Below are 115343 nucleotides of genomic sequence, written 5' to 3'. Positions count from 1 at the left end.
TATCGAAGGAAATACCGTCCACCGCCGTCGATGTCTTGCCGCCCTGATGAAAGGCGACCGAGAGATTGCGGACGGAAAGGAGAGTGTCTGTCATCGTCGGGCTCACCGGAAAGTCTTCCTTGGATCGAAGGCGTCGCGCGTCGCCTCGCCGATGAAGATCAGCAGCGACAGCATGACCGACATGACGACGAAGGCGGTCAGCCCGAGCCAGGGGGCTTGCAGGTTGGACTTGCCCTGGCTGATCAGTTCGCCAAGGGAGGGCGAGCCGGGCGGCATGCCGAAGCCAAGGAAATCGAGCGAGGTCAGCGTGGTGATCGAGCCGGAAAGAATGAAGGGCAGGAAGGTCAGCGTCGCCACCATGGCATTCGGAAGCAGATGGCGAAACATGATCGTCCGGTTGTTGACGCCGAGCGCCCGGGCGGCACGGACATACTCGAAATTGCGGGCGCGCAGGAATTCCGCCCGCACGATGCCGACGAAGCCGACCCAGGAAAATAAAAGCATGATGCCGAGCAGCACGAAGAAACCCGGTGGCAGGATCGCCGCGATGATCAGCAGAATATAGAGCACCGGCATCGACGACCAGATTTCGATGAAACGCTGCAACAGCAGATCCGTCCAGCCGCCGAAATAGCCTTGCACAGCGCCGGCGGTGACGCCGACGACGGCAGATGCGATGGTCAGGGCAAGGCCGAAAAGGACGGAGATACGGAAACCGTAGATCATCCTTGCCGTCACGTCGCGCGCCTGATCGTCGGTGCCGAGCCAGTTGAGATTGCCCAGTGTGCAGGCCGGATCATCGGCGCCTTGCGGATAGCCGGAGCAGCGCTCGGCCCTGTCCATCAGCCAGAAGGGCGCCGTTGGCGCAGAGTGGGGAATGTTGGAATTGGCGGTCTGATAGGAATAGCGGATCGGTGGCCAGATCATCCAGCCATTGGCATTGATCTCTTCGCGGATGTAATCGGAGCGGTAGTCCGTCTCGGCGAGAAAGCCGCCGAACTTTTCCTCCGGATAGTCGACCAGCACCGGCACCAGGATCTCGCCCTTGTAGGAGGCAAGCACCGGTTTGTCGTTGGCGATGAACTCGGCGCACAGGCTGAGGCCGAACAGCACCATGAATATCCAGAAAGACCAGTAGCCGCGGCGGTTGGCCCGGAAATTTTCCCAGCGGCGGCGATTGACCGGCGACAGCCGGCCGGGAGCACCGGTGACGGGGGAAGGGCTGGCAGTGATGTCGGCCATCAGACATCCCTCCGGTCGAAATCGATGCGCGGATCGACCCAGGTATAGATCAGGTCCGACAGCAGGCTGACCAGCAGGCCCATCAGCGAGAAGATATAGAGCGTCGCAAAGACGATCGGATAATCGCGCTTGACGACGGAGTCATAACCGAGGCGGCCGAGGCCATCGAGCGAGAAGATGTATTCGGTGAGTAGCGAGCCGGTGAAGAAGGCGGTGATGAAGGCCGCCGGAAAGCCGGCGATGATGATCAGCATGGCGTTGCGGAAGACGTGGCCGTAGAGCACCTGGCGTTCGTTGAGGCCCTTGGCCCGGGCCGTGGTGACAYATTGCTTCTTGATCTCATCGATAAAGGAATTCTTGGTGAGCAGCGTCGTCGTTGCGAAGGCGGACATCAGAAGTGTGATCAGCGGCAGGGTCATGTGCCAGAAGTAATCGAGAATCTTCTGCCACCAGTTCAGCTGGGCGAAATTATCCGAGACAATGCCGCGCAACGGGAACCAGTCGAAGAACGAGCCGCCGGCGAACAGCACGATCAGCAGGATACCGAACAGGAAGCCCGGCACCGCGTAGCCGATGATGATGATGCCGGACGTCCAGACATCAAAGGTCGAACCATCGGAGATGGCCTTCTTGATGCCGAGCGGAATGGAGATCGCGTAGGAGAACAACAGGATCCAAAGCCCGAGCGAAATCGACACCGGCATCTTGTCGAGAATCAGGTCGATCACCGAGGTGTTGCGGAAGAAGCTTTCGCCGAAATCGAAGCGGATATAGTTCCACATCATCTGGCCGAAGCGTTCAAGCGGTGGCTTGTCGAAGCCGAACTGCTTTTCCAGCTTCTTGATGAAATCCGGATCGAGCCCTTGCGCGCCCCGGTATTTTCCGGAGGATTCGTCGCCAAGCGACTGTCCGCCCAGATCGCCGCCGCCGCCGGACAGCCGGTCGCTGCCCTGGCTCTGGCCGGTGAGATCGGCGATGACCTGCTCGACGGGACCGCCAGGAGCGAACTGGATGACGGCAAAGGAGATGGCCATGATACCAACGATCGTCGGGATCATCAGCAGCAGCCGCCGCAGGATATAGCCACCCATCAGCGTTGCCCCCGTCCGCCGCCGTTGCCGGCAACACGATCCGATCCGCAAGCGGCCTGCCACCTGTCTTCAGTCAATCCGTTCGTCTCCTTCAAGCCGTCCCTGCCAAACCGGCCAGAACGCCCAAACTGATTCGCATATGTTCATTTGGAGTACAGGCTGTGCCGTGCGCAAGGCTTTCATTGGGCAGCGGCCGGCTTCGACCACCAGACATCCGGGAAGCCGAGCGAATAGGTGGGCAGTTCGGCCGGGTGATCAAGCACGTTGCGATAGGCGATCCGCGCCGTCTTGCCGTAGTAGAGCGGTATGACATAGTGATGGGCAAGCAAAACCCTGTCCATGGCCTTGATGGCCGCCACCTGCTCCTCGCGGCTCGGTGCAAAAATGACCATTCTGATCAGCTCATCGACTGCAGGATCGGCGATGCCCGCATAATTGCGAGAGCCCTGCTGGTTCGCGGAGCCGGAACCCCAGTAATCGGCTTGCTCATTGCCCGGGTTCATCGTCTCGGCCCAGACGGTCCAGGTCATATCGTAATCGAAAGAGCGCGCGCGGTTCGTATATTGCGCGGCATCGACGGTGCGCACCCGCGCGTCGATGCCGATCTTGCGCAGGTTCTGCGCGTAAGGCAGCGCCCAGCGCTCAAGTGTCGCGCTGCTCAGCAGAATCTCGAAAGAGAACGGCTTGCCGGTCTTGCTGTTGACCATGACGCTATCCCTGATCTCGTAACCGGCCTCCTTCAGGAGACCGATCGCATTGCGCAGGTTTTCGCGGCTTTTCTGGGGATTTCCGCCAATGGGATTGGCATAGGGCTTGGTGAATACGTCCGCCGGCACCTTGTCCCGCATGCTCTCAAGAATTTCCAGTTCACGCCCCTGCGGCAGGTTCGAGGAGGCAAGCTCCGTGTTCCAGAAATAGCTGTCGATGCGCGCGTACGTGTTGAAAGCGACGGTGCGATTCAGTTCCTCGAAATCGAATGCATAGTTCAACGCCTCGCGCACCCTTTGATCCTTGAATATTTCGCGGCGCATATTCGGAACGAGAGCCTGCATTATGCCGGTGGCCCGGAAGGGGTTTTCGAGCTCCTCACGCTTGATGCGGCCGTCATTGACGGCGGGGAAGTTGTACCCTGTCGCCCAGCGGGCGGCGGAATTCTCGGCCCAATAATCCACGGCACCGGCGCGAAACGCCTCGAACTCCACGTCTCGATCACCGAAATAGAGGTATGAAATGGTGCGGAAATTGTTTTGGCCGACGTTCACATTGAGGTCCTTGCCCCAGTAGTCGTCCCTGAGTTCGAAGGTTATATTGCCGCCCGGCGAGAAAGAGGCAATCTTGTATGGGCCGGAACCCATGACCGGTTCCAGTATCGTCTTCGAAATGTCGCGCGGCTTGCCGTCGGGTCCCGTTCCCTCCCACCAGGCCTTCGGAAGGACGGTGAGCTGGCCGATAATATCCGGCAGTTCCTTGTTGCCCGTCTCATCGAAGGTGAAGGTCACGTCCCGATCACCGGTTTTCTCCGCCTTTACCACATGGGCGTAATAGTTGGATTGGAGCGGGTTGAGCTCCTTCGCCTTGTCGAAACTGAACACGACGTCTTCCGGGGTAACCGGCGTACCATCAGCCCATTTGGCCTGTTCGCGCAGCCGGAAGGTGGTCGTGGACAGGTCGCTTGGATAGGTAACGCCCTCCGCCAGAAGCCCGTAGGACGTCAGGAGCTCGTCATCCGCGGGCTTCATCAGCGTGTCGAATACCAGTGAGAGACCGGCGACCGCATCACCCTTGCTGAGGATCGGATTGAAGGTGTCGAACGTGCCAGAGACGGAAAGGTTGAGGTTACCCCCCTTCGGCGCATCCGGATTGACATAGGCGAAGTGAGTAAAGCCCGGCTTGTTTTTCGGCTCGCTGATCGTGGAATTTCCAATACGCCACACAGGCTGGTCCTGCGCCATCAGCATGACCGGAGACAATGACAGGTAGGCAATCGCCGCCAAGGTGAGCGCGCTTGTGAAAATCATGCCGATACGCCGCATCCAGCTTTCCCTTTTTCTCGTGCTTGAATGACAGAATAGGCAAAATCCGGGCAATTGACAGAACCCGCCTCAAATCGGGCATTTTTTTTGGGTCACGGTCGCGTGTCCCGCAAGTCTGACACAAAGACACTGTGTCAGTATCGGCGCGGCAAATCGCAGCTGGGCTTCGCGTGCGCGCGGATCGCCATGCGTTATCGGGAAACGGACGGCACATGACACGGATAAAAGCAGGCTTCCTTCGGCATCTGGGATCAGTCGCACTGGCTGGCCTGATCGGGCTGAGCCTCGCCGCAGGCGGGGCGGCAGCGGCGGACGATACGCCTGCCAAGCAGATTTTCGGCAAGGTCCAGCTGCCGAGCAATTCAGCACCGAGCCCGATCGGTTTTTATGCCAAGGGCTGCATGGCCGGTGCCGTGGCTATTCCGACGGACGGGCCGACATGGCAGGCGATGCGGCTGTCGCGAAATCGTCGCTGGGGCAATCCGGCGATGGTCCAGCTGCTCGAAAAATTCTCGCAGGACGCAGCGCAGCTCGGATGGGGCTCCGGTATCCTGATCGGCGACATTTCCCAGCCGCGGGGTGGCCCGATGCTGACGGGACACGCTTCCCACCAGATTGGTCTCGATGCGGATATCTGGTTCACGCCGAAGCCGGCGCAGCCGCTTTCGGCGGCGGAGCGTGAGGATATGCCGTTCACCTCGATGCTCGACAAGAGCAAATTCCTGACTGTCAACGCCGCACGCTGGACACCGACCCACGCCAAGCTGGTCATGCAGGCGGCGAGCTATCCGCAGGTGGAGCGTGTCTTCGTCAATCCGGCGATCAAGAAGAAGCTCTGCGACACATGGACCGGCGATCGATCGCTGCTTGGCAAGGTGCGCCCGGTCTACGGCCATGATGAGCATTTCCATATCCGTATGCACTGCCCGCCCGGTGCTTCCGGCTGCAAGGCGCAGGCGCCGGTGGCAGGCGGCGACGGTTGCGACAAGTCGCTCGCCTGGTGGTTTACCAAGGAACCCTGGGCCAAGCCGAAACCCGGCGACAAGCCGGTCAAGCCGAGATTTGTCACGCTCGCCGATCTGCCGAAGAGCTGCGCCGCAGTGCTGGCAGCTCCAGCCGCCTCGGAGCAATCGGCGACGTTCGGCACTGCCTATGTGGCGCCGCAGCCGCCATCTGGCGATGCAGCGATCCAACAGGTGATCCATGCGGAAAACAGCGATCTGCCCGAAGCCGTCGTTCCTGTTCCCCTGGCCCGGCCCGCCTTGCAGTAAGCTGAGGCGCCATTGACGCTTTTCAACTGCGGAACTGTGCTGTAGAGAAAATCAAATCGATTTAATTCATTGGTCGGCTGAACGCCGGGAGAGCTGCGATGGCCAGTCAGAAATGCGTGGCGCTCATTGCCCACGACGAAAAGAAGGATGACATGGCCGCATTTGCGCTGGCCCATGAGGCCGTCTTTGCCGACTGGAAGATCGTTGCCACCGGTACCACCGGCGGCCGGGTGCAGCAGGCTTGTCCGAGCCTGAACGTGATCAGGCTGAAGAGCGGGCCGCTCGGCGGCGACCAGCAGATTGGCGCGATGATCGCCACCGGCGACGTGCATATGCTGATCTTCTTCGTCGATCCCCTCACCGCCATGCCGCATGACGTCGATGTCAAGGCACTGATGCGGCTCGCCACCGTCTACGATATTCCGATGGCGCTGAACCGCGCGACGGCAGAACAGTTGATCGACTTCAACCAACCCTGATACAGCTCTTATCGAGCCTCAAGTCCGCACGATCAGAACGGAACCCCACATGTCCACGCTCACAGACACCGAAAGCGGCCTCACCTTTCCGATCCTGATCGGCGATATCGGCGGGACCAATGCCCGGTTCGCGCTGCTGATCGATGCCTTCGCCGAACCGAAGCTCTTTCCGATCATCCCGACGACGAGCTATGCCAGCATCGAGGAAGCACTGCAGACCAGTATCCTCGACAAGACATCGGTCCAGCCGCGCTCGGCGATCATCGCAGTGGCAGGCCCGGTCAAGGGCGACGAAATTCCGCTCACCAATGCCGGCTGGGTGATCAAGCCGAGAGACATGCTAACGGCGCTTTCACTGGAAGACGTCATCATCATCAACGATTTCGAGGCGCAGGCGCTCGCCATCGCCTCGATCGGCGACGAAGGCCGCGAACAGATCGGCCCCGGCTCTATCCTCGAATCCGCCTCATGCGCCGTGCTTGGCCCGGGAACCGGCCTTGGTGTGGCAGGCCTTGTCCATGCCCAGCACACCTGGTTTCCGGTTCCGGGCGAAGGCGGTCACGTCGATGTCGGCCCGCGCACGGAGCGCGACTATCAGATCTGGCCATTCCTCGAGCCGATCGAAGGGCGTATGTCCGCCGAACAGCTGCTGTGCGGCCGTGGCATCATGAACATCTACCGTGCCGTCTGCGAATCAAAGGCCTGGGAGCAGCAACTGGCCGACCCCGCCGCGGTGACAACCAGCGCGCTTGCCGGGAGCGACGAGGCGGCGGTGGAAACCGTCTCCTTGTTTTCCACCTATCTTGGCCGCGTCGCCGGCGACATGGCGATGATCTTCATGGCGCGCGGCGGCGTGTTCCTCGCCGGCGGCATTTCGCAAAAGATCCTGCCGGCGCTGAAAAAGCCGGAGTTCCGCCAGGCCTTCGAAGACAAGGCGCCCCATTCGGCGCTGCTCAAGACCATACCGACTTTCGTGGTCACCCACCCGACCGCCGCACTTTCCGGCCTTGCTGCCTATTCGCGCACGCCATCGCGCTTCGGTGTGGCAACCGAGGGACGGCGTTGGAGAACGTGAGGCTCCCGCAGCGGCGCATTTAACCCGGAAGGGCCCTGGACTCGCCAAACGGGGATCAAGGGACTATAGAGCCCGGTGAAATAAGGCGCCTTGAAGCGTGCGCCGGGTTTAAGGAAAGCAGCTTGAAGCAAGCCAAGACAAAGCTCCCCGCCATCGATCGCGAGACAATTACCAGTGTCCTCAAGCGCGTCATCGCTGAAAACGGGCGCGCTCACCTGCGCGGCTATATTTTCGCCATCGTGTGCCTGGCCATCGTCGCCGGCACGACCGCATTTACCGCCTGGATCATGGAATCGGTCGTCAACGAGGCCTTCGCCAACAAGCGCGCGGACATCGTCCTTTATATCTGCGGTGCCATCTTTCTCGCCTTCGTGCTGCGCGGCTTTGCCACCTATGGCCAGGCCGTTGCGTTATCGAAGATCGGCAACAATATCGTCGCCAGCTACCAGCGCCGGCTCTATTCGCACCTGATGGCGCTGAGCGTCGGCTACTTCAGCGATACCCGCTCGGCCCGCATCTCCGCCCAGATCAGCCAGAACGTTTCCGGCATCCGCGATGTGCTCAACATGACGGTGACGTCGCTCGCCCGCGACTTTCTGACATTGGTGGCGTTGATCGGTGTGATGATCAGCAAGGACTGGCTGCTGACACTGCTCGTTTTCATCGTAGCGCCGCCTTTGCTGATCGGCCTTCGCTACATCTCGCGCCGGCTGCGGCAGGCGACGCGCGAATCGGTAGAGATCAACAGCCACGTGCTCGGCGCCATGCAGGAAACCATTCAGGGCATCACCATCGTCAAGGCATTTACGATGGAAGAGCAGCTGAGGACCAAGGTCGAGGCGATCATCGACCGGGCCGAAAACCGCGCCAACCGCATTGCGCGCCTCAGTGAACGCACAGCGCCGATGACCGAAACCTTCGCCGGTTTCGCGATTGCCAGCGTGCTGGCCTACGCCGCCTTCCGGTCGATCTACAACGGCGTCCAGCCCGGTGCCTTCTTCTCCTTCGTGACGGCGCTGCTGATGGCCTATGACCCGGCCCGGCGCCTGGCACGGCTGCAGGTTTCGCTGGAGCGCGCCGTCGTCAATGCTCGGATGATCTACGAAATCCTCGATATGGTCCCGCATCAGCGAGATCTGCCGGACGCTCGCGATCTGCGGGTCGGCGCAGCCGCGATCGAGTTCAGGAACGTCCGTTTTTCCTACAGCAACGGCGACGAAATCCTCAAGAGCGTCTCCTTCATTGCCGAAGGCGGTAAGACGACGGCGCTCGTCGGGCCATCCGGCGCCGGCAAATCGACCGTCATCAGCCTCATTCCACGGTTCTATGACCCTTCCGGCGGCGAGATCCTGATCGACGGGCAAGACATCGCCCATGTCACCAAGCAGTCGCTGCGCAACGGGCTCGCCTATGTTTCGCAGCAGCCTTATCTGTTTGAAGGCTCGATTCGTGACAATATCCGCTATGGCCGCCCCAAAGCCACGGATGCAGAGGTCGAGGAAGCCGCGAAACTGGCCTATGCCCATGATTTCATCCGCATGCAGCCGCAGGGATACGACACCGCGGTCGGTGAAAACGGGGTGACCCTTTCAGGTGGTCAGCGCCAGCGGCTTTCGATCGCCCGGGCGCTGGTGCGCAACGCTCCCATCCTGCTTCTCGACGAGGCGACATCGGCACTCGATACCGAATCCGAAGCAGCCGTGCAGAAGGCGCTCGATCACGCCATGAGCGGCCGCACCGTGGTCGTCATCGCCCACCGTCTGTCGACCGTCGTCAATGCCGACAAGATCGTCGTCATGAAGGACGGGATGGTGGCCGAGGAAGGCACACATGAGGCGCTTGCGCAGCGCAGTGACGGCCTCTACGCTCGCCTCCATAACCTACAGGGCACGACGCCGGCACAGCCGGCGGATGCCGAAACGCTGATTTGACGGGAATTGGGACGGGCATGAGCGGGACAGACATGAAACTCGTGGTGGTCGGTGCCGCAGGCCGGATGGGCCAGACGCTGATCCGCACCATCCATGCTATGCCGGGCGCCACCGTGTTCGCCGCTGTCGCACGGCCGGGCTCCGCATTCATCGGCCGTGACGCCGGCGAGATTGCCGGCCTTGGACCGATCGGCGTTGTTATCACCGACAAGCCGCTCGAAGCCTTTGTCGAGGCCGAAGGCGTTCTCGACTTCACCTCGCCTGCCACCTCCGTAGAGTTTTCCGGTCTCGCTGCGCAGGCACGTATCGTTCATGTCATTGGCACCACCGGCTGCTCGGTGGACGATGAAGCGAAGTTCAAGGCGGCCGGCCGGCATGCCCGTATTGTCAAATCCGGCAATATGAGCCTAGGCGTCAACCTTCTTGGCGTGTTGACCCAACAGGCGGCACGCGCGCTCGGCCCGGAGAACTGGGATATCGAAATCCTCGAAATGCACCACAAGCACAAGGTGGACGCACCTTCGGGCACAGCGCTGCTGCTCGGCGAAGCTGCCGCCAGGGGCCGGGATGTCGGCCTTGCCGAACATTCCGTGCGGGTGCGCGATGGCCATACCGGCGCGCGCGTTGCCGGAACCATCGGTTTTGCCACGCTGCGCGGCGGTTCGGTGATCGGCGAGCACTCCGTCATCCTTGCCGGCGAAGGCGAGCAGGTGACGCTGTCCCATTCCGCGACCGACCGGGCGATCTTTGCCCGCGGCGCCGTTACCGCGGCGCTCTGGGCACGCGCCCAGAAACCCGGCTTCTACTCCATGCTCGACGTGCTCGGGCTGTCCTAACCTTTAAAACTCCCGGAGAAATTCCTATGAGCGGCACCCTCGTCCTTGTGCGTCACGGCCAGAGCGACTGGAACCTGAAGAACCTGTTTACCGGCTGGAAGGACCCTGACCTGACAGCGCTCGGCATCGAGGAAGCCAATGCCGGCGGCAAGGCGCTCGCCGATTACGGCATCAAGTTCGACGTCGCCTTCACATCGGCGCTGATACGAGCCCAGCACACATTGACGCTCATCCTCGACAATCTCGGCCAGCCCGACCTGGAGACCATCAAGGACCAGGCGCTGAACGAGCGCGACTACGGCGATCTCTCCGGCCTCAACAAGGACGATGCCCGCGCCAGGTGGGGCGAGGAACAGGTGCATATCTGGCGCCGCTCCTACGACGTACCGCCGCCGGGCGGCGAAAGCCTGAAGGACACCGGCGCCCGCGTCTGGCCCTACTACATGACCGATATCCTGCCGCGCGTGCTGGCCGGCCAGAAGGTCCTGGTTGCCGCCCACGGCAATTCGCTGCGCTCGCTGCTAATGGTGCTCGACCGCCTCGACCGCGAGCAGATCCTCTCGGTCAATCTCGCCACCGGCGTGCCGATGGTCTACAAGCTGAAAGCCGATTCCACCGTCGCTTCCAAGGAAGTTCTGGGCGACATGTCCGGCGCGCACTGAGCGGATTTCATTTTATGAAAAATGATTTGGGCCGCTTATGCGGCCCTTTTCATGTCAGACCTTGCCCGCTTCCCAGCCCAGCATCGCCCGCTTGCGGGTGAGACCCCAATGGTAGCCGGTGAGCGCGCCGCTCTTGCCGAGCGCCCGATGACAGGGAACGACGAACGATATCGGGTTGCGGCCGACGGCGGCGCCGACGGCGCGCGAAGCGGTGGGCTGACCGATATCGCAGGCGATGTCCGAATAGGTTACGGCCTTGCCCATGGGGATCTTCAACAGCGATTCCCAGACGCGGATCTGGAAATCGGAGCCGATCAGCACGACGCGCAATGGTTCTTCCGCATTCCATTCCCGAGCATCGAAAATGCGGGCCGCATATCCGGCGGTTGCTGCGCTGTCCTCGACAAACCGGGCGTTCGGCCAGCGGCCCGCCATATCCTCGAAGCTGGCCTTTTCATCGCCAGCGTCATTGAAGGCGAGACCGGCAAGGCCGCGATCGGTGATCATCACCAGCGCCACGCCGAACGGGCACGGATGGAATCCGTAACGAATGGTCAGCCCGCCGCCGCGCAGCTTCCATTCGCCCGGCGACATCGCCTCGTGGGTGACGAACAGGTCGTGCAGCCGTGATGGACCTGAGAGACCGAGTTCAAAACTGGTCTCCAGAAGCGGCAGCTCTTCCTGGCGCAGCAGCCGCTTGGCGTGATCGAGCGTCACGGCCTGAAGAAACGCCTTCGGCGACAGGCCCGCCCAGCGGGTAAAGGTCTTCTGCAGCTGTGTCGGCGACTGGCCGAGATCGCTGGCAATGGCGTCAAGAGACGGCTGATCGCGATAGTTCTCGGTCAGCAATTCGACCACCCGGCTGACGATCTCGTAATCGCTGCCGTGCGGCGTGATATCGGCGGGAATCGATGTCTTGATATCCATGTTCGTATCTCCTTGAGAAAAGAGATAATCACTCCGGCAGGGGTATCGCCACCCGATTCTTGACCAAAATGGATACTCTAGCGGCGTTTCACGGTTGCCAGCGCGCCGGAAAAGGCGGTGGCGAAGGTTTCCCGGTCGTCGCGGTTGAGGAAGGAGCCGATATCGGTCGCACGCCGCCGGTCGCTGATCTCCATCGAGACGATGCCGATTTCCTGGTGACGGGAAATATTGAACCGCGCCCAAAATAGGTTGAACCGGTGTTCGGTCATCCGGCCGGCCGGCGTGAACTTGCGCACGGAGACGTCGGTACGCGAAACGCTGATTTCCTCGCGGGCGCGGGCGGAGCGATAGTTCAGCCAGAACGCGCCGAACAGCAGCAGGAAATCCAGCCCGAAGAAAAAGACGATCGGCCAGGCACCGATGACGACGAAGACGAAGATATGGACGAGGCTCATCAGGGCGGCGATGAGCAGGAAAACCTTGAAGCCCTTGATCCCGAGCGAACGGTAGGGTGTCAGCTCGGCGGCGAAAACCGGCTGCTCCTCACTCGATATCTCGGCGTTGCCATCGTTCATGACGAATGACTATAGATGCATCATGAAAAACGTGAAGCCAAAATCAGCAGTCAAGCCGGTGAAAGCAAAATCCGCGACAACCGGCCGCGCCAGGACAAAGCCGAAAACCATCTACAGCAAGGCGGAAATCGAGGAGATTTTCCGCCGTTTCTCGATCCAGCGGCCCGAGCCGAAGGGCGAACTGGAACACGTCAATCCGTTCACGCTGGTGGTCGCGGTGGCGCTGTCGGCACAGGCGACGGATGCGGGCGTCAACAAGGCGACCCGGGCGCTCTTCGCCATCGCCGACACGCCGGAAAAGATGGTCGAGCTCGGCGAGGAGCGGGTTCGCGACTACATCAAGACCATCGGGCTCTACCGCAACAAGGCGAAGAACGTCATCGCGCTCAGCGAAAAGCTGATCGCCGAGTTCGGCGGCGAGGTGCCCCGCACCCGCGAGGAACTGATCACCCTGCCCGGTGTCGGCCGCAAGACCGCCAATGTGGTGCTCTCGATGGCCTTCGGGCATGCGACCATGGCGGTCGATACGCATATCTTCCGCATCGCCAACCGGCTCTGTCTGGCACCGGGAAAAACCCCGGACGAGGTGGAAGATCAGCTGATGCGGATCGTCCCCGATCGCTATCTCTACCATGCGCATCACTGGCTGATCCTGCATGGGCGCTATTGCTGCAAGGCGCGCAAGCCGGAATGTACCGCTTGCGTGATTGCCGACATCTGCAAGGCGGCGGAAAAGACCAGCGAGATGCCGGCACCGCTGGTCGAGCTGCCGGCGCAGATTATCTGACGGAAATACCGTCGATCAGGGCGGTGATTGCCTGCTCGTATTCCTTGCGGCTGGCACCGGCGGCAATTGCAAGGGCTGCCCGATCAAATGCCGCGCCGAGAAGGCCGGCAAAAGCATCCAGCAGGTCCGGAGCCTTGCCGCTGGCGGCGAAAAGCTCCCTGAGTCCCTCCTTGAGGCTGGCTTCCGAATGTTCCTCGTTCAGCCACTGCATCGTATCCGCCCCAAGGACGGAAGGGCCGTCCAGCAGCAAAAGCCTGATACGTCCAGGCACAGTCAGGGCATCGAAATAGGCCCGCGTCCCGTCGAGAATGCCGTCGCGGGCTGTCGCTGAGCCTGCCGAGGCGCTTTCGATTTCCTCGCTTACCTTCCGGGCCTCTTCGGCGACAACGGCGGCGAAGAGGGCTTTCTTATTCTCGAAGTGATGATAGAGGGCGCCGCGCGTCACGCCCGCCGCCGCGACAATGTCGGGTGTCGATGTGTCCGCATACCCTTTTTCCACAAAAAGTCCCCGGGCCGCCGCGATCAATGCCGCCCGCATGGTTTCGGTCCGCTCGCTGTTGCTGCGTCGCATTTTCCACCTTTACATACAGTCTGTATGTATATTATTTAAAGATACAAACAGATTGTATGTTAATTTCGAAGGAGAAGAAAGCCATGAAAATCACCAGCTACTATCCCGTCATCATGACCGGCGATGTCAAAGGGACCGCTGAATTCTACATGCGGCATCTTCGTTTCGAGGCGCTGTTCAGCAGCGACTGGTACGTGCATCTGCAATCGAAGCTGGATGAACGTGTCACGCTGGCTGTCCTGGACGGCACTCACCATACCATTCCGGAAAGCGGGCGCGGAACCGTTGCCGGGCTGCTTCTGAATGTCGAAGTCGAGGATCCGGATGCCCTGTATGCGGAGTTCCAGGCAGCCGGCCTGCCGATCCTCAAGGCGATCTGCGACGAGGATTTCGGCCAGCGCCATTTCATCATCGCAGACCCGAACGGTGTGCTGATCGACGTGATCAAGCCGATCCCGCCGACAGCTGAGTTCGCGGCACAGTACAATGCGTCCGCACTGCCCGCCTGATCGCGCTCAGGCAGCAACCGGCCTGCGCTCTGTCAGCGAATGGACAAGTGCCAAGACCGGCAGCGCCAGGCCCAGCATTGAAGCGGCCCACCAGCCGCCTTGGGCATAAAGCCAGCCGCCGAGCGCCGAACCGATGGCGCCGCCGGCAAAGAAGGTCGCCATATAAAGCCCGTTCAGACGGCTGCGGTATTCGGCACCGAGCACGAAGATGGCACGCTGGCCGAGCACCAGATTGGTCGTGACACCGAAATCCAGCAGGATCGCGGCAAATGTCAGCAAGCCGAGCGCTAGCATCGATCCGGCCGGCGCGAGGTGGGTGATGAGAAAGGCGGCCGCGACCGAAAGCATTGCCAAGCGGGTCGCGATGTAGCTCCAGCCCTTATCGGCAAGCCGCCCGCCGATCGGGGCTGCGATGGCGCCGGCGGCGCCGGCCAGTGCAAACAGCGCGATCTGTCCCTGCGACAGGCCGAATTCCGGCCCGGAAAGCAGAAGCGGCGTCGTTGTCCAGAACAGGCTGAAGGCGGCAAACATGCAGGCCTGGTACAACGAGCGGCGGCGCAGGATCGGCGTGGTGACAACCAGACGAGCCATCGATGCGAGCAGGGCGCGATAGCTCAAGCCCGTCTGCGGAATGCGTGGTGGCAGCGCGCGGGCGAGAACCACGGCAAGCATGACCAGCACCGCCGCCGAGAGGAAGAAGACCATATGCCAGGGCAGGAACTCGGCGATGAAGCTTGAGGTGGGGCGCGCCAGCATGATGCCGACCATCAGGCCGCTCATGACATTGCCAACAGCCTGGCCGCGATGCGCCTCCGGTGCCATATGCGCCGCATAGGGCACGATGATCTGTATGGCAACGGAGCCAAGACCGATGAAGAACGCCGAGGCCAGAAACGGTAGCGGCGTCGAGGCGAGCCCGGCACCAACCACAGCTATCGTTCCGAGCGCCATGACCGAAAGGATCAGTTTGCGATTTTCAAAGAGATCGCCGAGCGGCACGATGAAGAGCAGGCCGAGGCCGTAGCCGATCTGCGTCAGCGTCACGATCAGCCCCGCTGCTCCCGGGGAGAGGCCCAGCGACGCGCTGATCGGGCCGATCAGCGGCTGGGCGTAATAGAGATTGGCGGCGATCAGGCCGCAGGCGGCGGCCAGAAGGAACGTCATCGCCGATGACATCGCTTTGGGTTCGGTAGGCTTGGGTTCTAAAGCAATTTCACCCGGGCTCGCGATACTGGTCACGGTCGTCTCCACTTTCAAAAATCAGTGATTCTTCAATCGAGAAGCTTCATCGCCACATCGGCGACAGCCATCATTTCAGCGCGGCTGCGGCCGGTCTTCCCGACGATGCGCATGCCCTGCAGCAGGCACAGCAGCGCACGGGCCGTCTCGGCTGCATCGATATTGGCGGATATCGATCCGTCCGACTGGCCAAGCACAACACAGTCTTTCATCACCGCTTCGTTGGTGGCGTGCGCGACCTCGACCCGCTCTGCGGCAACGGGATCGGTTACCGCCAGTTCCGCCGCGGTCGCAATGACGAGACAGCCGCGTTGACCGAGTTCGCCATGGGCGGCCTCGGCATAAAACTGCAGCGCGGCCCGGATCTTGTCCCGCCCGGCCGGAAAGGGCGCGATCGCCGCCCTGAGCTTCGTACTGCGAACAACGCGGTAGCGGTCGAAGGCGGCGAGCAGGATGCCGCGCTTGTCCTTGAACGCCTTGTAGAGGCTGCCGGGCGTCAATTGCATTGCATCCGCAAGATCGCTGATCGCCGTGCCGTGATAGCCGCGCACCGAGAAAACGGCGATGGCACGATCGAGCGCAGCATCGGCGTCAAACTCACGAGGGCGGCCGCGCGGCCGATGTTGCTGTGGGGCTTCGGTTGTGATTTCCATGAACGCTATATAGGAAACGATCGTTTCCTATATCAAGTAAAATCTGCGTGTCACCGTTCTTTTTCGCTTTCCACTTCCAAAGTCGCGGAAATCCGCTATTACCGGTCACCGACTGACACAAACATTCCAGGCGGTTCCGGATGACAAAATTCGACGTGCTCACGATCGGCAATGCGATTGTGGATATCATTGCGCGCTGTGACGATGCATTCCTTGTCCACAACGGCATCATCAAGAGCGCGATGAACCTGATCGATGCGGATAGGGCCGAGCTGCTTTATTCGCGCATGGGACCGGCACTTGAAGCCTCCGGCGGCAGCGCCGGCAATACGGCGGCGGGCGTCGCCAACCTTGGCGGCCGGGCTGCCTATTTCGGCAAGGTCGCCAACGATCAGCTCGGCGAGATCTTCACCCATGACATTCGCGCCCAGGGCGTGCATTTCGAGACCAGGCCGCTCGATGAGCTTCCGCCGACAGCCCGCTCGATGATCTTCGTCACCGAAGACGGCGAGCGCTCGATGAACACCTATCTGGGCGCCTGCGTCGAGCTTGGACCCGACGATGTCGAGCCGTCCGTGGTCGCGGATGCGGCCGTCACCTATTTCGAAGGGTACCTGTGGGACCCGCCGCTGGCCAAGGACGCGATCCGCGAATGCGCCCGCATCGCCCATGAGAATGGCCGTGAAGTGGCGATGACGCTGTCCGACAGTTTCTGCGTCCACCGCTACAGGGCCGAGTTCCTCGACCTGATGCGCTCCGGCACCGTCGATATCGTCTTTGCCAACCGGGCAGAGGCCCTGGCACTGTATGAAACGGACGATTTCGAGCAGGCGCTGGCGATGATCTCCAAGGATTGCAAGCTTGCCGCGGTGACACTGAGCGAAGAAGGCTCGATCATCCTCAAGGGCGACGAGCGGGTCAAGGTCGAGGCTACGACGGTCAGCCGTGTTGTCGATACGACAGGAGCGGGCGATCTCTATGCTGCCGGCTTCCTGCATGGCTATACGACGGGACGGACATTGGCAGACTGCGGCAGGCTTGGCAGCCTCGCGGCCGGCATCGTCATCGAGCAGGTCGGCCCACGCCCGATGATCTCGCTGTCTGCGGCAGCAAAGGAAGCCGGTCTGCTCTGACCGGGCCTCGTCATCAATACTCTATCGACAGGGCCGCGCGTCATTCATGACGCGCGGCCCTGTCGCACTTTAAATTTGCTGCATCATTTTTCCTTAAATCGATTCCGATTTATGGAATTATGCAGTAGGCGAAAATCCTACTTGAAGGCTTCGCCCGGATAGGCGCCCCAGATTTCACCCTGGGAAATCCAGCCTTCCGCGCCTTGCGCCTCGGCGCGGCACCATTCGCCGTTGCACTCGCCGACATGGACGACGACGCCCGGCTCAATCCGCGCGACGATGGCACCGCCGGCCTGTGGATCGTGCCGCATGTTGACGAAAACGCCCTCGCCCTTGCCGCGCATCCAGGGGGCAGCGACGGCTGTACGGTCGCCCGACAGCAGCGCCTGGTTGACCCAGCCTTCGGTGCCGTCGGCATCGCGGATCTTGCGCCAGTTGTCATATTCCTGGGTCACTTCAACCGGCACGCCCGCCTTGAGGTAACGCCAGGCGACCGCATAATCGACACTCGGACCGACGCGCAGATTGACGCTCTTGGATTTCAGGCTGACGAAGCGTGGCAACGGCAAGCCGCTGGCGCCCTTGGCCGCCTGGGCAAAGGCTGGCGCCGCCTCGGTCCCAACGAGGGACAGGGTGACTGCAGCGGCGAAAGCGAGCCTGGAAAGGAACTGACGCATGACGAAATCCATTTTCCAAAAAATTCAGATGCTTGCAGTTAAATCCCTGACCGGTCCCGTCGAAGACAAGCAAATCGTCTGGGAACATCTAGAGTTTTGTTTGTCTTCCCCACCGGGTCTGGTAGTAAATGGAACTGCAGGGAGAACGATCACTCATCTTGGTTAAAAACCCGTCAACAAGGCGAAGCAGGCAGCAATGACCGCGAAGAAAAAACCCAAGGTCTACATCACCCGCAAACTGCCAGATGTCGTCGAGACGCGCATGCGCGAGCTGTTCGACGCAGAGCTCAACATCGACGACACGCCGCGAACACAACCCGAGCTCGTGGCGGCGGTGAAGCGGGCGGACGTTCTCGTCCCAACCCTCACCGACCGGATCGACGCGGCGCTGATCGAACAGGCCGGACCCCAGCTGAAGCTGATTTCAAGCTTTTCAAACGGTGTCGACCATATCGATATCGATGCCGCCGCACGCCATGGCATCACCGTCACCAACACGCCAAACGTGTTGACGGAAGACACGGCCGACATGACGCTGGCGTTGATTCTTGCCGTGCCCCGCCGTCTGACCGAGGGTTCGCGGATCCTCACCGACAGGAAAGAGGAATGGGCCGGATGGTCGCCGACCTGGATGCTCGGACGCCGCATTTCCGGCAAGCGTATCGGCATTGTCGGCATGGGCCGGATTGGTACCGCCGTTGCCCGCCGCGCCAAGGCCTTCGGCCTTTCGATCCACTATCACAACCGCCATCGCGTCAGCGCCGAGACCGAGGAAAAGCTGGAGGCGACCTATTGGGACAGCCTCGACCAGATGCTTGCCCGCGTCGATATCGTCTCCGTCAATTGTCCGTCCACACCCGCAACATATCACCTGCTCTCGGCCCGGCGGATAGCCCTGATGCAGCCGACCAGCTACATCGTCAACACGGCCCGCGGCGGCATTGTCGATGAGGTCGCGTTGATCAAATCCTTGCGCGAAGGCAAGATCGCCGGGGCGGGACTTGACGTGTTCGAGAACGAGCCGGCCGTCAATCCGAAGCTCGTCAAGCTTGCGAGCGAAGGCAAGGTCGTGCTGTTGCCGCATATGAGCTCGGCGACGCTTGAGGGCCGTATCGACATGGGCGACAAGGTGGTGATCAACATCCGCACCTTTTTCGACGGACACCGTCCGCCGGACCGCGTCCTGCCCGGCCGCGACTGATCGCTACTGCATAATTCCTGAAATCGGGATCGATTTAAGGAATCATGCAGCAGATTTAAAAGTGCTCCGGCGACCTTTGCCCGTCACGAATGACGCACGGCACTGTAGAGAGGTTTGCGCATCTCGACGAAGGTCGGTCGGGCAAAGCCGGGATGGCAGCCTTCCGCAGTCCGCACAAAGCCCCATTTGACGAAAACGCGGTGGTTTTCCGCAAGCTCGATCCGTGTTTCGAGGCGCAGCCTGGAAAGTCCGCATTCGGCGGCACAGGCCTCGGCCGCCTCTAGCAACAGGCGCCCGACACCCTTGCCTTGTGCGTCCGGAGCAACCGCAAGCTTGCCGATATAGAGACAATCCGGCGGCTCTGGCTTGCAGAAGACGCAGCCCAGCAGGCGGCCCTTGTCGAGGGCTGCATAGGCCCTCTCCACCCGTGCCTTTTCCGCCAGCGACTGACGCGTCAAATGCAAAGCGGAGGATGGCGGATCAATGCGCGGCTGCATATAGGCGAAGGAGGAAAGGATGAGCGCCAGAAGCGCATCCCAATCGCCGAACGAACCATCGACCGGCACAAGGTTCATCGCGTTTTCCGGCTATACTTGATGGTTTCAAACCGAGCCGCCAGCCCGTCATACATCAACAGACGGCCGATCAGCGGTTCGCCGGCGCCTGTAATGACCTTGATGACTTCCATAGCCTGCAATGTACCGAGAACGCCGGTGAGCGCGCCGACGATACCGGCCTCCGCGCAGGAGGGAACGACACCCGGCGGCGGCGGTTCCGGAAAGAGATCGCGATAGCCGGGGTTCAGGCGGCCGCCGGCCGACGTTCTCCATGGCTGAAGAACCGTGAGCGATCCGTCGAAGCGGCCGACGGCAGCCGTTACCAGGGTGATTTCAAGGCGCTCCGCTGTATCGGCTGCGAGATAGCGGGTGGCGAAATTGTCGGATCCATCGACGACGATGTCATAACCGGAAAACAGCGCATCGGCATTGGCCGCCTCCAGCCGCTCCACATGCCGGATCACAGCCACATGCGGGTTGATCCGCTGCAGGGCATCCGTGGCGCTGTCAGCTTTGATACGGCCGATATCCGGCGTGCCGTGGACAACCTGGCGCTGCAGGTTCGACATTGAAACCGTGTCGTCATCGACGATGCCAAGCGTGCCGACTCCGGCGGCGGCGAGGTATTGCAGCACCGGGGCACCCAGACCGCCGGCGCCGATGACCAGAACGCGCGCTGCCTTCAGCGCCTGCTGCCCGGCCCCGCCGATCTCCGGCAGGATGATGTGGCGGGCATAGCGCTGGATTTCTTCGGAATTAAGAGGTTGTTTGCTCATGATGTCGAACATCTCACCCGGAAACGGTGCCGTTGGCAACGGTGAGATAACGCGCGCGATCGCCAAGAGCCGAAAACATCGACTGGTCCGTGCCGGTCATGAAAGCCTGGCCGCCGAGATCGTCGACCAGATCGAACAGCGCCGCCCGCCTGCCCACGTCGAGATGGGCGGCGATCTCGTCGAGCAGCAGGACCGGCGCATGGCCGGTCATATTGCCGACCAGGCGGGCATGGGCGAGGATCAGGCCCACAAGAAGCGCCTTCTGTTCACCGGTCGAGCAGCGTGCGGCCTCCATGTTCTTGGCGCGGTGGCGGATCAAGAGATCGCTGCGGTGCGGGCCATCCAGCGTGCGGCCGGCCGCCGCATCGCGGTAGCGGCCATTTTTCATCATTTCCAGATACTGCTCTTCCAGATCGAAGGCCGGGCGATGCCACTCTCCGTCGAGAAAGCCCGACAGTGCCAGATCGGCGGCGGGAAAGACGCCGCCTTCATGATTTCGATCCACCAGACCGGACAAAAGACCGAGCATTTCCTGCCGGGCCAGGGCCATCGAGATTCCAAGCTCCGCCATCTGCCGCTCAAGACCCGTCAGCCAGACCGGGTCGGGGCGGCCTTCGGTCAGGAGCTTGTTGCGGCTGCGCATGGCGCGCTCGTAATCGGCGGCACGGCGGCCGTGTTCGGGATCAAGCGAGAGCACCAGCCGGTCGAGAAACCGGCGGCGGTCGCCCGAGCCGCCGGTGAACAAACCATCCATGGCCGGCGTCAGCCAGAGCACCCGCAGGTGATCGAGCAGTTCATCGACCGTCTTTGCCGTCGTGCCATTCAACCGCAGGCGGCGCGTCTGGCCTTCCTCAGCGCCCGCCGTGCCCGTGCCGATCTCGACCGGACCATCCATGCCATCGAGTTCCGCAAACACCGAGAAGCCGGTCTCGGCCCCCACCCGCGCCACATCGGCATAGGCGGCACGGCGCAGCCCGCGACCCGGCGACAGGAAGGAAACCGCCTCCATCAGATTGGTCTTGCCCGCGCCGTTCTCGCCGGTCAGCACCACATGGCGCGCATCGAGATCGAGCGCCAGTCCCGCATAGTTGCGGAAATCACTGAGCTTCAGACGGGTAAGAGAAACCTTGTGCGGCATGAGAAATCCGGTTGCGTGTCCGGATGAGAGCTAAGCCCGGAGCACGGCAATGGCAAGACGGAACATGGACGTATGTTGCAAGCGCCGCTTAATGGACTAGACGGGGCTTATGACCGGTCAAGCTCCGGATAGTAGCGGAAAATACCCTGTTCGTTAAAGGCAAGGCGGCGCACCGAAGCCAGATACGCCTTGATCCGCGGCAGGTCGCGGATCTGGGCGTTGAGCGCAACGAGAAGCGGATAATCCGGTTCTGCCGCGGTCATTGCGCTTGGAAAAGCGTAACACAGGCCCTCGACGAGGTGAAACAGCGACAGGTCGACATAGGTGAGCGTGCCGCCCAGGGCATGAACCTGGCCTTGCCTGTTTTTCGTCAACTGCCGTTCGAAATAGCCAAGGAATTTCGGCAGCCGTTCTTCAAGGAAGTTTCCGGCGCGCCGCAGCGCTTCGTCCTTCTGGTCTTCATAGTAGAGCGACACGCCGATCGGATGATGGGTGTCGTGAACTTCAGCGACGAAGTCGGTGATCGTCAGCTGCAGGCCGTGCGCGGTGATGCGCCCGGCTTCATCGTCAGGTGCAAGACCAAGCCTGTTACCCAGGTAAAGCAGGATATTGGCGGCGTGGGAAACCAGAAACTCGCCGTCCTTCAGGAATGGCGGTGCCAGCGGCGCGACACCTGCCGTCTTGGTCTTCATCATCGCCATCATCCGCGCCATGCCACCATCGGTGCGGGCGACGTCGACATAGTCCGCGCCAGCCTGCTCCAGCGCGAGACGGACAAATTCGCCCCGGCCGGGGATGCCATCCCAGTAATAAAGCTCGTAGGTCATGACGCCGCGCTCCTCCCKAAAACGAAAAAGGCCGAAGGCATCGCTGCCTCCGGCCAATATATATTCCCGAACGTCCGTTCGGCCAGTCGCTGATTGCGACGATCACTCGATGTCGAAGAAATCCTTCATGCGGGMAAAGAAGCCCGCCGATTCTGGATTGTTGTCCTTCGAGGAGAGCTCCTCGAATTCGCGCAGCAGCTCGCGCTGGCGCTTGGTGAGCTTCTGCGGCGTTTCGATCTGGATCTGGATGTAGAGATCGCCGACCTGGCTGGAGCGCAGCACCGGCATGCCCTTGCCCTTCAGGCGGAACTGCTTGCCGGCCTGCGTGCCCTCCGGCACCGAGACGCGCGACTTGGTGCCGTCGAGCGTTGCCACGTCGAACTTGCCACCGAGTGCTGCGGTCGTCATCGAGATCGGCACGCTGCAGTAGAGATCGGCGCCGTCGCGCTGATAGAACTCATGCGGCTTGACCGACAGGAAGATATAGAGATCGCCGGAAGGCCCGCCGCGAAGTCCGGCCTCGCCCTCGCCGGACAGGCGGATACGCGTGCCGTCCTCGATGCCTGCCGGGATATTGACCGAGAGCGAGCGCTCTTCGGTGACGCGGCCATGGCCGTGGCACTTGACGCACGGATCGGCAATCGTCTGGCCGCGGCCCTGACAGGTCGGGCAGGTGCGCTCGATCGAGAAGAAGCCTTGGGCCGCGCGTACACGGCCGGAACCCTGACAGGTGGCGCAGGTGGTCGGCTTGGTGCCGGGCTTGGCGCCCGAACCGGTGCAGACGTCGCAGGTGATCGACGTCGGGACCCGGATCTGCGCCGTCTTGCCGGCATAGGCCTCTTCCAGCGAGATTTCCATGTTGTAGCGAAGATCGGCGCCGCGCTCGCGGCCGCCCGACGACCGCTGCCGCCGGCCACCGCCCATCATCTCGCCGAAGATGTCCTCGAAGATATCGGAGAAGCCGCCAGCGCCGCCGCCCATACCGGCTCCGCCTCCCATGCCGCCCTGCTCGAACGCTGCGTGGCCGTAGCGGTCATAGGCAGCCCGCTTCTGTGGATCCTTGAGCATCTCGTAGGCTAGGCTGATCTCCTTGAACGTCTTTTCAGCTTCCGCATCGCCAGGGTTCTTGTCCGGATGATACTTCATTGCGAGTTTGCGGAAAGCGCTCTTGAGCTCCTTCTCGTCAGCTGTTTTCGCAACGCCGAGCGTTTCGTAAAGATCACGTTTCATACTTGCAGATTGTCCTGTTGAATAGGCGCGTCAAAACCGGCTGCCCGGCGGTCGCCAAATTTCCTTGCGACAGGATTTAGTAAACCTTCAAGCGCGATACCATAGGCAATACACTATCCCGGTCGTTTTTTGTCGGAAAAGCACGGATTCGCGCTGTTTTACTGTCGGTGTGTGCTCTGTCAGCAAGCCCGTTGCAACCGGAAATCGATTGTCCAGTCACCCAACCGCCTTTCGGCCCGCTCTGGCGGGCCAATCATCAGCAGGCTGAAAACAAAAACCCGGAGCTTGAGGCTCCGGGTCTCTGTTGGTGTGTCTCGAAGAAGGCTTATGCGGACTTCTTGCGGTCGTCCTCGTCTTTGACTTCTTCATAGTCGGCATCGACGATGTCGCCGTCGCGGGCAGCATCGGCCTGCGCGTCGGCATTGGCAGCTTCGGTCTGCTGCGATTCATACATCGCCTGACCAAGCTTCATCGAGGCTTCAAGAAGCGTCTGGGTCTTGGTCTTGATGTCTTCAGCATCCGGCTCGGAGGCTTCGACGGCAGTCTTCAGCGAAGCGATCGCATCGGAGATCGCGGTGCGCTCGGCTTCCGTGACCTTGTCGCCGAATTCCTTCAGCGACTTTTCCGACGAATGAATCAGGCTTTCGGCCTGGTTCTTGGCTTCAACACCTTCACGGCGCTTCTTGTCGCTCTCGGCATTGGCCTCGGCGTCCTTGACCATCTTCTCGATATCCGCGTCGGACAGACCGCCCGATGCCTGGATCCGGATCTGATGTTCCTTGCCGGTGCCCTTGTCCTTGGCCGAAACCTGGACGATGCCGTTGGCGTCGATATCGAAGGTGACTTCGATCTGCGGAACGCCACGCGGTGCCGGCGGAATGCCGACCAGATCGAACTGGCCAAGCAGTTTGTTGTCGGCGGCCATTTCGCGCTCGCCCTGGCTGACGCGGATGGTCACGGCGTTCTGGCTGTCTTCGGCCGTCGAGAAGGTCTGCGACTTCTTCGTCGGGATCGTCGTGTTGCGCTCGATCAGACGGGTGAAGACGCCACCGAGCGTTTCGATGCCGAGCGACAGCGGGGTCACGTCGAGGAGCAGAACGTCCTTGACGTCGCCCTGCAGAACGCCGGCCTGGATGGCAGCACCCATGGCGACCACTTCATCCGGGTTGACGCCCTTGTGCGGCTCCTTGCCGAACAGCTGCTTGACGACTTCCTGTACCTTCGGCATGCGGCTCATGCCACCGACCAGAACGACTTCGTCGATTTCGGCTGCGGTGACGCCGGCATCCTTGAGGGCTGCCTTGCACGGTGCGACGGTGCGCTGAACCAGCTCATCGACCAGGCTTTCGAACTTGGCGCGCGACAGCTTCATCGTCAGGTGCTTCGGACCGCTGGCATCCGCCGTGATGAACGGCAGGTTGATTTCGGTCTGCTGCGACGAGGAGAGTTCGATCTTGGCCTTTTCGGCAGCTTCCTTGAGGCGCTGCAGGGCCAGCTTGTCGTTCTTCAGGTCGATGCCCTGGTCCTTCTTGAACTCGGCTGCGAGATATTCGACCAGACGCATGTCGAAGTCTTCACCGCCAAGGAAGGTGTCGCCGTTGGTCGACTTCACTTCGAAGACGCCATCGCCGATTTCGAGAACCGAGATATCGAACGTACCGCCACCCAAGTCGTAAACGGCGATGGTCTTGCCGTCCTTCTTGTCGAGGCCGTAGGCGAGTGCTGCTGCCGTCGGTTCGTTGATGATGCGGAGCACCTCGAGACCGGCGATCTTGCCGGCATCCTTGGTTGCCTGGCGCTGCGCGTCGTTGAAGTAAGCGGGAACGGTGATGACGGCCTGTGTGACCTTTTCACCGAGATAGGATTCGGCGGTTTCCTTCATCTTCTGAAGGATCATGGCGGAGATCTGCGACGGGGAATACTTCTCGTTGTGCGCTTCGACCCAGGCATCGCCATTGTCGGCCTTGATGATCTTGTACGGCACCATGCCCTTGTCTTTTTGCGTGGTCGGATCCGCGAACGTGCGGCCGATCAGGCGCTTGATGGCAAACAACGTGTTTTCCGGGTTGGTGACAGCCTGACGCTTGGCCGGCTGGCCGGTCAGGCGCTCGCCGTCGTCGTTGAATGCAACGATCGACGGGGTCGTGCGTGCACCTTCAGCATTTTCAATGACCTTCGCGTCCTTGCCGTCCATGACGGAGACGCAGGAGTTGGTCGTTCCCAAGTCGATACCGATTACTTTAGCCATGTCGTTCTCTCCTTGCAGCGGACTGTCAGAACCCGGTCAGGCATTCATGCGACAGCCCCTAACGGGATGGTCTGTGGAATATTCGCAGCGAAAACTGCGGTGATGGGGCGTATATAAGGAGCAGTGTTTCGGACTGCAAGGCATCTTGAACGGCGAAAACGCGCAAAAACAAAGCGCCGCCGGGCAAACAGAGCGAATGCTTGACCCGCCCCGAACGGCGGCATTTCACCTTCATACCCGATTTATTGAACCCGCGCACGCCGGCGACGCTCTTTCCCTTAGTGCAGAAGGTAGGAACGAAAGAGGAGACGGTCAACCGCCGGTCAGAAGATCAAACAGCGTGGTTCGCCGCGTTGCGCCGGTGGTTTCTCCGACATCGGCCGGCGGTGTCAGCCCGGAATTCGCAGCTTGCGCAGGCTGATCGAAATCCTGCGCGCCCGCCGCCTGACCATTGGCGACAGGTGCCTGCGGAAATTCGTCCGCCGCCCCATTGCCGAACGTGCCGGAAATGACATCGCCGACGCTCTCCGGCGCTGCCTGATTGTCGTCGAATGTCGGCTGGATACCGGTCGTCCCAAAGATCGGAGACGGCGACAGGCCTTCGTGGGCGGCGGTCATGTAATCGTGCCAGGCTTTGGCCGGAAGACCGCCACCGGTGACCTTCTTCATCGACTTTCCGTCATCATTGCCGAACCAGATCCCCGTCGTCAGATTACTGGTAAAGCCGACGAACAGCGCATCGCGGAAGGACTGCGTCGTGCCCGACTTACCCGCCGCCTGCCAGCCCTTCAGCCGAGCAGCCTTGCCGGTGCCATGATCGATTACCCCGACCATCATCTGGTTCATCTCGCTGACGACAGCCGGATCGAGCACCCGGGGCGGATTGTCATAGGTGTTCTCATAAAGAACGGTGCCGTCAGCCGTCGAAATCCGCCGGATGACATGCGGCGTCGCCTTGAAGCCGCCGTTCATGAACGGCGCATAGGCCGATGTCAGCTCGACGAGGCTGACCTCTGAGGTTCCCAGCGCGATCGAGGCGTTGGACTGCATTTCGGATTCGATGCCGAGCCGGTGCGCAAGCTTGATGACGTTCTGCGGCCCCACCTCCATCACCAGCTGGGCGGCGATGGTGTTGAGCGAGTTGGCAAGCGCGGTGGAAAGCGACACCTCGCCGCGATATTTCTGGTCGTAGTTTTCCGGCGTCCAATTGCCGATCCGGACCGGTGCGTCATTGCGGATCGACATCGGTGTGCGGCCGATTTCCATCGCGGCAGCGTAAACGAAAGGTTTGAAGGCTGATCCCGGCTGGCGCTTGGCTTTGACGGCGCGGTCGAACTGGCTGTCGGCATAATCACGGCCGCCGACCAGAGCCCGGATGGCGCCGGTGCCGTCGATCGATACCAGAGCGGCTTGCGAAACGTTCAGCTTCTGCCCGGACTCGTCAAGGCTGGCGGCCAGCGTTTCCTCCGCCTTCTTTTCCAGATTGAGATCGAGCGTCGTATCGACGATCAGGTCCTGGCTGATCTCGCCGACCATGCCCGGCAGCTGGTCCATCACCATGTCGGCGACATAATACTGGGCTCCCGACCAGAAGCTCTTCGCCTTGGTCGGCGTTTGAGACATGGCGGTCGTGATCTCGCTGTCGGTAATGAACCCTTCCTCGCGCATGGCGCCGAGCACGACCTGAGCCCGCTCTTCCGCAGCCTTCGGATCGCGCGCCGGCGACAGGCGTGACGGCGCCTTCAGGAGCCCGGCGAGCAAGGCCGCCTCGCCCAGGTTCACATCACGGGCAGATTTGTTGAAGTAGCGCCGCGAGGCCGCTTCGACGCCATAGGCATTGGAACCGAAGAATACCCGGTTCAGATACATCGCCAGGATCTGGTCCTTGGTATATTTCTGCTCCAGCCAGACGGAGAGCAGCACTTCCTGCACCTTGCGCTCCAGTGTGCGCTCCGGCGAGAGAAACAGGTTCTTGGCCAGCTGCTGGGTGAGCGTCGAGCCGCCCTGCACCATGCGCCCGGTGGTAATGTTGGTCAGCATCGCGCGCGCCAGGCCGAGCGGATCGACGCCGAAATGCGAATAGAAGCGCCGGTCCTCGATGGCGATGACGGCCTGCGGAATATAAGGCGACATGTTTTCGAGCGACAGCGCCTCGCCGCCGGTGGCGCCGCGATTGGCGATGATGTCGCCGCTGACGGCGAGGATCTTGACGTTCGGAGGCCGGTCCGGGATAGCCCAACTGGTGGCACTGGGCATGCGCGACCCGTAATAGAGCACCAGCCCGCCGACGCCGATGGCGCCCCAGATGCCGACAACCACGCACCAATAGACCAGCGACCGGATCAGGCCCGTCAGGCCTCCGCCACCACCGCGCGAGCCACCCCGCCGCCGGGTTTTTCGCCCACTGGTCTTCTTCGCAGCAGACTTCGAACCGCCGGATTTCCGCCCCCCGCCGCCGACACGCTCGCCGGCGTTCATGCGCAGATCGCCGTCATCCCGACCGCGCTCACCCTCGAAGGAAGGTTCTATCCTGTGCCCTGATGTCCGTTTTCCTGCCATGTCGGGAAGGGTCAGCTCCAGCTGGGAGTTTTGGGAGCGCTAACGGCACATAGGCCGCGACGCACGATTTCGCACCGTGCGATGAAGTGTAAATGCGGCGATTTAAGGGGGCGTTAAATTCATGCTTTATTAAAATCAAGCGCTTTCAACGCGTTCCCCGTCACCAGGTCGCGCGCAAACACCCTTCCGGCCCGGCAAAGGCGGAAAACCCGCCTTACCCAAGCATCTCACCGCAAGCGCGTTAGCCGCCGACATCCTCAATGCGCGTCGGCGGCGGCAATGCGGTGCGTGGCGTCGTCGAGTGCATTGCTGGCCTGCACACCGTCGCGCTTCATGCCGCGCACCGTGTTGGCGCATCCGGCAAGAACGACCACGCATACACAGAGAGCCGCAATCACGATTTTAGACATCGCCGTTCCTCCACTCCATCGATGATATTGGAACATGATGCCGGTTCCGGATCAATCAACTTGCCTGGCATCAAAAGACGGATGTCGGCATTCAGCATCTCGCAATGGCGCCTGTGCGGGCTCCGCCGGGATCAAGATAAGCCCTTCATTTTGCCGATACACGCTTCATAAAACCGAATGAATTCAAAGGCTGCGGCAAAATAAAAATAATAAAACTTGACTGCACGGCTCCGGCAACCTATCTGAGCTTTGGTCGATATTTGTTAGATGACTTTGGTTTTTGCGACATAGAGCGCAATCGGACGAACTTTCCTTCAGATTCGAACATCAAGCCTCGCTGTAATACCACGGCTTGGTCACTATAATTTGCTAGAGAAAGGGATCGTTATGGCCACTGGCACAGTAAAATGGTTTAACTCCACAAAGGGCTTCGGCTTCATTCAGCCGGACGACGGCAGCCAGGACGTTTTCGTTCACATTTCGGCTGTTGAGCGCGCTGGCATGCGTGGCCTCAATGACGGCCAGAAGATCAGCTTCGAGCTCGTCAAGGACCGCAAGTCCGGCAAGATGTCTGCAGACAACCTGCAGGCTGCTTAATACCAAATCTGGCGCGATAATCCGCGCCGGAGAAATGCGCTTCCGCGGTTGACCACGGATGTACTGGCAGGAGTGTCGAAGCGCGTTGTGAAAGGTCGGGTTTTCCCGGCCTTTTTGTTTTTCTGGGCTTTGCTTACCTCCCCTCCCTACTCCATTTAAAGCGCGACAGTGACCTTTGCGCGTCATGAATGACGCGCCGCGCTGTAGTGGCAGTCATCGATTTTCTTCAAAAAAGCAGTCCGGCATCGTCAAATCGCCGCAACCGCACTGAACTCTTTGCCGAGAACCGGGAGCAATGCGCATGAAAATCATCCTCACGCTATTTCTGACCGCCATGGCCCTGATCAATTCCTGTTTTGCCGTCGTGGCGCAGGATCAGGCCTATTCCGATGACCGCTCCGACGGCGCAGCCCTTATCCGCTCGCTCTACAATGCGATCAATCGCCGGGAATATGCACGCGCCTACAGCTATTTCATCAAGCCTGCCGATAGCTACCAATCGTTCGTCCAGGGCTATTCAAGGACTGTGGACGTCCAGGTCATCACCGGCAACGTGACGACAGAAGGGGCTGCGGGCAGCATCTACGCGCCGGTGCCGGTCGCGGTGAAATCGACGGAGAAGGGTGGCAAGGAGCGCGTCTTCGCCGGCTGCTACATCACGCGCATTGTCAACGCCGCCATTCAAGAGCCGCCCTTCACCCCGTTGCATATCGAGAGTGCCGAGCTGGAAGAGGTCAAGGGGCCGCTGGAGCAGGCGCTTCCAAAGGTCTGCCATTCACCGTCCTGACTTGCCTCCGCCGTTCTCTTCACCGGTCTTGCGGCCGGCAAGGAACTGGCCTCGTTCGAAAATCACCACGACGGTGAGCGCGATCAGGAAGGGTATGATCAGGTAGAACAGGCGGAAGATGGCAAGCCCGGCTAGGACACCGGCCGGATCCATTTCAGGAAGTGCTGCGATAAAGACCAGCTCCAGCACGCCGATACCGCCCGGCGCATGCGAGAGCAGCGCCACCGAGAATGAAGCGAGGAACACTCCGAGGATGACCATGTAACCGGGGTTTCCAGCCTCAGGCAGGGCAAAATAGATGATTGCCGCGGCCGCGATCAACTCGACAGGGGCAATCAGCAACTGGCGCAGCGCCAGCGATGGTTTCGGATATTCGAGCCAGAACCAGCGGGTCTTCACGGGCCGGAACCCGACAAGGCTGCCAACGACATAAAGTGCAATCAGCGCCAGAAGGATCAGGCCGGTGGAGATGGACGCGCCGATCGGCAGGAAGGTCGCGAAGCGGGCGGTGATCTCCGGTTCCAACAAAAGCACGATCGCCGACAGCATCAGTGTTCCCAGGAGGAACGTGAAGGAACAGAAGGCGACGAGGATGCCGGTTTCCCCGGCCGACAGGCCTTTCGACCCATAGGCACGATAGCGCACGACGGCGCCGGAAAAGACCGAGGCCCCAACAGTATGCGACAAGGCATAGGCGGTGAACGAACACACTGTGATGAACCAGAGCGAGATCCTGTGACCGAGATGCTCAAGCGCCAGGTGATCATAGGCCGCAAGCGCCGCATAGGCGGCAAGGGTCGCCGCGCCGGCCAGTATCCAGCTTTTCAGCGATACGGCTTCAAGACTCGTCAGGAAATCGGCGGCCGAGAGGCCGTGCAGCTCATGATAGAGGCCATAGAGCGAAAACAGGATTGCGGACAGCCCGATCAGCGGCCAGGCGAGTTTGCGTACCGTTTTCATGAGGTTGTTATTCTTGAAGTCTGTAGCTGGCAAAACGTCATCGACACGATGAGAGCACCCCCGACCGGCCCCGGTCAAGGGTGCTAACCGTTAAACGGCCCCTTAAGCAGCGAGCGCGTCGAGAATGCGGATCCAGGAGCGGATGCCCTTGTGGAAGGACTGGAGCTCGTACTTCTCGTTCGGCGAGTGGATGCGGTCATCAGAAAGTCCGAAGCCGACCAAGAGCGATTCCATGCCGAGCATCTTCTGGAAATCGCCGACGATCGGGATCGAGCCGCCCATGCCGATCAGGACGGCCGGTTTCGGCCATTCGTCGGAAAGCGCCGATTTCGCCTTGTTCAGCAGGGCCGAATCATACGGAAGCTGGATTGCCGGCGAGCCGCCATGCTTGTGGAACTCCACCGAGCAATCGGCTGGGACCTTCGAGGCGACATAGGCGCGGAACGCCGCGCGGATCCTTTCGGGGTTTTGGGCGCCGACGAGACGGAACGAAACCTTGGCGGACGCCTGCGCGGCGATCACGGTCTTGAAACCCTCGCCGGTATAGCCGCCCCAGATGCCGTTGACTTCCGCCGTCGGCCGGGCCCAGGTCAATTCCATGACCGAACGGCCCTTTTCGCCCGACGGAATCGAAAGACCGATTTCGCCGAGGAATTTTTCCGTCGTCATGCCGAGCGTTTCCCAGGCAGCCTTGATCTGCGTTGGGGTCTCCTCGACGCCCTCGTAGAACCCGTCCAGCGTGACGCGGCCGGTCTCGTCATGAAGCCCGGCGAGGATCTGCGTCAGGATATGGATCGGATTGGCGGCAGCGCCCCCGAAATAGCCGGAATGAAGATCGCGGTCGGCGGCGGTGATGACGATTTCTTCGCCGACGAGGCCGCGCAGGCCAGCGGAGATTGCCGGGGTGTCCCGGTCCCACATGTTGGTATCGCAAACCAGCGCATAGTCGGCCTTCAGCTCGGCGGCATTGGCTTCCAGGAATGGCTTCAGAGACGGCGAGCCGGATTCTTCCTCGCCCTCGAACAGGATGGTTACTTCGCAAGGCAACGCGCCGTTGATTTCCTTAAAGGCACGGCATGCCTCGACGAAGGTCAGAAGTTGCCCCTTGTCATCGGCCGTTCCCCGGCCCGTAATGACCTTGCGGCCACCGTCCAGTTCCTTGATCGATGGCTCGAAGGGGGCTGTATCCCAGAGATTGAGCGGATCGACCGGCTGAACATCGTAATGGCCGTAGAACAGCACGTGCGGCGCACCCGGCTTGCCGGCCGCATGGTGGGCGACGACCATCGGATGACCGGGCGTGTCGCGCACCGAAGCTTCAAAACCCAGGCTCGTCAACTCGGCGACCAGCCATTCCGCTGCCTTTCGGCATTCCGCCTTGTAGGCCGGATCGGTCGAGATCGACTGAATGCGGACCAGATCGAAAAGCCGTTCGAGGCTCTTTGAGAGATTGTCGTCTGCGCGGGTGAGAATGCTGGCCGTGTCTGTCATGTCCGAATCCTTCTTTGTCGGGCCGGAAACTAGACAAAGATTGACCTCGCTTTAAGCAAAATATTTTGATCGATGGATCACCGCCCTGCCGGAACGGCGAAGGTGTCAGTTCTCAACGCCATTGGCGATTGCCATGCGCATATATTCGAGCATGAGTTCGCGTTCGAAATGACGGAAGCCGGACAACAGGGATTGATCGGCGGCAAGCGCCGCCTCCTTCGCTTCCCGCTCCATATCCCTTGCCTTGGCGGTCAGGAAAATCTGCTGCGCGCGCTTGTCGGTCGGGTGTTTTTTCCGGAGAACCAGTCCATCCCGCTCCATCCGGGCGAGCGTGTTGGCCATCGTTGCCTGCTCGATGTCGAGGCGGTCGAGCAGCTGTTTCTGGGTCAGCCCCTCCTCGCTCCACAACTCCAGGAGAACCGGAAACTGGCCGGGTGCAAAGCCAAGTTTTTGACCTCTCTCCTGCAGGGCGCGGGAGAAGCTTTTCGCCAGAAGGCTGGACAGGTATGTCGCGGAATCCATACGGTCGAAGGCCATGACTATGGGTACCTCCCCCCAAGCTGGAACACAAGTTACATTGCTGGCGATGGACCGCCAGGCCCTGCGTTTTCACGCTGATGTGATGCCTGCAGAAGCGCAAACAAAAACCGCCATGGCGGAGGCGGAGCCACGGCGGTTTTGTCATAGTTTGGACAAAGGCCCGGAGAGGGGGATAGGCCTTTGTCCTTACATCTGGGTTCGGCGGGGGACGGGCCTTTTCCAGATGACGGCGTGTTCAGGTGCCGTTGGTTATCATTTGTGGTGCCAAATGTGGCTTTTCAAGGGAGCAGGCACGCATGGCTGCATTACAAATTGGTAACGTTGTCGTGAGGGTCCTCATCGTTGCGCCCGGCAGGAGCTATCGCCATTCAAACCGCCGTTTCAAGGACGGAAAGGCCGCTTCCGGATGACGGAGCCTTGCACCCACTGTGGATGATCAGCCGGATGCGAACTAGCCTGTCAGCGCAGTGACCAAGCCCACCACGACAGGCCCCATCAGCGGCAACAGAACGTTGGAGATTGCATACGTCACCGTATAGCCGATCACGGGCGTTGAGTTTCCGGCCTGGGAGACGAGCGCGCTGATGGTTGGGGTGCTGCAATGCTGCCCGGCGATCACGCCGAGAAGAATCGGTGCTTCGATCTTCATCAACTTTGAGCCGACAAATAGCGAAACGAGCGCCGGCAGAAATGAAACCAGCAGTCCGAGAACGGGCAGGATCAGGCCGTACTCCATGATCAGATCGATGGCGTCGGGTCCGGCACCGAGGCCGATCGCCGCGATGAAAGTGGCAAGGCCAAAGTCCTTGGCAAATTCCGCCGCGGCGGGTGGCAGACCACCACGCGTCGGATTGCGCATATTCAGCCAACCGAAGACAAGCCCGGAAATCAGCGCCCCGCCGCCCGCACCGAGCCCCAGTTCCAAGGCGCCGATTTTAAGATGGAAATGCCCGATCACGAGCCCGAGTGCGAGGCCAAGGCCGAGGAATATGAAATCGGTACGCTCGCCTGAAGGCACGGGTTTGCCGAGTTCGCGCGCGGCGCGGTCTATGGTTTGCTCCGGGCCGTAAAGGGTGACGATATCCCCGTGCTGCAAAACCGTGCCAGAAAGAGCAGGGATGTTTTGTCCCATGCGCCGAACGCGGGATATGAATATGCCGCGCTGCAGCTCAGGCGAGGCCAGTTGTCTCAGTTGCCGAATCTGACGCCCGAAAACGTCCTTTCGCACCAGAACGACATCGCGTGTTGCGAGCGCGAAATTTGTTCCTTGCGGGACAGGGACTTCGTCGCCGAGGCGATCCCGAACGGCGATCACGGCATTGCGGCGTCCCCGCACAAACACGATGTCGTCGGAGTGCAGCACGAGGTCGAGTGTCGTTTCAACAACGTCGCCGCTACGCTGCAAGCGTTCGATAGTCACTGCCCAACCTCGGCTTTTTTCGAAATCGCCGACCGTTTGGCCTGCCGCATCCCCAACGTGGAATGCGCGGCCGACAAATGCCGGGAGGCCTTCGGCCTGCTCTTCATCGTCATCGGTCGAACCCAGTTTGCGTGCGAGGTCCTGCGCCTCCTTCCGAAGGTCGATTTTCAACAGCAACGGGGCGATCTGCGTTGTGAAGATCACGATCGCGATGAGCCCGAAGAGATAGGTGAGGCTATAGGCCGTCGCGATATTGGCCTGCAGCTGCTGGATGTCCGGCCCGGACAGGGCGAGGCGGGCAATCGCCTCCGATGCCGTGCCGACGACGGCGGATTCGGTCGCGGATCCCGCAAAAAGTCCAGCGGCCGTACCGACGTCGAGATGAAAAAGAAGCACCGCAATGGTCAGCAGCGAAAGGACACAGACGACTTCGATGATCGAAAAGATGCCATAGCGCCAGCCGCCACGGATATTGGTGAAGAACTGCGGTCCCGCGGAAAAACCGAGAGCATAGATGAAGAGGGCGAATGCCGCGTTCTTAAGATCCGGGCCGATTTGCACCCCCAACTGGCCGATCGCCAAGGCAACAAACAGCGTTCCGCAGGTTCCACCGAGTTGAACCGGGCCAACGCGCAGTTTGCCAATAAGAAAACCGAGCGCGAGCGATATAAACAGGGCGATGATGGGATCGGTGAGGAACGGCATGAACGGTCCGGTGCATAGGAGCGAGGGGGATGTGGTATGCGGTCAGAACTGAAGACTAGGCTATTGGCTCTCCGGTTAAGGTGGACCTCATATTTTCTCGCTCAAAAGCTCCAGAATTGCCGGACAATACACGGTCCGCGGGTACTGTAAGCTTTGCGTCTGCCAGGTCAAGCTTCAGCCTTGGGGGTGATGAGACGCTTCCAATCGCGAAACTGCGGGCTGCTCATCCCGCCCTTTGTAAAGCTGCAAGTGCGGTCGCGCGTGGTGGGCGACGCCGTCAGCTTGACAGCCGCCTTCAAGCAATCGCGTAAAATTCCTCGCCGCCCCGGAATGAAATATGGACGGCCATCGCCGCCCGCGCTATCCCTTGTCGCCATGAAAAAAGGTGATCATCTCTTCCTCGTCGACGGCTCCGGATTCATTTTCCGGGCGTTCCACGCCATCCCGCCGCTCAACCGCAAATCGGATGGCCTCCCGGTCAATGCGGTCTCCGGTTTCTGCAACATGCTGTGGAAGCTTCTGACCGATGCCCGCGACACCTCCGTCGGGGTGACCCCGACCCATTTTGCCGTCATTTTCGATTATTCCTCAAAGACTTTCCGCAACGAACTCTACGACCAGTACAAGGCGAACCGCACAGCACCGCCGGAAGATCTGATCCCGCAGTTCGGGCTGATCCGTCACGCGACCCGTGCCTTCAACCTGCCCTGCATCGAGAAGGAAGGTTTCGAGGCCGACGACCTGATCGCAACCTATGCGCGGATGGCGGAGGCGGCCGGCGCGGATGTGACAATCATCTCCTCCGACAAGGACCTGATGCAGCTCGTGACGGCCAACGTGTCGATGTATGACAGCATGAAGGACAAGCAGATCTCGATCCCGGAAGTGATCGAGAAATGGGGTGTGCCGCCGGAAAAGATGATCGACCTGCAGGCGATGACGGGTGACTCGACCGACAATGTGCCCGGTATTCCCGGCATCGGCCCGAAGACCGCTGCACAGCTTCTGGAAGAATTCGGCGATCTCGACACATTGCTTGCCCGCGCCGGCGAGATCAAGCAGCAGAAGCGCCGCGAGAACATCATCGCCCATACCGAGCTTGCCCGGTTGTCGCGGCAATTGGTGACGCTGAAGACCGATACACCGGTCGATGTGCCGCTTGACGATTTCGAGTTGCATGCGCAGGACGGCCCGAAGCTCATTGCCTTCCTGAAGGCGATGGAATTCACAACGCTCACCCGCCGTGTTGCGGCGGCGACGGAGGCCGATGCGGATGCGGTGGATGCCGCCTCCGTTCCCGTCGAGTGGGGCGCGCAAGCGCATGGACCGGATCTCGACAAGGGCGAGGTGGCTTCGCCATCTGCCTTGTCGTCTGCGACATCGCCGGCGCTTGGGAGTGCCGCGGAAGCGGCGGCGTCTCTTGCTGGCATCCCGGACGGCGGCCCGCCCGCCGCGACGCCTCAAAACCTGGCGCAGACCCGCGCCGAACTCTTTGCCACGGCAAAGATCGACCGCAGCGCCTATGTGGCGATCCGCGATCTCGTAACGCTCGACGCCTGGATTGCCGCTGCCCGCGAAACCGGCATTGTCGCGTTCGATACGGAAACCACGTCGCTCGACGCGATGCAGGCCGAACTCGTCGGCTTCTCGCTGGCAATCGCCGATAACAGCAAAAACCCGTCAGGCACCGAGATCCGCGCCGCCTATGTGCCGCTGCTGCACAAGACCGGCGGCAACGATCTTTTCAGCGACGGGCTGAAGCTGGCGGAAAACCAGATCCCGTCCGCAGTGGCGCTCGAGCGGCTGAAGGATTTGCTGGAGGATCCATCGATCCTCAAGATCGCGCAGAACCTCAAATATGACTACCTCGTGATGAAACGCCACGGCATCAGCATCAACAGCTTCGACGATACGATGCTGATGTCCTACGTGGCCGATGCCGGCGCCGGTGCGCACGGAATGGATTCGCTGTCGGAAAAATGGCTCGGCCATCAGCCAATCCCCTACAAGGACGTCGCCGGCAGCGGCAAGTCGTCCGTCAGCTTCGATTATGTCGATATCGACAAGGCCACTGCCTATGCGGCCGAGGATGCCGACGTGACGCTCAGGCTGTGGCAGGTGCTGAAGCCGCGTCTCTCCGCCAAGAACCTCAATGCCGTCTACGAACGCCTGGAACGCCCTCTGGTGCCGGTGCTGGCACGCATGGAAGAACGCGGCATCACCATCGACCGGCAGATCCTGTCGCGGCTGTCGGGCGAACTGGCACAGGGTGCTGCCGGCCTCGAACACGAAATCTACGGTCTGGTCGGCGAGAGCTTCAACATCGGCTCGCCAAAGCAGCTTGGCGATATCCTGTTCGGCCGCCTCGGGCTGCCGGGCGGCGCCAAGACCAAGACGGGTCAATGGTCGACCTCGGCGCAGGTGCTTGAAGAGCTTGCTCTGGAAGGCCACGAACTGCCGCGCAAGATCGTCGACTGGCGGCAGCTGACCAAGCTCAAGTCCACCTATACCGACGCCCTGCCCGGCTTCGTGCATCCGGAAACGAAGCGCGTCCACACGTCCTATGCGCTGGCCGCGACGACCACGGGACGCCTCTCCTCTTCCGACCCGAACCTGCAGAACATCCCGGTGCGCACCGCCGAAGGCCGCAAGATCCGCACGGCCTTCATCTCGACGCCGGGCCACAAGCTGGTTTCTGCCGATTACAGCCAGATCGAGCTGCGCGTGCTGGCCCATGTCGCCGAAATTCCGCAGCTGAAGCAGGCCTTTTCCGACGGCATCGACATCCATGCGATGACGGCCTCGGAAATGTTCGGTGTGCCGGTCGAGGGCATGCCGAGCGAAATCCGCCGCCGCGCCAAGGCCATCAACTTCGGTATCATCTACGGCATCTCGGCTTTCGGCCTTGCCAACCAGCTGTCGATCGAACGCTCCGAGGCCGGTGACTACATCAAGAAATACTTCGAGCGCTTCCCCGGCATCCGCGACTATATGGAAAGCACCAAGGCCTTTGCCCGCGAGAACGGCTATGTTGAAACCATCTTCGGCCGCCGGGCCCACTATCCGGACATTCGCTCGTCCAACCCTTCGCACCGCGCCTTCAACGAGCGCGCGGCGATCAACGCGCCGATCCAGGGTTCGGCCGCCGACATCATTCGCCGCGCGATGGTGAAGATGGAACCCGCCCTGGAACAGGCGGGACTTTCGGCGCGTGCCCGCATGCTTTTGCAGGTGCATGACGAACTGATCTTCGAAGTCGAGGATGCCGATGTCGAGCGGACGATCCCGCTGATCGTCTCGGTGATGGAGAACGCGGCGATGCCGGCGCTCGACATGAAGGTGCCGCTGAAGGTCGATGCGCGGGCCGCCCATAACTGGGACGAAGCACACTGACGGCAAGAAGCTGCGACTTTGGCGTCGCGGCTCCTCCGACCGCTGACAAAGTCGGGCATTCCCAACCCTCCCCCATTACCGCCCATGTGGCGGTTATGAGGGTGGTGGAAAGCCCGCTTCGAACGGGAGCGTCCTGAACCAGGGTTTGTCAACAGCCTGAGCCGCACTTGCGCTTCGGCTTAGGCTCAACGGCGGATCCGGCTAGGAGACGGCAGGCGTATTTGCGATTGCCGGAAACGGCCGAAAACTGTCGAACAGACGTTTCAGCCCGTCCTTGCCCTCAGCCGCCAGGTCGAAGCGGCGGCCGAACAGGAGCCATTCGCTGCAGAGCCCTTCCATCATCCAGCGCAGCGCCTTGGTGGCGGATTGCGGCGTCCAGTTTCCACTGAGAAAGCCCTCGCTCCTGGCCCTGTCAAAGGCACTATCGAGCATGACCGTATGCCGGTCATCGACTTCCTGCTGCTTTTCCAGAACCGGCAGCAGGTCGTCGCCATAGGCGCAGCGAAGGAGGATGGTGAAGATGCGCTGGCGATGCTCGTCTGCGGCCAGTTGGTCCAGCCAGTCTCCCGCCGATTTCTCGATATAGCAGAGCACATTGGCGGCCGGTTGCTCGACATCGCGGGCGATCATGTCTTCCAGCGGCAAGTTTACGGTATTGTAGAGTTCGAGGAAAAGATCGGTCTTGTTGGAAAAATGCCAGTAGATGGCGCCGCGCGTCACGCCGGCAGCCCTGGCGACGTCGTCGAGCGATGCGTTCGAAACACCCTTCTCGAAGAAAACCCGCTCCGCCGCGCCAAGAATGCTGTTGCGTGTCTCTTCCGCCTCGGCTTTTGTTCTGCGCATGACGCCTCCTCCGCTCAAGAAAAGGCCCGCCTTTCGGCGGGCCGCTTCCATTATTCTGCCGGTGAGACGGCCGTTTCGGTGCCGACCGGTTTCAACGCCGTTCTCCTGAACAGCTTCATGATGAACACGAAGAAGACCGGCACGAAGAAAATCGCCAGGATCGTCGCCGAGATCATCCCCCCCATGACGCCGGTACCGATGGCGCGTTGGCTGCCCGAGCTTGCGCCGGTGGCAATCGCCAGCGGCAGCACGCCGAGGGTGAAGGCGAGCGATGTCATCAGGATCGGGCGGAAGCGCAGATGCGCCGCCTCGATGGTGGCATCCAGCAACGGCTTTCCGGCCTCCATCTGCTCCTTGGCGAACTCGATGATCAGGATGGCGTTTTTCGCGGACAGACCGATGATGGCGATCAGGCCGACCTTGAAGTAGACGTCGTTGGGCATATCGCGCAGCGTCACCGCCAGGACGGCGCCTATGACGCCGAGCGGCACCACCATCATCACCGACACAGGGATGCTCCAGCTCTCATAGAGTGCTGCAAGGCACAGGAAGATCAGCAGGCAGGACAGCGCGACGAGAAGCGGCGCCTGCGTGCCCGATGCGATTTCCTCTTTCGACTGGCCCGTCCACTCATAGCCGAAGCCCGGTGGCAGCTGTCCGGCAAGACGCTCCATTTCAGCAATCGCCTCGCCGGAGGAATAGCCTGGATTGGCCTGGCCGCTGATACGCACGGACGGATAGCCGTTATAGCCGATCGTCTGGGTCGGGCCGCTTTCCCACTCGACGCTGGCAAAGGCCGAGAGCGGCACCATGCCGCCATTGCTGTTGCGCACGTTGAGCTTCAAAAGGTCGGCCGTCTGCATGCGCTTGTTCTCGTCCGCCTGGACCGTCACACGCTGCAGACGTCCGGCATTCGGGAAGTCGTTGACATAGGACGAACCAAGATTGGTCGAGATCGTCGAGTTGATGTCGGCGAACGCCACACCGAACGTATTGGCCTTTTCACGGTCGATGATGAGGTTGACCTGTGCGGCATCCGGCAGACCATCGACGCGAACGCCCGAGATGATCTGGCTTTGCGCCGCAAGACCCAGGAGCTGGTCGCGGCCCGACGCAAGGGCTGCAGCCCCCAGTCCGCCGCGATCCTGCAGGCGGAAGGCGAAGCCGTTGGTGGTGCCGAGACCCTGGATCGGCGGCGGCGACAGCGCAAAGCTGATCGCATCCTTGATCTGGGTCATGGCGCCCGATGCCCGGCCGGCGATGACGGCGGCAACATCGTTCGGTCCGCGCTGCGACCAGTCCTTCAACGTCACGAAGGCGAGACCGGCATTCTGGCCGGTACCGGAGAACGAAAAGCCGCTGATGGCGATGATACGGTCGACAGCCGGTTCCTTGCTGAAGATCGTTTCCGTCTGCTGGATAACCTCGGTCGTGCGGTTTCCGGTGGCCTCCGACGGCAGCTGCATGCTGACGATGACGAAGCCCTGGTCTTCATCCGGAAGGAAGGAGGACGGCAGCTGCATGAACAGGTAGGCAAGCCCGCCGAGCAGCACGACATAGATCAGCATAAAGCGCCAGGTGCGGTTGACCATACCGGCGACCCAGCCGCTATAGCCATGCGAAGCCTTGTCAAAACCACGGTTGAACAGGCCGAAGAAGCCGCGCTTGGCGTGATGATGGCCCTTCGGAACCTGCTTGAGGAAGCTGGCGCACAGTGCCGGCGTCAGCGTCAAGGCGAGCAGTGCCGAGAACAGGATAGAGACCACCATGGTCAGCGAGAACTGCTGGTAGATGACGCCGACGGCGCCTGGGAAGAAGGCCATGGGAATGAACACGGCCGACAGGACCAGCGTGATGCCGATGACCGCGCTGGTGATCTGCTTCATCGCCTTGCGCGTCGCTTCCTTCGGCGTCAGCCCTTCCTCGGACATGATGCGTTCGACGTTTTCGACGACGATGATCGCATCGTCGACGAGAATGCCGATGGCCAGCACCATGCCGAACATCGTCAGAACGTTGATCGAGAAGCCCATGGCCAGCATGGCGGCACAGGTGCCGAGCAACGCGACCGGCACGACAAGTGTCGGAATGATGGTGTAGCGGATGTTCTGCAGGAACAGGAACATCACCAGGAACACCAGCGCCACGGCTTCAAGCAGAGTATGCAGAACCTTTTCGATCGAGATCGCCACGAAAGGCGACGTATCGTAAGGCACGGAATACTCGACGCCCGGCGGGAAGAACGTTGCCAGCTCATCCATGCGCGCCTTGATGGCCGTGGATGTGGCAAGCGCGTTGCCGGTCGGCGTCAGCTGCACGCCGATAGCCGCAGATGGCTTGCCGTTCAGCCGGGTCGAGAAGCTGTAGTCCTGGCCGCCGATCTCGATGCGCGCGACATCGCGCAGACGCACGGCCGACCCGTCGGGATTGGCACGCAAGACGATCGCCCCGAACTCTTCGGCCGAGGAGAGCTGGCCCTTGATCAGAACCGGGGCGCTGATCTGCTGGGAGATCGGGTTTGGCTGGGCGCCGATGCTGCCCGATGCGACCTGCGCGTTCTGCGCCGTGATCGCCGCATTGATGTCGCCGGCCGTCAGGTTGAGGCCGCGCATCTTGTCCGGATCGAGCCAGATACGCATGGCACGCTCGGTCGCAAACAGCTGCGCACGGCCAACGCCTTCGACACGCTGGACTTCGTTGAGCACGTTGCGGCTGAGATAATCGCCGAGCGAAACCGCATCCATGGATCCGTCCGTGGATGTGAGCGCGATGATCATCAGGAAGCCTGAGCCCGCCTCTTCCACCTCGATACCCTGCTGGCGCACGGCGTCGGGAAGGCGTGCTTCGACGCGGCGAACGCGGTTCTGGACGTCGATCGAGGCATCGCCGGAATCAGTGCCCGGAGCGAAGGTCACATCGATGGTCACACGGCCGGCAGCACTGGATGTGGATTCGAAATACTGCATACCTTCGATGCCGTTCAGCTCATTTTCGATGAGCCGCGTCACGCTCTGGTAGGTCTCTTCCGAGGATGCGCCGGGATAACTCGTGTTGACGGAGATCTGTGGCGGCGCGACGTTCGGGTACTGCGAGATCGGCAGCAGCGGCAACGCGATGATGCCGGCGATCATGATGAAAAGCGCGACGACCCATGCAAAGATCGGCCGGTCGATAAAGAAACTAGGCATCGATCAGATCCTCACTTCGCCTGTTCGGCGGGCTTGGCGTCTTCGGCCGGCTTGGCGGCGGCGTCATCCGCGCCCGTCTTTTCGGCGGCGGGCTTCGCGTCCGCGGACTGCGCTTCAGCCGGCTTGGCATCGGCGGCAGGCTTGGCGTCGCCGCTCTTCCAGTCCGCCGGAACGACCGGTGCGCCTGGGCGCACCTTCTGGAAGCCTTCGACGATGACCTTCTCGCCGGCCTTCAGGCCGCCGCGGATGATCCACTGATCGCCAAGAACTGTGCCGGCGGATACCGTGCGCAATTCGGCTGTGTTGTCGTCCTTGACGATATAGACCTGCGCATTGCCCGACGTATCGCGCTGCACGGCCTGCGTCGGCACTGCGATGGCGTTCTTCTCGACGCCCTGCTCGACCAGGACGCGCACATACATGCCGGGCAAGAGATCGCCGTCCGGATTGGGGAATTCACCGCGCAGGGTAACCTGACCGGTGGTCTCGTCGACGGCCGCCTCCGAGAACAGCAGCTTGCCGTCATGCGCATAGGGGGTGCCGTCATCCATGATCAGGTTGACCTTGGCTTCGCTCTTGCCGTCCGCCAGAGCGCCAGCCTGCAGCGCCTTGCGCAGTCTGATGAGATCTGTCGCGGACTGGGTAAAGTCGGCATAGACAGGATTGAGCTGCTGGATCGTCGCCAGGTTTTCCGAACCGTTGGCGCTGACGAGCGCGCCTTCGGTGATCAGCGCACGGCCGATCCGGCCGCTGATCGGCGCGGTCACATTGGTATACTGCAAATTGAGCTGGGCGCTGGCGAGACCGGCCTCCGCAATGGCCACGTCGGCATCGGCCTGTGCCAGCTGCGCTGTGGCGTCATCGTAGTTCTGGCCCGTGGCGACGCCGGATTTTTTCAACTGTTCCTGGCGATCAGCCGCCTGCTTGGCCTGCAGCTGAACCGCCTTAGCGCGGCGCAGCGTGCCTTCGGCACTTTCAACCTGAACCTGGAACGGGGCCGGATCAATCCGGTAAAGCACGTCGCCCACATTCACATGCGAGCCCTGCTCGAACACCCGTTCGATAACAATTCCGGTGGCGCGCGGGCGAACTTCCGAGATCCGCGTCGCAGCGATCCGCCCCGGCAGATCGTTGGTGATCGGCAGAGATTCGGTCTTCGTCGTGATTACCGAGACCTGCGGCGGCGGATAGGACGGAGCGGCCTGCGTCTCGCCATCCCCCTTCTGGCAACCCGAAATAATCATCAGGGCAGCCGCTGTTGCAGCCAATATCGGTCGGTTCATCCGCATCTTTGGTTCCATACGCAAAGTCCAGCCGCAGGCTGATCGTCTTTTCTCAAGACATCAGAGGCAGCTGGAAGTTCATGAAAATCAATGTGATACGGATGGAATTCGAGAGAAATCCGCCTCCGCATCAATTATACAAACAGATACGTATGTTAAAATCGGAGACAGCGCAACCCGATGATGCGGCGCACAATAAAACGTTACCGAACGATAACTTTCGTCACCGTTCGGAAACAATCATGTTTCGGGATCAGCGCAGAACCCGGTCGTCGGCACCGAAGCGGTGCATCGATGCTTTGTCCGGCGTCGCGTAAACGACGTCATCGACATCGTATTTATGTTCGCCAAACAGGCGAACCGTCAGCAAGCCGGTGACCTCGGTTTCCAGATACAGGATCGTGTCGGCACCGAGGTGTTCGACATGGATAACCTTGCCTTTCCAGTCGCCGTTTTCACGCGACAGGGCGATGTGCTCCGGCCGGATACCGACGGACTTTGCCTCCTTATCGCCAAGCCTGCCCGCCTCGATGAAGTTCATCTGCGGCGAACCGATAAAGCCGCCAACAAACGTATTTGCCGGCTTGTTGTAGAGTTCCATCGGCGAACCGATCTGCTCGATCTGGCCGGCGTTCAAGACGACGATCTTGTCGGCCAGCGTCATCGCCTCGACCTGATCGTGCGTCACGTAGATCATCGTTGCCTTGAGACTGCGGTGCAGCCGGGCGATCTCGAGACGCGTGTTGACGCGCAGCGCTGCGTCAAGGTTGGACAAGGGCTCGTCGAACAGGAACAGCTTGGGTTCACGCACGATGGCCCGGCCGATGGCGACGCGCTGGCGCTGGCCGCCGGACAGTTCGGCCGGACGGCGGGCAAGATAGGGCTCAAGCGACAGCATGCCGGACGCCTTGGAGACCTTGGCTTCGACTTCCGCCTTGGGCGCGCCCATCTGCTTCAGCCCAAGCCCCATATTGTCCTTCACCGTCAGGTGCGGATAAAGCGCGTAGGACTGGAACACCATGGCGATGCCGCGTTTGGCSGGCGGYGTGTTGATCACCTCCTGCCCATCGATCTGGACGCTGCCGGATGTCGCATCCTCAAGGCCGGCGATGACGCGCAGCAGAGTGGATTTGCCGCAGCCGGACGGACCGACGAAAATGACGAACTCGCCGTCCTTCACTTCGAGGTCGATGCCCTTGAGAACTTCGTGATTGCCGAAGGCCTTGCGGACGGATTTCAGATTCAGTGATCCCACGTGAGGCCCCTTTTAAAGTTTAACCGGTTTGCCGGTCCGCACGCTTTCATCGGCCGCAAGGCAGATGCGCAGCGACTGGACGGCATCGTCCATGTGTCGTTCGAGATTGATGTTTTCAGTGATGGCCTTCAGCACATAGGCCTGCTCGAGATCGCAGAGTTCCTGGTGTCCTGGCTCGCCATCCATCTTCAGGTCTTCGTCCTTGTGAACGAATTTTCCGTCCGCGCCGGTTTCAGCCTTGTGGACGCGAATGACTGCCGTCTTGGTATGGGTGTCGATGTCATCGGACTTGGCGTTCGGATCCATGACGATCGAGACCGAGCCGTTCGGCGACATCACGTCCTTCACGAAGAAGGCGGTTTCGGAGACCATCGGTCCCCAGGCGGCCTCGTACCAGCCAAGCGACCCATCTTCGTAGAGCACCTGCAGATGGCCATAATTGTACATCGACGGCGCAATTTCATTCGAAAGGCGCAAGCCCATGCCGCGCACCTCGACGGCCTTGGCATCGGTGATCTGGCACATCACATCGACATAGTGCACGCCGCAATCGACGATCGGCGGTGTCGTTTCCATCAGCGACTTGTGTGTCATCCAGGTCGGGCCGCTGGATTGCTGATTGAGGTTCATGCGGAAGACATACGGACCGCCCAGCTTGCGGGCCTCTGTGATCAGCCGGATCCAGGAAGGATGGTGGCGCAGGATGTAACCGACGACAAGTTTCCTGCCAGCCTTCTTGGCTGCTGCCACGACACGTTCCGCATCGGCAACCGTGGTTGCCAGCGGCTTTTCGATGAAGACATCGCAACCGGCCTCAAATGCCATGACGGCATAATCGGCATGGCTGTCGGAATAGGTGCAGATCGAGCAGAGATCGGGCTTCAGCTCTTTCAGGGCAGTCTCGAAATCCGGATGGATCGTGTAGCCACCAAGCTCCGGCGCGAGCACGGGCTTACTGCGGTTGACGAGGCCGACGATCTCGAATCCGGGATTGTTGTGGTAGGCGAGCGCATGGCTGCGGCCCATATTGCCGAGGCCGGCGACGAGAACGCGGATGGGTTTGCTCATCACTTGACGGCTCCTGCGGTAATGCCGCGGATCAACTGCCGCGAGAAGATCACATAAAGAATAAGGACCGGGAAGATCGCCAGCGACAGGGCGGCGAGGACCGCATTCCAGTTGGTGACGAACTGGCCGATGAACACCTGGGAGCCGAGCGTAACGGTCTTGGTGGCTTCGCCGGGTGCGAGGATCAGCGGGAACCAGAGATCGTTCCAGATCGGGATCATCGTGAAGACGGCGACGGTCGCCATGGCCGGGCGGACCAGCGGCAGGACGAGGCGGAAAAAGATGGCATATTCCGACAGGCCATCAATGCGGCCGGCATTCTTCAAGTCGTCCGAGACCGTGCGCATGAATTCCGACAGGATGAAGATGGCGAGCGGCAGGCCTTGGGCGGTGTAGACAAGGATCAGCGCCGTCAGCGTGTTGACCAAGCCGGCCGCGACCATGCCCTGCAGGATGGCGACCGTGCCGAGGCGGATCGGAATCATGATGCCGATGGCAAGGTAAAGCCCCAGCAGCGTATTGCCCCTGAACCGGTATTCCGACAGCGCGAAAGCCGCCATGGCGCCGAACAACAGCGCAAAGAAGATCGAGACGACCGTGACGATCAGGCTGTTTTGGAAATAACCGATGAAGTCGCCCTGTTTCAGCACCGTCGTGTAACCGATCAGGCTGAAGGTCTCCACCGTCGGCAGTGCCAGCGGCGTGCGGAAGATCGCGTTCTTGTCCTTGAGCGAATTGACGATCGTCAGGACGACCGGAAACAGCGCGATGACCGTATAGCCGGCAAGCGCCAGGTGAACGAAGCCGGAGCGCAGCGGCGAGATGCGTGCTTTTGACATGGGTCCGTCCCCCTTAGAACTGGTAGCGGCGAACGCGCCGCTGGATGCCGAAGAGATAGAGCGCGACGCCGGCAAGGATGATCAGGAACATTACGGTGGCAATCGCTGCGCCCATCGAGCGGTCACCGAGCTGCAGCTGGAAGCCGAAGAAGGTGCGGTAGAGCAAGGTTCCGAGAATGTCGGTCGCCCCGTCCGGCCCGGCAAGCGCACCCTGCACGGTGTAGATCAGGTCGAAAGCGTTGAAGTTGCCGACGAAGGTCAGGATCGAAACCATGCCGATTGCCGGCAGCACCAGCGGCAGCTTGATCTTCCAGAACTGGCTCCAGCCGGTAATGCCGTCGCATTCGGCGGCTTCGATGACTTCGTCCGGGATATTCAGGAGAGCGGCGTAGATCAGCATCATCGGGATGCCGACATTCTGCCAGACGGAAATCAGCGAGACGGCAATCAGCGCCGAACCGGGCTTGCCGAGCCAGGGCGAGAAGAAAGCTTTCAAGCCGACGAGGTCCATGAAGAAGGGCGTGATGCCCCAGATCGGCGACAGGATCAGCTTCCAGATGAAGCCGACGATGACGAAGGACAGGATCGTCGGCATGAAAATCGCCGTGCGATAGAACGTGGCAAGCCTGAGCCTGGGGATCGACAGCATGGCGGCGAGCGCGATGCCGAGCGGATTTTGCACCAGCATGTGGATTGCAAAGAAGATGAAGTTGTTCGTCAGCGCTCGCCAGAAATCGGCTGCCCAGCGCTCTTCTCCGAAAAGCACCTTGAAATTGGCAAGCCCGACAAAGGTCGATTGCCCGTCCACGGTGTTGTAGAGCGACAGGCGCAACGTTTCGATCAGCGGCAGGATCATCACTGCGGAATAAACGATGAAGGCCGGCAACAGGAAAACAAGGATGTGCCAGCGTCTCGGCCGTGCCGAAACTTGAATGCTGTCCTCAGACAATATGGCGCTGCTCATGGCTTCTGCCGCTCCGACCCGTTTTTCGTCGATCGCCGCGAATTGCGGCAAGGCCTGCGCTGCCGGTCCCCGCGGCGCGTGCCATCACCAGGACACCCGAGGGTACTGGCAGGATGTGATTTCAGATTACACGATTTTGCGCTCAATACGCCGGCGTCTGCATACCTCCCCCTTGAGAGGGGGAGGCCAGGCGGAACGCGCGGGTGGGGGTGATCCATTGTCAACACAAAAGGTCGCCCCACCCCGGCACTGCGTGCCGACCTCCCCCCTCAAGGGGAGGGTAAGTTCCTTACTTGGCAGGCTTGTACCAGCTGTCGAGGCCCTTCTGCAGCTTTTCGGCAGCAACTTCCGGCGTATCGGTGCCGTTGATGACGTTTGCCGATTCAACCCAGGTCTCGTTCTCGAGGTTCGGGGTGCCGCGCGACAGGATCTGGTAGGTCGAACGGATGGTCGGCTTGCACTTTTCGCGCCAGGACACGAATTCCTGTGCGAGCGGATCGGCCATCTTCACCGGCGTCGAGTTCAGGCTGAAGAAGCCCGGCAGCGAGTTGGCGTAGATGTCGGCGAATTCCGGAGAAGCGATCCAGGAGAGAAGCTTCTTGGCTTCTTCCGGATGCGCGCTCTTGGTATTCAGGCCAACGCCGATGTCGTTGTGGTCGGAGATGTAGCAAGCATCGCCTGCAGCCTTAACCGGCGGCGGGAAAGCACCCATCTTGAACTGGGCCTGGGTGTTGAACAGGCCGATTTCCCACGAGCCGGCCGGGTAGATGGCAGCGCGGCCGAGCGTGAACAGGTTCTGGCTGTCCGGATAGGTCTGAGCTTCGAAACCGTCGCCGAGGTAATCCTTCCACTTGGCAAGAACCTTGTAAGGCTCAACCCAACCGGCGTCGGTCAGCTTCTGCTCGCCCTTGATCAGCGCAGCGCGGCCTTCTTCACCCTTCCAGTAGGTCGGGCCGATGTTCTGGTAGCCCATGGTAGCGGCTTCCCAGAGGTCCTTCGTCCCCATGGCGAGCGGGATATAGGTGCCGTCAGCCTTGATCTTGTCGAGGGCAGCGAAGAAGTCGGCTTCCGTTACCGGGATCGCGATGCCGAGCTTGTCGAAGGCATCCTTGTTGTAGATGAAGCCATGGATAACGGAGGCCATCGGTACGCAGAAGGTCGTTGCCGCGTCGTCGGTCGTCCATGCTGCCCTTGCAACCGGCGAGAAATTCTCCATGCCAGGCAAATCGTTCAGACCAGCGAGGTTACCCTCATTGAAGAGCGCCAGCGACTTGTCAAACGGGCGGCAGGTGATCAGGTCGCCGGCAGTGCCGGCAGCAAGCTTGGCGCTCGTGGCGGCATCATATTCAGTCGGCGCGGTCGGTGCGAATTTCACCTTGATGCCCGGGTTCTTGGCTTCGAAAGCCGGAATGAGTTTTTCCTGCCAGATGGCGAGGTCGTCATTGCGCCAGCTTTCGATCGTCAGCGTGACGTCTTCTGCATGCGCCAGCCCGGCAGAGCCGAGGATGCTGGATGCAAGCAGCAAGCCCTTCAAAGTAGTGCGGGTCATTACGTTCTCCCTCTTTGGTGCGCCGTTCTGGCGCGGTTTTAGAACCCTAAAATCAATGCGCCGCGATGCCGGACAAGGCGCGGCGCAAGTTTTGCCCGGCTTCAGCAAGCGCCGCTTCTGCAGCAGCCACGTCCTTTGCCCCAGCAGCAAGCAGAATGGCGATCTTTACCGAACCCGACGATGTCGCGAGATAGCGGCCTGCTTCCGTCGCGCCGATACCGGCGATGTCGGAAACGATTCGAATGGCGCGGCCGCGCAGTTTTGCGTTGTCGGCCTTCAGATTGACCATATGCCCGTCGTAGACATGGCCAAGATGGATGCCGACAAGCGTGGAAAACATGTTGAAGGCGATCTTCTGGGCCGTGGCAGCACCCATGCGGGTCGATCCGGAGATGACTTCGGGCGGCGTTTGCAGGAGAATGGCGACTTCGGCATTCTGGAAGAGCACGGCACCGGGATTGTTGGCCATGGCGATGACCCGGGCGCCGCGTGTCCGTGCTTCGTCCGCAGCGGCCAGAGCATAGGGTGTCGAACCGCTTGCGGAAACCGCGATCAGACAATCGCCAGCACCGATACCGGCATCGCGCACATCCTTGCGAGCCAGGTCCATATCGTCTTCATAGCCGCCGGCTAGATCGGTGAGGCTTGCGGCGCCGCCTGCAAGCAGCACCACGACCTTGTCGAGCGCAATTCCATAGGTGCCAGGCAATTCCAGCGCATCTGCCATCGCCATCAGGCCCGAGCTGCCGGCACCGGCATAGGCCAGGCGGGCGCCCTTGGCGAGAACGCCGGCAGCGATCTCTGCCGCGGCGGCAATAGACTCGATGGCGGCATCGACGACCTTCGCCGCGGCCTGCTGGCCGGACGCAAGCAGACGAAGCGCAAGCGCCGGATGCATCACATCCAGTCCCATCGCCTTGTCATGACGCTCTTCGGTCTTCACTGACGGCATACGTTTAATCTCCTCTGCGCAAATTAATGCCAAAAAAATACCAATTGTCTAGGAAAAATTAACTTCCGGCCGAAGAAAAATTCAAACTTCTAAAATAAATAAATTATTTCAGGCATTTAATCGATAAATCCAATTAAAGACCAAAACCCCCTTGGTTAATGGTATTTTTTTGGTATCATTTTCTCGGAGGTATTCATGCCACACTACATTCTGGGAATCGACGGCGGGGGCACAAGCTGCCGCGCAGCAGTCGCGGACGCCGCAGGGCGCATCCTTGGGCGCGGCAAAAGCGGCGCCGCCAACATTTTGACCGATCCCGACAATGCTCTGATCCACATTGTCGGCGCGGCCACGGCTGCGTTTAAGGAGGCAAATATCGCCCCCTCGGAGATCGGCTCGGCCTGCGCCCTGGTGGGGGTTGCCGGCAGCAATGTCGGCGATGCGGTCCACTATGTGAAGGAGCGCCTGCCATTCGCCAAGGCCGACATCGAATCCGACGGGCTGATCGCGCTGCAGGGCGCACTTGGCGATAGCGACGGCGCCGTGGCCATCCTCGGCACCGGTTCCATCTATATATCCCGCCGGGGAGACGAGGTCCGCTATATCGGCGGATGGGGTTTCCAGATTGGCGATCTTGGCAGCGGCGCCCGCCTCGGCCATGCGCTCCTGCAGGAAAGCGTCCTTGCGTTCGACCGGATTCATCCCTCCTCGCCGCTGACGGATGCCGTCATGGCCGAGTTCAACAACGACCCGCGCGACGTCGTGGAATTTGCGCGCGCCGCACGGCCGGGCGAATTCGGCCGGTTCGCGCCCAAGGTTTTCGACTATGCGGGGCGCAACGATCCCGTCGCGATCACGCTGCTGCGAAGCAACGCCCAAACCATCGATGAAGCGCTGGACGCCGTCGTGGCGCAGGGCAGCCGCAAGCTCTGCCTGCTGGGCGGGCTGGCTCCGATCTACCGCCCATGGCTTGCTGAACGGCATCAGCCCTTGTTCACGGAGCCGGAAGCAGACGCCTTGACCGGTTCGGTGGCGCTCGCGGCCAAACGCTTTGGCACGGGAGCCGGTGCATGACCCAGCATCTCGAAGCCATATTGCCGCTGGACAGCCTTCAAGCCGGGGGCTCCGGGCCGCTTTATCTCAAGCTGCGGCAATCGCTGGAAGACGCCATCCTTTCGGGCAAGCTCAATCATGGCGATGCCCTGCCGCCGGAGCGGGATCTGGCCGACTATGCCAGCATCAGCCGCGTGACGGTGCGCAAGGCCGTCGATGATCTGGTCAAAGATGGCCTGCTCGTGCGCCGGCACGGTTCCGGAACCTTCGTCGTCAAGCCGGTGCACCGCGTCCAGCAATCGCTGTCGCGCCTGACCTCGTTTACCGAAGACATGTCGCGCCGGGGGTTGATCACCACAGCGCAATGGATCGAGCGCGGGCTGTATCATCCCTCGCCGGACGAAATGATGGCGCTTGGCCTGACCGCCGATGCGCTTGTGGCGCGGCTTGGCCGGTTGCGCATCGCCGACGATATGCCGCTTGCGATCGAACGGGCGAGCATTTCCGCGGAGTTCCTGCCAGACCCCATCCGGGTCGGCACCTCACTCTATGCCGAACTCGACAAGACCAAATCGCGACCCGTGCGCGCCGTGCAGCGCATTTCCGCCTGCAGCCTGAAGGATCCGGATGCGGCCATGCTTGGCGTGCCCGTCGGATCGGCCAGCCTGTCTATCGAACGTATCTCCTACCTCGCCTCCGGCCGCGTGGTAGAATTCACCCGCTCGCTCTATCGAGGCGACGCCTATGATTTCGTCGCGGAACTGACACTGTCGGATTCCTGAGCGGCCTAAAGTAGAAAGACAAGATCATGCAAACCAACATGCGGCGCGAAATCAACGAAATCCCGGAAGCGGCAGCCCGGCTTCTCGAGCAATCCAGAACAGCGGTCAAGGAGACGGGTGCAGCCCTGCGGGCCAAAGACCCGGCCTTTTTCGTCACGATTGCCCGTGGTTCGTCTGACCACGCCGCTTTGTTCCTGAAATACGCGATCGAGCTTTCGACCGGGCGGCCCGTTGCCTCTCTTGGCCCGTCGCTTGCCTCGATCTACGGCGCAAAAATGCATCTTCAGGGCGCGGCGTCGATCGCCATCTCGCAATCCGGCAAGAGCCCGGACATCGTCGCGATGGCGGACGCTGCGACCAAGGCCGGTGCGGTAACGATCGCGCTCACCAACACCCTGCCCTCGCCCATATCGGAAGCCAGTACCCACCCGCTCGACATCCTCGCCGGGCCGGAAATCGCCGTTGCTGCGACAAAGTCCTATGTCAATTCGATCGTTGCCGGCCTTGCCATTCTTGGCGAATGGACCGGCGATGCTGCCCTGCAGCGCGCGGTTGCCGATCTGCCCGCCCAGTTTGCCAAGGCCGTCAAGCTCGACTGGCAGCCGCTGGCCGATGAACTTGGCGATGCGGAATCGCTGTTTGTGCTCGGGCGCGGGCCGGCGCTGGCGATTGCCAGCGAAGCCGCGCTGAAATTCAAGGAAACGTCCGGCATGCACGCCGAAGCCTATTCCGCGGCGGAAGTGCTGCATGGACCAGTGGCGCTGGTCGAAAAGCGTTTCCCGGTGATCGGCCTTGCCGCGCGCGATGCCGCGGAAGGTTCTGTCGCCGGCATTCTCGACGGGCTGAGCGCCAAGGGCGCACTGGCTTTCGTCACGTCTGCCGAAGCCAAGGCAACCAAGACCCTTCCGTTCATCGCGACCGGACACCCGATCACCGACGCGCTGGCCTTGATCATCCCGTTTTACGGCTTTGTCGAATCCTGGTCGCGCTCACGCGGTCTCAATCCGGATGCGCCCGTCGCTCTCAAGAAGGTTACCGAAACGAGATGACCGCACAGACAGCCATCACCGGAGCACGAATTTTCGACGGCCTCTTCTGGCATGATGAACAGGCCCTGCTCATCGACGGCGGCACGATCACCGGCATTTTGCCGAAGAACGACCTGCCGGCCGGAACCAAGACGGTCTCGGCCGAAGGTCAGCTGCTGGTCCCGGGCTTTATCGACCTGCAGGTGAACGGCGGCGGCGGCGTGATGCTGAATGACCGGCAGGACGTTGACGCCATCCGCACGATTTGCGCCGCGCACGCGCAGTTCGGCACCACCGCGCTGCTTCCGACACTGATCACCGACACGTTCGAGATCCGCGCCCGGACAATTGCCGGCGGCAGGCAGGCCAAGGCCGAGGGCGTACCCGGGTTCCTGGGGCTTCATCTGGAAGGACCGCACCTTTCCGTTGCCCGCAAGGGCGCCCATGACCCGGCGTTGATCCGCCCGATGGATCAGGCCGATCTCGACGCCATGCTCGCCTGCGCCGGGGTCTTCGACGCCATGATGGTCACCGTCGCACCGGAAAACACCACGGCCGCGCAGGTGAAAGCGCTCGCCCAAGCGGGCATCATCGTCAGCCTCGGCCACACGGATTCGGGCTATAAGACCATCGTGGACTATGCCAAGGCAGGCGCGCGAACAGTGACCCATCTGTTCAATGCGATGAGCCCGCTTGGCCATCGCGAGCCGGGCGTTGTCGGCGCGGCTCTCGATATCGGCTGCCTGCATGCGGGGATCATTGCCGATGGCTTCCATGTCGATCCGGCATCGATGGGCATCGCACTGCGCGCCAAGACTGGCCCGGGCCGGATCTTCATCGTCACCGATGCGATGTCGACGATCGGCTCCGACCAGACCAGCTTCTTCCTGAATGGCCGCGAGATTTTCCGCAAGGACGGCCGCTTGACGCTGGCCGACGGCACGCTCGCCGGCGCCGATATCGACATGCTTGCCTCGGTGCGTTTCGCCCATGAAAAGCTGGATCTGCCGCTCGAGGAGGCACTGCGCATGGCATCGGCCTATCCGGCGGATGCCGCCGGCGTCGCCGCCCGCAAGGGCCGGCTGCTGCCGGGCCTGGACGCCGATTTCGTGCTTTTGACGGAAGGCCTGAACATGGCCTCGACCTGGATCGGCGGCCACTGCGTTTTCCAGGCATAGGCCTTGCGGAGATATCAAGGCGCGGCAGTCAGCCGCGCCTTCAGTGCCTGTACCGCCTGCTCGTCCGTTTGCCTGGCACTTGGCGACACGAAGCCGAGCGACACCAGCCGGGCATCGTGAGCCGGCTTTTCCACCGAACAGGACGAATGGACTTCCGCTACGGAAAGACGCGACAGAAGTCCGTCGACCGTCTGCAGCGTCACGCCGGAACCGGGCATGATGGAGAGGCGGTCCTTCGCGGCGGCGGCAATTGCCGTGAGTGCCTCGATACCGTCAGGGGCTCTTTTCGCTCCACCGGATGTCAGGATGCGCTCGAAACCGAGGTCCACCGCAATCTCGACCGCTTCTGCGAAATCCGGCACCAGATCGAAGGCACGATGCAGCGTCAGGCCAAGTCCGCGCGCATGATCCACCAGCATGCGGAGTGCCGCACTGTCGAGGCTCCCGTCGGGGCGGCTTGCACCGAGAACGACACCGGCGAGACCGGTTGACCGGACAGCATCGATTTCGGCCAGCATCACATCGATATCGCCGGTATCGAAAACGAAATCCCCCGGTCTTGGCCGGATCATCGCATAAACCGGAATGTCGAGTTTGCCCGCCAGCGCCATCAGGCCCGGCGATGGCGTAAGCCCGCCCACGGACAGGGCCGAGCACAGTTCGATGCGATCGGCACCGCCATCGACGGCAGCCCGAAGACCGGCCGCATCCTCGACACAGACTTCTAAGAGTACATTCGTCATCGCACGCCTCCTGCGAGACCGAGAACGGCAGCGCCGATCAGACCCGGCTCGATCCGGCACTCGCCCGGCACCACCAGCGGGCGGTCGAATTTTCGCAGGATCCGCGCCCGCACAGCCTTGTCGATTTCGGCGATCAACGGCGCCACGTTGGAAAGACCGCCGCCGACCGGGACGATCGTCGCTCCGGTGATATTGACCGTCAGCGCCAGCGGTGAACTGATGAGGTCAACGAGCACATCGATGGTTCTGGCCGCTTCGGCATCGCCGTTCTGCCAGAGCGTGGTGATCTCATGGCTTGCCAGGTCCTTGCCATGCAAAGCCAGGTGCAGACGCTCCATGCCCCGGGCGCCGCCGATCGTATCGACGCAACCACGCTGGCCGCAGCCGCAATCGAAGACGGGGATCGCGACGGGCGGTGTGCCAGCCGTTGAGGCCACCGCCGGGCCATGGCCCCATTCTCCGGCAAACCCGCCTTCCGCATTGATGAGCCGGCCATCGACCACCAGGCCGCCGCCGACTCCGGTGCCGAGGATGGCCCCAAGCACGATCCGGTAACCGCGCCCGGCACCGGCACCGGCCTCGGCCAGCGCGAAACAATCGGCGTCATTGGCAATCAATACAGGCAGCCCGAGCAAACCGGACAGTTCCGCAACAAGTTTACGCCCGTCGATGCAGGGAATATTGGCGCATTTGATCGCCTGCGTCTCCGGGTCGATGACCCCAGTGATCGATATCGCGATACGATCGGGCTTTTCGCCAGCTTGCGCGATCACGTCGCGAAGCGTGCCGACAAAGGCGCCGAAATCGTCAAGCGGCGTGACCCGCCGGCCGAGTGGTTCGATCCGGTCAACCGTATGGGCAATGGCGCCCTTGATGGCCGAACCGCCGATATCAAAGCAGATGATCATGCGTCACCGCGGATGACGGCTTCGGCCGAAAGCGCTACCGACAGCAGGGCCTCGTCCTCATTTTTCTGGCCGGAGAGAAGCAGGCCGACCGGCATGTTGGCGTCGCCCGTGCCGCACGGAATGGAGACGCCACAGCCGTCGAGGAAATTGCCGATCGATGTATTGCGCAGAGTTCTGCCGTTGATTTTGAAGAACAGATCGTCATCGGCAAGCAGCGGTGCGATCGGAGGCGCCACATGCGGCACCGTCGGGTGGATGACGAGTTCGCCAGGCTCCAGGCTTTCGGCGAAAGCGGCGATCAACCGCTGGCGCGCATCCGCGATGGCGATGTAGTCAGCCGTCGTGATCTTTTCGCCCAGCCGGGTGCGGGCAACGACCCGTTGATCCATACCTGCCGCCTCCGGACCTTCCAGCCGCCCCTTATGAAGGGCGAAAGCCTCGGCGGTGACGAGGGCGCCATGCCGTGCCGCGATCTCGAAAATTTCTGAAAGAATCGGGAAGGCCCGGCGCTTGATCCGGACGCCGGCCTTCTCCAATCGCGAAACCGCAGCCTCGAACGCCGCCACGACACCCGGTTCGGCATCATCGAAAACGACCGTTTCAGGAATGACGAGCTTCAATCCGCTCAGGTCCGCCCGGACGATATCCGGCGCGGTGCGGCCCCGCATGGCGGCGTCAATCCAGACGGCATCCTGAACGGTGTGGCAAAGCGGGCCGAGCGAATCGAGACTCCTTGCCAGCGGAAAGACGCCCTGCATGGAGTAACGGCCACGCGTCGCCTTGTAGCCGACGATCCCGTTGAAGGCGGCGGGAATGCGGATGGAACCGCCGGTATCGGTGCCGATCGCCACCGGCACAAGACCGGCAGCCACGGCGACGCCCGACCCGGCCGAGGAGCCACCCGGAATGCGCGGGACATCGCGCGACGCGGGGATATGTGCCGTTCCGTAGTGCGGATTGATGCCGAGGCCGGAAAAGGCGAATTCACTGAGATTGGTACGGGCCAGGCTGACCATTCCGGCGCCGGCGAGCGCCTTGACCACGGCAGCATCAGTCTTGGCCGGGGGGTGGCCGGTCAGCACGGCCGAGCCTGCGGTCGTCACCGACTCCTTCGTATCGAACAGATCCTTCCAGGCGACCGGAATACCATCGAGCAGGCCGAGGGACCGCCCGGACCGGATGCGTGCCGACGACAGCCTTGCTTCCGCCGTTGCGCGCTCGCCAAGCACTTCGGTAAAGATAGATCGATCATGGTAGCCGGCTATCTTTTCCAGCGATGTCCTTGCCAGTTCGACAGGATCGAGTGCGCCGGACTGCAGCAGCACCGACAGGCCCGCCACCGATATGTTTCCGTCCACTGCACCCATCGTCTCATCACTCCACATTACTACGGTTCCGACATCATATCGACGCAACAACAATTTTGGCAGCGCATTCCGCTTCATGCGCACATGATTTTCACCCGAGTTTCCCGCACCGCGGGCCACCCTGCCTTGCCCGGCAGCCATGCTCCGCCTACATGCGCAGAAAGCGGCACGAACGCCTTTCAGGGAGATACCGGATGATACTCGATGCGGCACGGCTTTCCTTTGCCAATCTTTTCGCACCGGAAACGCGCTCGGTCTTGTGGAAGGTGCTGGGCCTGACGCTTCTGGCACTTATCGGCCTGTGGTTCGCGCTGCGCGAACTGTTCATCTATCTTGCCTTGCCGTGGCTTGATGCCTTGCTGCCGGGAACGCCCGGCTGGGCCGGCTGGCTGACATTCGTTGTCGGAATTTTCGCGAGCTTGGGGCTGGCGCTGGGTCTGGCACTGCTTCTTGCCCCCGTGACCGCGCTGATCGCGGGCCTCTTTCTCGATGACGTCGCTGACGTGGTGGAAAAACGCAATTATCCGAACGAGCCCGCGGGCAGCGCCTTGCCGCTCAGTGAAGCGATCCCAGCGACGCTCAAATTCCTCGGCGTCATCATTGCCGGCAACATCATCGCGCTGTTTCTGCTGCTGATCCCGGGCATCAACCTGATCGCGTTCTTCCTGGTCAACGGCTATCTGCTGGGCCGGGAATTCTTCGAATTCGCGGCAATGCGCTATCGCCCGCCGGCGGAGGCCCGGCTTTTTCGCGCCAAGCATGCCGGCACCGTTTTCCTCGGCGGCCTCATCCTTGCCGCGTTTCTGGCCGTGCCGCTTCTCAACCTGCTGACACCGCTGTTTGCCGCGGGCATGATGGTTCATCTGCATCGGAAGCTGTCGCAGCGCGACCCGGAATTTCAGCGGCAGCTCAACCCGGGTAGGCTATCACGGTAATCAGTCATTTTGTCTATATTGACAATTTGTCAAATCCATCGGATAAGACGTCATGTCTCATCCACTCACGCCTTTCATTCCGGTCTGCGACGCCATCGCCACGCTGTTTTCGCCACATGTGGAAGCCGTTCTGCATGATCTTGAGACAGGCCTGATCTTCCATATCGCCAATGCCTTTTCGAGGCGCAGGCCGGGAGACAGCTCGCTCAACGAGGCTGGACTGGTTCTGGCACTTGATGAAGATGTGATCGGCCCCTACGGCAAGTCCAATTGGGACGGCCGCAGGCTGAAGGCGATCACCTCCGTGCTGCGCGATGCCGATGGCAAACCGGCCGGCCTTTTGTGCATCAACCACGATGTCGAGGCGTTTGCCGGGATCTTCGAACAGCTGAAATCAATGATGGATATCGCCCCTCCCATGCCGAAGACATCAGCACTGATGGCCGAGGACTGGCGCGAGGCGGTCAATTCTGTGATCGGCGAGTTCCTGACGGCCCACGGAACAAGCCTCGCAGGGCTGACCAGCACTGATATGGACGGTCTGATCGCGCTGCTCGACGCGCGCGGCGTCTTTGCCATCCGCAAGGCCGTCCCCTATGTCGCCGAGATTCTGAAGCTGTCGAGGGCGACGATCTACAACCGCCTTGGCGCCATCCGCCAGAAACAGGACGCTGCCGTTCAAGCTGCCGTTCAAGGAGAGCCACGATGACCAAGCCGATGCGCGATTTTATGCTCGAAACCTTCATGTCCAAATGGGAGTTCACCGCCAGGTACAACATGACGGCCTCGGACGCGGAAAGCATGCGCCTGCCGGAGCTTCTGGCGATGGCCAGCGACGAAGACCGTGCTGACTTTGAAAACCTCAGCCTCGGCTACACGGAAACCTTTGGCGCACCGGCGCTGCGGCAGGAAATTGCGCGAACCTATGACACGGTTCAGCCGGAAAACCTGATCTGCTTTGCCGGCGCCGAGGAAGCGATCTATGTGGCGATGAAGGTGCTTTTGACCCCCGACGACCATGCCATCGTCATCACGCCCAATTATCAGGCGGCCGAAACAATCCCCCTTAGCATCTGCGCTGTTACCGGCGTGGCGCTCGATATCGGCAACGACTGGAACCTCGACATCGGCCTTGTCGAGGCGGCGCTCCGGCCGAATACCAAGCTGATTTCGATCAACTTCCCCAACAACCCGACAGGCAAGATTCTTCCGCACGCGACGTTTGAAGCGCTGATTGAACTTTGCCGCAAGCATGGCATCTGGCTGTTCAGCGATGAAGTCTACCGGCTGATCGAGAAGGATGAAGCACTGCGCCTGCCGCAGGCCGTCGATGTCTATGAACGCGGAATTTCGCTCAATGTCATGTCGAAGGCCTACGGGCTTCCGGGACTGAGGATCGGCTGGCTTGCCTGCAAGGACAGCGATTTCCTCACCCGTTGCGAGCGTTACAAGCACTTCCTGTCTATCTGCAATTCCGCACCCTCGGAAGTTCTGGCCCGCATTGGGCTGAAGAACCGTGACACGATCCTGGCCCGGACGCGGGCCATCGTCCGCAGCAATATTGCCGAGTGGAGCATGTTCTTTGCCGAATTTTCGCATCTGTTTGACTGGCGCGAGCCGGATGGCGGCTGCGTCGCGTTCATCCGCTACAAGGGACCGGACGGGGTCGAGGAATTTGCGCGGCGCGCAGTCGAGGAAGCCGGCGTGTTCTTCCTGCCCTCGAGCGTCTATCGCTCGGAACTGACGCCCGTTCCGGAAAACTGCCTGCGCGTCGGCTTTGGCCGTCTGCATATGCCGGAGGGCATCACCGTTCTGCGCAACTGGCTGAACCGCAACAGCCTGTAGACGCAAGCTGGCTAAAGGTCGGCTTCGCGCAGGCGGTAGCCGACACCGGTCTCGGTGGTGATATATTGCGGCTGGTCGGGCGTCAGCTCGATCTTCTGGCGCAGCTGGCGCACATAGACGCGCAGATACTGCACGTCGTCGGCATTGCCCCAGACCTCTTTCAGCAGAAACTTATGCGTCAGCACCTTGCCGGCATGCTGCACGAGGATGCGCAGGATATCGTATTCCTTCGGCGACAGTTTGACCTCGCGGCCGTCCACCTTGACGATACGCTTGACCAGATCGACCGACAGGCCGCCGGTCTGGAACAGCGGCTTTTCCCCCTGCTGCTGCAGCCGGTGGCGCAGCGCCACGCGGATGCGCGCGACCAGCTCGTTCATACCAAAGGGTTTGGCCACATAATCATCGGCGCCGAGTTCCAGCGCCTTGACGATCCCGGCTTCGTCGGTGCGGCTCGACAGGATGACGATGGGCAGCGTCAGCCCCTCCTCGCGCCAACCGCGCAGCAGATCGTGACCGGCCATGTCCGGCAGGCCGAGGTCGAGCAGGATCAGGTCCGGCAGTTCGCTCTTCACGCTTTCGCGCGCCAACTTGCCGTTGCCGGCCTCACTGATGGCGTAGTCCTGCGTCGCCAGGCCGACGCGCAACAGCCGGCGGATGGGCGGCTCGTCATCGACGACCAGGATTTTGACCGCTGAAAGCGTCATTTCATGTCCTTCAGTTTGGGGGCATCCGGCAGCAGAGGCAGGCTGATGGTAAAGACGGCACCGGAATGACCGATGCGGTTTTCCGCAGCGATGGTGCCGCCCATCGCCTCAACGAAACCCCGGCAGATGGAAAGGCCAAGCCCGGTTCCGGCCCGGACGTGATCGCCCTTGCGCACCCTGTAGAACGTATCGAAGATCCGTTCCAGATCGCCCGGCGGGATACCCGGTCCCTCGTCGGAAATCCGGATCAGAACCCGCTCGCCGTTGCTCTCGGCCCAAACCCTGATGGTCGATCCTTCCGGCGCATATTTCGCGGCGTTGTCGAGAAGATTGAACAGCACCTGTTCAAACAGGACGGGATCGACCCGGATCATCGGCAGATCAGCGGGAACCTCGACATCCACGGTATGACCGGCCAGAATCTTGCGTGCCCTACGCAGGGCACTGCCGACGATGTCGCCGGCATAATGAAAGCCGGCGTTCGGCTCCATCGAGCCGGATTCGATCCGGGTCATGTCGAGCAGATTGGCAATGAACCGGTTCAGCCGTTCGGATTCGTCGGTGACCGTGGTCAAGAGCTCGATGCGGTCTTCTTCCGGCAGTGCGGACTGGTAGTCGCGCAAGGTTCCGGCAGCGCCCATGATGGCGGCAAGCGGCGTCTTCAGGTCGTGCGAAATCGAGGTCAGCAGCGCCGAGCGCAGCCGCCCGGCTTCTTCCGCCAGGCGCGCATTGTCAACATCGGCAACAAGCTGCACGCGTTCGATGGCAAGAGCGGCCTGATCGGCGAGCGCGTCGAGCAGGCGCTGCTGTTCCGGACTGAGGAGCGGTCCCTGCCGGTCATTGTCGAGACCGATGACACCGACGGCGGCACGGCCGGTGCGCAAGGGCACGTAAAGGCGTTTCGCGCCCGGTAAGGTATCGGCGCCGCGGCCGGCGGCGCGATTGTGTTCCCAGGCCCAGCGCGCCGCGGCAATATCGGCATCGTCGAGCGTATCGTCAGGCGGATAGCCGGCTTTGACCGCAATCGTCCCCTCCTCCGGCAGGAGCAGCACCACCCGCACCTTCAGCATCGAGGCGAGCTGGAAGGCCGTTACCCAGAGCACGTCGTCCAGCGTGCCGGTGCCGGCCAGTTTCTTGCTGAACAGATAGAGGTCTTCGGTGGTGCGCGCGCGTAGGCGAGCGGCGGCGGCCTGCCGCTGGACACTTGCCGTCAGATTGCTGGCGATGATTGCCACAACGAAGAAAAAGCCGAATGCAACGACGCTTTCCGGATCGCTGATGACGAGCGTATAAAGCGGTTGAAGGAAGAAGAAATTGAGGGTCAGCGCACTGAGGACGCTGGCGTAGAGAGCCGGCTTCAATCCCTCGGTTACGGCCGCAGCGAGAACCGCCATCAGAAAGACCAGCGCGATATTGCGCACGTCGAGCGACTGATCGAGCAGAACACCAACACCCAGCGCACAGCCGACATAGAGCGTTGCAAGAATATAGGGCCTGATCTTGAACTGAGCCGGCGCCGGCACCGTTTTGACGCCCGTTGCGACGGATTCGCCTTCCCGATCATCGCCCGCGACGACATGGACGCTGACATTGCCGGCGCGGCGGATAAGGCGGCTGGTCACCGAGCCGTGAAGCCATTCCCGCCATCCGGATGTTTTCGGCGTACCGGCAATGATGTGGGTAACGTTGCTGGACGCGGCGACACGGACAATTTCCTCGGCCTCGTCGGCGCCAGGCCTGGTCATCGCCTCGGCGCCCAGCCGTTCGGCGAGCCGAAGCGTCGCGGCGATGCGATCGCGCGCAGCCTCCGACAGGTGCACCGATCGTGTCGTTTCGACATGCAGCGCCACCAAAGGCGCGCGCAAGCGATCGGCCAGACGRGCGGCATAGCGCACGAGGGACGCACTGCGCGGCTGGTCATCGACACAGACCAGCACCCGGTCGCCGGCCGCCCAGGGGCCGGAGATCGCATGGGCCTGCATGTGCGTCAGCAGCTGGTCATCGACCCGCTGCGCCGTCTGGCGCAAGGCGAGTTCGCGCAACGCCGTCAGGTTTCCGGGCGAGAAATAGTTTTCGAGCGCCCGCTGCGCCGTCTTCGGGATATAGACCTTGCCGTCATGCAGGCGCTTGATCAGGTCTTCCGGCGTCAGATCGATGATCTCGATGTCGTCGGCCCGGTCGATGATCGAATCGGGAACGGTTTCGCGCACACGGATGCGGGTGATCTGCGCGACGACATCGTTGAGGCTTTCGACATGCTGGATGTTCAGCGTCGAGTAGACATCGATGCCGCGCGACAAAAGCTCCTGCACATCCATGTAGCGCTTGGGATGCCGGCTCCCAGGCGCATTGGTGTGGGCCAGTTCATCGACAAGGACGAGGCCAGGACGCCGGGCGAGAATGGCGTCGATATCCATTTCCTCGAGATGGCGGCCCTTGTAGGTGATCGTCGATCGCGCAATGACTTCAAGACCATCCGCCAGCGCCTGGGTCTCCTTGCGGCCATGGGTCTCGACCACGCCGATCACGACATCGATGCCATCCGCCTTCTTGGCATGGCCGGAGGTCAGCATTTCATAGGTCTTGCCGACGCCGGGCGCTGCGCCCAGAAAGATTTTCAGGCGGCCGCGCGTTTCCCGCTCGGCCCGCTGCAACAGGGCGTCGGGAGACGGTCTTCCATCCATGTCGCGGACATCATCTCGCATGCGCGCACTGTCTTTCTTCATCAATGCCGAAAGCGGCAGAATGCCGCTTTATACCAAGTCTCGATGATAGAGACCTATAGGACACGTCCCAAAAACCCAGGCGATTTGGGACCGTTTCCGTCAATCAGTTCGCTGCCGGCATCGCGCCTCCTCTTCGAGGCGCGATGCCGTGACAGAACAAGGCTAGACAGCTTTATCAAGTGCCATGTTGAGCGCCAAGACGTTGACCGCCGGCTCGCCGAGAATACCGAGTTCGCGGGCCTCGACGGCCTGATCGACCAGCGCACGAACCTTGCCCTCATCCATGCCACGGGCCTTGGCAACGCGAGGCACCTGGAAATAGGCGGCTTCCGGCGTGATGTGCGGATCAAGGCCGCTGCCCGAAGCGGTGACCAGATCCATCGGCACTGCGGCACCGGGATTGGCAGCCTTGAGGGCTTCCGCTTCGGCCTTGATCCGATCAAGCAGCTTCGGATTGGTCGGGCCGAGGTTGGAGCCGCTTGACGCCGCGGCATCGTAGCCATCGCCGGCCGCCGACGGGCGGCCATGGAAATAGGTATCCCCGGCAAAGACCTGACCGATCAGCGCGGAGCCGACAACGGCTCCATCCTTCTCGACGAGACTGCCATTGGCCTGGTGCGGGAACAGGGCCTGGGCAATACCGGTCATGCCGAGCGGGTAGGCAAGGCCGGTGATGATGGTGATTGCAACGACCATGACCAGCGCGGGTCTCAATTGTTTCAGCATTGGAATGTTCCTTTAAACGAGGCCTCTTTACACAAGACCAAGGGCGGCAATGGCCATATCGATGGCCTTGATGCCGATGAACGGTACGATGACGCCGCCGAGGCCATAGATGAGCAGGTTGCGCGACAGGAGCGCACCGGCTCCGACGGCACGATAGGTGACACCCCTCAGCGACAGCGGAATCAGCGCGACGATGACCAGCGCATTGAAGATAATCGCCGACAGGATGGCGCTTTGCGGCGAGGCAAGGCCCATGATGTTCAGCGCCGAGAGCTGCGGATAGAAGGCCAGAAACATTGCCGGGATGATGGCGAAATACTTGGCGATGTCGTTGGCGATCGAAAACGTCGTCAGCGCGCCGCGGGTCATCAGGAGCTGCTTGCCGATCTCGACGATCTCGATCAGCTTGGTCGGGTCCGAATCCAGATCGACCATGTTGCCGGCTTCACGGGCAGCGATCGTACCGGTGTTCATGGCGACGCCGACATCGGCCTGGGCGAGCGCCGGGGCATCGTTGGTACCGTCGCCACACATGGCGACGAGCTTGCCCTTGGCCTGTTCCTCACGGATCAGCGACAGTTTGTTTTCCGGCGTTGCCTGGGCAAGGAAATCATCGACGCCGGCTTCGGCAGCGATCGCCGCTGCGGTCATCGGATTGTCGCCGGTGATCATCACGGTACGGATACCCATGCGGCGCAGCTCGGCGAAACGCTCGCGGATGCCGCCCTTGACGATGTCCTTCAAGTGAACAACGCCCATCAGGCGGCCGTCACGCACAACGGCCAGCGGCGTGCCGCCGGACTTGGCGATTTCATCGGCAATCGCCTGGATTTCGCGGACGGTGTCCGGGCGTGCCGGGGAACTCTGGCTGTTCACATAGTTCAGAACCGCATCGACGGCGCCCTTGCGGATCGACGACCCTTCCAGATTGACGCCACTCATGCGGCTTTGTGCCGTGAACGGTACGAAGGCCGCGTGCAGTTGCGCCATATCACGGGCGCGGATGCCGTATTTCTCCTTGGCCAGCACGACGATGGAACGGCCTTCCGGCGTCTCATCGGCAAGCGACGCCAGCTGCGCGGCATCAGCGAGGTCCTGCGGCGATACGCCGGAAACCGGGCGCAGTTCTGTTGCCTGACGGTTGCCGAGCGTGATCGTGCCGGTCTTGTCGAGCAGCAGCGTATCGATGTCGCCGGCGGCCTCGACGGCGCGGCCGGACATGGCCAGCACGTTGAACCGCACCAGACGGTCCATGCCGGCAATGCCGATGGCCGAAAGAAGCGCGCCGATCGTCGTCGGAATGAGCGTCACGAAGAGAGCGACGAGCACGATCACCGGAATGGCACCGCCGGCGTAGGTGGCAAAGCTCGGGATCGTTGCGACGGCCAGCACGAAGATCAGCGTCATGCCTGCCAGGAGAATGTTGAGGGCGATCTCGTTCGGTGTCTTCTGGCGTTCGGCACCCTCAACCAGGGAGATCATCCGGTCGATGAAGGTCGAGCCGGCAGCGGCGCTGATGCGCACCCGGATCCAGTCCGACAGAACCTGCGTGCCGCCGGTAACAGCCGAGCGGTCGCCGCCGGATTCGCGAATGACGGGCGCCGATTCGCCAGTGATCGCGGCTTCGTTGACGGAGGCGACCCCTTCGATGACTTCGCCATCGGAGGGGATGATCTCGCCTGCTTCGACGAGCACGATGTCGCCGACCTTGAGGCTGGTGCCGGAGACGATCTTGAAGCTCTTGAGATCGGCTCCAGTCAAAAGCTTGGCTTGTGTTTCGGTGCGGGTCTTGCGCAGCGATTCCGCCTGCGCCTTGCCCCGGCCTTCGGCAACGGCTTCGGCGAAATTGGCAAACAGCACTGTGAACCATAGCCAGATATTGAGCTGCAGCGAAAAGCCGAGATCGCCGCTACCGGTCAAGAGATCGCGCAGGAACAGAACGGTCGTCAGCGTCGAGACGACGGCGACGACGAACATCACCGGGTTGCGGGCCAACGTGCGCGGATCGAGCTTGACGAAAGCCGAGCCGATCGCCGGAATGAGGATGCGAGAGTCCATGAGGCTCGCAGATTTGGACTGGCTCATAAGAGAACTCCAGTTTCTATTGTGTGTGACATCACGGCGACTGCGTCAGCCGTGGAACAATGCGGTGAAGGCATGAGCAAGACCGCCAACCAGCCGCGGGAAGCGGTTCATGCCGGCACCTAGAAGGTTTGACCTGATGTCATCGCCAGATGCTCGACGATCGGACCAAGCGCCAAGGCCGGGAAGAAGGTCAGTCCGCCGACGATCAGGATGACGCCGCAGAGCAGGCCGACAAAGAGTGGACCGTGGGTCGGGAAGGTCCCGGTCGAGGCAGGCACCGTCTTCTTCATTACCAGCGATCCGGCGATGGCAAGCGCCGGGATGATCACCAGGAAGCGGCCCATCAGCATGGCGATGCCAAGCGTGACGTTGTACCAGGGCGTGTTGCCGGTCAGCCCGCCGAAGGCCGAGCCGTTGTTGGCGGCAGCCGAGGTATAGGCATAGAGGATTTCCGAGAAGCCGTGCGGCCCCGGATTTCCGATCGAGGCCACGCCTGTCGGCAAGAGGACGGCGACCGCGGTGAAACCGAGCATCACCAGCGGCAGGATGAGGATGGCGAGAACAGCCATCTTGACTTCCTTGGCCTCGATCTTCTTGCCGAGATATTCCGGCGTGCGGCCAACCATCAGGCCGGCGACGAAGACCGTCAGGATGACGAACATCAGAATGCCGTAGAAACCGGCGCCGACGCCGCCGACAATGACTTCGCCCAACTCCATGTTGATCAGCGGGATCAGGCCGCCGAGCGCCGTGAACGAGCCGTGCATGGCGTTGACCGCGCCACAGGAGGCGGCTGTTGTGACAACGGCGAACAGTGACGACAGGACGATGCCGAACCGGACTTCCTTGCCCTCCATGTTGCCACCCTCAAGGCCCATGGCATGAACCAGCGGATTGCCGGCAGCCTCGGCCCAGTAGGTGACTGCCACGCCAGCGACAAAGAGCACACCCATCGTGGCAAAGATCGCCCAGCCCTGACGCTGATTGCCGACCATGCGGCCGAAGACATTGGTGAAACCTGCGCCGATGGCGAAGATCGTCACCATCTGGATGAGGTTGGAGATCGCGTCCGGATTTTCAAAGGGATGTGCGGAGTTGACATTGAAGAAGCCGCCGCCATTGGTGCCGAGCATCTTGATCGCCAATTGCGAGGCGACCGGGCCGAGCGCGATGGTCTGCTGCGCGCCTTCGATCGTCTTTGCCGTCACGTAGGCACCGAGCGTCTGCGGTACGCCGAGATAGACGTAGGCAATCGTCAGCACGATGCAGACCGGCAGAAGGATGTAGAGCGTGGCGCGGGTCATGTCGACCCAGAAATTGCCGATCGACTTGCCCGACGCCCGCGCGAAACCGCGAATGAGCGCGACGGCGATGGCCATGCCGGTCGCGGCGGAGGCAAAATTCTGGACTGTCAGCCCGGCCATCTGCACGAGATAGGACATCGTGCTTTCGCCACCATAGTTCTGCCAGTTGGTGTTGGACACGAAACTGGTGGCGGTGTTGAATGAAAGCTCAGGACCGACCGCGGTCATGCCCGCAGGATTGAACGGCAGCGACCCTTGAAACCGCTGCAGCGCGTAGAGAATGGCAAGGCCTGCGAGGTTGAACAGGAGCAGCGCGAACACATAGCTCGTCCAGTGCTGCTCTTCCTTCTCGCTGGTACCGGAAAGCCGGTAAAGGCCGCGTTCGACAGGAGCGAGGAGCGGCGACAGCACTGTGCGCTCGCCGCCGAAAACACGCGTCATATAGGCGCCGAGCGGCCTGACGAGTAAAATGACGATCCCGYAGAAGATGAGGATCTGGATCCATCCATTGAGTGTCATGGCAATAACTTTCCGAACCTGGCGTCGTTAGAAGCGCTCAGGGCGAATGAGGGCGTAGGTCAGATAGGCGAGGAGAAACGCGGTCACGCCGGCTCCGAGCACATAATCGACAAGCATTTCTCTTAATCCTTCGAATTAGAGACGGTCGCAGGCCCGGGTGTAGGCAAACGACAGCGCGAAAAACAAAACGCCGATCCCGATCAAGACAATATCCATCATCGATCCAGGCTCCTTTTGTTGAATTTCATCTTTCCCTCCTCTTCAAAGGTGGGAGGTGACGCGAAAGAGGCCCCGTCCGATCATGCTTCTGCACACGATCAGGGGCCTGAATTCCGCGACTGACCATGCCGCCGAACCGCATTAGCGTTCGAGACGGGCCGCGAGGGAGAGATATAAAAATCTCATAGGAGTTTTGGCGGTGGCCGGCTTGCCGATCACAGCGCTCTTTCCACGCAACAGTCATCGTTTCTGAAAATATCGAGGCCGCTCGAATAGTTCGCACCCGCCGAACGTACTTGGGAAAGATACAACCAATCTTGCGCCGTGCGTCACAAGGAACAACCACCGGTGTTTCACTGTGTTTCCCACCTTCGACACCGGCTGCCCAAAGTAACGGCGAGGGCTCGACACGGCTTGACTTTTGGGATGCTCAAACCCAGTGATGAACCGTGCATTTTTGGGGAAACTGCATGAAATATGCATCCGTGGGTTTTGCCTTGGGAGCGCTCTGTCTCGCCATGCCGGCGCAGGCTGACCCTTTGCCACGCCCATCCCCCGCCGCCGGATCTGTCATTGCCCGCAAATCCGGTGAGGAAGTCCGCTTCGTCGATGTTTCCGGCTGGCGTTATGTCGATCTGCAGCAGGACCTCCTGAGCGGCGACGTGCTGCGCACCAACGCCACCGGCCAGCTTGCCGTCCTGTTTTCCGACCGTACCCAGGTTCGCCTCGGCCGCAACACCTCGCTTCTGGTCAAACAGATGGGCGGCAATGGCGATACCGGGCTGGAGCTGCAATCCGGCACGATCTGGGCCCGCGCCGAACGCGGCGGCCAGGGCGTGGTCATCGACACGCCGGCAGCGGCGGCCGCCATTCGCGGCACGGACTGGACAATGACCGTCGGCGCCGACGGCAAGACCTCGCTGATCGTGCTGGAAGGGCTGGTCGAACTGAAGAACGAATTCGGCAGCGTTGAGGTTGCGCAGGGCGAAGGCGCCGTCGCCGCGATCGGCAAGGCTCCGTCAAAGATCATCATCGCCAAGCCGAAAGAGCGCGAGCAGATGCTGTTCAACCTTTCGCTTCGCGACTCCTTCCGCTGGATACCGCCGACCGATCTGACGGCCCAAGAGCAACGCCGGCTTCGAGACCAGGTGGAAGCCAAGCCGACGCAAGATCGCACGGCGGAAGAATGGCTGGGGCTTGCCGAGAGCTCGGTGACGCTCGAAGGCCGGCAGAAAACGCGCGCGGCCCTGGAAGGCGCACGGGCGAAGGGACTTGATCGTCGCCAGCAGGCACGGGCGACACTCATCGAGGCAATGCTCAGCGGCACGGAAAACCGCTACGCCGATGCGGCGAAACTTTTTGCCAAGGCTCAAGGCGGGCTCGATCCGCGCCGCGCCAATATCGCGCGTTATGGCGGTTATATCGCCCGCTCCCTTGCCGATCCCAACCACATTGAATCGCCGCCCGAGATGGTGGACAGCACCTCGTCCGCCATCGGCAAGGCCTGGGTTGCCGGTTTCCGCGAGGACGTGCGCACTGCGCTCGATGTTGTCAAGGATGCCGAACACGCTCACCCCGACGACGCCATGCTGCCTGCCGCGCGGGCCCAACTTGCCATCCTGCTTGCCGACGAGGCCGAGGCGAAGGATGCGATCGACCGGGCGCTCAGCCTCGATCCCGACAACCCGGAGGCGCTGGATGCGCGCGCCACCTACAAGATGGGGATCACTTACGATCGCAAGGGCGCCGTGGAGGACCTCATGCGTGCCGTCGCCGTCGCGCCGGGTGACAGCAATATCTGGAACACGCTCKGCCTTGCCCATTCGGACCGCGACGACAACAGAAAGGCCGAAGAGGCTTACAAGAAAGCGATCGAGCTCGATCCGCTTGACCCACTTCCGCACGCGAATCTTGCCATCCTCTATCTCGACGAGATGCGCATGGAGGAAGCCAAGCGAGAAATCGACCTCGCGATGGAAGTCGACCCGGGCTTTGACATGGTGCTCCTGGCGCGCGGACGCTACCACATGCAGATGGGTGACCTTGAGAAAGGTATGCAGGATCTACTGGCCGCCTCCGCGTCCAATCCCGGCATATCCAACACCCAGCTCATGCTGGCCGCTGCCCACTATGCCAAAAAGGAACGCGACCCGACCGCGCAGGCTCTCGACAATGCCCAGCGACTCGATCCGCATGATCCTCTGGTCGCCGTCGTGCGCACCGCGATCGCCATCGACGAATATGATGCGGTTACAGCAATCCGGAACGCGCAGGAGATTATGCGCCTGACGCGCGCGCGCGGTGGCGACTATGCCTCTCTCGGCGCCAACCAGACGGCCGGCTCCACCCTGAATGATGCCTTCCGCCTGCAGGGACTGGATGCCTGGGGGCAGTATTACGGCGACGCCGTCTTCGACCCGTTCACCGCGACGAGCTATTTCGACCAGGCGGTACGCGGAAGTATCAGCCCGTTCCTCAACAGCTATTCCACCGCGCTGACGCCATGGTCTCCGCTCGGCAACCAGGACAGCTATTCCGCCTATATCCAGGGCCTGCTGCTCGGGCCGCACATGCTGGCAAGCCGGGAGCGGACGACCAATCTCCTGGACCAGCCATTCTTCGAGACGGAGCTAACGGGCGGCTTCGTGACTGGTGGACGTGAAACTACCTATACGGGCGGCGCCGAAATCCGCGGCCTCACCTTCAGCCCCTTCCCGATCAGCATCAATGCCGATCTCAGCTGGAGCCGACCGAGAGACGAGGTCCGGAGGATCGATGATGGAAATGTCCTATTCGATACCGACATCACCAGCGGCACCGGCTATATCACGATGTCGCCGACGCCGGACGACCGGATTCTGGCATTTACAAGCTATGGTTCGTCGGAAGCCTTCCGCAACGAAATACCCGTCACAATTTTCGACGGACTGATCCAGGATCTCGATGTCTCGGAGCTGTCGAGCGGTTTAGCCTGGAGCCATACATTCGACTATAAGAATATTCTCAATATTGGGCTGTTCTACAACGATCAAAAAGTAAATTCTCAAACCGAGACAGTCGATTTGGTCCTCAGAAATGGCCGACTTGCTGCTGCTCATGGCCTCAATGTTGGGGAGGCCAGGGTCAAGAGCTACACGGCGGCCATGAACCATATGATTGGCGATGACAACCTTACCTGGCGTTATGGGGTTGAAGGTAGCCTTGTAAAAAACTCATCCAGTTCTGAGACCCTTGTCCTTTTTGACTTCAACGGCGACGGCGTTCCGGACGACTTCGACTATGACAAAGATATCGTCGATACCGATGATCGTCTCGCCCGCGTCTATCTCGACGCCCGCTATGAAATAACTCCGTCTCTGACCTTGGAGGCTGCGGCGTTCGGTCGTTTCCTCGACAGCGAGGACGACAGTCTGGCGCGCTTCGAGCCACGCCTCGGCCTCGCCTGGAGCCCCATTGAAAACCATTGGCTGCGATTCGCCTATCTTCGCGAAGGCGAAAATTTCGAGGCGCCGACGCTTGCGCCCGTCGGTATTGTCGGGCTGCAGAGCAACCAGATCGGTCTGGACGGCGACGGCTATATCGACACCGTCGCCTTCCGCTGGGATGCGCAATGGTCCGATCGCTTCTTCACCGCCTTTGATTACCAGCGGCAGGAGGCGCACAAGGTTTCGCTCGTTCAGCCACTGGAAATCCCGACGCTCGACTTCGACAGGGCGCGCATCGACCGCGCCGCCATCACGGGGAATCTGGCGCTCGGACACGGTTTCGGCCTTTCGGCCACCTATGCCCATCTCGATTCGAAGAATCTCGATCCGCTGACGGGCGGTTATGGCGGGTCGCTGATCTTCGTGCCCGACCAGACCGGCCAGATTGCCGTCACTTGGGTCAATCCGGCCGATATCAAGCTGACGGTCGCCGCCAACTATGTCGGCGAACGGGTTGGAGACGATGATACAGGCGAAGAACTGGACGACTACTGGACACTCGATGCCAGCCTTGTCTGGGAACCTTTCGACAAACGCGCCGAGCTGGAAATTTCCGCCTATAACCTGCTCGACGAGGATTTTGAACTGGCGCCGGGCGTCAAGGGCTGGGGACCGACCGTCAAGGGCACGCTTTCGGTGCGCTTCTGATGCAGCCCCGAAATAAGAATGGCTACGGAACCAGTGGATCGACGCTGCAGAAGGCGCGCTGGCGTCAGGCTCGCCTTGTGCTGCTCGGCCTGTTCGTGACGGTGGCACTGGCGTTGTTTTCCCTCACCTCCCCTTTCTCGCTCGCCGAACTGCGCAGCTTCGACTACCTCTCCACCCTTAGGCCACTATCGCTTCCGAGAGACGGCCCCGTCATCGTCGCCATCGACGAGCCCTCGATGGCCGAGATCGGCAGCCAGTGGCCATGGCCCCGCACCTTGCATGCCCGGCTGGTAAACGCCCTGCGCGCCGCCGGAGCAAAAGCCATTGGCCTCGACGTCATCTTTGCCGAACCTTCGGCTGACCCGCAAAACGACGCCGCCCTTGCAGACGCGCTTGGCCCCGATGTCGTTCTGGCCGGTGACGAAACGCTGATCGAGACGCCACAGGCGGACCAGTTCGTGCGGACGGAGCCGTTGGCAGAATTTGTCGCGCGCGGCGCACGGACAGGGATCGCGTCGGTTCACTTGAGCGGCGACGGCACGTTGCGGCAGGTACCTGCTTATGCCGATGGTTTTGCCGCGCAACTGGCCAAGGTTGCGGGCCGGCCGCAACAGCCGATATCCGCAACGGCCCTGCTGCAGACATTCGGTCCGGCGCGAACCTATCCGACCGTCTCCTACTATCAGGCCCTTGATCCGGGCCAGTTCCTGCCGGACGGTTTTTTCCGCGATCGCGTCGTCATTGTCGGCCTCAGCCTGCAGAATGCGCCGACCCTCCAGGCCGGCGGCGCCGATGCCTTTGCCACTCCGTTCACCGTCCACTCCGGCCATCTGGTCGCGGGCGCTGAAATCCAGGCGACGATCTTCGACAATATCGCCCATGGCCTGTCCATCACCAAAGCGGGGCATACGGCGGTGATCGCGGCGATCGCGCTTGGCGCACTCCTGGCCTGCGGCGTGGTTTTCCGGGCAACGGGATGGCCGACGACGGTGATCAGCATCGTCGTGCCGGCTCTGCTGATTGCCGCAAGCTACGCGATATTGCGGCTTAGCCATATCTTCATCTCGCCGATCGGACCGGTCCTGGCCTATCTGTCCGTCGCTGCCGGTCAGGCGGGACTGGACTATGCCACTGAGCGCCGCAGCCGCCGTGACATCACCCGGGCCTTTTCGCGCTACCTCTCACCGGCCCTGGTCGCGCGACTTGCCAACGATCCAGAGCAGCTGAAGCTGGGCGGCGAACGGCGGACCCTGACCATTCTTTWTTGCGACGTGCGCGGTTTCACCACCATTTCCGAGGCTCTGAAGGACGATCCCGAGCAGCTGACGATGCTGATCAACCGGCTGTTGACGCCGCTGTCCGACATCGTGCTGGAAAGCGGCGGCACGATCGACAAATATATCGGCGATTGCCTGATGGCCTTCTGGAACGCCCCGCTCGACGAGCCCCGCCATGCCAGTCTTGCGGTCGGCGCGGCGCTCAAGATGCTGGAAGCGATCGAACACCTGAATGAAGACTTGCAACGGGAAGCGGCACAGGCTGGCATAAAGGCGCGAGTGCTCAAGATCGGCATCGGCATCAACACCGGCGACTGCGTTGTCGGCAATATGGGCTCTTCGCGCCGGTTCGACTATTCCGTGCTCGGCGATGCCGTCAATCTTGCCTCGCGCCTGGAGGGCGAATCGAAGAATTATGGCGTCCCGCTTTTGCTCGGCGAACGCACGGCATCGCTTAGCGACGCGGATTTCACCATCGCCGAGCTCGACAGCATCACCGTCAAGGGCCGCACGACATTGTCGCCGATCTTCACGGTGCTTCCAGCCGTAAAGGCCGAACCGCTTGCGGCGCACCGCCAGCTGATCGCCGCCAAGTATGCGGGCAACCTGAGCAGCAAAGATCCAGCTTTCGGGGAACTCGAAGGCGAGATTCCCCACCTTGCTGGCTATTACCGATTGCTGCGGTCGCGACTGCCTTCATGACCGGCCACGCCGCGTCAAAATTGTAGACCCGATTGACTTGCTACCGCGAAGGATTAAGCTTTCTTCGATCACAAACACTATGCACCCGGGAATCGTGGCGTATGGTGAAAGTGGCTGGGCATCCTTGAGGAGGATAAGGTTTGCCATGGATTATCGTGATATTCTGCTGATCGCCGCATCCGTCATCGCTCTTTCTTCGTTTGATGCCCGATCCGAGGAGGGCGATGCGGCGGCAGGCGCCACCGTTTTCAAGAAATGCGCGATCTGTCATATCGTTGAATCCGACAAGAACAAGGTCGGTCCGTCGCTCAATGGACTGTTTGGCAGAAAAGCCGGAACGCATCCCGATTTCGCCTATTCGGCGGCGATGAAGGCGGCCGGCGACAGCGGTGTCGTCTGGGACGAGACGGCGTTGCGCGACTATCTGCACAATCCGAAAACCAAGGTGAAGGGCACAAAGATGGCCTTCGCCGGCCTGAAGGACGATCAGGAGATAACCGATCTGATTGCCTACCTGAAACAATACTCCAAGTGACGGGTTGCGTGATAGCCGCGCGGCACATCCGTAAAGCGCTTTAATTATTTTTCGCTTCTGAGACACTATAACGGCATTCTGTAGATACGGCTTCATGTCCATGGTCGAGTCGGCTCAGGGAGGGTCGAAAATGGCTGTCGTGCTGATCCTCGTCTTACTGGTGGTGGGCTCCGTGCTGTTCCACCTTTTGAGCCCGTGGTGGTGGACGCCGATAGCGTCCAACTGGACCTATATCGACAGCACACTCGTCATCACCTTCTGGATCACCGGTATCGTCTTCGTCGCTGTCGTCTCCTTCGTCGCCTATTGTGTCTGGCGCTTCCGGCACAAGCCGGGCCACCGGGCGGCCTACGAGCCGGAAAACCGGAAGCTGGAATTGCTGCTGGCATCCGGAACCGCCGTCGGTGTCGCCGCCATGCTTGTACCCGGCCTTTTCGTGTGGAACCAGTTCATCACCGTGCCTGACGATGCCGCACCGGTCGAGGTTGTCAGCCAGCAGTGGTTATGGAGTTTCCGCCTGCCGGGCGTGGACGGAAAGCTCGGCCGTTCGGAAACGCGTGACATCAGCCCGGAAAATCCGCTGGGCGTCAACAAGAACGATACGGCCGGTCTGGACGACGTCATCGTCGAGGGCGGCGAGCTGCACCTGCCGGTCGGCAAACCGGTCCGCATCCTGTTGCGCTCCATTGATGTCCTCCATGATTTCTACGTACCGGAATTCCGCGCCAAGATGGACATGATACCCGGCATGATCACCTATTTCTGGTTCACGCCGACGCGGACGGGAACCTTCGATATTCTCTGCGCCGAACTTTGCGGTGTCGGCCATCCGCAGATGCGAGGGACCGTCGTGGTCGATGAAGCGGCGGACTATCAGACCTGGCTGCAGCAGCAGCAGACGTTTACCCAGCTTCTGGCATCGGGAGAACCGCAGCCGGCAAACTGAACACGGCAGGACGGCATCGGAGCGAAAGGGAAGAAAGATCATGGTCGAGATTCCAGCCGGCAGCGCAGACGCCGTCCCGGCCGCCGAAGTTGAGGACATGGAGCTTTACCATCCGAAAAGCTGGTGGACGAAATATGTCTTCAGCCAGGATGCCAAGGTCATCGCCGTGCAATACTCGGTCACGGCCATCTCGATCGGTCTTGTGGCGCTCGTGCTGTCCTGGCTGATGCGTCTGCAGCTGGCCTTTCCCGGCACCTTCGCCTTCATCGACGCGGATCACTATTATCAGTTCATCACCATGCACGGCATGATCATGGTGGTCTATCTGCTGACCGCCCTGTTTCTCGGCGGTTTCGGCAATTACCTGATCCCCCTGATGGTCGGCGCGCGCGACATGGTGTTTCCCTATGCGAACATGCTGAGCTACTGGATTTATCTTATCGCAGTGCTGATCCTGGTCGCGGGTTTTTTCGCCCCCGGCGGACCGACAGGAGCCGGCTGGACGCTCTACCCGCCACAGGCTGTTTTATCCGGCACGCCCGGCGGCCAGGACTGGGGCATCATCCTCATGCTGTCCTCGCTGATCGTCTTCATCATCGGTTTCACCATGGGTGGCCTAAACTATGTCGTTACCGTGCTGCAGGGCCGTGCGCGCGGCATGACGCTGATGCGCATGCCCTTGACCGTCTGGGGTATCTTTACCGCAACGGTGATGGCGCTCCTGGCCTTCCCCGCCCTTTTCGTCGCCTGCGTCATGATGCTGTTCGACCGCCTGCTCGGCACCAGTTTCTTCATGCCGGCCATCGTCGAGATGGGGACGCAATTGCAGCACGGCGGCGGCAGCCCGATCCTGTTCCAGCACCTGTTCTGGTTCTTCGGGCATCCGGAGGTCTATATCGTTGCGCTGCCTGCCTTCGGGATCGTCTCGGACCTTATCAGCACGCATGCGCGCAAGAACATCTTCGGTTATCGGATGATGGTCTGGGCGATCGTCATCATCGCAGCCCTGAGTTTCGTCGTCTGGGCGCATCACATGTATGTCAGCGGCATGAACCCTGCCTTCGGCTTCTTCTTCGCCACCACGACGCTGATCATCGCCGTCCCGACGGCGATCAAGGTTTACAACTGGGTGCTGACATTGTGGCGCGGCGACATTCACCTGACGCTGCCCATGCTCTTTGCACTGGCCTTCATCGTCACCTTCGTCAATGGCGGGCTAACCGGCCTGTTTCTCGGCAATGTTGTCGTCGATGTCCCGCTGTCCGACACGATGTTCGTCGTCGCCCATTTCCACATGGTCATGGGCGTGGCACCGATCCTCGTCGTCTTCGGGGCGATCTATCACTGGTACCCGAAAGTGACCGGGCGCATGCTGAACGAGGCGCTCGGTCATATCCACTACTGGGTCACCTTTCTCGGCGCCTACCTAATCTTCTTTCCGATGCACTATCTCGGCCTGCTCGGCGTGCCGCGCCGCTACTACGAGATGGGAGAGACAAGCTTTGTTCCGCCTTCGGCTCACACGCTGAACATCTTCATCACCGTCATGGCGCTTGTCGTCGGGGCCGCCCAGGTGGTCTTCCTGTTCAATCTGATCTGGAGCCTTTTCAGAGGCAGGGAGGCAGGCGGCAATCCATGGCGTGCGACGACACTCGAATGGCAGACGCCTCAGACGCCGCCGGCCCATGGCAACTGGGGCAAGGACCTGCCGGTCGTCTATCGCTGGGCCTATGACTACAGTGTGCCGGGGGCGCCCGAGGATTTCATTCCGCAGACGCAGCCGGCAACCGACGGCGTAACGCGCGAGGTCATGGCATGAACGTCACGCTGCTCTTCCTCGCAGTCATCGRCGCCATCATCGCCTGGTGGATGGCGGGGCAGCGGCTGACCTCTAAGCCGTGGCTTGAAGCCAGCCCGGTGCAGGCGGCAACCGGCCTGGAAGATCCGCCTGTCCCGACGATAAAAATCGGCCTCTATGTGTTCCTCGGCGTCGTCGGCGCCCTCTTCAGTCTTTTCATCAGCGCCTATTTTATGCGTATGGCTTCTTCGGACTGGTGGGGGATGCCGGTTCCGCGGCTGCTCTGGGTAAACACCGCCCTCATCGCCGCCAGCAGTGCAGCGCTGCAATGGGCAAAAAACCAGGCGCAGCATGGCCGCATGGAGAACCTGCGGCCTGCGCTTGCCGCCGCCTTCCTGTTTGCGGCCCTCTTTCTGATAGGACAGATCGAGGCTTGGCGGGAACTGAACGCAGCCGGCTACGTGCTGGCCGACAACCCCGCCAACAGTTTCTTCTACATGCTGACCGGCCTGCACGGCCTGCATATTCTCGGCGGCCTTGCCGTTACCGGCCGCACGACACTCAGGGCATTCGCAGCCGATATCGAACCGGCGCAGCTTCGCCTCAGCGTCGATCTTTGCACCGTTTATTTCAATTTCATGCTCGCCGTCTGGCTCGTACTCTTCGCGCTCTTTGCCGGCTGGGCGAACGATTTCGTCGATCTCTGCCGCCAACTGCTCAGCTAGGAGATTTCCAGATGACCCAATCTGCCCAGACACACGGCGATCCGGACCTTCGGCCGGCCGGCCTGCGCGGCGTCGCTGCCGATTTCGGCTCGGATCAGCGCGCCTTCAAAACCGCCTCTTGGGGCAAGGCGATGATGTGGATCTTTCTCCTCAGCGACACCTTTGTGTTTGGATGCTTCCTCTTGGCCTATATGACCGCCCGCATGTCGACCCCCGTCGCATGGCCCAATCCGAGCGAAGTCTTCGCACTGCATATCGGCGGGCAGGACGTTCCTTTGATCCTGATCGCGATCATGACCTTCGTGCTGATCTCAAGCAGCGGCACCATGGCGATGGCGGTCAATTTCGGCTATCGCCGCGAACGCGGCAAGACCGCCGTCCTGATGCTCGCAACTGCGCTTCTCGGTGCGACATTCGTCGGCATGCAGGCTTTCGAATGGACCAAGCTGATATCGGAGGGCGTGCGCCCCTGGGGAAACCCGTGGGGTGCCGCGCAATTCGGCTCGGCCTTCTTCATGATTACCGGCTTTCACGGCACCCATGTCACGATCGGCGTCATCTTCCTCCTCATTGTCGCCCGCAAGGTCTGGCGGGGTGATTTCGACACGGAACGGCGCGGCTTTTTCACCAGCAGGAAGGGCCGCTACGAGGCCGTCGAGATCATGGGCCTTTACTGGCACTTCGTCGATCTGGTCTGGGTGTTCATCTTTGCCTTCTTCTATCTGTGGTGAGGAATAGGGTCATGAGCGAGACAACTGCGCATGCACAAGTGCAAAGCGGACAGCATCACCCGATCCGGCTCTACCTTGTCGTCTGGGGCCTGCTCTTCGTGCTCAGCGCCTGTTCCTACATGGTCGATTATCTCGGGATTCTGGGCTATCTGCGATGGTCACTGATCCTTCTGTTCATGATACTGAAGGCGGGGCTGATTGTTGCCTTTTTTATGCATATGGCCTGGGAACGTCTGGCGCTCGTCTACGCCATCCTGCTGCCGCCGCTGCTCGTGCTGATTTTCGTCGCGCTGATGGTATCGGAATCGAACTATACGATCTTCACCCGGCTCGCCTTCTTCGGCGCCGCGCCGTAGCCCATCAGCTGGAGGCGGTGTTTTCCGGGTAGAGCCTTACCGGTGGCCTGGTCAGACCCGCGCCCAGAACGCCAAAAGCCCGCGACATTTTGTGCGGCGGGCTTTGTGACTGGTTACGGGGCCGGGTTGCACAGAAACTTGCGCTTTGATCGCACGTCACGCCCGATGGCAGCGCAAGATTTTTGTCTGTCCACTTGGCTGCGCGCAGGCGGCTCCCGTGAGCCGCCGCGCGGATCACAGCGCCTTTTCAAGCTCTGGCAGGATGGTGAAGAGATCGCCGACGAGGCCGTAGTCGGCGACCTGGAAGATCGGGGCTTCCTCGTCCTTGTTGATGGCGACGATGACCTTGCTGTCCTTCATGCCGGCCAGATGCTGGATGGCGCCGGAGATGCCGACCGCAATGTAGAGCTGCGGCGCAACGACCTTGCCGGTCTGGCCGACCTGCCAGTCGTTCGGGGCATAGCCCGMATCGACSGCGGCACGCGATGCGCCGACGGCGGCACCGAGCTTGTCGGCCACCGGCAGGATGACCTCCTGGAATTTTTCCGACGAGCCGAGTGCGCGGCCACCCGAGATGATGATCTTCGCCGAGGTCAGCTCCGGACGGTCCGACGAGGACAAAGCGTCCTTGACGAAGGTCGAGAGACCCGGGTTGGCGGCAGCCGCGATGGTTTCGACCGGGGCCGAACCGCCTGCTGCAGCCGAGGCGAAGGAGGCCGTGCGCACGGTGATCACCTTCTTGGCCTCGCCCGACTGCACCGTCTGGATGGCGTTGCCGGCATAGATCGGCCGCTTGAACGTATCGGCCGAGACGACCTCGGTGATCTCGGAGATCTGGGCGATGTCGAGCAGCGCGGCGACGCGCGGCAGAACGTTCTTGCCGACCGAGGTGGCGGCCGAAATGATCGTGTCGTAGGAGCCGGCCAGCGACACGATCAGGGCGGCGAGCGGCTCGGCCAGATTGTTGGCCAGGTCGCCGCTGTCGGCCAGCAGCACCTTGGCGACGCCGGTGAGTTTTGCGGCAGCGTCGGCGGCGGGCTTGGCGCCCAAGCCGGCCACGAGCACATGCACGTCGCTTCCAGTCCCACTGGCGATCTTCGCGGCAGCCGTCAGCGCCTTGGCGGTCTGGTCGGACAAGGTTGCGTTGTCGTGATCGGCGAGAAGAAGAATGGTCATGATCGTAGTTCCTTTCGCGATCGTTAGAGGACGCCGGCTTCGTTCTTGAGCTTGTCGACCAGTTCGGCCACCGTCTTGACCTTGATGCCGGCCTTGCGGCCACCCGGCTCCTCGGTCTTCAGAACGTTCAGACGCGGTGCGGTGTCAACGCCGAAATCGGCTGGCGACTTCTTGTCGAGCGGCTTCTTCTTGGCCTTCATGATGTTCGGCAAAGAGGCGTAGCGCGGCTCGTTCAGGCGCAGGTCGGTGGTGACGACGGCCGGCAGCTTGATCTCGATGGTCTGCAGGCCGCCATCGACCTCGCGGGTCACCTGGGCCTTGCCATCGCCGAGTTCGATCTTCGAGGCGAACGTCCCCTGCGCCCAGCCGAGCAGCGCCGACAGCATCTGGCCGGTCTGGTTTGAATCGTCGTCGATCGCCTGCTTGCCGACGATGATCAGGCCGGGCTGTTCGGCCTCAGCCACGCCCTTGATGATCTTGGCGACGGCCAAAGGCTCGACCGCGTCGTCGGTCTCGACCAGGATCGCCCGGTCGGCCCCCATCGCCAGCGCCGTGCGCAGCGTTTCCTCGGCCTTGGCCGGACCGACGGAGACGACGACCACTTCCGACGCCTTGCCGGCTTCCTTCAGCCGCAAAGCCTCCTCGACCGAAATCTCGTCGAACGGGTTCATCGACATCTTCACATTGGCAAGCTCGACCCCCGTGCCGTCCGGCTTCACCCGGATCTTCACGTTGTAGTCGACGACACGCTTGACGGTGACCAGAACTTTCATGATGTCCTTCCTTACGAAACGTTTGCGAGAAAATGCGCTTTAACGCAGCGGCCTGATTGTCGGTTGGCGACATCGATACGCGTTTTTTCTCCAATTACAATCTTTGCCCCTTGGTTCCCTCGCAAGATTGTCATGGGGAAAATACTGACGTTTACGTGCGCGTCAATATTAAACTGGAAGAGTGCGACCATCTTCTGCGAAGCCTTGGCGTCTCATGGTCATGGTCGCCCCGTCAACGCATTGGTTTCAATCGGATATCACAGCAATTCCGTGCTTGTCCGGTCAAGGTCACATCGGTCTGCCCCAGGGCGTGGGCTTCTTGACAGTCTCACCGACAGAAGACGGCGCGCCTGCCGCTGCTGCTTCAACATGCCGCACGGCGCGCGGCGTGACGATCGTGCGGTCGAAAAGCGGCACGTCGCGGCGGCGCAAAATGACAACCAGGATCAGCCCGGCGATGATGCCGCCGACATGCGCGCCCCAGGAGACGCCGCCTTCCGGATCGACGGCCAGCATGAAGAACTGCTGGCCGATCCAGAAAGCCAGCGGAATGAAGGCGGGCAGGGGAAGCGGAATGCGGAACAGCACCAGCACCCAGACGCGCACCTTCGGATGCAGGAGGAAATAGGCGGCGACGACGCCTGAAATGGCGCCGGACGCCCCGATCAGCGGCGCCTCGGAGGCCGTGTTGACCAGCCCATGCGTCAGGGCGCCGGCGGCAGCGCAAAGAAGGTAGAAGATGAGGAAGCGGAAATGCCCCAGCGCATCCTCGACATTGTCGCCGAACACCCAGAGGAACAGCATATTGCCGGCCAGATGCCAGAAGTCGCCGTGCAGGAAGGAATAGGTGAGGTAGGTGGCATCATCGGGAACGAGCACGAGGTTCGGCGCCAGATGCGCGTAGTCGAAGACGATGGCGGGGATATAGCCCAGGCCCATCGTCGCGGCATTGGTAAGCTCCTCCGGCGCCAGAAGCGGCCCGGTGATCAGCCAGACGAGGGTGTTGATGACGATCAGGCTGATCGTGACATACTGAACCTTGATATGTTTGAGGGAATTCGCGTCATGCAGCGGTATGAACATAGGCGCGCCGGTCCCTCGAAGTGGTGATGAGCGTCAAGCTTATCTGTTTTTTCCGGGAACCCAAAGCACATCCGACTTGCCCTTGCCGTTGGTCCAGCGGGCGGCGACGAAGAGGAAATCCGAAAGCCGGTTGACGTAGGCCAGCGCTTCGCTGCTGACGATCTCGCCGTCCATCCGGGCAAGATCGACCATCAGCCGCTCCGCCCGCCGCGCCACGGTGCGGGCGATGTGCAATGCGGCCGCAGCGCCACTGCCGCCGGGCAGCACGAACGAGCGCAACGGATCGAGGTCGGCGTTCAATTCGTCGATCTCGGCCTCCAGTCGCGTCACCTGCGAGGCGATGATCCGTAGCGGCTCATAGGCCAGCGTCTCGCCGGTATCGGGCGTCGAAAGGTCGGCGCCGAGGTCGAACAGGTCGTTCTGGATGCGCATCAGCATCGTATCGAGCGTGGCGAATTGCTGCGTATGCTGGCGTGCCAGCCCCACGAACGAATTGGCCTCGTCGATCGTGCCATAGGCATCGACACGCAGATCGCTTTTCAGGCGGCGCGGACCGGTGGCAAGGCCCGTCGTGCCGTCGTCGCCTGTCTTGGTGTAGATCTTGTTCAGCTTCACCATCGCTCAGCGGCCGCCGCCGGTGATCCACAGCGTCAGCATGATCAGAACGATCGCCACCGCCTGCAGGAACACGCGGGCCTGCATCAATTTATTGGATGTGTTGCCGTCGCCGCCCTTTGCCATGTTTACGAGGCCGCGGATGAGGACGATGGCGACGAGGCCCATGACGAGCAATGTCAAACCGGTCATAAAACTGTTCATGTGTATTACCTTCGTCTTTCCCGTCAGCCGAGCCGGCCGATAATGCGATAGAACAGCCCGGCCGGAAGCAGTTTCTTCAGAATCGCGCCCTGTTTGGCCGGCTGCGTCACGATGTAATGCGGCTTCGGCTTCTTTGCGGTCAATGCGCGTTTCAGCGCAGTATACACCGCATCGGGTTCGAGCTTGCCTTTTGCCGGAGCGCTTTCGCCCCTCAGCCGCCGCATCTGCCGTTCATATTCCTTCGCATGCACCGAACCTTTGAGGTCGATGAAGCGCTCGATATAGGGGACGGCATTGGCGGTGAAGCGCGATGTGATCGGACCCGGTTCGATCAGGCTGACCTCGATGCCGCTGCCTTCAAGTTCCATGCGCATCGTCAGCGTCAGGCCTTCCAGAGCGAACTTCGAAGCATTATAGGCGCCTCGCCATCGATAGGGAACAATCCCGAGAATGGATGAGCATTGCACGATCCGTCCATGCCCCTGCGCCCGCATCGCCGGGATGACGCGCCGCGTCAGGTCGTGCCAGCCGATGACATTGGTCTCCAGTTGCAGCCGCAAGGCCTCCGCGGGCAGGTCCTCCACAGCGCCGGCCTGGCCATAGGCGCCGTTGTTGAACAGCGCATCCAGCCTGCCGCTGGAACGGGCAAACACGTCGTCGACGAGATTGGAGATGCTGTCCGGTTTGGTATAATCCATCAGGAAGGCTTCGATGCCGTCGTTCTCGAGCGCGGCAAGATCCTCCAGCCGCCGGACGGTGGCAAACACCCGCCAGCCGTCCCTTGACAGTGCCCGCGCGCACCAGGCGCCGATACCGGAAGAGCAGCCGGTGACGATTATCGTGGGACGGTCGGTCATAAGGGTCGTTTCCTGTAGAAATTGCCGTCCGGTTTCCCATATTCATGAACGGGTTACAATCGTAGAACGCTGCTGGAATTATTGGAGAAAGAATGCCGGCCTTCATTCGCATAGCCTGGAAGGTYGTCTTCGATGCCGTGTGGCATTTCAGCGAGGACGACGGCTGGGCGATGGCGAGCCATGTGGCGCTCTCCACCCTTTTGGCGATCTTTCCGTTCCTGATCTTCGGCACGGCGCTCGGCAGCTTTCTCGGCGCTGACCAGTTTGCGACGACGGCGGTGCATTTCATCTTCGATACGTGGCCCGAATCGATCGCCAAGCCGATTTCCGATGAGGTGGTGCGGGTGCTGACCATCCCGCGCGGCGGGTTGCTCACCCTGTCGGTCCTGGCCGCCGCCTACTTTGCCTCCAACGGCGTCGAGGCGTTGCGCGTCTCGCTCAACCGCGCCTACCGGGTTGCCGAAAGCAGGCCCTGGTACAAGACCCGCGTGGCGAGCCTTGTTTTCGTCTTTGCAGCGGTGCTGGTCCTTGCCATCGTCAGCCTCCTGCTGGTCGCCGTGCCGCTCGCCATCCGCTATTTCGGTATCTATCTTCCCTGGTTCAACACGCTCCTGACCATGATCGACAGCTGGAGCCTGCCCGGCGTCTTCGTCATGCTGACCACCGGTCTCGTCGTCAGCCATCTCTGGCTGCCGGATGGGCGCCGCAAGATCATGGATGTCCTGCCGGGCATCGTCCTGACGCTGATCGCCTGGTCGATCGGCGCCTATGTGTTTGCCTCCTACATTGCGACCTTCGCCAATTACGTTTCGACCTATGCCGGCCTTGCCTCGATCATGATCGCGCTGGTCTTCCTCTACATCGTTGGTGTCATCTTCATCCTTGGTGCCGAGATCAACGCAGCGATCCTGAAATACAAGGTGAAGCGCATGGTGTTGCGCAGTTTCAGGGGGCCGAAGGACGATGCGATCAAACCGGTGGATGGGCCGGGCGAGGCGGAAGCGTCCAAGGAAAGGGCCCTATAGAACCATCGTCCGGACATCGTCCGGCGTCTTGCCCGCCTCGCGGAAGGCGGCGATGCCGGTGTCGCGGTTGCTCTTTGACAATTTGCGTCCATCCGGACCAAGGATCAGCCGGTGGTGGTGATAGGCCGGTTGGGGAAGGTTGAGCAGGCTTTGCAGCAGCCGGTGCACCGATGTCGCATGGAAGAGGTCGCATCCCCGGACCACATGCGTCACCTCCTGCAGAGCATCGTCCACCGTCACCGCCAGATGATAGCTCGATGGCGCATCCGAGCGGGACAGCACGACATCGCCCCAGGCGGCCGGATCGGCGGGCATCGCGCCGGTTTCCCCATCCGGACCTGTGCCGGTTTCCTGCCAGGTCAACGGCTCCTTCAGCTCAGCCAGCGCTTTGGCCATGTCCAGCCGCCACGCATGCGGCTTGCCGCCGGCGAGCATCCGTTGACGGGCGGCGGCCGATAGTTTCCGTTCCTCGCCGGGGTACAGCGGTGCGCCGTCCGGATCGCGCGGCCAGGCTTTGCCCGCTGCCTCGAATTCGGCGACGGCAGACTTGATCGCACCGCGCGTCAAGAATGCCGGGTAGACGAGATCCCGGTCGATGAGCTTGCCCAGCGCCTGGCGGTAAAGATCGAGGTGCTCCGATTGCCGCCGCGCCGGTTTTTCCCAGTCGAGCCGCAGCCATTCCAGGTCTGCGATGATCCCGGCCTCGAATTCCGGCGTACAGCGGGCAATGTCGATATCCTCGATCCGCAGCAGGAAGCGCCCGCCTTCCGTTTTCGCCATGTCGTGATTGAGGATGGCCGACAGCGCATGGCCAAGGTGAAGCTGGCCATTCGGGCTTGGAGCAAACCGGAATACAGGTTGTTTTGACGGAGCTTTGTTCATATTTACGTCTTGGCACGGAAGTGTGCTGGCGGCCATTCGTTTCGCGCTTGGCAAGCTTCACGCCGATGATGTGCTGGAGGATTTAAGATGCGGATCATCCGCACGCACGAGGATATCGCCGCCGGCCTGAGCGGGCTGGTGATGCTGGATGCACGGCTCGAGCACGTCGTGTCGAAAGCCGGTCCCGTGCCGCTGCGCCGCACCGATCCCGGTTATCGCGGCATCGCCAATATCATCGTCTCGCAGATGGTGTCCAAAGCCAGCGCCGCCGCCATCTGGAGCCGCATGGAGACGGCGCTCGGCAGCATCGATGCCGCCACCGTCACAGCCATGTCCGACGAGGATTGCCGCCTGGTCGGCCTGTCACGCGCCAAGGCCGATACGCTGCGGCGGGTGGCCCGCGCAGTGCTCGACGGCGAGCTCGATCTGGAGGCGATCTGTTCGGTCGAGGGCCGTGCTGCAATCCGCGAGATGACGGCGATCAAGGGCGTCGGCCGCTGGACCGCGGAGGTCTATCTTCTGTTCTGCGCGGGGCATCCGGACGTGTTTCCGGTCGGCGACGTGGCGCTGCAGAATGCCGTCAGTCATGCGCTGATGCTGGAGATGCGCCCCTCCATCCGCGAACTTGATTCGCTGACTGAACTCTGGGCCCCATGGCGCAGCGTTGCTGCGCGTTTGTTCTGGGCCTACTATGCCACCGAAATGCGCCGGGATGGCACGCCAGCCACTTCATAAGACAAAAAGCGAATCTTTGTTTCCTTTTTCCTTTTGGCTTCACAATCCTGACGCAACGGGCCTAATATAGAAGGTGCAGGTGCCGAATCGAGCAGGAGTATACTGGCTTGACGATTGCAGTCTCACCACACGGCCTCCCAGCGCTCGTGCTGAACGCTGACTATAGGCCGCTGAGTTATTACCCCTTGTCGCTGTGGTCCTGGCAGGACGCGATCAAGGCCGTTTTCCTAGACCGCGTCCATATCCTGGCTGAATACGATCATCAGGTCTCTTCTCCCAGCTTCTCCATGCGCCTGCCAAGTGTCGTCTGCCTGAAAAGCTACGTGCAGCCGTCGCGCCATCCGGCCTTCACACGGTTCAATGTGTTCCTGCGTGACCGGTTCGAATGCCAGTATTGCGGCTCGCCGGATGATCTGACATTTGACCATGTGATCCCGCGCTGCTGCGGCGGCCAGACCACATGGGAGAATGTCGTTGCGGCGTGCTCTCCGTGCAATCTGCGCAAGGGCGGCAAGCTCCCACGCCAGGCTGGGATGTTCCCGCACCAGAAGCCGTTCCATCCGACGGTGCAGGACCTGCACAACAACGGCCGGCTGTTCCCGCCAAACCATCTGCATGACAGCTGGATGGACTATCTCTACTGGGATGTCGAACTGCAGCCGTGATGCCTTTGGCCGGTGAAAGGCGGCTGCTCTGGCAGCCGCTTTGATCTTTATGCCTTGGCAGCGCCACGCAGGGCAATGGCTGCCAGGATCAGGCTGGCGATGACGTTCCAGCCGGCAAAGGAAAGCCCGAGAACGCGCAACGCTGCATCCGTGCAGGAGGGGCCGTGCTTGCTGTCGAGATCGCCAAGCAGGTCGCCGACATTGCCGGAAACACCCGAAGCCGACGTGGCGCAGGTCGCCGGTCCTTCCCAGAAATGCCATTCGACGCCGGCGTGATAGACGCCGATGCCTGCGCCGACAAGCATCAGGATGCCGATGACCAGAAGCAGCGCCCGCGTCGTCCAGGCGGGAAGCCGCAGAACCGAAGCCGCAATCGCGGCGATGCCGATCGGAATGCCCCAGTAATAGGGCGTTCGCTGCATCAGGCAGAGCGCGCAGGGGATATAGCCGCCGATATGCTCGAAGGCGAGCGCGCCGCCGACAGTGCCCGTCATGCCGATCGTGGCGAAGAGGGACGGCAGAAGGCTGCGGGTAGATTGGGTCGGGCTTGCGCTCACGGAAGGCTCCATCGAAATATCAGGCAAGAAAACGGTAAGCGGCGAAGATGGCGATCAGCAGGCCGGCCACCGCGGCGGCCAGCATGCCCAGCCGCTTTTCGATGAAATGGCGGATGCCTTCGCCGTAACGCTGCAAGAGCCACGCCAAAAGAAAGAAGCGGGCGCCACGGGCGATAATCGCCGAGATGATGAACAGGCCGAGATTGATGTTGGCAGCGCCGGAAAGGATGGTCACGACCTTGATCGGCGGCAGATGCGCAAGGCCCGAGGTGACCAGCAGAAGGAYCAGCGTCTCGTAGCCGACCGATKCCTTCATCGCCTCGAAGGCCTCAAGCTTGCCGTAGAAATGCAGGATCGGCCTGGCCAGCGCCTCGAAGGCGTAATGGCCGATATACCAGCCGGCGATGCCTCCGAGCACGGAGGCGACGGTCGCGACCAGTGCATAGCGGTAGGCGCGCTCCGGCCGGGCCAGTGCCATCGGCAGGAACAACACATCGGCCGGGACGAGGAAGACGGAACTCTCGACGAAAGCGATGACTGCAAGCCACACTTCGGCGGATTTCCGGGCGGCAAGCGACATGGTCCAGTCGTAGAGGCGTCGAAGCATCAAGGATTTCCAGTTTCGGTCCACGCCTTTTAGGCAGGATTGCCCATGCTGTAAATGATTTGCTGCGGATGCGAATTGCACAGTTTTGTGATTCCCGTCCGGCGATAATCAAAATCCCGGTTGACCGTTCCGAAAGGGTTCGTGTAAACGCTTTTTGCTACCCCGAAAGGTATCCGTGCCCCGTTGGCGGAATTGGTAGACGCGCCTGACTCAAAATCAGGTTCCGAGAGGAGTGCTGGTTCGATTCCGGCACGGGGCACCAACACTTAAAACTCCAATTGATTTTGTTTGTTTTTTTGCGACTGAATGCCCAGAACTACCGCATCAGGTCGTCGGCTGGACACATTTACGTTCATCATCTGTTTTTCGCGGCGATTTCGTGCATCGTTTCAACCTAACAAGACAGGCCGGACGTCAACTGCGTTGCCATCACCCACGCCTAGGTTCCCAAGGCACTTAGCGTTTCGTAGTCGAAGTGAGTGCTACTGTTTGGCGTCAGCTCTATGCTCCTGTCGTGTCGCATGGCGGTCAGTCCCGGTCATAGCTCGGCGTCCAGCCTAGCGGATGCCCGTCTCGGCTTACTTCAAGGCAGGTTTGTTTGTGGTCGCCGCGGCTGTCGCATTGTTCGCAGCGGCCGGTACGATCGCTGTCCCGGGCTTTTGGGCCTATCTGGCAATCTTCGCTGTCGTCATGATCGTTTCGTTCGCGGCGCTCGATCCGGATCTCCTGCGCGAACGCATGCGGCCGGGTGGCAAGAAGCCGCCGCTCTCGCTGAGGGTCTTCTCGCTCGTTCTGTTCATGCACTGGATCGTTGCCGGGCTTGATCGTGGCCGTTTCCATTGGAGCGACAGCGTGCCCGATTGGCTTCAGGGCGGTTGCCTGTTCACGGTCGCGGCCGGCTACACCCTTGCACTATGGGCGATGCGTGTGAACCGGTTTTTCTCCTCAGTCATTCGCATCCAGGCCGACCGCGGCCAGCACGTCGTCAGCACGGGGCCTTATGCCTTCGTCCGCCACCCTGGCTACACCGCTGGATTTTTGATCATGGCGGCAAGCGGACCCGCGCTCGGATCATGGCTTGCGGCTGCGCTCGTTGTGCTCTTCAGCCTGCCGTTTCTGTTCTACCGCACCATCACGGAGGACCGAATTCTTCGCGCAGAGCTTGCGGGCTATTCGGATTACGCCGCGCGGGTCCGATGGCGGCTTGTCCCGGGTATTTGGTGAGAGCCAAACCTCCTTAGGAAGCGTGCTTCGAAGGTCGTCGCGGCCTGCCAATGCAGCTAATTTTTGCCGTGGTCCCTTAGGCTCACGTCTTGGTTCCGATGTCTGAAATTGGCGCAAAGCTGCCCCAGCCTCTTTCAGTTTGCAGTCACACAGTCAGCTTCTTCCATGCGTTTTCGTACAGCTGGGTGCGCTGCCATTAGTATTTGGGCCGGTAGTCGGTCATCAGGCAGAGATAGCGGCCAGACACATTTTCGAAAAGCATAATGATTACCGACGATGTAGATGTGTCCAGAAAGTCGCAGAAGTGCCGGAAAGGTTCACTTTCTGCAGTCCGGCACGGGGCACCAGCACCTAAAAATCCAATTGATTTTACTTGGCCTTTTGCCGCTGCCCAGACATGAGGCATCACGTCGGAAGCTGGACACATTTCTGTTCCGCTTTCGTCTCATTCGTCCGGCTCATCCGGCGCGGTCATGCGCGCCGTAAAATCTAAGAAGCGACACTGCCGGTTTCTAGACTAGGCTGGAAACCGGCGTGTGAAAACGTTACTCGCTGTCGTCTCCGCCACTGTCGTCCGAAGACGCATCGTCGCCGCCCGAGTCGTCGGCGGCAGCGTCGTCGTCTGCAGCGCTGTCGTCATTCGCTTCGGGGGTGTCATCCGCGGTATTATCGTCTGCCGCTTCGCTGTCATCCGCCGCCGCGTCATCGGCTGTCGAATCGTCGCTGGTTGTTTCTTCGGACGATGCCTCGTCGCTCGACGTCTCTTCTTCACTCGTGGTTTCTTCCGAGGATGTTTCCTCGGATGTTTCCTCGTGCGAAATCGCTTCCTCGACTACAGATTCCTCGCTGGTGTAGGTTTCTTCGATCGACTGTGTTTCTTCGGAAATATATTCGGAATAGGAAAATGAACTTTCGAAGCTCGTCGTCGTTTCCCAGCTCGACAATTCGCTGACACTGTACGTTTCGTTGTAGATCTCAAGCGTGATGACGGTCGCAACGACCACCATCGCGCCAGCGCGTTCCACATCGAACTTGAAATTCGAGTTTCCTGCTTTCAACTGGCGGCTGACGGCGATATCCACATCGATTGGCTTGTGCACCTTTCGGCCGAGGACTTCCACGAGAATGTCGCCTGCCTCTATGCCTTGCTTGTCGGCTGCCCCATTCGGCTTGACGGAAAGAACAAGCAGCCCCCGGTCCGACTGGTCGAGCTTGAATTTCTTGATCACCTGCGCGTTGATCGGGAGCAGAAGCGCGCCGAGTGCGCGTGAAATCGCGGGCTTCGGCAGTCCGTCTGCCGCAGCTGAGGCGGCAGCAAAGGCCGGGTCGAAACCGGCAATGGGGGCGGCAACATGTGTCAGCAAAAGAGCGATTGCTGCGGTGGCGACGAATATCTTGTTTTTCATGAAAAAGGTCCCGCCCGGGATTGGGCAATATCTACTATATCGCGTGCTTGTTTAGAAAAAGCCAAAATGCATGATGTGCCTCACAATCACCAAAAATGGTTAGCCGCGGTTCGAATGCAGGATGAAGGTTGTCTTCGTCATCAGCATCGAAGGCTGCAAGCACCACCAGCTTGATGGACTTGCTCAAAACAGAGCTGGCGGTTCCGGTTCGATTTCCTCTATGACCTCTGGGCCGTCATTTTTCGGCGAGCCCACGTTCCTGCCGATCGGCCACATTGTCATGAGCTCGGAAGGGAACGGCTTCATCAGGTCGCTCGGATCCTCGGAACTGGAAATCCAGCGCTGATAGTCTTGCGGATGCAGAAGCACCGGCATGCGGTCATGGATGGTTGCCATCAAATCGTTCGACGCACAGGTGAGGATGGCAAATGTCCGGGTATCTTCGCTGGTTTCCGGATCGCGCCAAGTTTCCCATATGCCCGCCAGCGCAAAAGGCGCTCCCGACTTTAGTGCGATGGCATAGGGCTGCTTGTTCTTCCCTGTCCCATGGATATCCTTCCACTCAAAGAACCCGTCGATAGGCACAAGGCAGCGCCGCGATCGATAGGCGGCCTTGAAGATGCCGTTTGTGGCGATCGTTTCACACCGGGCATTGATTGGCGGCGGACGGCCGCCGCCCTTTGGGTCCGTCGCCCACCTTGGCAGAAGGCCCCAGCGCGCGGAAACAAACACCGGGCCGAAGAGATCGGGATCGCGGATCACATCGCGAATGATGATCGGGTAGGTCTGAGTGGGCGCACCATTGTAGCGCGGCAGCTGATTGGCCAGGCCCTGAATGCGGTCGCTGTTTGCGAAGGAAAAGGCGCTGACCATGGTCTGAAGGTCCGCCTTTATGTAAACGCGTCCGCACATCTTGCCCTCCCTCCTCGCCATGCCGGCTTCGCACGGTGCGGGTCGATGACTTGCTTATAGCATCGTTCGACGCGCAGCGCCGCCTGGCGCTTGCGATGGAGGTGTGTCCTGCGTCCTGGCTGTTCAGGTTTCGGTTCGCTCGAAGCGCGGCGTCCAGCCGCGGGTGAAGCCGATGCTCATCCCGATCTGCGTAATGGCCAACTGTTCCCGCAAGTACTTGATGTCCGCCAGCAGCGTTCCGATGGTGGCGCGAACATCGCCGTCGTGAAAAGCGAGGGCGGCGGCGATCTCATCAACCGGGCCGGAATATTGGATGTCATACGCGGCGGCGCTAATCGTAGGCATGGCTTTTCCTTTTCCATTGCGCCGCAGCGATGGATCAAACGTGCATGGATTTTCAGATTGGCGTCCGCATCCGCCTTTGTTGTTCTTATTATGTTCCGAATGAGGCGAGAGTCAAGACAGCGTCGTGAAGGCTGGACACCTTTGAAAAAAACATAATGATCGCTGGCGATCCGGAACCGTCCAGAAATCGTTCGAGGTATTGAGAAGATTCGCTTTCGGCAGCCCGGCACGGGGCAGCATTTCGATTTCCGCTTTGAACTTGCTTTGCTGCCTCCGCTTTTTTGCCTGCCATTATACTGTTGATACTGTTGTGTTGCCGGGTGAACTCGATAGCGAAAGCCGCCGAACTGCACGGCGTCATGCAACAAATCGGCCTCCTCGTCGTTGTCTCCGCGGCGGCGGCGGTGTGAAATAGAGCAAAGAGGGGGCGCCGATAATGGAGGATTGGGGGGATGCCGCCGGACCGGGGAGCACAACGGGAGGATTCTAATGGCCAAGGCATTGGCGTTCTTGATTTTGATCTGGCTGATCAACCCGGCATGGTCACATGATTTCTACGAAGTCCCCTGCTGCGCGGGACGCGATTGCAAACCGATACCGGCAAGTGATGTGACGCCGACGAAGGACGGCTGGCTCATACGGACGACCGGCGAGGTCATCGCCTACAAGACCTGGCCTCTGAGGCGGTCACCCGACGGGCAGTTCCACCGCTGTGCCGCCTTCAATGATTTCGGCCCCAAGGGTCGAACCAAGTGCCTTTACATCCCGGATATGGGGGAATGACGTGAAGCGGGCCGGCGGCGCTATTTTCGCCTTTCCGGTGCCCGGCGGAGACCGGATCACCCCCATAAATTTCGAAACTTGCGAGTTTCAACTTTAAATGAGATATTGCTAATTTAGATTTAGGTGACGTTAGGGGGGCTCCAATGTCGACCATAAGTAGCAATGTCAATCTTGTTTTTAACGGTACGACTTCGTTTGCCATCGGAGGCGACCAGTATAACTGGGCGAGCAATGGCTTTCTGCTGGCAGTCGATATTTATGCAGATCCGGCCGCTGCCGTCCGCACCGCCACCATAAAATTTGAAGGCAGTTCGTGGGGGATAGGAACCTTAAGATTCGTCGGCAATGCGAAAGCGGTGATCACCGACACAGCGGCAGGAACCGACCGGAACATTCAACACCTCCTTTTAGGATCGCCCTCCGGCCATGTCGTAACGTTGTTAAACACCAATGTCGGCGCGATTGAGGGCGGCAATGGTATTGAGAAGCTCACCTTGTCTTCGGACTATTTTGGCACCATTAGCCTCAATGGTGGCAACGACAACGTGACGGTGAATGGCAGCAGCATCGACTATTTGAACGTTGGTAACGGTACCAATACAGTCTCGATCTCAACCGGATATGTTGGCGCAATTGTCGGGTTTAGCGGTGCCGATACTGTTGTTAGCACGGGCGGCGACGCTGAGACGATTAATCTTGGCGGCGGTAACAATCATCTGACTACCGGGTCGAGATACGTAAACAGCTTTATTGCCTATTCCGGAAACGATACAGTTTCCATCGGCAGTGGCGGTGCGGAATCGATCGGCGCGGGTTCCGGAAACAACATCATCACCACTTCCACGGGTGAGGTGACATCCATTTTTACTTACGGCGGATCCGACACGGTGAATCTGGGAAGCGGCGGCGGTTCAACCGTATACGTGGGTGGTGGGAACGATATCGTCAATCTGACGCCATTGGTGAACAACAACAGTTTTGTCATCATTGATGGAAGCGGCGGGGTCGATCGCGTCAGCTTCGCAAAATTTACCGAAAATCTCAGCGTTTCACTCGATACGCTTGGTCTCGCAGATGTGAGCACGGGCTCTTTCTTTCTTATCAGTTTTGAAAACTTGACCGGCGGGTCCGGTGCAGATGTCCTTGTCGGATCCGGTAACAATCAAACGTTCCAGCCCAACAACGTTTTGAACGGTGGTGCGGGCAACGACAAGCTCACCGGCCTTGCGGGCGCCGACAGCCTCTATGGCGGCACCGGCGCAGATATTTTCATCTTTAACTCGACCAAGGATTCAACCGTCGCTGTTGGTGGGCGCGACACGATATTCGACTTTACCGCAAGCGATGATATCGATCTGCGGTCGATCGATGCCAAGACGACCGTGGCCGGCAACCAGGCGTTCAGCTTTATCGGGACAGCTGCATTTCACGGAGTTGCCGGTGAATTGCGCTACACCAAAGATGTCTCCGACACTTACATCTATGGAGACGTCAACGGCGACAAGACGGCGGATTTTGCCATCCGTCTGGACGATGCAGTAACACTGCTGCCAGGTTATTTCCTGCTGTAGAGGCCGGCTTTGTGACGCCGGGTTCCGGCTTGCGCGCTCCATTTCCCGGTCAGCATCGGCCGGCAGGCTCTTCGCGCCGGGCGCGCTTGCGTGTTGTAAATGCAACCATACGGCGTGCGCGCTGTGGATATGGCCGGCGGAGTGCGCCAATTCAGGACGGTGCTAGCAGGATGTTAACCGCCAATCCGCGTCGCGATTGCAAAACTTTTCCCCGATGCCAGTCTGGTACACACCAATCCCCAAATCGGCACAACCAGCCGCATGCCAGGAGATCGCATATGTCCCAGTCTGCTACGGCCCGCGTTGTTTTCGACGATGTTGAAGCGCTGTCCGGCGCGTTGTTTACCTGGTGTGCGGAACGCAGTATCGGTTTGCGTAGCCAGGCAGGCGTCAGCGCCGCGGGTGTGGTGATCGACCTGTTTTTCGCAGGCTATACAACCCAGGACGAAATCCTTGGAGCATTGAGCGACCGTGACGGCCGCGAGGTCGTTTTCGCTTCGTAATCTCAGGGATAGCGGACACTGGCGGGATCGCCTGGCCGCACGCGCCCGGATGTGCTTCGACAGCACATCCGGCTGAGGGCTCAAGCTCGGACGTATTCTTCCCGCACCGGCCTTTTGACTATCAGACGACGAAGAAGTCGGCCGCTGTCAGAGCCACTTTATTCTCGATCGTCGCGAAATGCACGCCGCCGCCTGCGGCATTGCCGTTGCTGTCGTAGTACAGTGCGCCGGTGTCGGTTTCGTAGATGATGCGGTCGCTGCTGTTGGCGGCCAACCCGGTCGTGTTCGCGAGAAATGCGGCGCTTGCCAGCGTGCCGGTCGCTGTCAGGGCGGAAAAGATCGCATTTTCAAGGCGTATCGTGTCGGCGGCAGCATCGAAATCCCGGATGCTATCGACATTGGTTGTGGCGTTCAGGGCTGTGTTGAAAACGAATGTATCACTGCCACCTTCGCCGCGCAGCCTGTCGTTGCCCAGGCCTCCGGAGAGAAAGTCGTTGCCCCCGCCAGCGCGCAAGAGGTTGTCGGCTGAATTGCCATATAGGATATCAGATGCGCTGCCGGTGCGGGCGCCCTCGATATTCTTCAGAGTGTCCACCTGGCCAAATCCGTCGGTCGCCCTCTGGCTCAACAGACTAACGGTCACGCGGCCTGTCCCTTCGCGGCGCTGATCGCCATCATATCGGACAACATCGAAACCGCCGCCGCCGTCGATCGTGTCGCGGCCGCCAAGCCCCATAAATTGTTCGTCTATGCTCGAGCCGATGAAGCTGTCCCTGAACTGCGTTCCGCGGAAATTTTCGAATTCTTTGAATGTTTCGACATTGCCCCACGCGTCAGTAAGCATCCCTTTGGTGGAGTCCAGAGCGACGCCACGATAGGCTGTGGGCGTATAATACGCATCGTCAAAGGAAAGCGTATCGCGGTCGCTCCCGTTGCCGTCATAGGTGTCCTTGCCTTCGCCGCCTTGGACGAAGTCGCCCCCCGCTCCGCCGATGAAGGTGTCATTGCCGGCATATCCGACGAGGGTCTGATCACCGCCATTTCCTGTCAGCGTATCGTTGCCACGCAGCAGGAACCGCGCCAGATCATACTGGTTATAGGCGGCTGCGGCATCCAAGAAAGTCTCAAGGGAGATATTAAGTCCCGTCAACTGCTGCATTTTGGTGGTGCCGTTATGGAGGTAGACCACAAAGCCTGTCAGTGTCCCTCCCGTTGCGTGTCCACCTGAACCGAACGTAAACCCGCTCCCAACGAGCTGCAGTTTCAATCCATTCGCGAGATCAAAATTGATGGCACTCGAGGTGTTCGTGGTCCGGGTCGCTTTATCGAAATCAACAATCTCCTCGAAAAATGGGAGGTAGTCGAAACCCGGCAGTGGAGGACTGTAGTGATCTGGATATATTCCGCCCGGGAAAAACGATGTGAAATTTGCCATAAAAGAATCCTCCCCTTCGTGGCTAACGATTAGGTAGATTAGCAAACCATAATATTATATCGATGGAACTGCAACTGAGACCGTCCTGTAACTGGAGTTGAAGTCTCTTCACCAGAAGTGTTAGGTGCGCTGCAGCGAAATATTTTGCAGCAGGCACATGCTTCCGATCAGCGATACCTATGAAAATCTCCGCCGGGACTTCCGCTGGCGGATTCCGGAAAAATTCAACATCGGCACGGCCGTCAGCGATGTCTGGGCCGCGCGCGAGCCGGAGCGTGTCTGTCTACAGCATTTCAGTCCGGACGGTGCGCACCTGTCACTGACCTATGGTGCTTTTGCAGCCCAATCCTCCTCCTTTGCCCGGGGTCTTCTGGGGCAGGGCGTCAGGCCCGCAGATCGGGTGGCGATCCTTCTGCCCCAGAGTTTTGAGACCGCGATCGCCCATGCGGGCATCTACAAGATCGGCGCCATCGCCCTGCCGCTCGCCCTTCTGTTCGGTGTCGAGGCGCTTGAGTACCGGCTGCGCGATGCGGGTGCCGCGGCCATCGTCACCAATCGGTTCGGCTATGAAAAAATCGCCGCAATCCGCAGTCGGCTGCCGGCGTTGAAATCCGTGGTGCTCACCGATGGAGACGCGCCGGAAACCGTCGCCTTTATCGCCCTTGCGGAAGGTTCTCCGTCCACATTTGCCGCCGCCGATACGACGCCGGATGATCCGGCGATGATGATCTACACGTCGGGCACGACCGGGCCGCCCAAAGGCGCGCTGCACGGGCATCGCGTTCTGCTCGGCCATATTCCCGGCTTCCAGTTCCACCACGCCTTCCTGCCGCAACCGGGTGACCGGATGTGGACCCCGGCCGATTGGGCCTGGGCTGGCGGTCTGCTCAATGCGCTTTTGCCTTCGCTGCTGCTCGGCGTTCCCGTGGTGTCCTCACCCGGCCAGAAGTTCGATCCGCACATGGCTTTCCGCATCCTGGCGGAGATGGACGTGCGCAATGCCTTCATTCCGCCGACAGCGCTGCGGCTGATGAAATCGGTCGACAATCCACGCGCGCTCTACAGCCTCAATCTGCGCACCATCGGTTCGGCAGGCGAATCGCTCGGCCGCGAAACCTGGGAGCAGGCAAGCGAGGCCTTCGGGGTTCCGGTCAACGAGTTCTACGGCCAGACGGAGTGCAACATCGTCTTGTCGTCCGCTGCCAATCTTGGCGTGCTGAAGCCCGGCTCGATGGGCAAGCCGGCGCCCGGCCATGATGTTGCGATTATCGATGGCGAGGGCAGGCTGCTTCCCGCCGGCACCGTCGGTCAGGTTGCCGTGCGCCGGCCCGATCCGGTGATGTTCCTTGGCTACTGGAACAATGATGCGGCGACTGCGGCAAAATTCATCGGCGACTGGATGACGACGGGCGATCAGGGCGTTCAGGATGAAGAGGGCTACATCACCTTCTTCGGCCGTGACGACGATGTCATCACCTCGTCCGGCTACCGGATCGGCCCCGGCGAAATCGAGGACTGTCTGGCGGGGCATCCGGCCGTGCAGCTGGCTGCGGCCATCGGCAAGCCCGATCCGGTGCGAACCGAGATCGTCAAGGCCTATGTAGTGCTGAGGCCTGGCCATGCGGCAAGTGCTGAACTTGCGGCGGATATCCGCGATTGGGTCAAGACGCGGCTGTCGATGCACGAATATCCGCGCGAGATCGAGTTTCTCGACAGCTTGCCGCTCACCACCTCCGGCAAGGTCATCCGCCGCATCCTGCGTGATCGGGCTGTCGCGGAGGGCTGATTTGCTTGCCCGGAATGGGGCATTCCCTACCGCAAGACGCGTGGTGCCAGCGACCGGATCTTTTCGCGCAGCAGCCGCGCCATGTTGCGGGTATTGCGGTAAAGATGGAGCTGGGCCGCCACCTGCCGCACGTCGCGATCCCGGTTCTGCTTGAGGCCGATCACAAGTGTTCCCATCTCCTCGCGCTCCTCCCAGAAACGGCTCATGACCGGATGATCGGGAGCCGCACAGCTGTCGGAGCGCATGATGTTGGCGTCGTCGAGATGCCATTCCGTCAACTCGGCCAGCAAAAGCTTGCCCGGCGAATATTTGGCATATTGCTCGTCATAGGCCGTTTTCCACGTATAGGCCTCGCCCGCCATCATGAAGACGATCATTGAAGCGATCGCCGTGCCGTCGAGGTCGAGCGTGTGAATGCGCACGCTGTCGGCTTCGGCAAGGTTGGTGATCGCCTCGCGGGCAAAGGCGGCGCGGTAGCGGTCGAGCACCATGGCGGTGTGGGCCCGGCCTTTCCAGCCGCCCGCTTCCAGCGCCAGGAACTCCTCCATGCGAACGCGGATGTCGGCCGGTTGGCGGGCGACGTTGTAGGAGACGCGGCCGGTCCTTTCCAAAAGCTTCCACTGCCGGCGCAATTCGCGCAGATGCCCCGCGCTGATTGCGTGGCGCAGATAGGTCTCGCCGTCCTGCAGGCTTTCCAGCATCGGCCGACTGAATGTGTCGGTGACCGTCAAAGGCAGGTTGCGGCCAATGGCGACGGCGCGGGCCAGCTGCGCGAACTTGCCCTTGAGACGAATGTCGGGAAGCACAAGAACGCCGGGCAGGCCCACTGCCGGGGAGGTGAGCGCCTCGTAGAAATTGTCGATGGTTTCGGCCGCGTCCTCGGCGTCGAGCAGGGGTACCCCGAGCGGGCCGAACGGGTTGGACCAGGCTCGGATGATCGGGGCCCCGATCGAAAAACCCGGCTTTTCGATCGAAAACGGCATCAGGAAGCGAATGCGGCTGCGGCGTTCGTCGGTGTCGCGGATCAGCGCCAGGCGGATGATACGGTCTTCCAGGCGCGGCATGGCCGGTGCGAGGAAGCGGCCGGTAAAGAACACGTTCGGCTCCATTGCGCGATTGGACAGAAAATCCAGTTCCGCCTGCAACTCATAGCCCTGGCGCGCCGGATAGAAGCAAAGCTGACGGCCGGGGCGGCCGATGGCGATGGTATTGTCGGCAACGGGCTGATCGGGCGCCGGCGGAACGAGGCCGCCGAGAATGCGTGCCGACCGGCTGTTGGCGTCGTCTGGAAAATGCGGATTGCCGGTCATGAGCGGGGTGCCTCTGATTTGATGGTTCGGGCATGCGGGTCGGCAAAGGCGAAGAGAACGATGCCGAAGGTGCGGCGGACGGCCACATGGAGCAGGATCGCCTCGACGAACATGGCGCCGGCCGTGGCGATTGCGGCACCGGTCAGCCCGAACATCGGGATCATCGTGACGTTGAGCGCCAGATTGCAGACAAGCGCCACGGCGTAGAGCGCGACGCAAAGTTTTTGCTGGCCGGCCATGGTGAGAAACGCCTCGGCAGGCCCGACCAGCGCTTTTGCCAGGATGCCGGCAAGCAGGATGGCCATCAGCGGATAACCGGAGACGAAGGCAGGGCCGAACAGCGACAAGAGGAACGAGCCGCAGGCAAGGACCATGAGCCCGACCACGAGCGACGGCCAGAACGACCACTTGGCGCTTTCAATTGCGATGACGGCCAACTGCTGCCTGTCCGGGCTGGCCATGGCCGCGGAAAAGCGCGGCGATGCGGCAGCCTTGACGGAAAACATCACGAAATGCACCAGAGCCATGGTCTTGGCGGCGGCGAAATAGATCGCGACGCTTGCCGGATCGAGATAGAGGCCGACGATGACGACATCGGAATTGGTCAGCATGAAACCGAAGCCCTCGATCAGGAAGATCGGCAGAGCGACGCGGAACCAGGCGCCGAATTCGATGCGGCTCGGCCCTTTGACATAGCGCCTGCGCAAACGCCACGTCAGAATGAAGAACTGGCTGACGCTGGTCAGATAGGTGGCGGCCATCGCAGCGATCATGGCGGTGCGGGCGGTGTGCGGCTCGCCGATCGCCACCGCCAGCATCATGAAAGCCAGAATCAGAATCGGCCGAATGATGTAGGTCGGGCTCATCGCCGAAACGGCCCAGCTATGCGCGCGCGAAGTGCCGTCCATCACGTCGCCAAGCGCGATCATCGGCAGCGAAAAGGTGCCGAGATAGAGCGGTACGAGATAGTAGCTGTCGATGCGGTCGCCGAACACCCAAAGTCCGGCAAAGCCAGTGACAGCAAGCCCTGTCGCAGAAAGCATCGCAAAGATGCGCACGGTCGTCGTCAGCCCGCGGATTTCGGCCAGCGCTTCGCGGGCACGATATTGCGGCAGGAAGCGGATGATGGCGGTATGGAAGCCGAGGCAGGAGAGGTTGCCGAACAGCACCGCCAGTACCCAGACGAAAACGAAGATGCCGTATTCGAATTCGCCCATGACACGGGCGAGGATGATCTGCGAGACGAAGGCGATAGCGGCGCTGACGACGCGGATGGCAAAGGCGACAAGCGCCATGCGCTGCGCAAGATGCCTGGGGTCGTTGCTGGTCAGAACGGGCAGGAGCTTTTCAAGCAGCGGCGACAACCGGTCCCTCAATGCGGGCGGCAAGATTCGTCCAGCCGTTTGACACGCTGCCATGAACAATGGAGTACCCGAAACTACGCAAAACAGGATGCCAGTCTTGCCAGATCAGCGTTAACAAAGGGTGGAGAAAGGCCGGCGCCCCGCATTCGCCGTCATGAACCGGCTAAACGTGGCCGGCTGGCGGGTGCTGACAACCGCAATCGGTGTGCTATTCTCGGTTGCGTTCGACGGTGGAAGCAGCGTGCGCGGTACCAGCCCGTGCAACCGGGAAGACGGGCTCCCCGGCTGTGGCAACGGCCTTGCTGTCGAATCTGGAGGTGTTCTATGTGGCAAAAGCCATTTAGCATCACGCTTATGATGCGAAAAACCCGGACAGGCTGGTCAATAGCTGTCCGGGTCAATATCGCTAAATAAGTCCACGGTGGGCGGGAGTGCAATCCCGTCTGCCACTTCAGAAAATAAGCCCTGCTGCTCACGAATGCAAGGCTGGAGCAGCCTACGCTTCAAACGCGCCGTGGCAGTGCTTGTACTTCTTGCCGGAGCCGCAAGGGCAGGCCTCGTTGCGGGCGACCTTGCCCCAGGTCGATGGATCCTGCGGATTGCGGTTTTTCGGTTCGACGAAGTTCAGGTTGACGCTGTCTGCGAAGTCATCGACGCCGGTTACCGGGTCGATATGGTGGCCGACCATTTCCGGAGGCACCGGCTGCGGCGCTTCTGCTGCTTCGCGCACCAGCTCGACCCGCATCAATTGGGCCGTGACGGCCTGGCGAAGGTTCGCCAGAAGCGCCTGGAACAGTTCGAAGGCTTCCGACTTGTATTCCTGCAGCGGATCGCGCTGGGCATAACCGCGGAAGCCGATGACGGAGCGCAGGTGATCGAGGTTGACGATGTGCTCGCGCCAGAGATGGTCGAGCGTCTGCAGAACCACCGAGCGCTCGACATAGAGCATGATATCGGGGCCGAAACGCTCGGCGCGGTCCGCGGCGGCCTTGTCGGCCTCGGCGGTGATGCGCTCGCGAATATCGTTCTCGTCTATGCCTTCCTCGGCGGCCCATTCGACGATCGGCAGGTCGAGGTTGAGCGAGTTCTGCGCGTCCGCCTTCAGGCCGACGGCATCCCACTTTTCGGCATAGGCCTTTTCCGGAATGCGCTTGGCGACGATGTCCTCGATGACCTCATGGCGCATGTCGGCGACCGTTTCGGAAATGTCCGTCGCATCCATCATCTCGATGCGCTGCTCGAAGATCACCTTGCGCTGGTCATTCAGGACGTCATCGTATTTCAGAAGGTTTTTACGGGTGTCGAAGTTGCGGGCCTCGACCTTCTTCTGGGCCCGTTCCAGCGCCTTGTTGATCCAGGGATGGACAATCGCTTCGCCTTCCTTGAGGCCGAGCTTCTGCAGCATCGAATCCATGCGGTCGGAACCGAAGATGCGCATCAGGTCGTCCTGCAGCGACAGGAAGAATTTGGAGCGGCCGGGGTCGCCCTGACGGCCGGAGCGGCCGCGCAGCTGGTTGTCGATGCGGCGGCTTTCGTGACGCTCGGTCGCCAGCACGTAGAGACCGCCGGCAGCCAGTGCAACGTCCTTCAGGCGCTGGACTTCGGCCTTGATCGCGGCTTCCTTCTCGGTGCGCTCGGGGCCGTGTTCCATCTCGCCAAGCTCGCGCTCGATGCGCATTTCAAGGTTGCCGCCAAGCTGGATGTCGGTGCCGCGGCCGGCCATGTTGGTGGCGATCGTGACGGCACCCGGAACGCCTGCCTGCGAAACGATATAGGCTTCCTGCTCGTGGTAGCGGGCGTTCAGCACCTGGAAATTGGTAAAGCCGGCCTTTTTCAGCATTTCAGCGAGAAGTTCGGATTTTTCGATCGAGGTGGTGCCGACCAGGACCGGCTGCTGGCGATCCTGCGAATCCTTGATCTCGGCGATGATCGCCTTGTATTTCTCTTCCGCCGTCCGGTAGACTTCGTCGTCCTGGTCGAGACGCTTGATCGGCAGGTTGGTCGGGACTTCGACGACTTCCAGGCCGTAGATGTTGCCGAATTCTTCCGCTTCGGTCGACGCCGTACCGGTCATGCCGCCGAGCTTCTTGTACATGCGGAAATAGTTCTGGAAGGTGACCGAGGCCAGCGTCTGGTTTTCCGGCTGGATGGTGACCTTTTCCTTGGCTTCGAGTGCCTGGTGCTGGCCTTCCGAGTAACGGCGGCCCGGCATCATGCGGCCGGTGAATTCGTCGATGATGACGATCTCGTCGTTGCGGACGATGTAGTCCTTGTCTTTCTGGAAAAGCTTGTGGGCCTTCAGCGCGTTGTTGACGTGATGGACGATCGCGACGTTCTCGACGTCGTAAAGCGTTTCGCCCTTCAGCAGGTTTGCTTCGCGCAGCAGGTTTTCGAGCTTCTCGGTGCCGTCCTCGGAGAAGTTGGCCGAGCGCTGCTTCTCGTCGATTTCATAGTCTTCCGGCGACAGGAGCGGGATGAAGGTGTTGATGGTGTTGTAAAGATCGGAACGGTCGTCGAGCGGACCGGAAATGATCAGCGGCGTGCGGGCCTCGTCGACGAGGATCGAGTCCACTTCGTCGACGATGGCGAAAAAGTGGCCGCGCTGGACCATCTGGCTGCGCTCGTACTTCATGTTGTCGCGCAGATAATCGAAGCCGAGTTCGTTGTTGGTCGCATAGGTGACGTCGCAGGCATAGGCAGCGCGGCGCTGGTCATCGGTCAGGCCGTGAACGATGACGCCCGTCGTCAGCCCGAGAAACGAATAGATCCGGTTCATCGTCGCCGAGTCACGGGTGGCCAGGTAGTCGTTGACGGTGACGACGTGTACGCCCTTTCCGGCAAGGGCATTGAGGTAGACCGGCAGAGTTGCCACCAGGGTCTTACCTTCGCCGGTCTTCATTTCGGCGATCGACTTTTCATGCAGAATCATGCCGCCGATCAGCTGGACATCGAAGGGCCGCAGGCCGAGCGTGCGGCGCGCGGCTTCGCGGGCAACGGCGAAAGCGGGGACCAGCAGGTCGTCAAGCGTCTTGCCATCAGCCAGCTGCTTGCGGAATTCAACGGTCTTGGCAGCCAGTGCTTCGTCGGAAAGCGCTTTGGTTTCTGCTTCAAGGGCATTGATGGCATCGACCTTGGCTTTGTAGCCACGCACACGGCGGTCATTCGATGAGCCGAAGATTTTGCGGGCGAGGCCGCCGAGACTGACCATAAGAATGGTCCTTTCTTCTATATCGCCAACGCGGTCAATTTCCGCGAAATACTATGAAACGCCCGGAACTGTTCTGGACGCGAGGTTGCGTGACAGATAAGAGGGGGGTCGAATTATGTCAACGGAGTTGAGGGGCGCCAAGGCTACAGAACGGCCACAATCTGATGATGTGGAACGTTTCAGGCCGGCCGTGACCACGGTTCCGGATACCAGCGTGGAAGGTATGAGGATGTTGAAATACAAAATGCTTGCGGCGGTTGCCCTGATCGCTGTCATGGCCGCCCAAGGCCCGGCAGCGGCACAGGATGCTGCCGATCCGGTGATCGCCAAGGTCGGCGATACCGAAATCCACCAGTCGGAGCTGAACTACGCCCTCACCGGTCTTGATCCGCAGCTTGCACAGCTGCCGGAAGATCAGAAGCGCGCTGCGGCACTTTCCGGCCTGATCGACGTCAAGCTGCTTGCCAAGGACGCCGACAAGGAAGGTCTGCAGAACGACGCGGACTTCAAGAAGCGTCTCGCCTACCTGACCGACCGCGAACTGCACAACGCCTTCTTCAAGAAGCACGTTGTCGATGCCGTCAAGCCGGAAGAGATCAAGGCACGCTACGACGCGGAAATCGCCAAGATTCCTCAGCAGGAAGAGGCCAAGGCCCGCCATATCCTGGTCAAGACCGAGGAAGAAGCCAAGGCGATCATCAAGGACCTCGATGCCGGCAAGGACTTCGCGACGATCGCCAAGGAAAAGTCGACCGATCCAAACAAGGCCGATGGCGGCGATCTCGGTTATTTCACCAAGGACCGCATGGTTCCGGAATTCTCCGAAGCGGCCTTCAAGCTTGAAAAGGGCAAGTACACGGCGGTGCCGGTGAAGACGCAGTTCGGCTTCCATGTCATCCTGCTTGAAGACAAGCGCATCCAGCCGCCGCCGCCGTTCGAGCAGGTCGAGCAGCAGGTCAAGCAGCTCGTCATGCGCGATAAATACATCGAACTTCTGACGGCGGCCAAGAAGGAAGCGGGTGTCGATATCACCGATCCGGCGCTGAAGAAGGCGTATGACGACGCCAACAAGGCAGAAGCCGCGACCGCCAACTGATGACATCAGGCGTGATCGTTCGTCTTCGGACGGTCACGCCGTTCTGGTATCAATTGAACGACACAGGTCCCGGAGGCGTCAGGCTCTTCGGGATTTCGTTTGTGGGCCCGTAAGGCCGGGCCATCATCGCTAAACAGGGTTGATCATGTCCGGTTCCGTTTCTCCGCTTGCTCCGAAATCCTTCGCCGACATGCCGCCGGTGCGCGGCGTCCGTATGGCGACCGCCGCTGCCGGCATCAAGTACAAGAACCGCACCGATGTCCTCTTGATGGTTTTCGATGAACCGGCCGCTGTTGCCGGCGTCTTTACCAAATCGCGCTGCCCCTCGGCACCGGTCGATTTCTGCCGTCAGAACCTGGCGGGCGGTGTTGCGCGCGCCGTGGTCGTCAATTCCGGCAATGCCAACGCGTTTACGGGCAAGAAGGGCAGGGCGGCGACCGAGCTGACGGCACAGTCGGCCTCAAAAGCGGTTGGCTGCTCGGCCGGCGAAGTCTTTCTCGCCTCCACCGGCGTCATCGGCGAGCCGCTGGATGCGACGAAATTCGCGGGCGTTTTGAGCGACATGACCACGCAGGCAACCGGCGATTTCTGGTTCGAGGCCGCCAAGGCGATCATGACGACCGACACCTATCCGAAGGTATCGACGCGCAGCACTAAGATCGGCGGCGTGACCGTCGTTATCAACGGCATCGCCAAGGGCGCCGGCATGATCGCGCCCGACATGGCGACGATGCTGTCCTTTGTCGTCACCGACGCGGATATCGCGCCGCAAGCCCTGCAGGTTCTTTTGTCGGAAGGCACAGGCCCGACGTTCAATTCCGTCACCGTCGATAGCGATACCTCGACCTCCGACACGCTGATGCTGTTTGCCACCGGAGCCGCCGGCAAGGATGGACAGGCAAAGATTGTCACCGCGACCGATCCGGCGCTTGCCGGGTTCCGCGCTGCTCTCAACGATCTCCTGCGCGATCTGGCGCTGCAGGTGGTGCGCGATGGTGAAGGTGCGCGCAAGATGGTTGCCGTTACCGTCGAGGGCGCCGAGAGCGATGCCGCTGCAAAGCGCATCGGCCTGTCGATCGCCAATTCGCCGCTGGTGAAGACCGCGGTCGCTGGCGAGGACGCCAATTGGGGCCGCGTGGTCATGGCTGTCGGAAAGTCCGGCGAAATGGCCGACCGCGACCGGCTGGCGATCTGGTTCGGCGATGTGCGCGTTGCTGTCGATGGCGAGCGCGATCCGGCCTATTCGGAAGCGGCTGCAACCGCCGTGATGAAGGAAGAAGATATCGCCATCCGCGTCGAGATCGGTCTCGGATCGGGCAAGGCGACCGTCTATACCTGCGATCTGACAAAGGAATATGTCGAGATCAACGGCGATTACCGGAGCTGATGGCCGTGCAGGATACGATCTCGAAAGCCGATTTGCCGACCGTGCGGCGTCTGGAAGCCGTCGGCTTTCGCGCCTGGCCGGCGGCATCGGTGCAGTATGACGGCAGCTGGCTGATCCGGCTGACGGCGGGCCATGATTCCAAGCGCCTGAATTCGGTCAATCCGCTCGATCCGTCCGACAGCCGCGATATCGAGGTCAGGCTTGAGAAGGCCGCCAAGCGCTTTTCCGACTATGGCCGGCCGCTGACCGTGCGCCAGACGCCGCTGACGCCGCCGCAACTGATTGCCTACATGAACGAGCACCAGTGGCCGGTGTTCTCCGAAGCCATCGTCATGATGGCCGATATTCCACCGAACGACACGACGGAAGCGATCGAGCATCTGCCGTTGCGCGATGTCGGCCGTTTCGTCGATGCCCGGCTGCAGATTTGCGGTGAAAGCAGCCAGGACAAGGCGGGTCTCAGCGAGATCATCAACGCGATCAAGCCGGAATGCGGATTGTTCCTGTTCGAATCTCAGGACGAAGGCCCGATCGCGGTGTCGCTCGCCGTTCACGACAACGATCTCGCAGGTATTTTGCAGGTTGCCGTGGCTGAGAGCGTCCGGCGGCAGGGCGTGGGCAGCGCCATCGTCAACGCCTCGCTGCGCTGGGCCCGCCTGCGCGGCGCCCGCACCGCCTGGCTTTCGGTCGAGAGCGATAATGCGGCGGCCATCAACCTCTATCGCAAGTTCGGCTTCCGGGATGTCTACCGGTATACCTACCGGCGTGAAGGGGTGTGATGATGGACGTTACCGGCCGAAAGATTCTTCTGGTGGCTGCCTGCGCGCTGGTCGATAGCGACGGCCGGATCCTTCTCGCCCAGCGGCCGCAGGGCAAGTCGCTGGCCGGGCTCTGGGAGTTTCCCGGCGGCAAGGTCGAGCCCGGCGAAACGCCGGAGGAAACGCTGATCCGCGAACTGGACGAGGAACTGGGTGTTCGCACCAAGGTCGCTTGCCTCGCGCCGTTGACATTTGCCAGCCATACCTATGACGACTTTCATCTGCTGATGCCGCTCTATGTCTGCCGGCGCTATGAGGGCGTCGCCTATGGCCGGGAAGGCCAGGCGGTGAAGTGGGTTCGCCCCAAAGCGCTGCGCGATTACCCGATGCCGCCCGCCGACGAGCCGCTTATCCCCTACTTAATGGATTTGCTCTGAGCAAATCCCAAAAATTTCTATTTTATTAATCGAACATTTATCACCCTCCCGCAAAATCAGCTTCGAGTAAGTGCCGGTGTCTATTGGTTTGGGGATGAACCCCGTGACCGATGCCGGTTTTTTATAGGCGTCGACATGGTGAAGTGGTGCTTGAGCCGGCTTCAGGGAAACGCACGTATTCGAAGAGGCAGACGATGGTCGAAGACGATTTTTGGAGAACGGTTCAGGACAAGGATCTGGTGACGACCCAGAGCCGCCGCACCGGCGCGCTCAATCTGTCGCTGTTGTTCGGCACCGCCGTCATCGCGCTGACCCTCATCCTGACGCCGATGCTGACGTCGAAGACGGACAACAAGGTGCTTGCCGACGCGCCGATCAACTATGACAATATTTCGACCGGCTCTATCCCGAGCAGTCCGCCGGCCAAGCGCTATACGGTGCGCCGCAGCGTCCTGCAGGAAATGCCGGGCGCCGTCTGCATCATCGACGGCAATGGAAGCAAAAGCGGCTGSTGAGGGCTCTGTGGGCTGGGGACACCCCCCGGCGCTCCGTTCATTGCCAGTCCGGGGCGGGTATCTGCCCGATAGAGACAGTGCGTAATTCGTGCCTTTCGGGTGATGTCATCCGCTAGGGCATGCGCAGGAGCGGGGGAGCACATGACGGCACTGATTCGCCTCTTGAAAGACAAATCCGGTGCAACGGCGATCGAGTACGGTCTGCTGGCCAGCCTCGTTTCGATCGGCATGATCGTTGGGCTTGAAGCCTTCTCGGATTCACTTCTGGCCGTTTTTCAGACGGTCACGACAGCGCTCCTGGGTGCCGGGGGGACGTAAAGTCCGCGTCCGCACTAGGCAGTTCGCGCGTGCTCAGCGCATCGGACAGCCGTTGTTTCGCCGAACCGGGTTTCAGCGGTTTCTGCTGGCTTTCGTGCGGTGCCCAGCCGGAAATATAGATGATCGAGAATGTCGCGCGGATGCGGCCGTCCGGGTCGGCAAAGCGTTCGGCGTAGATTTCGGCGGCACGCACGAAAAAGCTCCGGGTGAGGGGCTTGCGGCTGCGGGCTGCGAGCGGATTGCCCATCCCCATCGACCGCAGGTCTTTCAACAATGAGAACAGCGACGCGTAGCGCACCGTGTAGGTCTCGGTATCGGCGACCGGCAAGCTGAAGCCTGCACGCTGCAGGAGCGCGCCGATGTCACGGACATCGGCAAAGGGGATGACGCGGGGACTGGCGCCGCCGGTCATTTCGCTTTCCGCCGCCAAGAGCACCTCGCGCAATTCCTGCAAGGTGCCGGAGCCGGGAATGGCGGCGAGGAACAGGCCGTCGGGTTTGAGCGCGCGGCGGACCTGGATGAACACGCCGGGCGTATCGTTGGTCAGGTGCAGCGACAGCGGCGAGACGATGAGGTTTGCCGATTCCGGTGAAAGCGGCACCGTCTCCAGCGAGGCGACGGAGATTTTCTCATCCTCAGCGGCAAAGGACGCATCCGTCTCGACCCGCTCGATCCCGGTAACCTTGCCGGTGTTGGCGATGTAACGGGCCGTCAGGCCGGTATAACCGTGCAGCTCGACCGCCTTGTCGAAATGGCGCTCGACGACAGCAAGGCGTTCGGAGAGTTCCTGTGCGGCAATCTCCAGCAGGAATTGCGCCTTCGGATCGCCGTTGCGCAATGCCCGCTTGCGGCGGGCTTCGATGAGCGTCTGGTCGAAAACGATATCCACGGCTGTGCTTCCTAAAAATCTGATCGCCCAAACATCCGAGCGCCCAAAATCTTGATCGCAAAGAAACCCGGCTCGCCGTAAAGTCAACCTCATGGAGAACGAAGGGGCAGAAAATCCGGGATGGCGGCTGGCCGATGGTCTGCGCAGAGGCCTGCGCGGCCTGATGACGGCAGCGGTGGATGCGGTCTATCCGCCGGTCTGTGCCGGCTGCGGCCGGCTGACCGGGCAGCATCGCGGCGTCTGCCCGGCCTGCTGGTCGACGTTGCGGTTGATCGAGCGGCCCTATTGCGAGGTTCTCGGCCTGCCGTTCTCGCACGATCTGGGGGCGGGCATTCTTTCGGCCGATGCCATCGCCAATCCGCCCGTCTTCGAGCGGTTGCGCTCCGTTGCCATCCATGACGGCATTGCCAAGTCGCTTGTCCACGGCCTGAAATACCGCGACCGCACCGATCTGGCTGTGATGATGGCCAAGTGGATGATCCGGGCGGGTGACGGCCATGTGCAGGCCTGCGATGCCATCGTCCCGGTGCCGCTGCACGCCTTCCGGCTGTGGAACCGCAAGTTCAACCAGTCCGCCGAGCTAGCGCGGGCGATTGCCCGGATTTCGGCCCGGCCTTACCTGCCCTCAGCACTGATCCGGATCAAGCGGACTGCCCAGCAGGTGGGGCTCGGCGCCAGCCAGCGGCAGGACAATGTGCGCGGGGCATTCTCGGTGACGGCGGCTGGCAAAGCGGCGCTGTTCGGCAAGCGCATCGTCCTGGTCGATGATGTCTATACCACGGGGGCGACCGTTTCTGCCGCGACGCGGGCTCTGAAGAGGGCGGGGGCGGCCGACGTAACCGTTTTGACCTTTGCAAGAGCCATGTCCGGTCTTATATGACACGGTAGATTGTGCTGGCGCAGGGCCGGCAAAGGAGCAGGTCAACGCATGGCTTCGGTCGTCATCTATACCCGTCAATTCTGCGGCTATTGTTCCGCAGCGAAGAAACTTCTGGAAACCAAGGGCGTGACGTTCGAGGAGCATGACGCCACCTATGCTCCCGAGGTCCGCCAGAAGATGATCGAGCGGTCGAATGGCGGCACGACATTTCCGCAGATCTTCATCAACAATGCCCATATCGGCGGCTGTGACGACCTGCATGCGCTGGACCGCGCCGGCAAGCTGGACGCGATGCTCGCCGCTTAAGGAGTGACTGCCATGACGTTCAAGGCCGCAGCGATCCAGATGTGTTCCGGTGTCGATCCGGCCCGGAACGCCGACACCATGGTACGGCTCGTTCGGGACGCGGCCGCACAGGGCGCAACCTATGTGCAGACGCCGGAAATGACCGGTGCGCTGCAGCGCGACCGCGCCGCGATGAAGGCCGCCTTGCGCGACGAGAGCAACGATCTGATCGTTGCTGCCGCCTCAAAGCTCGCCGCCGAACTCGGCATCTATCTGCATGTCGGCTCGACCGCGATCGGCCTTGCCGATGGCAAGATGGCCAATCGCGGCTTTCTGTTCGGCCCGGATGGCGGCAAGATCACCCATTACGACAAGATCCACATGTTCGACGTCGATCTCGACAATGGCGAGAGCTGGCGTGAAAGCGCTGCCTATACGCCCGGCGGCACGGCGCGGCTGGTGAGCCTGCCGTTCGGCAAGCTTGGCTGCGCCATCTGCTACGACGTGCGTTTTCCCGAGCTCTTCCGGACGCAGGCTGCAGCCGGCGCCGAAATCATGTCGGTGCCCGCGGCCTTTACCCGCCAGACCGGCGAGGCGCATTGGGAAATCCTGCTGCGCGCCCGGGCAATCGAAAACGGCATGTTCGTGATCGCCGCTGCCCAGGCCGGCGTGCATGAGGACGGCCGTGAGACTTATGGTCATTCGATGATCATCGATCCGTGGGGCGTGGTTCTCGCCTCGGCCGGCGGCACCGGCGAAGGGATCGTTCTTGCCGATATCGACGTCGGCGCCGTCGCTGCCGCGCGGGCGAAAATTCCAAACCTGAAGAACGGCCGGTCGTTCTTGCTGGAGGAGGTGGCGCCCGGCGCCTCCGGGGATGTGGCCGCTTGATCAAATACACGCTTGCCTGTGACAACGGCCATTCCTTTGAAGGATGGTTTTCCTCGAGCGCCGACTTCGATCGTCAGGCGGAGCTTAAGCTTGTTTCCTGCCCGGTCTGCGGTTCTGCCACGGTGGCCAAGGAGCTGATGGCGCCCTCGGTCTCGACAGCCCGCAAGAAAGACGAGACCAAGGTGCTGATGATGGATCAGGCCCGCAAGGAAGCGGTTGCCAAGATCCGCGAACTGGTCACCGCGATCCGCGAAAATGCCGAGGATGTCGGCACCAAGTTTCCCGAGGAAGCCCGCAAGATTCACTATGGCGAGGCCAAGCAGCGCGGCCTGATCGGCCAGGCGACGGTCGATGAGGCCAAGGCCCTGCTGGAGGAAGGCATCGAAATTGCAGCCCTGCCGGTCCTGCCTGATGATGTGAATTGAGATGACGGCCGGTAGTAGGCCGATCTCCTTGCCCATGCTGACGTTGAAAGTCTAGCGGCAAGGGCGGGGACGATGCTGTCGGAGTTTCTTGGCAATACCGACAATTGGTAGCAATATTTCCTACCGCTCAAGCCTGGAGATTGCGGGCGATATCGTCCTGCATTTCCGGAGGGAGATTCCGCGCGGTCGCTACCGCCTGTTCAAGAAGCTTTGTCATGCGCGCATTGTGACCCTGATCGGCTTACAAAAAAACTGAAATTGTCGCATCGCTCAATACGTCACATCGATGCTGCGGAAGCGGCGTTTTTTCTTGGCGATGTCGTTTTCGTTCTCGTCCTTGCGCCCGTCGTCGCTCAGCACCTGGGCGAGGCGCTTTTCCGGATAGAGGACGAGGGCTTCGGCTGTGAAGTCTTTCGGCAGCTGGAGCGACAGCCGGATCGGTGGCTGGTCGTCGCCGGTCCAGGAATAGAGCGCGAATGCGCCGTCCTGTTCGTCTTTCCCGCCGGCCTCGGTGCTGGGGCCGGCGAGAATGAGGTAGGTGGCGGGTAAAAGGCCGGCGCAGTCGATGCTGCGTATGCCGCGATTGCCGAGATCGAGCAGGTGGATGTCACCGAAGCGCGGTTCTTCGCCAAGACCGGTTATTTGGGCCGGGTTTTTCAGGCGCAGGACAGGCGCCATGCCGCCGATGAGAGGGCCGCGAAAGCCGATCAGCAGGTCACCGTCCGGCGAAGCCGCCAGACCTTCGATGTTGATGTCCGTGCCGGGGCTTTGCAGCACCTGTTTCAGAAAACCGCGCAGGTCTTCGAACGGTTTTCCGAGCGGCTTAAGCGTCGGGCCTTGCGGGGTTTGTACGATGCGGGAGGCGAAGAGGACGGAACGGCCCTTCGCATTTCCCTTGTTGCCCGGCCGCGAGAACGAACTGATCCAGTAGATCGTGTCGCCAATGCGGGCAGCCGCCTCGATGTCGGACTTTTCCGAGCCGATGAAACTCTTGAATTTGAGCGCCCGCACCGGCTCGGCTGTTCCGCGGCGATAGACCTGCAACGTGTTGGTCTCATCACTGGCGACGGCAAAATGGCAGTCGTCGAGGGCGGCCGCAGCCGAGGCCTCGCAGATGCCGCTATAGTACACGGGTTCGGGCTCATCCCCCGGGCCGGTGGATCGAAATTCCATCGCCGTCATCTCCGCGGTCCGGATCAAGCCGGGCGCTTGGCGACGATCATGTAATTGACGTCCATGTCCTTCGACAGGTTCCATTGGTTGGACAGCGGATTGAAGAAGACGCCGGTGCGGTCGGTCACCTCCATGCCGCTGGCGGTGACCGGTTTTTCGAGTTCCTCCGGGCGAACCAGCTTTTCATACTGGTGGGTGCCGCGCGGCAGCCAGCGCAGGAGGTTTTCGGCGGCGAAGATCGCAAGTGCCGCCGCCTTCATGGTGCGGTTGATGGTGGCGACGAACATCAGGCCGCCCGGGCGCACCATCGAGGCGCAGGTGCTCATGAAGAATTCGACATCGGCGACATGCTCGACCACTTCCATGTTGAGCACGACATCGAAGGTCTCGCCGGCCTCCGCAAGGGCTTCAGCCGTCACCGCGCGGTAATCGACCGCAACGCCGCTGCCGGCCGCGTGGGTTTTGGCGATCATGATGTTTTTTTCCGAGGCGTCGGCGCCGACCACATCGGCACCCATGCGGGCCATCGGCTCCGACAGAAGGCCGCCGCCGCAGCCGATATCGAGGATGCGCAGCCCCTTCAGCGGCTGTGGAGCCTTGGCTTCGCGGCCGAAATTGTCCGAGACGCGGTCGCGGATATAGGTGAGGCGAACCGGATTGAACTTGTGCAGCGGCCGGAACTTGCCCTTCGGGTCCCACCACTCGGCGGCCATGGCGGAAAACCGGTCGACTTCGGTCTGGTCGATGGTGCTGCGGGCCTGTTCACTCATGGTCGGAACTCCTTGGACGATACCCCTGTGAAGTCGGATGATCGGGATCGAAAGTCAAGGGTTGGCAGCGTCGCGCCGGGGCTGGCGGTCTTTCGGGCGGCGATCGAAATTCGGCAGAAAGTCGTCCGGATGGGCGATCACGTCTCTTTGAAGATCATCGAGGCGTTCCGCGAATAAGTTGAAGGCAGAAGCAGTGGCTGTTGCAATGCAGCGCGGCAGTTTTGCGCAGGCATTGCCGGACAGGCCGATTTCCCGCTGGGCGCGGATTTTGCGATCCTGATGCGCCGAGACGCGCATTTCCCCGCTGCAGGCCTTGTCGCGGCGGCATTTGCGGGTCGGGCAAATGAGCCATATGCCGTGGATGGTCAAGGTGGTGCGGCATTGGCGTTCGTGATCGGCCGAGACGCGTTTTTCATATTCGGAAAAGTCCTGTCTTGGCATGGGATACCCTTTGATATTTGAAATTGGGCGGAACAGGCGTTCGCGTTCACGCGGCGCGTTGCGCCCGTGGCATACGATCTGCGGTGATCTTTTTGCGCCGGGGCGCGGGCAGGATCGGCCGGGGCACATCGTGTGCCGAAGCGTTTGGTAGTAAATGACACGCGATGTGCCCCGTCTCGGTGGTTTTTACCTGCAACTGCGGTCTCTCTGCGCGGATGATCGGCGCCTTTTCCAGGGTGGCGCTACCGGAATT

The 115343-nt window shown here is 61.0% G+C and carries 109 protein-coding genes and 1 tRNA gene (1 of these 110 running past the window's edge); 49 read left to right on the top strand and 61 right to left on the bottom strand.

What is annotated here, in order from left to right:
- The 4 genes from AC1D17_RS11660 to AC1D17_RS11645 form a co-directional block, all read right to left on the bottom strand.
- On the bottom strand, positions 1-94 hold the beginning of the coding sequence (locus tag AC1D17_RS11660; RefSeq protein WP_477565575.1) for an ABC transporter ATP-binding protein. The gene continues 1535 nt to the left of window position 1, outside the view; only the first 94 of its 1629 coding nucleotides appear in the window; its start codon is at positions 92-94; its stop codon lies off the left edge, out of view.
- An 8-nt stretch (positions 95-102) separates the two neighbouring features.
- Complete coding sequence (locus tag AC1D17_RS11655; RefSeq protein ID WP_477565574.1) at positions 103-1242, bottom strand: ABC transporter permease; 1140 nt, start codon at positions 1240-1242, stop codon at positions 103-105.
- The gene (locus AC1D17_RS11650) at positions 1242-2333 is read right to left on the bottom strand and encodes a microcin C ABC transporter permease YejB (protein WP_477565573.1); all 1092 of its coding nucleotides are present in this window, start codon (positions 2331-2333) and stop codon (positions 1242-1244) included. The genes AC1D17_RS11655 and AC1D17_RS11650 overlap by 1 nt, the downstream gene beginning before the upstream one ends.
- A 179-nt stretch (positions 2334-2512) precedes the next feature.
- Positions 2513-4291, bottom strand: coding sequence for an extracellular solute-binding protein (locus AC1D17_RS11645; RefSeq protein ID WP_477565664.1), 1779 nt, complete (start codon positions 4289-4291; stop codon positions 2513-2515).
- A gap of 287 nt (positions 4292-4578) precedes the next feature.
- Here AC1D17_RS11645 and mepA point away from each other — a divergent pair, with 287 nt between their 5' ends.
- The 6 genes from mepA to AC1D17_RS11615 all read left to right on the top strand — a co-directional run bounded on the left by mepA (position 4579) and on the right by AC1D17_RS11615 (position 10620).
- Complete coding sequence (mepA, locus tag AC1D17_RS11640; protein WP_477565572.1) at positions 4579-5637, top strand: penicillin-insensitive murein endopeptidase; 1059 nt, start codon at positions 4579-4581, stop codon at positions 5635-5637.
- 98 nt (positions 5638-5735) lie between these two features.
- A complete protein-coding gene (locus AC1D17_RS11635) occupies positions 5736-6116 on the top strand; it encodes a methylglyoxal synthase (RefSeq protein WP_477565571.1) in 381 nt (126 codons plus the stop codon).
- 49 nt (positions 6117-6165) lie between these two features.
- Positions 6166-7191 carry a glucokinase gene (locus tag AC1D17_RS11630; RefSeq protein ID WP_477565570.1) on the top strand — a complete coding sequence of 342 codons (1026 nt, stop codon included), beginning with the start codon at positions 6166-6168 and terminating at the stop codon, positions 7189-7191.
- A gap of 122 nt (positions 7192-7313) precedes the next feature.
- Positions 7314-9122: an ABC transporter ATP-binding protein gene (locus AC1D17_RS11625; protein WP_477565569.1), complete on the top strand. Its 1809-nt coding sequence runs from the start codon at positions 7314-7316 to the stop codon at positions 9120-9122.
- Between the two features lie 17 nt (positions 9123-9139).
- Positions 9140-9958: a 4-hydroxy-tetrahydrodipicolinate reductase gene (gene dapB, locus AC1D17_RS11620; protein ID WP_477565568.1), complete on the top strand. Its 819-nt coding sequence runs from the start codon at positions 9140-9142 to the stop codon at positions 9956-9958.
- Positions 9959-9984: 26 nt separating this feature from the next.
- Entirely contained in the window at positions 9985-10620 is a 636-nt protein-coding gene (locus tag AC1D17_RS11615) for a 2,3-bisphosphoglycerate-dependent phosphoglycerate mutase (RefSeq protein WP_264222960.1), read from the top strand.
- A 54-nt stretch (positions 10621-10674) separates the two neighbouring features.
- Here AC1D17_RS11615 and AC1D17_RS11610 read toward each other — a convergent pair whose 3' ends face one another.
- Both AC1D17_RS11610 and AC1D17_RS11605 read right to left on the bottom strand, forming a co-directional pair.
- Complete coding sequence (locus AC1D17_RS11610) at positions 10675-11547, bottom strand: methylated-DNA--[protein]-cysteine S-methyltransferase (protein ID WP_477565567.1); 873 nt, start codon at positions 11545-11547, stop codon at positions 10675-10677.
- Between the two features lie 77 nt (positions 11548-11624).
- Complete coding sequence (locus AC1D17_RS11605; protein WP_477565566.1) at positions 11625-12122, bottom strand: DUF2244 domain-containing protein; 498 nt, start codon at positions 12120-12122, stop codon at positions 11625-11627.
- A 22-nt stretch (positions 12123-12144) separates the two neighbouring features.
- On the opposite strand from AC1D17_RS11605, the gene nth reads away from it, so the two are divergent.
- The gene (gene nth / locus AC1D17_RS11600) at positions 12145-12909 is read left to right on the top strand and encodes an endonuclease III (RefSeq protein WP_477565565.1); all 765 of its coding nucleotides are present in this window, start codon (positions 12145-12147) and stop codon (positions 12907-12909) included.
- On the opposite strand, the gene AC1D17_RS11595 is transcribed toward nth, so the two are convergent.
- Positions 12902-13480, bottom strand: a complete 579-nt coding sequence (locus tag AC1D17_RS11595; RefSeq protein WP_477565564.1) for a TetR/AcrR family transcriptional regulator — start codon at positions 13478-13480, stop codon at positions 12902-12904. The two genes, nth and AC1D17_RS11595, sit on opposite strands and share 8 nt — an antisense overlap.
- Positions 13481-13563: 83 nt before the next feature.
- On the opposite strand from AC1D17_RS11595, the gene AC1D17_RS11590 reads away from it, so the two are divergent.
- Positions 13564-13989 (top strand): VOC family protein, encoded by a 426-nt coding sequence (locus AC1D17_RS11590; RefSeq protein WP_477565563.1) that lies wholly within the window; start codon positions 13564-13566, stop codon positions 13987-13989.
- Between the two features lie 6 nt (positions 13990-13995).
- On the opposite strand, the gene AC1D17_RS11585 is transcribed toward AC1D17_RS11590, so the two are convergent.
- Together AC1D17_RS11585 and AC1D17_RS11580 are read right to left on the bottom strand one after the other, a co-directional pair.
- The gene (locus tag AC1D17_RS11585) at positions 13996-15165 is read right to left on the bottom strand and encodes an MFS transporter (protein WP_477565663.1); all 1170 of its coding nucleotides are present in this window, start codon (positions 15163-15165) and stop codon (positions 13996-13998) included.
- Positions 15166-15260: 95 nt separating this feature from the next.
- The gene (locus AC1D17_RS11580; RefSeq protein WP_477565562.1) at positions 15261-15881 is read right to left on the bottom strand and encodes a TetR/AcrR family transcriptional regulator; all 621 of its coding nucleotides are present in this window, start codon (positions 15879-15881) and stop codon (positions 15261-15263) included.
- A gap of 140 nt (positions 15882-16021) precedes the next feature.
- Here AC1D17_RS11580 and AC1D17_RS11575 point away from each other — a divergent pair, with 140 nt between their 5' ends.
- Positions 16022-17014 carry an adenosine kinase gene (locus AC1D17_RS11575; RefSeq protein ID WP_477565561.1) on the top strand — a complete coding sequence of 331 codons (993 nt, stop codon included), beginning with the start codon at positions 16022-16024 and terminating at the stop codon, positions 17012-17014.
- A gap of 137 nt (positions 17015-17151) precedes the next feature.
- Here the strand turns inward: AC1D17_RS11575 and AC1D17_RS11570 are convergent, their stop codons facing one another.
- Positions 17152-17691 carry an SH3 domain-containing protein gene (locus tag AC1D17_RS11570; protein WP_477565560.1) on the bottom strand — a complete coding sequence of 180 codons (540 nt, stop codon included), beginning with the start codon at positions 17689-17691 and terminating at the stop codon, positions 17152-17154.
- On the opposite strand from AC1D17_RS11570, the gene AC1D17_RS11565 reads away from it, so the two are divergent.
- Both AC1D17_RS11565 and AC1D17_RS11560 read left to right on the top strand, forming a co-directional pair.
- Complete coding sequence (locus AC1D17_RS11565) at positions 17690-17857, top strand: hypothetical protein (RefSeq protein ID WP_477565559.1); 168 nt, start codon at positions 17690-17692, stop codon at positions 17855-17857. The two genes, AC1D17_RS11570 and AC1D17_RS11565, sit on opposite strands and share 2 nt — an antisense overlap.
- 30 nt (positions 17858-17887) lie before the next feature.
- Positions 17888-18892 carry a 2-hydroxyacid dehydrogenase gene (locus tag AC1D17_RS11560; RefSeq protein WP_477565558.1) on the top strand — a complete coding sequence of 335 codons (1005 nt, stop codon included), beginning with the start codon at positions 17888-17890 and terminating at the stop codon, positions 18890-18892.
- Positions 18893-18975: 83 nt separating this feature from the next.
- Here the strand turns inward: AC1D17_RS11560 and AC1D17_RS11555 are convergent, their stop codons facing one another.
- From AC1D17_RS11555 to AC1D17_RS11520, 8 genes are all read right to left on the bottom strand, one after another.
- Positions 18976-19467, bottom strand: coding sequence for a GNAT family N-acetyltransferase (locus tag AC1D17_RS11555; protein WP_477565557.1), 492 nt, complete (start codon positions 19465-19467; stop codon positions 18976-18978).
- Positions 19464-20225 (bottom strand): molybdopterin-synthase adenylyltransferase MoeB, encoded by a 762-nt coding sequence (gene moeB, locus AC1D17_RS11550; protein WP_477565556.1) that lies wholly within the window; start codon positions 20223-20225, stop codon positions 19464-19466. Before moeB ends, AC1D17_RS11555 begins: the two co-directional genes overlap by 4 nt.
- Before the next feature lie 13 nt (positions 20226-20238).
- Positions 20239-21363 (bottom strand): DNA replication/repair protein RecF, encoded by a 1125-nt coding sequence (recF, locus tag AC1D17_RS11545; RefSeq protein ID WP_477565555.1) that lies wholly within the window; start codon positions 21361-21363, stop codon positions 20239-20241.
- A 107-nt stretch (positions 21364-21470) separates the two neighbouring features.
- Positions 21471-22190, bottom strand: a complete 720-nt coding sequence (locus tag AC1D17_RS11540; RefSeq protein ID WP_477565554.1) for a glutathione S-transferase — start codon at positions 22188-22190, stop codon at positions 21471-21473.
- A gap of 102 nt (positions 22191-22292) precedes the next feature.
- Positions 22293-23420, bottom strand: a complete 1128-nt coding sequence (dnaJ, locus tag AC1D17_RS11535; RefSeq protein ID WP_477565553.1) for a molecular chaperone DnaJ — start codon at positions 23418-23420, stop codon at positions 22293-22295.
- 325 nt (positions 23421-23745) lie between these two features.
- Positions 23746-25668 carry a molecular chaperone DnaK gene (dnaK, locus tag AC1D17_RS11530; RefSeq protein WP_477565552.1) on the bottom strand — a complete coding sequence of 641 codons (1923 nt, stop codon included), beginning with the start codon at positions 25666-25668 and terminating at the stop codon, positions 23746-23748.
- A gap of 312 nt (positions 25669-25980) precedes the next feature.
- Positions 25981-28227 carry a transglycosylase domain-containing protein gene (locus tag AC1D17_RS11525; RefSeq protein ID WP_477565551.1) on the bottom strand — a complete coding sequence of 749 codons (2247 nt, stop codon included), beginning with the start codon at positions 28225-28227 and terminating at the stop codon, positions 25981-25983.
- A 257-nt stretch (positions 28228-28484) separates the two neighbouring features.
- A complete protein-coding gene (locus AC1D17_RS11520) occupies positions 28485-28637 on the bottom strand; it encodes an entericidin (protein ID WP_477565550.1) in 153 nt (50 codons plus the stop codon).
- Between the two features lie 387 nt (positions 28638-29024).
- Here AC1D17_RS11520 and AC1D17_RS11515 point away from each other — a divergent pair, with 387 nt between their 5' ends.
- Both AC1D17_RS11515 and AC1D17_RS11510 read left to right on the top strand, forming a co-directional pair.
- Positions 29025-29234, top strand: coding sequence for a cold-shock protein (locus AC1D17_RS11515; protein ID WP_037103743.1), 210 nt, complete (start codon positions 29025-29027; stop codon positions 29232-29234).
- A gap of 301 nt (positions 29235-29535) precedes the next feature.
- On the top strand, positions 29536-30021 hold the full coding sequence (locus AC1D17_RS11510) for a hypothetical protein (RefSeq protein ID WP_477565549.1): 486 nt from the start codon (positions 29536-29538) through the stop codon (positions 30019-30021).
- Here AC1D17_RS11510 and AC1D17_RS11505 read toward each other — a convergent pair.
- From AC1D17_RS11505 to aspT, 4 genes are all read right to left on the bottom strand, one after another.
- A complete protein-coding gene (locus AC1D17_RS11505; protein ID WP_477565548.1) occupies positions 30010-30981 on the bottom strand; it encodes a lysylphosphatidylglycerol synthase domain-containing protein in 972 nt (323 codons plus the stop codon). The genes AC1D17_RS11510 and AC1D17_RS11505 overlap by 12 nt on opposite strands.
- 102 nt (positions 30982-31083) lie before the next feature.
- Positions 31084-32472, bottom strand: coding sequence for a dipeptidase (locus AC1D17_RS11500; RefSeq protein WP_477565547.1), 1389 nt, complete (start codon positions 32470-32472; stop codon positions 31084-31086).
- 105 nt (positions 32473-32577) lie between these two features.
- Positions 32578-33009 (bottom strand): MarR family winged helix-turn-helix transcriptional regulator, encoded by a 432-nt coding sequence (locus AC1D17_RS11495; protein ID WP_477565546.1) that lies wholly within the window; start codon positions 33007-33009, stop codon positions 32578-32580.
- A 454-nt stretch (positions 33010-33463) separates the two neighbouring features.
- Positions 33464-35137, bottom strand: coding sequence for an aspartate-alanine antiporter (gene aspT / locus AC1D17_RS11490; RefSeq protein WP_477565545.1), 1674 nt, complete (start codon positions 35135-35137; stop codon positions 33464-33466).
- A gap of 375 nt (positions 35138-35512) precedes the next feature.
- Between aspT and polA the strand changes: the two genes are divergently transcribed.
- On the top strand, positions 35513-38530 hold the full coding sequence (polA, locus tag AC1D17_RS11485; RefSeq protein WP_477565544.1) for a DNA polymerase I: 3018 nt from the start codon (positions 35513-35515) through the stop codon (positions 38528-38530).
- Between the two features lie 201 nt (positions 38531-38731).
- Here polA and AC1D17_RS11480 read toward each other — a convergent pair whose 3' ends face one another.
- From AC1D17_RS11480 to AC1D17_RS11440, 9 genes are all read right to left on the bottom strand, one after another.
- The gene (locus AC1D17_RS11480; RefSeq protein ID WP_477565543.1) at positions 38732-39373 is read right to left on the bottom strand and encodes a TetR family transcriptional regulator; all 642 of its coding nucleotides are present in this window, start codon (positions 39371-39373) and stop codon (positions 38732-38734) included.
- A 50-nt stretch (positions 39374-39423) separates the two neighbouring features.
- Positions 39424-42561, bottom strand: coding sequence for a multidrug efflux RND transporter permease subunit (locus AC1D17_RS11475; RefSeq protein ID WP_477565542.1), 3138 nt, complete (start codon positions 42559-42561; stop codon positions 39424-39426).
- Between the two features lie 11 nt (positions 42562-42572).
- Positions 42573-43862, bottom strand: a complete 1290-nt coding sequence (locus AC1D17_RS11470; RefSeq protein WP_477565541.1) for an efflux RND transporter periplasmic adaptor subunit — start codon at positions 43860-43862, stop codon at positions 42573-42575.
- 235 nt (positions 43863-44097) lie between these two features.
- Entirely contained in the window at positions 44098-45099 is a 1002-nt protein-coding gene (locus AC1D17_RS11465; RefSeq protein ID WP_477565540.1) for an ABC transporter ATP-binding protein, read from the bottom strand.
- A gap of 12 nt (positions 45100-45111) precedes the next feature.
- Positions 45112-46167: a Gfo/Idh/MocA family protein gene (locus AC1D17_RS11460; RefSeq protein WP_477565539.1), complete on the bottom strand. Its 1056-nt coding sequence runs from the start codon at positions 46165-46167 to the stop codon at positions 45112-45114.
- Positions 46167-47006 carry a carbohydrate ABC transporter permease gene (locus AC1D17_RS11455; protein ID WP_477565538.1) on the bottom strand — a complete coding sequence of 280 codons (840 nt, stop codon included), beginning with the start codon at positions 47004-47006 and terminating at the stop codon, positions 46167-46169. The genes AC1D17_RS11460 and AC1D17_RS11455 overlap by 1 nt, the downstream gene beginning before the upstream one ends.
- A 13-nt stretch (positions 47007-47019) precedes the next feature.
- Positions 47020-47970, bottom strand: a complete 951-nt coding sequence (locus AC1D17_RS11450; protein ID WP_477565537.1) for a carbohydrate ABC transporter permease — start codon at positions 47968-47970, stop codon at positions 47020-47022.
- A 289-nt stretch (positions 47971-48259) separates the two neighbouring features.
- The gene (locus AC1D17_RS11445; RefSeq protein WP_264222921.1) at positions 48260-49519 is read right to left on the bottom strand and encodes an ABC transporter substrate-binding protein; all 1260 of its coding nucleotides are present in this window, start codon (positions 49517-49519) and stop codon (positions 48260-48262) included.
- A gap of 52 nt (positions 49520-49571) precedes the next feature.
- A complete protein-coding gene (locus tag AC1D17_RS11440) occupies positions 49572-50471 on the bottom strand; it encodes an N-acetylmuramic acid 6-phosphate etherase (protein WP_477565536.1) in 900 nt (299 codons plus the stop codon).
- Positions 50472-50666: 195 nt separating this feature from the next.
- On the opposite strand from AC1D17_RS11440, the gene AC1D17_RS11435 reads away from it, so the two are divergent.
- Genes AC1D17_RS11435 through nagA form a run of 4 tightly spaced genes read left to right on the top strand, consistent with a single transcriptional unit; the run spans position 50667 to position 54512 of the window.
- Positions 50667-51545, top strand: a complete 879-nt coding sequence (locus AC1D17_RS11435; RefSeq protein WP_477565535.1) for a glucosamine kinase nucleotide-binding domain-containing protein — start codon at positions 50667-50669, stop codon at positions 51543-51545.
- Positions 51542-52306, top strand: a complete 765-nt coding sequence (locus AC1D17_RS11430) for a GntR family transcriptional regulator (protein WP_477565534.1) — start codon at positions 51542-51544, stop codon at positions 52304-52306. Before AC1D17_RS11435 ends, AC1D17_RS11430 begins: the two co-directional genes overlap by 4 nt.
- Before the next feature lie 26 nt (positions 52307-52332).
- Positions 52333-53355: an SIS domain-containing protein gene (locus AC1D17_RS11425; RefSeq protein WP_477565533.1), complete on the top strand. Its 1023-nt coding sequence runs from the start codon at positions 52333-52335 to the stop codon at positions 53353-53355.
- Positions 53352-54512, top strand: coding sequence for an N-acetylglucosamine-6-phosphate deacetylase (gene nagA, locus AC1D17_RS11420; RefSeq protein WP_477565532.1), 1161 nt, complete (start codon positions 53352-53354; stop codon positions 54510-54512). Before AC1D17_RS11425 ends, nagA begins: the two co-directional genes overlap by 4 nt.
- Before the next feature lie 14 nt (positions 54513-54526).
- Here the strand turns inward: nagA and AC1D17_RS11415 are convergent, their stop codons facing one another.
- Genes AC1D17_RS11415 through AC1D17_RS11405 form a run of 3 tightly spaced genes read right to left on the bottom strand, consistent with a single transcriptional unit; the run spans position 54527 to position 57530 of the window.
- Entirely contained in the window at positions 54527-55255 is a 729-nt protein-coding gene (locus AC1D17_RS11415) for a copper homeostasis protein CutC (protein ID WP_477565531.1), read from the bottom strand.
- Positions 55252-56163, bottom strand: a complete 912-nt coding sequence (locus AC1D17_RS11410) for an ROK family protein (protein ID WP_477565530.1) — start codon at positions 56161-56163, stop codon at positions 55252-55254. The genes AC1D17_RS11415 and AC1D17_RS11410 overlap by 4 nt, the downstream gene beginning before the upstream one ends.
- Positions 56160-57530: an amidase gene (locus tag AC1D17_RS11405; RefSeq protein ID WP_477565529.1), complete on the bottom strand. Its 1371-nt coding sequence runs from the start codon at positions 57528-57530 to the stop codon at positions 56160-56162. The genes AC1D17_RS11410 and AC1D17_RS11405 overlap by 4 nt, the downstream gene beginning before the upstream one ends.
- A gap of 194 nt (positions 57531-57724) precedes the next feature.
- Here AC1D17_RS11405 and AC1D17_RS11400 point away from each other — a divergent pair, with 194 nt between their 5' ends.
- The 3 genes from AC1D17_RS11400 to AC1D17_RS11390 are packed head-to-tail and all read left to right on the top strand — an operon-like array spanning position 57725 to position 60310.
- Entirely contained in the window at positions 57725-58465 is a 741-nt protein-coding gene (locus tag AC1D17_RS11400; RefSeq protein ID WP_477565528.1) for a sulfate transporter family protein, read from the top strand.
- 52 nt (positions 58466-58517) lie between these two features.
- Complete coding sequence (locus tag AC1D17_RS11395) at positions 58518-59174, top strand: helix-turn-helix transcriptional regulator (protein WP_477565527.1); 657 nt, start codon at positions 58518-58520, stop codon at positions 59172-59174.
- Positions 59171-60310, top strand: coding sequence for an aminotransferase class I/II-fold pyridoxal phosphate-dependent enzyme (locus tag AC1D17_RS11390; protein WP_477565526.1), 1140 nt, complete (start codon positions 59171-59173; stop codon positions 60308-60310). The genes AC1D17_RS11395 and AC1D17_RS11390 overlap by 4 nt, the downstream gene beginning before the upstream one ends.
- A gap of 11 nt (positions 60311-60321) precedes the next feature.
- Here the strand turns inward: AC1D17_RS11390 and AC1D17_RS11385 are convergent, their stop codons facing one another.
- The 6 genes from AC1D17_RS11385 to kdpF form a co-directional block, all read right to left on the bottom strand.
- A complete protein-coding gene (locus AC1D17_RS11385) occupies positions 60322-61017 on the bottom strand; it encodes a response regulator transcription factor (protein ID WP_477565525.1) in 696 nt (231 codons plus the stop codon).
- Entirely contained in the window at positions 61014-63722 is a 2709-nt protein-coding gene (locus AC1D17_RS11380) for a DUF4118 domain-containing protein (RefSeq protein ID WP_477565524.1), read from the bottom strand. Before AC1D17_RS11380 ends, AC1D17_RS11385 begins: the two co-directional genes overlap by 4 nt.
- A gap of 183 nt (positions 63723-63905) precedes the next feature.
- Positions 63906-64469 (bottom strand): potassium-transporting ATPase subunit KdpC, encoded by a 564-nt coding sequence (gene kdpC, locus AC1D17_RS11375; protein WP_477565523.1) that lies wholly within the window; start codon positions 64467-64469, stop codon positions 63906-63908.
- Positions 64470-64496: 27 nt separating this feature from the next.
- Entirely contained in the window at positions 64497-66554 is a 2058-nt protein-coding gene (gene kdpB / locus AC1D17_RS11370) for a potassium-transporting ATPase subunit KdpB (protein WP_477565522.1), read from the bottom strand.
- Positions 66555-66673: 119 nt separating this feature from the next.
- Positions 66674-68377 (bottom strand): potassium-transporting ATPase subunit KdpA, encoded by a 1704-nt coding sequence (gene kdpA / locus AC1D17_RS11365; protein ID WP_477565521.1) that lies wholly within the window; start codon positions 68375-68377, stop codon positions 66674-66676.
- 27 nt (positions 68378-68404) lie between these two features.
- Positions 68405-68494, bottom strand: coding sequence for a K(+)-transporting ATPase subunit F (gene kdpF, locus AC1D17_RS11360; protein WP_477565520.1), 90 nt, complete (start codon positions 68492-68494; stop codon positions 68405-68407).
- Positions 68495-69066: 572 nt separating this feature from the next.
- Here kdpF and AC1D17_RS11355 point away from each other — a divergent pair.
- The 8 genes from AC1D17_RS11355 (at position 69067) to AC1D17_RS11320 (ending at position 79799) form a co-directional block, all read left to right on the top strand.
- Positions 69067-72729 carry a FecR domain-containing protein gene (locus AC1D17_RS11355; protein WP_477565519.1) on the top strand — a complete coding sequence of 1221 codons (3663 nt, stop codon included), beginning with the start codon at positions 69067-69069 and terminating at the stop codon, positions 72727-72729.
- Entirely contained in the window at positions 72729-74708 is a 1980-nt protein-coding gene (locus tag AC1D17_RS11350) for a CHASE2 domain-containing protein (protein ID WP_477565518.1), read from the top strand. Before AC1D17_RS11355 ends, AC1D17_RS11350 begins: the two co-directional genes overlap by 1 nt.
- A gap of 145 nt (positions 74709-74853) precedes the next feature.
- Positions 74854-75243: a c-type cytochrome gene (locus AC1D17_RS11345; RefSeq protein ID WP_477565517.1), complete on the top strand. Its 390-nt coding sequence runs from the start codon at positions 74854-74856 to the stop codon at positions 75241-75243.
- A 130-nt stretch (positions 75244-75373) separates the two neighbouring features.
- Positions 75374-76189, top strand: coding sequence for a cytochrome c oxidase subunit II (locus tag AC1D17_RS11340; protein ID WP_477565516.1), 816 nt, complete (start codon positions 75374-75376; stop codon positions 76187-76189).
- A 40-nt stretch (positions 76190-76229) separates the two neighbouring features.
- Positions 76230-78008, top strand: a complete 1779-nt coding sequence (ctaD, locus tag AC1D17_RS11335; RefSeq protein WP_477565515.1) for a cytochrome c oxidase subunit I — start codon at positions 76230-76232, stop codon at positions 78006-78008.
- Positions 78005-78712 carry a cytochrome c oxidase subunit 3 gene (locus AC1D17_RS11330; RefSeq protein WP_477565514.1) on the top strand — a complete coding sequence of 236 codons (708 nt, stop codon included), beginning with the start codon at positions 78005-78007 and terminating at the stop codon, positions 78710-78712. The genes ctaD and AC1D17_RS11330 overlap by 4 nt, the downstream gene beginning before the upstream one ends.
- A gap of 11 nt (positions 78713-78723) precedes the next feature.
- The gene (locus AC1D17_RS11325) at positions 78724-79443 is read left to right on the top strand and encodes a heme-copper oxidase subunit III family protein (protein ID WP_477565513.1); all 720 of its coding nucleotides are present in this window, start codon (positions 78724-78726) and stop codon (positions 79441-79443) included.
- An 11-nt stretch (positions 79444-79454) separates the two neighbouring features.
- Positions 79455-79799, top strand: coding sequence for a cytochrome C oxidase subunit IV family protein (locus tag AC1D17_RS11320; protein WP_477565512.1), 345 nt, complete (start codon positions 79455-79457; stop codon positions 79797-79799).
- 234 nt (positions 79800-80033) lie between these two features.
- Here the strand turns inward: AC1D17_RS11320 and AC1D17_RS11315 are convergent, their stop codons facing one another.
- The 6 genes from AC1D17_RS11315 to AC1D17_RS11290 form a co-directional block, all read right to left on the bottom strand.
- Complete coding sequence (locus tag AC1D17_RS11315; RefSeq protein WP_477565511.1) at positions 80034-80975, bottom strand: electron transfer flavoprotein subunit alpha/FixB family protein; 942 nt, start codon at positions 80973-80975, stop codon at positions 80034-80036.
- Positions 80976-80998: 23 nt separating this feature from the next.
- Positions 80999-81748, bottom strand: coding sequence for an electron transfer flavoprotein subunit beta/FixA family protein (locus tag AC1D17_RS11310; RefSeq protein WP_477565510.1), 750 nt, complete (start codon positions 81746-81748; stop codon positions 80999-81001).
- Positions 81749-82036: 288 nt separating this feature from the next.
- A complete protein-coding gene (locus AC1D17_RS11305) occupies positions 82037-82831 on the bottom strand; it encodes a rhomboid family intramembrane serine protease (RefSeq protein ID WP_477565509.1) in 795 nt (264 codons plus the stop codon).
- 39 nt (positions 82832-82870) lie between these two features.
- Positions 82871-83449 carry a cob(I)yrinic acid a,c-diamide adenosyltransferase gene (locus AC1D17_RS11300; protein WP_477565508.1) on the bottom strand — a complete coding sequence of 193 codons (579 nt, stop codon included), beginning with the start codon at positions 83447-83449 and terminating at the stop codon, positions 82871-82873.
- Positions 83450-83452: 3 nt separating this feature from the next.
- Positions 83453-83650, bottom strand: a complete 198-nt coding sequence (locus tag AC1D17_RS11295) for a twin transmembrane helix small protein (RefSeq protein ID WP_477565507.1) — start codon at positions 83648-83650, stop codon at positions 83453-83455.
- A 23-nt stretch (positions 83651-83673) separates the two neighbouring features.
- Positions 83674-84507 (bottom strand): SDR family oxidoreductase, encoded by an 834-nt coding sequence (locus AC1D17_RS11290; protein ID WP_477565506.1) that lies wholly within the window; start codon positions 84505-84507, stop codon positions 83674-83676.
- 92 nt (positions 84508-84599) lie between these two features.
- On the opposite strand from AC1D17_RS11290, the gene AC1D17_RS11285 reads away from it, so the two are divergent.
- Positions 84600-85532 (top strand): YihY/virulence factor BrkB family protein, encoded by a 933-nt coding sequence (locus AC1D17_RS11285; protein WP_477565505.1) that lies wholly within the window; start codon positions 84600-84602, stop codon positions 85530-85532.
- Here AC1D17_RS11285 and gluQRS read toward each other — a convergent pair.
- Complete coding sequence (gene gluQRS, locus AC1D17_RS11280; protein ID WP_477565504.1) at positions 85527-86414, bottom strand: tRNA glutamyl-Q(34) synthetase GluQRS; 888 nt, start codon at positions 86412-86414, stop codon at positions 85527-85529. The two genes, AC1D17_RS11285 and gluQRS, sit on opposite strands and share 6 nt — an antisense overlap.
- Before the next feature lie 87 nt (positions 86415-86501).
- Here gluQRS and AC1D17_RS11275 point away from each other — a divergent pair, with 87 nt between their 5' ends.
- Positions 86502-87149, top strand: coding sequence for a DNA-3-methyladenine glycosylase family protein (locus tag AC1D17_RS11275; RefSeq protein WP_477565503.1), 648 nt, complete (start codon positions 86502-86504; stop codon positions 87147-87149).
- A gap of 107 nt (positions 87150-87256) precedes the next feature.
- Complete coding sequence (locus AC1D17_RS11270; protein WP_037125657.1) at positions 87257-87814, top strand: HNH endonuclease; 558 nt, start codon at positions 87257-87259, stop codon at positions 87812-87814.
- A 47-nt stretch (positions 87815-87861) separates the two neighbouring features.
- Here AC1D17_RS11270 and AC1D17_RS11265 read toward each other — a convergent pair whose 3' ends face one another.
- Complete coding sequence (locus AC1D17_RS11265; protein ID WP_477565502.1) at positions 87862-88383, bottom strand: disulfide bond formation protein B; 522 nt, start codon at positions 88381-88383, stop codon at positions 87862-87864.
- Positions 88384-88390: 7 nt separating this feature from the next.
- The gene (locus AC1D17_RS11260) at positions 88391-88978 is read right to left on the bottom strand and encodes a YqaA family protein (protein WP_477565501.1); all 588 of its coding nucleotides are present in this window, start codon (positions 88976-88978) and stop codon (positions 88391-88393) included.
- A gap of 177 nt (positions 88979-89155) precedes the next feature.
- Here AC1D17_RS11260 and AC1D17_RS11255 point away from each other — a divergent pair.
- Positions 89156-89240 (top strand) — tRNA-Leu (locus AC1D17_RS11255).
- Positions 89241-89542: 302 nt separating this feature from the next.
- Positions 89543-90202 (top strand): methyltransferase family protein, encoded by a 660-nt coding sequence (locus tag AC1D17_RS11250; RefSeq protein WP_477565500.1) that lies wholly within the window; start codon positions 89543-89545, stop codon positions 90200-90202.
- Positions 90203-90747: 545 nt separating this feature from the next.
- On the opposite strand, the gene AC1D17_RS11245 is transcribed toward AC1D17_RS11250, so the two are convergent.
- The 3 genes from AC1D17_RS11245 to AC1D17_RS11235 form a co-directional block, all read right to left on the bottom strand.
- Positions 90748-91608 (bottom strand): PDZ domain-containing protein, encoded by an 861-nt coding sequence (locus AC1D17_RS11245; protein WP_477565499.1) that lies wholly within the window; start codon positions 91606-91608, stop codon positions 90748-90750.
- Positions 91609-91791: 183 nt separating this feature from the next.
- Positions 91792-92520, bottom strand: coding sequence for an SOS response-associated peptidase (locus AC1D17_RS11240; RefSeq protein WP_477565498.1), 729 nt, complete (start codon positions 92518-92520; stop codon positions 91792-91794).
- 123 nt (positions 92521-92643) lie between these two features.
- Positions 92644-92865: a hypothetical protein gene (locus AC1D17_RS11235; protein ID WP_477565497.1), complete on the bottom strand. Its 222-nt coding sequence runs from the start codon at positions 92863-92865 to the stop codon at positions 92644-92646.
- A gap of 489 nt (positions 92866-93354) precedes the next feature.
- Here AC1D17_RS11235 and AC1D17_RS11230 point away from each other — a divergent pair, with 489 nt between their 5' ends.
- The 3 genes from AC1D17_RS11230 (at position 93355) to AC1D17_RS11220 (ending at position 95722) form a co-directional block, all read left to right on the top strand.
- Entirely contained in the window at positions 93355-93648 is a 294-nt protein-coding gene (locus AC1D17_RS11230; protein ID WP_477565496.1) for a hypothetical protein, read from the top strand.
- A gap of 143 nt (positions 93649-93791) precedes the next feature.
- Positions 93792-95219: a M10 family metallopeptidase C-terminal domain-containing protein gene (locus AC1D17_RS11225; RefSeq protein ID WP_477565495.1), complete on the top strand. Its 1428-nt coding sequence runs from the start codon at positions 93792-93794 to the stop codon at positions 95217-95219.
- Between the two features lie 278 nt (positions 95220-95497).
- Positions 95498-95722 (top strand): hypothetical protein, encoded by a 225-nt coding sequence (locus AC1D17_RS11220; protein ID WP_477565494.1) that lies wholly within the window; start codon positions 95498-95500, stop codon positions 95720-95722.
- 121 nt (positions 95723-95843) lie between these two features.
- Here the strand turns inward: AC1D17_RS11220 and AC1D17_RS11215 are convergent, their stop codons facing one another.
- On the bottom strand, positions 95844-97157 hold the full coding sequence (locus AC1D17_RS11215; protein WP_477565493.1) for a calcium-binding protein: 1314 nt from the start codon (positions 97155-97157) through the stop codon (positions 95844-95846).
- 157 nt (positions 97158-97314) lie between these two features.
- On the opposite strand from AC1D17_RS11215, the gene AC1D17_RS11210 reads away from it, so the two are divergent.
- Complete coding sequence (locus AC1D17_RS11210) at positions 97315-98943, top strand: AMP-binding protein (protein ID WP_477565492.1); 1629 nt, start codon at positions 97315-97317, stop codon at positions 98941-98943.
- Between the two features lie 26 nt (positions 98944-98969).
- Here the strand turns inward: AC1D17_RS11210 and AC1D17_RS11205 are convergent, their stop codons facing one another.
- From AC1D17_RS11205 to secA, 3 genes are all read right to left on the bottom strand, one after another.
- A complete protein-coding gene (locus tag AC1D17_RS11205; protein WP_477565491.1) occupies positions 98970-100253 on the bottom strand; it encodes a GNAT family N-acetyltransferase in 1284 nt (427 codons plus the stop codon).
- Positions 100250-101671: a lipopolysaccharide biosynthesis protein gene (locus tag AC1D17_RS11200; protein ID WP_477565490.1), complete on the bottom strand. Its 1422-nt coding sequence runs from the start codon at positions 101669-101671 to the stop codon at positions 100250-100252. Before AC1D17_RS11200 ends, AC1D17_RS11205 begins: the two co-directional genes overlap by 4 nt.
- A 442-nt stretch (positions 101672-102113) precedes the next feature.
- A complete protein-coding gene (gene secA, locus AC1D17_RS11195) occupies positions 102114-104825 on the bottom strand; it encodes a preprotein translocase subunit SecA (RefSeq protein ID WP_477565489.1) in 2712 nt (903 codons plus the stop codon).
- Positions 104826-105054: 229 nt separating this feature from the next.
- On the opposite strand from secA, the gene AC1D17_RS11190 reads away from it, so the two are divergent.
- From AC1D17_RS11190 to AC1D17_RS11165, 6 genes are all read left to right on the top strand, one after another.
- The gene (locus AC1D17_RS11190) at positions 105055-105921 is read left to right on the top strand and encodes a peptidylprolyl isomerase (protein WP_477565488.1); all 867 of its coding nucleotides are present in this window, start codon (positions 105055-105057) and stop codon (positions 105919-105921) included.
- Positions 105922-106066: 145 nt separating this feature from the next.
- Complete coding sequence (gene argJ, locus AC1D17_RS11185) at positions 106067-107308, top strand: bifunctional glutamate N-acetyltransferase/amino-acid acetyltransferase ArgJ (RefSeq protein WP_477565487.1); 1242 nt, start codon at positions 106067-106069, stop codon at positions 107306-107308.
- A 5-nt stretch (positions 107309-107313) separates the two neighbouring features.
- On the top strand, positions 107314-108087 hold the full coding sequence (locus AC1D17_RS11180; protein WP_477565486.1) for a GNAT family N-acetyltransferase: 774 nt from the start codon (positions 107314-107316) through the stop codon (positions 108085-108087).
- 2 nt (positions 108088-108089) lie between these two features.
- Positions 108090-108503, top strand: a complete 414-nt coding sequence (mutT, locus tag AC1D17_RS11175) for an 8-oxo-dGTP diphosphatase MutT (protein ID WP_477565662.1) — start codon at positions 108090-108092, stop codon at positions 108501-108503.
- A gap of 194 nt (positions 108504-108697) precedes the next feature.
- Positions 108698-109018 (top strand): hypothetical protein, encoded by a 321-nt coding sequence (locus AC1D17_RS11170; RefSeq protein WP_477565485.1) that lies wholly within the window; start codon positions 108698-108700, stop codon positions 109016-109018.
- Between the two features lie 141 nt (positions 109019-109159).
- A complete protein-coding gene (locus AC1D17_RS11165) occupies positions 109160-109336 on the top strand; it encodes a Flp family type IVb pilin (protein ID WP_477565484.1) in 177 nt (58 codons plus the stop codon).
- Here AC1D17_RS11165 and AC1D17_RS11160 read toward each other — a convergent pair.
- A complete protein-coding gene (locus tag AC1D17_RS11160) occupies positions 109302-110225 on the bottom strand; it encodes a methyltransferase domain-containing protein (RefSeq protein ID WP_477565483.1) in 924 nt (307 codons plus the stop codon). The two genes, AC1D17_RS11165 and AC1D17_RS11160, sit on opposite strands and share 35 nt — an antisense overlap.
- Positions 110226-110316: 91 nt before the next feature.
- On the opposite strand from AC1D17_RS11160, the gene AC1D17_RS11155 reads away from it, so the two are divergent.
- From AC1D17_RS11155 to AC1D17_RS11135, 5 genes are all read left to right on the top strand, one after another.
- Complete coding sequence (locus AC1D17_RS11155; protein ID WP_477565482.1) at positions 110317-111105, top strand: ComF family protein; 789 nt, start codon at positions 110317-110319, stop codon at positions 111103-111105.
- 48 nt (positions 111106-111153) lie between these two features.
- Positions 111154-111411, top strand: a complete 258-nt coding sequence (gene grxC, locus AC1D17_RS11150) for a glutaredoxin 3 (protein ID WP_264223784.1) — start codon at positions 111154-111156, stop codon at positions 111409-111411.
- A 12-nt stretch (positions 111412-111423) separates the two neighbouring features.
- Positions 111424-112281 (top strand): carbon-nitrogen hydrolase family protein, encoded by an 858-nt coding sequence (locus AC1D17_RS11145; RefSeq protein WP_477565481.1) that lies wholly within the window; start codon positions 111424-111426, stop codon positions 112279-112281.
- Positions 112278-112706 carry a DUF1178 family protein gene (locus tag AC1D17_RS11140; protein WP_477565480.1) on the top strand — a complete coding sequence of 143 codons (429 nt, stop codon included), beginning with the start codon at positions 112278-112280 and terminating at the stop codon, positions 112704-112706. The genes AC1D17_RS11145 and AC1D17_RS11140 overlap by 4 nt, the downstream gene beginning before the upstream one ends.
- Positions 112707-112794: 88 nt before the next feature.
- Entirely contained in the window at positions 112795-112962 is a 168-nt protein-coding gene (locus AC1D17_RS11135; RefSeq protein ID WP_477565479.1) for a hypothetical protein, read from the top strand.
- Between the two features lie 14 nt (positions 112963-112976).
- On the opposite strand, the gene AC1D17_RS11130 is transcribed toward AC1D17_RS11135, so the two are convergent.
- The 4 genes from AC1D17_RS11130 to AC1D17_RS11115 all read right to left on the bottom strand — a co-directional run.
- Entirely contained in the window at positions 112977-113879 is a 903-nt protein-coding gene (locus AC1D17_RS11130; RefSeq protein ID WP_477565478.1) for a DUF3616 domain-containing protein, read from the bottom strand.
- 23 nt (positions 113880-113902) lie between these two features.
- The gene (ubiG, locus tag AC1D17_RS11125; protein WP_477565477.1) at positions 113903-114649 is read right to left on the bottom strand and encodes a bifunctional 2-polyprenyl-6-hydroxyphenol methylase/3-demethylubiquinol 3-O-methyltransferase UbiG; all 747 of its coding nucleotides are present in this window, start codon (positions 114647-114649) and stop codon (positions 113903-113905) included.
- A gap of 54 nt (positions 114650-114703) precedes the next feature.
- A complete protein-coding gene (locus tag AC1D17_RS11120; protein ID WP_477565476.1) occupies positions 114704-115090 on the bottom strand; it encodes a hypothetical protein in 387 nt (128 codons plus the stop codon).
- A 46-nt stretch (positions 115091-115136) separates the two neighbouring features.
- On the bottom strand, positions 115137-115343 hold a 207-nt coding region (locus AC1D17_RS11115; protein ID WP_477565475.1), incomplete at its 5' end, for a hypothetical protein.

Source organism: Pararhizobium sp. P1_E7 (assembly GCF_056405855.1).
This window is presented reverse-complemented; position numbering and strand designations above follow the sequence as displayed.

Bases quoted from the DNA above. Each gene is read 5' to 3' on its own strand.
- AC1D17_RS11655 (WP_477565574.1), bottom strand. From the start codon at position 1,242: ATGGCCGACATCACTGCCAGCCCTTCCCCCGTCACCGGTGCTCCCGGC.
- AC1D17_RS11645 (WP_477565664.1), bottom strand. From the start codon at position 4,291: ATGCTGATGGCGCAGGACCAGCCTGTGTGGCGTATTGGAAATTCCACG.
- mepA (WP_477565572.1), top strand. From the start codon at position 4,579: ATGACACGGATAAAAGCAGGCTTCCTTCGGCATCTGGGATCAGTCGCA.
- AC1D17_RS11635 (WP_477565571.1), top strand. From the start codon at position 5,736: ATGGCCAGTCAGAAATGCGTGGCGCTCATTGCCCACGACGAAAAGAAG.
- AC1D17_RS11630 (WP_477565570.1), top strand. From the start codon at position 6,166: ATGTCCACGCTCACAGACACCGAAAGCGGCCTCACCTTTCCGATCCTG.
- dapB (WP_477565568.1), top strand. From the start codon at position 9,140: ATGAGCGGGACAGACATGAAACTCGTGGTGGTCGGTGCCGCAGGCCGG.
- AC1D17_RS11615 (WP_264222960.1), top strand. From the start codon at position 9,985: ATGAGCGGCACCCTCGTCCTTGTGCGTCACGGCCAGAGCGACTGGAAC.
- AC1D17_RS11610 (WP_477565567.1), bottom strand. From the start codon at position 11,547: ATGGATATCAAGACATCGATTCCCGCCGATATCACGCCGCACGGCAGC.
- AC1D17_RS11605 (WP_477565566.1), bottom strand. From the start codon at position 12,122: ATGAACGATGGCAACGCCGAGATATCGAGTGAGGAGCAGCCGGTTTTC.
- nth (WP_477565565.1), top strand. From the start codon at position 12,145: ATGAAAAACGTGAAGCCAAAATCAGCAGTCAAGCCGGTGAAAGCAAAA.
- AC1D17_RS11595 (WP_477565564.1), bottom strand. From the start codon at position 13,480: ATGCGACGCAGCAACAGCGAGCGGACCGAAACCATGCGGGCGGCATTG.
- AC1D17_RS11590 (WP_477565563.1), top strand. From the start codon at position 13,564: ATGAAAATCACCAGCTACTATCCCGTCATCATGACCGGCGATGTCAAA.
- AC1D17_RS11585 (WP_477565663.1), bottom strand. From the start codon at position 15,165: ATGTCATCGGCGATGACGTTCCTTCTGGCCGCCGCCTGCGGCCTGATC.
- AC1D17_RS11580 (WP_477565562.1), bottom strand. From the start codon at position 15,881: ATGGAAATCACAACCGAAGCCCCACAGCAACATCGGCCGCGCGGCCGC.
- AC1D17_RS11575 (WP_477565561.1), top strand. From the start codon at position 16,022: ATGACAAAATTCGACGTGCTCACGATCGGCAATGCGATTGTGGATATC.
- AC1D17_RS11565 (WP_477565559.1), top strand. From the start codon at position 17,690: ATGACGAAATCCATTTTCCAAAAAATTCAGATGCTTGCAGTTAAATCC.
- AC1D17_RS11570 (WP_477565560.1), bottom strand. From the start codon at position 17,691: ATGCGTCAGTTCCTTTCCAGGCTCGCTTTCGCCGCTGCAGTCACCCTG.
- AC1D17_RS11560 (WP_477565558.1), top strand. From the start codon at position 17,888: ATGACCGCGAAGAAAAAACCCAAGGTCTACATCACCCGCAAACTGCCA.
- AC1D17_RS11555 (WP_477565557.1), bottom strand. From the start codon at position 19,467: ATGAACCTTGTGCCGGTCGATGGTTCGTTCGGCGATTGGGATGCGCTT.
- moeB (WP_477565556.1), bottom strand. From the start codon at position 20,225: ATGAGCAAACAACCTCTTAATTCCGAAGAAATCCAGCGCTATGCCCGC.
- recF (WP_477565555.1), bottom strand. From the start codon at position 21,363: ATGCCGCACAAGGTTTCTCTTACCCGTCTGAAGCTCAGTGATTTCCGC.
- AC1D17_RS11540 (WP_477565554.1), bottom strand. From the start codon at position 22,190: ATGACCTACGAGCTTTATTACTGGGATGGCATCCCCGGCCGGGGCGAA.
- dnaK (WP_477565552.1), bottom strand. From the start codon at position 25,668: ATGGCTAAAGTAATCGGTATCGACTTGGGAACGACCAACTCCTGCGTC.
- AC1D17_RS11525 (WP_477565551.1), bottom strand. From the start codon at position 28,227: ATGGCAGGAAAACGGACATCAGGGCACAGGATAGAACCTTCCTTCGAG.
- AC1D17_RS11520 (WP_477565550.1), bottom strand. From the start codon at position 28,637: ATGTCTAAAATCGTGATTGCGGCTCTCTGTGTATGCGTGGTCGTTCTT.
- AC1D17_RS11515 (WP_037103743.1), top strand. From the start codon at position 29,025: ATGGCCACTGGCACAGTAAAATGGTTTAACTCCACAAAGGGCTTCGGC.
- AC1D17_RS11510 (WP_477565549.1), top strand. From the start codon at position 29,536: ATGAAAATCATCCTCACGCTATTTCTGACCGCCATGGCCCTGATCAAT.
- AC1D17_RS11505 (WP_477565548.1), bottom strand. From the start codon at position 30,981: ATGAAAACGGTACGCAAACTCGCCTGGCCGCTGATCGGGCTGTCCGCA.
- AC1D17_RS11500 (WP_477565547.1), bottom strand. From the start codon at position 32,472: ATGACAGACACGGCCAGCATTCTCACCCGCGCAGACGACAATCTCTCA.
- AC1D17_RS11495 (WP_477565546.1), bottom strand. From the start codon at position 33,009: ATGGCCTTCGACCGTATGGATTCCGCGACATACCTGTCCAGCCTTCTG.
- aspT (WP_477565545.1), bottom strand. From the start codon at position 35,137: ATGCCGTTCCTCACCGATCCCATCATCGCCCTGTTTATATCGCTCGCG.
- polA (WP_477565544.1), top strand. From the start codon at position 35,513: ATGAAAAAAGGTGATCATCTCTTCCTCGTCGACGGCTCCGGATTCATT.
- AC1D17_RS11480 (WP_477565543.1), bottom strand. From the start codon at position 39,373: ATGCGCAGAACAAAAGCCGAGGCGGAAGAGACACGCAACAGCATTCTT.
- AC1D17_RS11475 (WP_477565542.1), bottom strand. From the start codon at position 42,561: ATGCCTAGTTTCTTTATCGACCGGCCGATCTTTGCATGGGTCGTCGCG.
- AC1D17_RS11470 (WP_477565541.1), bottom strand. From the start codon at position 43,862: ATGGAACCAAAGATGCGGATGAACCGACCGATATTGGCTGCAACAGCG.
- AC1D17_RS11460 (WP_477565539.1), bottom strand. From the start codon at position 46,167: ATGAGCAAACCCATCCGCGTTCTCGTCGCCGGCCTCGGCAATATGGGC.
- AC1D17_RS11455 (WP_477565538.1), bottom strand. From the start codon at position 47,006: ATGTCAAAAGCACGCATCTCGCCGCTGCGCTCCGGCTTCGTTCACCTG.
- AC1D17_RS11450 (WP_477565537.1), bottom strand. From the start codon at position 47,970: ATGAGCAGCGCCATATTGTCTGAGGACAGCATTCAAGTTTCGGCACGG.
- AC1D17_RS11445 (WP_264222921.1), bottom strand. From the start codon at position 49,519: ATGACCCGCACTACTTTGAAGGGCTTGCTGCTTGCATCCAGCATCCTC.
- AC1D17_RS11440 (WP_477565536.1), bottom strand. From the start codon at position 50,471: ATGCCGTCAGTGAAGACCGAAGAGCGTCATGACAAGGCGATGGGACTG.
- AC1D17_RS11435 (WP_477565535.1), top strand. From the start codon at position 50,667: ATGCCACACTACATTCTGGGAATCGACGGCGGGGGCACAAGCTGCCGC.
- AC1D17_RS11430 (WP_477565534.1), top strand. From the start codon at position 51,542: ATGACCCAGCATCTCGAAGCCATATTGCCGCTGGACAGCCTTCAAGCC.
- AC1D17_RS11425 (WP_477565533.1), top strand. From the start codon at position 52,333: ATGCAAACCAACATGCGGCGCGAAATCAACGAAATCCCGGAAGCGGCA.
- nagA (WP_477565532.1), top strand. From the start codon at position 53,352: ATGACCGCACAGACAGCCATCACCGGAGCACGAATTTTCGACGGCCTC.
- AC1D17_RS11415 (WP_477565531.1), bottom strand. From the start codon at position 55,255: ATGACGAATGTACTCTTAGAAGTCTGTGTCGAGGATGCGGCCGGTCTT.
- AC1D17_RS11410 (WP_477565530.1), bottom strand. From the start codon at position 56,163: ATGATCATCTGCTTTGATATCGGCGGTTCGGCCATCAAGGGCGCCATT.
- AC1D17_RS11405 (WP_477565529.1), bottom strand. From the start codon at position 57,530: ATGGGTGCAGTGGACGGAAACATATCGGTGGCGGGCCTGTCGGTGCTG.
- AC1D17_RS11400 (WP_477565528.1), top strand. From the start codon at position 57,725: ATGATACTCGATGCGGCACGGCTTTCCTTTGCCAATCTTTTCGCACCG.
- AC1D17_RS11395 (WP_477565527.1), top strand. From the start codon at position 58,518: ATGTCTCATCCACTCACGCCTTTCATTCCGGTCTGCGACGCCATCGCC.
- AC1D17_RS11390 (WP_477565526.1), top strand. From the start codon at position 59,171: ATGACCAAGCCGATGCGCGATTTTATGCTCGAAACCTTCATGTCCAAA.
- AC1D17_RS11385 (WP_477565525.1), bottom strand. From the start codon at position 61,017: ATGACGCTTTCAGCGGTCAAAATCCTGGTCGTCGATGACGAGCCGCCC.
- kdpC (WP_477565523.1), bottom strand. From the start codon at position 64,469: ATGCTGAAACAATTGAGACCCGCGCTGGTCATGGTCGTTGCAATCACC.
- kdpB (WP_477565522.1), bottom strand. From the start codon at position 66,554: ATGAGCCAGTCCAAATCTGCGAGCCTCATGGACTCTCGCATCCTCATT.
- kdpF (WP_477565520.1), bottom strand. From the start codon at position 68,494: ATGCTTGTCGATTATGTGCTCGGAGCCGGCGTGACCGCGTTTCTCCTC.
- AC1D17_RS11345 (WP_477565517.1), top strand. From the start codon at position 74,854: ATGGATTATCGTGATATTCTGCTGATCGCCGCATCCGTCATCGCTCTT.
- AC1D17_RS11340 (WP_477565516.1), top strand. From the start codon at position 75,374: ATGGCTGTCGTGCTGATCCTCGTCTTACTGGTGGTGGGCTCCGTGCTG.
- ctaD (WP_477565515.1), top strand. From the start codon at position 76,230: ATGGTCGAGATTCCAGCCGGCAGCGCAGACGCCGTCCCGGCCGCCGAA.
- AC1D17_RS11325 (WP_477565513.1), top strand. From the start codon at position 78,724: ATGACCCAATCTGCCCAGACACACGGCGATCCGGACCTTCGGCCGGCC.
- AC1D17_RS11320 (WP_477565512.1), top strand. From the start codon at position 79,455: ATGAGCGAGACAACTGCGCATGCACAAGTGCAAAGCGGACAGCATCAC.
- AC1D17_RS11310 (WP_477565510.1), bottom strand. From the start codon at position 81,748: ATGAAAGTTCTGGTCACCGTCAAGCGTGTCGTCGACTACAACGTGAAG.
- AC1D17_RS11305 (WP_477565509.1), bottom strand. From the start codon at position 82,831: ATGTTCATACCGCTGCATGACGCGAATTCCCTCAAACATATCAAGGTT.
- AC1D17_RS11300 (WP_477565508.1), bottom strand. From the start codon at position 83,449: ATGGTGAAGCTGAACAAGATCTACACCAAGACAGGCGACGACGGCACG.
- AC1D17_RS11295 (WP_477565507.1), bottom strand. From the start codon at position 83,650: ATGAACAGTTTTATGACCGGTTTGACATTGCTCGTCATGGGCCTCGTC.
- AC1D17_RS11290 (WP_477565506.1), bottom strand. From the start codon at position 84,507: ATGACCGACCGTCCCACGATAATCGTCACCGGCTGCTCTTCCGGTATC.
- gluQRS (WP_477565504.1), bottom strand. From the start codon at position 86,414: ATGAACAAAGCTCCGTCAAAACAACCTGTATTCCGGTTTGCTCCAAGC.
- AC1D17_RS11275 (WP_477565503.1), top strand. From the start codon at position 86,502: ATGCGGATCATCCGCACGCACGAGGATATCGCCGCCGGCCTGAGCGGG.
- AC1D17_RS11265 (WP_477565502.1), bottom strand. From the start codon at position 88,383: ATGGAGCCTTCCGTGAGCGCAAGCCCGACCCAATCTACCCGCAGCCTT.
- AC1D17_RS11250 (WP_477565500.1), top strand. From the start codon at position 89,543: ATGCCCGTCTCGGCTTACTTCAAGGCAGGTTTGTTTGTGGTCGCCGCG.
- AC1D17_RS11245 (WP_477565499.1), bottom strand. From the start codon at position 91,608: ATGAAAAACAAGATATTCGTCGCCACCGCAGCAATCGCTCTTTTGCTG.
- AC1D17_RS11240 (WP_477565498.1), bottom strand. From the start codon at position 92,520: ATGTGCGGACGCGTTTACATAAAGGCGGACCTTCAGACCATGGTCAGC.
- AC1D17_RS11235 (WP_477565497.1), bottom strand. From the start codon at position 92,865: ATGCCTACGATTAGCGCCGCCGCGTATGACATCCAATATTCCGGCCCG.
- AC1D17_RS11230 (WP_477565496.1), top strand. From the start codon at position 93,355: ATGGCCAAGGCATTGGCGTTCTTGATTTTGATCTGGCTGATCAACCCG.
- AC1D17_RS11225 (WP_477565495.1), top strand. From the start codon at position 93,792: ATGTCGACCATAAGTAGCAATGTCAATCTTGTTTTTAACGGTACGACT.
- AC1D17_RS11220 (WP_477565494.1), top strand. From the start codon at position 95,498: ATGTCCCAGTCTGCTACGGCCCGCGTTGTTTTCGACGATGTTGAAGCG.
- AC1D17_RS11215 (WP_477565493.1), bottom strand. From the start codon at position 97,157: ATGGCAAATTTCACATCGTTTTTCCCGGGCGGAATATATCCAGATCAC.
- AC1D17_RS11210 (WP_477565492.1), top strand. From the start codon at position 97,315: ATGCTTCCGATCAGCGATACCTATGAAAATCTCCGCCGGGACTTCCGC.
- AC1D17_RS11205 (WP_477565491.1), bottom strand. From the start codon at position 100,253: ATGACCGGCAATCCGCATTTTCCAGACGACGCCAACAGCCGGTCGGCA.
- AC1D17_RS11200 (WP_477565490.1), bottom strand. From the start codon at position 101,671: ATGGCAGCGTGTCAAACGGCTGGACGAATCTTGCCGCCCGCATTGAGG.
- secA (WP_477565489.1), bottom strand. From the start codon at position 104,825: ATGGTCAGTCTCGGCGGCCTCGCCCGCAAAATCTTCGGCTCATCGAAT.
- AC1D17_RS11190 (WP_477565488.1), top strand. From the start codon at position 105,055: ATGTTGAAATACAAAATGCTTGCGGCGGTTGCCCTGATCGCTGTCATG.
- argJ (WP_477565487.1), top strand. From the start codon at position 106,067: ATGTCCGGTTCCGTTTCTCCGCTTGCTCCGAAATCCTTCGCCGACATG.
- mutT (WP_477565662.1), top strand. From the start codon at position 108,090: ATGGACGTTACCGGCCGAAAGATTCTTCTGGTGGCTGCCTGCGCGCTG.
- AC1D17_RS11165 (WP_477565484.1), top strand. From the start codon at position 109,160: ATGACGGCACTGATTCGCCTCTTGAAAGACAAATCCGGTGCAACGGCG.
- AC1D17_RS11155 (WP_477565482.1), top strand. From the start codon at position 110,317: ATGGAGAACGAAGGGGCAGAAAATCCGGGATGGCGGCTGGCCGATGGT.
- grxC (WP_264223784.1), top strand. From the start codon at position 111,154: ATGGCTTCGGTCGTCATCTATACCCGTCAATTCTGCGGCTATTGTTCC.
- AC1D17_RS11145 (WP_477565481.1), top strand. From the start codon at position 111,424: ATGACGTTCAAGGCCGCAGCGATCCAGATGTGTTCCGGTGTCGATCCG.
- AC1D17_RS11130 (WP_477565478.1), bottom strand. From the start codon at position 113,879: ATGGAATTTCGATCCACCGGCCCGGGGGATGAGCCCGAACCCGTGTAC.
- ubiG (WP_477565477.1), bottom strand. From the start codon at position 114,649: ATGAGTGAACAGGCCCGCAGCACCATCGACCAGACCGAAGTCGACCGG.
- AC1D17_RS11120 (WP_477565476.1), bottom strand. From the start codon at position 115,090: ATGCCAAGACAGGACTTTTCCGAATATGAAAAACGCGTCTCGGCCGAT.